This window comes from Cryptosporangium arvum DSM 44712, from assembly GCF_000585375.1.
GTDB classification, from domain to species: domain Bacteria; phylum Actinomycetota; class Actinomycetes; order Mycobacteriales; family Cryptosporangiaceae; genus Cryptosporangium; species Cryptosporangium arvum.
Window position 1 is genome coordinate 7,866,692 of sequence record NZ_KK073874.1, and the last position, 113,030, is coordinate 7,979,721.

Annotated in this window: 109 protein-coding genes and 2 pseudogenes (2 of these 111 running past the window's edge); 54 read left to right on the forward strand and 57 right to left on the reverse strand. The window is 70.9% G+C overall.

The window, feature by feature from the left end:
* On the forward strand, positions 1-908 hold the 3' portion of the coding sequence (locus CRYAR_RS35830; RefSeq protein ID WP_035857630.1) for a serine hydrolase domain-containing protein. Its footprint begins 427 nt before the window's first position; 908 of the gene's 1,335 nt are visible here — the last part of the coding sequence; its start codon lies off the left edge, out of view; its stop codon occupies positions 906-908.
* Positions 909-923: 15 nt separating this feature from the next.
* Here the strand turns inward: CRYAR_RS35830 and CRYAR_RS35835 are convergent, their stop codons facing one another.
* Positions 924-2,108 carry an RtcB family protein gene (locus CRYAR_RS35835; protein WP_035857633.1) on the reverse strand — a complete coding sequence of 395 codons (1,185 nt, stop codon included), beginning with the start codon at positions 2,106-2,108 and terminating at the stop codon, positions 924-926.
* 303 nt (positions 2,109-2,411) lie between these two features.
* Here CRYAR_RS35835 and CRYAR_RS35840 point away from each other — a divergent pair, with 303 nt between their 5' ends.
* From CRYAR_RS35840 to CRYAR_RS35850, 3 genes are read left to right on the forward strand one after another with little or no spacing between them, the layout of a single operon-like run.
* On the forward strand, positions 2,412-4,052 hold the full coding sequence (locus tag CRYAR_RS35840) for a fumarate hydratase (protein ID WP_035857635.1): 1,641 nt from the start codon (positions 2,412-2,414) through the stop codon (positions 4,050-4,052).
* A gap of 10 nt (positions 4,053-4,062) precedes the next feature.
* Positions 4,063-5,073, forward strand: coding sequence for a winged helix DNA-binding domain-containing protein (locus tag CRYAR_RS35845; protein ID WP_051571380.1), 1,011 nt, complete (start codon positions 4,063-4,065; stop codon positions 5,071-5,073).
* Positions 5,074-5,108: 35 nt separating this feature from the next.
* Positions 5,109-6,500 (forward strand): class II fumarate hydratase, encoded by a 1,392-nt coding sequence (locus CRYAR_RS35850; RefSeq protein ID WP_035857637.1) that lies wholly within the window; start codon positions 5,109-5,111, stop codon positions 6,498-6,500.
* A 51-nt stretch (positions 6,501-6,551) separates the two neighbouring features.
* Here the strand turns inward: CRYAR_RS35850 and CRYAR_RS49240 are convergent, their stop codons facing one another.
* The 5 genes from CRYAR_RS49240 to CRYAR_RS35875 all read right to left on the reverse strand — a co-directional run bounded on the left by CRYAR_RS49240 (position 6,552) and on the right by CRYAR_RS35875 (position 13,395).
* Positions 6,552-7,739 carry an aggregation-promoting factor C-terminal-like domain-containing protein gene (locus CRYAR_RS49240; protein ID WP_051571381.1) on the reverse strand — a complete coding sequence of 396 codons (1,188 nt, stop codon included), beginning with the start codon at positions 7,737-7,739 and terminating at the stop codon, positions 6,552-6,554.
* A 412-nt stretch (positions 7,740-8,151) separates the two neighbouring features.
* Positions 8,152-8,910, reverse strand: a complete 759-nt coding sequence (gene fabG / locus CRYAR_RS35860) for a 3-oxoacyl-ACP reductase FabG (protein WP_035857639.1) — start codon at positions 8,908-8,910, stop codon at positions 8,152-8,154.
* A 120-nt stretch (positions 8,911-9,030) separates the two neighbouring features.
* Positions 9,031-10,458: an RNA 5'-3' helicase PhoH2 gene (gene phoH2 / locus CRYAR_RS35865; RefSeq protein WP_035857641.1), complete on the reverse strand. Its 1,428-nt coding sequence runs from the start codon at positions 10,456-10,458 to the stop codon at positions 9,031-9,033.
* Between the two features lie 255 nt (positions 10,459-10,713).
* Positions 10,714-11,481, reverse strand: coding sequence for an isoprenyl transferase (locus tag CRYAR_RS35870; protein WP_084701406.1), 768 nt, complete (start codon positions 11,479-11,481; stop codon positions 10,714-10,716).
* A 75-nt stretch (positions 11,482-11,556) separates the two neighbouring features.
* On the reverse strand, positions 11,557-13,395 hold the full coding sequence (locus CRYAR_RS35875) for a phosphoenolpyruvate carboxykinase (GTP) (protein WP_035857646.1): 1,839 nt from the start codon (positions 13,393-13,395) through the stop codon (positions 11,557-11,559).
* A gap of 415 nt (positions 13,396-13,810) precedes the next feature.
* Between CRYAR_RS35875 and trhA the strand changes: the two genes are divergently transcribed.
* The gene (gene trhA / locus CRYAR_RS35880) at positions 13,811-14,431 is read left to right on the forward strand and encodes a PAQR family membrane homeostasis protein TrhA (protein ID WP_051572350.1); all 621 of its coding nucleotides are present in this window, start codon (positions 13,811-13,813) and stop codon (positions 14,429-14,431) included.
* Positions 14,432-14,540: 109 nt separating this feature from the next.
* On the opposite strand, the gene CRYAR_RS35885 is transcribed toward trhA, so the two are convergent.
* On the reverse strand, positions 14,541-15,176 hold the full coding sequence (locus tag CRYAR_RS35885) for a hypothetical protein (protein WP_211247809.1): 636 nt from the start codon (positions 15,174-15,176) through the stop codon (positions 14,541-14,543).
* A 116-nt stretch (positions 15,177-15,292) separates the two neighbouring features.
* Here CRYAR_RS35885 and CRYAR_RS35890 point away from each other — a divergent pair, with 116 nt between their 5' ends.
* Together CRYAR_RS35890 and CRYAR_RS35895 are read left to right on the forward strand one after the other, a co-directional pair.
* On the forward strand, positions 15,293-16,048 hold the full coding sequence (locus CRYAR_RS35890; protein ID WP_035869176.1) for a TetR/AcrR family transcriptional regulator: 756 nt from the start codon (positions 15,293-15,295) through the stop codon (positions 16,046-16,048).
* On the forward strand, positions 16,045-16,506 hold the full coding sequence (locus CRYAR_RS35895) for a DUF6069 family protein (RefSeq protein ID WP_051571383.1): 462 nt from the start codon (positions 16,045-16,047) through the stop codon (positions 16,504-16,506). Before CRYAR_RS35890 ends, CRYAR_RS35895 begins: the two co-directional genes overlap by 4 nt.
* Positions 16,507-16,519: 13 nt before the next feature.
* Here CRYAR_RS35895 and CRYAR_RS35900 read toward each other — a convergent pair whose 3' ends face one another.
* From CRYAR_RS35900 to CRYAR_RS35940, 9 genes are all read right to left on the reverse strand, one after another.
* Positions 16,520-18,886, reverse strand: coding sequence for a hypothetical protein (locus CRYAR_RS35900; protein ID WP_035857648.1), 2,367 nt, complete (start codon positions 18,884-18,886; stop codon positions 16,520-16,522).
* A 74-nt stretch (positions 18,887-18,960) separates the two neighbouring features.
* The gene (locus CRYAR_RS35905) at positions 18,961-20,928 is read right to left on the reverse strand and encodes a thioredoxin domain-containing protein (protein WP_035857650.1); all 1,968 of its coding nucleotides are present in this window, start codon (positions 20,926-20,928) and stop codon (positions 18,961-18,963) included.
* Between the two features lie 34 nt (positions 20,929-20,962).
* Entirely contained in the window at positions 20,963-21,718 is a 756-nt protein-coding gene (locus tag CRYAR_RS35910) for an SAM-dependent methyltransferase (protein WP_035857652.1), read from the reverse strand.
* Between the two features lie 65 nt (positions 21,719-21,783).
* Positions 21,784-22,371 carry a bifunctional 4-hydroxy-2-oxoglutarate aldolase/2-dehydro-3-deoxy-phosphogluconate aldolase gene (locus CRYAR_RS47750; RefSeq protein WP_035857654.1) on the reverse strand — a complete coding sequence of 196 codons (588 nt, stop codon included), beginning with the start codon at positions 22,369-22,371 and terminating at the stop codon, positions 21,784-21,786.
* Positions 22,361-23,224, reverse strand: a complete 864-nt coding sequence (locus CRYAR_RS47755) for a sugar kinase (protein WP_051572351.1) — start codon at positions 23,222-23,224, stop codon at positions 22,361-22,363. Before CRYAR_RS47755 ends, CRYAR_RS47750 begins: the two co-directional genes overlap by 11 nt.
* On the reverse strand, positions 23,221-23,937 hold the full coding sequence (locus CRYAR_RS35925) for a hypothetical protein (RefSeq protein WP_035857656.1): 717 nt from the start codon (positions 23,935-23,937) through the stop codon (positions 23,221-23,223). Before CRYAR_RS35925 ends, CRYAR_RS47755 begins: the two co-directional genes overlap by 4 nt.
* Complete coding sequence (gene dgoD / locus CRYAR_RS35930; RefSeq protein ID WP_035857657.1) at positions 23,931-25,076, reverse strand: galactonate dehydratase; 1,146 nt, start codon at positions 25,074-25,076, stop codon at positions 23,931-23,933. Before dgoD ends, CRYAR_RS35925 begins: the two co-directional genes overlap by 7 nt.
* Positions 25,063-25,764, reverse strand: coding sequence for a FadR/GntR family transcriptional regulator (locus tag CRYAR_RS35935; RefSeq protein ID WP_035857658.1), 702 nt, complete (start codon positions 25,762-25,764; stop codon positions 25,063-25,065). The genes dgoD and CRYAR_RS35935 overlap by 14 nt, the downstream gene beginning before the upstream one ends.
* Positions 25,765-25,775: 11 nt before the next feature.
* A complete protein-coding gene (locus CRYAR_RS35940; RefSeq protein WP_035857659.1) occupies positions 25,776-26,501 on the reverse strand; it encodes an SDR family NAD(P)-dependent oxidoreductase in 726 nt (241 codons plus the stop codon).
* Between the two features lie 121 nt (positions 26,502-26,622).
* Here CRYAR_RS35940 and CRYAR_RS35945 point away from each other — a divergent pair, with 121 nt between their 5' ends.
* From CRYAR_RS35945 to CRYAR_RS35970, 6 genes are read left to right on the forward strand one after another with little or no spacing between them, the layout of a single operon-like run.
* Entirely contained in the window at positions 26,623-27,894 is a 1,272-nt protein-coding gene (locus CRYAR_RS35945; protein ID WP_035857661.1) for an ABC transporter substrate-binding protein, read from the forward strand.
* A complete protein-coding gene (locus tag CRYAR_RS35950) occupies positions 27,891-28,793 on the forward strand; it encodes a carbohydrate ABC transporter permease (protein ID WP_035857663.1) in 903 nt (300 codons plus the stop codon). The genes CRYAR_RS35945 and CRYAR_RS35950 overlap by 4 nt, the downstream gene beginning before the upstream one ends.
* Complete coding sequence (locus CRYAR_RS35955; RefSeq protein ID WP_035857666.1) at positions 28,790-29,671, forward strand: carbohydrate ABC transporter permease; 882 nt, start codon at positions 28,790-28,792, stop codon at positions 29,669-29,671. Before CRYAR_RS35950 ends, CRYAR_RS35955 begins: the two co-directional genes overlap by 4 nt.
* Positions 29,672-29,682: 11 nt before the next feature.
* On the forward strand, positions 29,683-30,891 hold the full coding sequence (locus CRYAR_RS35960; protein ID WP_051572352.1) for a cellulase-like family protein: 1,209 nt from the start codon (positions 29,683-29,685) through the stop codon (positions 30,889-30,891).
* Positions 30,888-32,873 carry an alpha-galactosidase gene (locus CRYAR_RS35965; RefSeq protein ID WP_035857670.1) on the forward strand — a complete coding sequence of 662 codons (1,986 nt, stop codon included), beginning with the start codon at positions 30,888-30,890 and terminating at the stop codon, positions 32,871-32,873. The genes CRYAR_RS35960 and CRYAR_RS35965 overlap by 4 nt, the downstream gene beginning before the upstream one ends.
* Positions 32,870-33,802: a lactonase family protein gene (locus CRYAR_RS35970; RefSeq protein ID WP_035857672.1), complete on the forward strand. Its 933-nt coding sequence runs from the start codon at positions 32,870-32,872 to the stop codon at positions 33,800-33,802. The genes CRYAR_RS35965 and CRYAR_RS35970 overlap by 4 nt, the downstream gene beginning before the upstream one ends.
* On the opposite strand, the gene CRYAR_RS35975 is transcribed toward CRYAR_RS35970, so the two are convergent.
* Positions 33,799-34,248 (reverse strand): hypothetical protein, encoded by a 450-nt coding sequence (locus CRYAR_RS35975; protein WP_035857675.1) that lies wholly within the window; start codon positions 34,246-34,248, stop codon positions 33,799-33,801. The genes CRYAR_RS35970 and CRYAR_RS35975 overlap by 4 nt on opposite strands.
* 88 nt (positions 34,249-34,336) lie before the next feature.
* Between CRYAR_RS35975 and CRYAR_RS35980 the strand changes: the two genes are divergently transcribed.
* From CRYAR_RS35980 to CRYAR_RS35990, 3 genes are all read left to right on the forward strand, one after another.
* Positions 34,337-34,984 (forward strand): phosphatase PAP2 family protein, encoded by a 648-nt coding sequence (locus tag CRYAR_RS35980; RefSeq protein ID WP_051571384.1) that lies wholly within the window; start codon positions 34,337-34,339, stop codon positions 34,982-34,984.
* A 3-nt stretch (positions 34,985-34,987) separates the two neighbouring features.
* Positions 34,988-35,248, forward strand: coding sequence for a hypothetical protein (locus tag CRYAR_RS35985; RefSeq protein WP_035857676.1), 261 nt, complete (start codon positions 34,988-34,990; stop codon positions 35,246-35,248).
* Between the two features lie 104 nt (positions 35,249-35,352).
* Entirely contained in the window at positions 35,353-36,669 is a 1,317-nt protein-coding gene (locus CRYAR_RS35990) for an MFS transporter (RefSeq protein WP_051571385.1), read from the forward strand.
* On the opposite strand, the gene CRYAR_RS35995 is transcribed toward CRYAR_RS35990, so the two are convergent.
* A complete protein-coding gene (locus tag CRYAR_RS35995; protein ID WP_035869182.1) occupies positions 36,614-37,810 on the reverse strand; it encodes a 4-hydroxybenzoate 3-monooxygenase in 1,197 nt (398 codons plus the stop codon). The two genes, CRYAR_RS35990 and CRYAR_RS35995, sit on opposite strands and share 56 nt — an antisense overlap.
* 100 nt (positions 37,811-37,910) lie before the next feature.
* On the opposite strand from CRYAR_RS35995, the gene CRYAR_RS36000 reads away from it, so the two are divergent.
* Genes CRYAR_RS36000 through pcaC form a run of 8 tightly spaced genes read left to right on the forward strand, consistent with a single transcriptional unit; the run spans position 37,911 to position 44,304 of the window.
* Complete coding sequence (locus CRYAR_RS36000; RefSeq protein ID WP_035857678.1) at positions 37,911-38,708, forward strand: CoA transferase subunit A; 798 nt, start codon at positions 37,911-37,913, stop codon at positions 38,706-38,708.
* 17 nt (positions 38,709-38,725) lie between these two features.
* Positions 38,726-39,451: a CoA-transferase gene (locus tag CRYAR_RS36005; protein ID WP_035869183.1), complete on the forward strand. Its 726-nt coding sequence runs from the start codon at positions 38,726-38,728 to the stop codon at positions 39,449-39,451.
* The gene (locus CRYAR_RS36010) at positions 39,448-40,620 is read left to right on the forward strand and encodes a thiolase family protein (protein ID WP_035857680.1); all 1,173 of its coding nucleotides are present in this window, start codon (positions 39,448-39,450) and stop codon (positions 40,618-40,620) included. The genes CRYAR_RS36005 and CRYAR_RS36010 overlap by 4 nt, the downstream gene beginning before the upstream one ends.
* The gene (pcaH, locus tag CRYAR_RS36015; RefSeq protein WP_035869184.1) at positions 40,620-41,324 is read left to right on the forward strand and encodes a protocatechuate 3,4-dioxygenase subunit beta; all 705 of its coding nucleotides are present in this window, start codon (positions 40,620-40,622) and stop codon (positions 41,322-41,324) included. The genes CRYAR_RS36010 and pcaH overlap by 1 nt, the downstream gene beginning before the upstream one ends.
* Positions 41,321-41,878 carry a protocatechuate 3,4-dioxygenase subunit alpha gene (pcaG, locus tag CRYAR_RS36020; protein WP_035857682.1) on the forward strand — a complete coding sequence of 186 codons (558 nt, stop codon included), beginning with the start codon at positions 41,321-41,323 and terminating at the stop codon, positions 41,876-41,878. The genes pcaH and pcaG overlap by 4 nt, the downstream gene beginning before the upstream one ends.
* Positions 41,868-43,160 (forward strand): 3-carboxy-cis,cis-muconate cycloisomerase, encoded by a 1,293-nt coding sequence (pcaB, locus tag CRYAR_RS36025; protein ID WP_035857684.1) that lies wholly within the window; start codon positions 41,868-41,870, stop codon positions 43,158-43,160. Before pcaG ends, pcaB begins: the two co-directional genes overlap by 11 nt.
* Positions 43,157-43,930 (forward strand): 3-oxoadipate enol-lactonase, encoded by a 774-nt coding sequence (gene pcaD, locus CRYAR_RS36030; RefSeq protein WP_211247811.1) that lies wholly within the window; start codon positions 43,157-43,159, stop codon positions 43,928-43,930. Before pcaB ends, pcaD begins: the two co-directional genes overlap by 4 nt.
* A complete protein-coding gene (pcaC, locus tag CRYAR_RS36035) occupies positions 43,927-44,304 on the forward strand; it encodes a 4-carboxymuconolactone decarboxylase (RefSeq protein WP_035857687.1) in 378 nt (125 codons plus the stop codon). The genes pcaD and pcaC overlap by 4 nt, the downstream gene beginning before the upstream one ends.
* Before the next feature lie 7 nt (positions 44,305-44,311).
* On the opposite strand, the gene CRYAR_RS36040 is transcribed toward pcaC, so the two are convergent.
* Positions 44,312-45,049: an IclR family transcriptional regulator gene (locus CRYAR_RS36040; protein WP_035857690.1), complete on the reverse strand. Its 738-nt coding sequence runs from the start codon at positions 45,047-45,049 to the stop codon at positions 44,312-44,314.
* A gap of 106 nt (positions 45,050-45,155) precedes the next feature.
* Here CRYAR_RS36040 and CRYAR_RS36045 point away from each other — a divergent pair, with 106 nt between their 5' ends.
* Positions 45,156-45,719, forward strand: a complete 564-nt coding sequence (locus CRYAR_RS36045) for an NADPH-dependent FMN reductase (RefSeq protein ID WP_035857691.1) — start codon at positions 45,156-45,158, stop codon at positions 45,717-45,719.
* 71 nt (positions 45,720-45,790) lie between these two features.
* Positions 45,791-47,515: an MDR family MFS transporter gene (locus tag CRYAR_RS36050; protein ID WP_063725815.1), complete on the forward strand. Its 1,725-nt coding sequence runs from the start codon at positions 45,791-45,793 to the stop codon at positions 47,513-47,515.
* On the opposite strand, the gene CRYAR_RS36055 is transcribed toward CRYAR_RS36050, so the two are convergent.
* The 4 genes from CRYAR_RS36055 to mca form a co-directional block, all read right to left on the reverse strand.
* Positions 47,502-48,755, reverse strand: a complete 1,254-nt coding sequence (locus tag CRYAR_RS36055; RefSeq protein WP_051571386.1) for a L,D-transpeptidase — start codon at positions 48,753-48,755, stop codon at positions 47,502-47,504. The genes CRYAR_RS36050 and CRYAR_RS36055 overlap by 14 nt on opposite strands.
* Before the next feature lie 239 nt (positions 48,756-48,994).
* On the reverse strand, positions 48,995-51,343 hold the full coding sequence (locus tag CRYAR_RS36060) for a putative bifunctional diguanylate cyclase/phosphodiesterase (protein ID WP_084701410.1): 2,349 nt from the start codon (positions 51,341-51,343) through the stop codon (positions 48,995-48,997).
* 1,231 nt (positions 51,344-52,574) lie between these two features.
* The gene (locus CRYAR_RS36065; RefSeq protein ID WP_051571388.1) at positions 52,575-52,895 is read right to left on the reverse strand and encodes a hypothetical protein; all 321 of its coding nucleotides are present in this window, start codon (positions 52,893-52,895) and stop codon (positions 52,575-52,577) included.
* Positions 52,892-53,755, reverse strand: a complete 864-nt coding sequence (gene mca / locus CRYAR_RS36070) for a mycothiol conjugate amidase Mca (protein WP_035869199.1) — start codon at positions 53,753-53,755, stop codon at positions 52,892-52,894. The genes CRYAR_RS36065 and mca overlap by 4 nt, the downstream gene beginning before the upstream one ends.
* A gap of 151 nt (positions 53,756-53,906) precedes the next feature.
* On the opposite strand from mca, the gene CRYAR_RS36075 reads away from it, so the two are divergent.
* The 3 genes from CRYAR_RS36075 to greA all read left to right on the forward strand — a co-directional run bounded on the left by CRYAR_RS36075 (position 53,907) and on the right by greA (position 56,373).
* Complete coding sequence (locus tag CRYAR_RS36075; RefSeq protein WP_157018306.1) at positions 53,907-54,308, forward strand: DUF4307 domain-containing protein; 402 nt, start codon at positions 53,907-53,909, stop codon at positions 54,306-54,308.
* 148 nt (positions 54,309-54,456) lie between these two features.
* Entirely contained in the window at positions 54,457-55,521 is a 1,065-nt protein-coding gene (locus tag CRYAR_RS36080; protein WP_035857692.1) for a hypothetical protein, read from the forward strand.
* Between the two features lie 351 nt (positions 55,522-55,872).
* A complete protein-coding gene (greA, locus tag CRYAR_RS36085) occupies positions 55,873-56,373 on the forward strand; it encodes a transcription elongation factor GreA (RefSeq protein ID WP_035857693.1) in 501 nt (166 codons plus the stop codon).
* A gap of 22 nt (positions 56,374-56,395) precedes the next feature.
* Here the strand turns inward: greA and ilvA are convergent, their stop codons facing one another.
* Complete coding sequence (gene ilvA, locus CRYAR_RS36090) at positions 56,396-57,634, reverse strand: threonine ammonia-lyase (protein WP_035857694.1); 1,239 nt, start codon at positions 57,632-57,634, stop codon at positions 56,396-56,398.
* 180 nt (positions 57,635-57,814) lie between these two features.
* Between ilvA and CRYAR_RS47760 the strand changes: the two genes are divergently transcribed.
* The 3 genes from CRYAR_RS47760 to CRYAR_RS36105 are packed head-to-tail and all read left to right on the forward strand — an operon-like array spanning position 57,815 to position 62,290.
* Positions 57,815-58,777 carry a sensor histidine kinase gene (locus tag CRYAR_RS47760; protein WP_169745134.1) on the forward strand — a complete coding sequence of 321 codons (963 nt, stop codon included), beginning with the start codon at positions 57,815-57,817 and terminating at the stop codon, positions 58,775-58,777.
* 41 nt (positions 58,778-58,818) lie between these two features.
* Positions 58,819-60,273, forward strand: coding sequence for a sigma 54-interacting transcriptional regulator (locus CRYAR_RS36100; protein ID WP_035857696.1), 1,455 nt, complete (start codon positions 58,819-58,821; stop codon positions 60,271-60,273).
* Positions 60,274-60,283: 10 nt separating this feature from the next.
* Positions 60,284-62,290: a vWA domain-containing protein gene (locus tag CRYAR_RS36105; protein ID WP_051571390.1), complete on the forward strand. Its 2,007-nt coding sequence runs from the start codon at positions 60,284-60,286 to the stop codon at positions 62,288-62,290.
* Here the strand turns inward: CRYAR_RS36105 and CRYAR_RS36110 are convergent.
* Positions 62,287-62,808, reverse strand: coding sequence for a hypothetical protein (locus CRYAR_RS36110; protein WP_157018308.1), 522 nt, complete (start codon positions 62,806-62,808; stop codon positions 62,287-62,289). The two genes, CRYAR_RS36105 and CRYAR_RS36110, sit on opposite strands and share 4 nt — an antisense overlap.
* 78 nt (positions 62,809-62,886) lie before the next feature.
* Here CRYAR_RS36110 and CRYAR_RS44085 point away from each other — a divergent pair, with 78 nt between their 5' ends.
* On the forward strand, positions 62,887-63,438 hold the full coding sequence (locus tag CRYAR_RS44085; protein ID WP_051571391.1) for a DUF2269 family protein: 552 nt from the start codon (positions 62,887-62,889) through the stop codon (positions 63,436-63,438).
* On the opposite strand, the gene CRYAR_RS36120 is transcribed toward CRYAR_RS44085, so the two are convergent.
* The 3 genes from CRYAR_RS36120 to yczE are packed head-to-tail and all read right to left on the reverse strand — an operon-like array spanning position 63,413 to position 66,552.
* A complete protein-coding gene (locus CRYAR_RS36120) occupies positions 63,413-64,747 on the reverse strand; it encodes an amidase (RefSeq protein ID WP_035857698.1) in 1,335 nt (444 codons plus the stop codon). The two genes, CRYAR_RS44085 and CRYAR_RS36120, sit on opposite strands and share 26 nt — an antisense overlap.
* Positions 64,744-65,883 carry a cystathionine gamma-synthase gene (locus CRYAR_RS36125; protein WP_035857699.1) on the reverse strand — a complete coding sequence of 380 codons (1,140 nt, stop codon included), beginning with the start codon at positions 65,881-65,883 and terminating at the stop codon, positions 64,744-64,746. The genes CRYAR_RS36120 and CRYAR_RS36125 overlap by 4 nt, the downstream gene beginning before the upstream one ends.
* A gap of 9 nt (positions 65,884-65,892) precedes the next feature.
* The gene (yczE, locus tag CRYAR_RS36130; RefSeq protein WP_035857700.1) at positions 65,893-66,552 is read right to left on the reverse strand and encodes a membrane protein YczE; all 660 of its coding nucleotides are present in this window, start codon (positions 66,550-66,552) and stop codon (positions 65,893-65,895) included.
* A 61-nt stretch (positions 66,553-66,613) separates the two neighbouring features.
* Between yczE and yczR the strand changes: the two genes are divergently transcribed.
* The 5 genes and pseudogenes from yczR to CRYAR_RS51045 form a co-directional block, all read left to right on the forward strand.
* Positions 66,614-68,026, forward strand: a complete 1,413-nt coding sequence (yczR, locus tag CRYAR_RS36135) for a MocR-like transcription factor YczR (RefSeq protein WP_035857701.1) — start codon at positions 66,614-66,616, stop codon at positions 68,024-68,026.
* A gap of 90 nt (positions 68,027-68,116) precedes the next feature.
* A complete protein-coding gene (gene msrA / locus CRYAR_RS36140) occupies positions 68,117-68,812 on the forward strand; it encodes a peptide-methionine (S)-S-oxide reductase MsrA (protein WP_035857702.1) in 696 nt (231 codons plus the stop codon).
* A 170-nt stretch (positions 68,813-68,982) separates the two neighbouring features.
* Positions 68,983-69,294, forward strand: a complete 312-nt coding sequence (locus CRYAR_RS36145; protein ID WP_035857703.1) for a type II toxin-antitoxin system Phd/YefM family antitoxin — start codon at positions 68,983-68,985, stop codon at positions 69,292-69,294.
* Between the two features lie 7 nt (positions 69,295-69,301).
* Positions 69,302-69,826, forward strand: coding sequence for a type II toxin-antitoxin system mRNA interferase toxin, RelE/StbE family (locus CRYAR_RS36150; protein WP_035857704.1), 525 nt, complete (start codon positions 69,302-69,304; stop codon positions 69,824-69,826).
* A 29-nt stretch (positions 69,827-69,855) separates the two neighbouring features.
* A pseudogene (locus tag CRYAR_RS51045) lies at positions 69,856-69,999 on the forward strand (peptide-methionine (S)-S-oxide reductase MsrA); the annotation flags it as partial.
* Between the two features lie 65 nt (positions 70,000-70,064).
* Here CRYAR_RS51045 and CRYAR_RS36155 read toward each other — a convergent pair.
* The gene (locus CRYAR_RS36155) at positions 70,065-70,274 is read right to left on the reverse strand and encodes a hypothetical protein (protein ID WP_051571392.1); all 210 of its coding nucleotides are present in this window, start codon (positions 70,272-70,274) and stop codon (positions 70,065-70,067) included.
* Positions 70,275-71,977: 1,703 nt separating this feature from the next.
* On the opposite strand from CRYAR_RS36155, the gene CRYAR_RS36160 reads away from it, so the two are divergent.
* Both CRYAR_RS36160 and CRYAR_RS51050 read left to right on the forward strand, forming a co-directional pair.
* On the forward strand, positions 71,978-74,098 hold the full coding sequence (locus CRYAR_RS36160) for an MMPL family transporter (RefSeq protein ID WP_051571393.1): 2,121 nt from the start codon (positions 71,978-71,980) through the stop codon (positions 74,096-74,098).
* A 24-nt stretch (positions 74,099-74,122) separates the two neighbouring features.
* Positions 74,123-74,266: pseudogene (locus CRYAR_RS51050) on the forward strand (peptide-methionine (S)-S-oxide reductase MsrA); the annotation flags it as partial.
* A 28-nt stretch (positions 74,267-74,294) separates the two neighbouring features.
* Here CRYAR_RS51050 and CRYAR_RS46375 read toward each other — a convergent pair.
* The 4 genes from CRYAR_RS46375 to sigJ all read right to left on the reverse strand — a co-directional run bounded on the left by CRYAR_RS46375 (position 74,295) and on the right by sigJ (position 78,054).
* Positions 74,295-75,166 (reverse strand): IS5 family transposase gene (locus CRYAR_RS46375; RefSeq protein ID WP_425389380.1). Its coding sequence is split into 2 segments (ribosomal slippage): positions 74,295-74,816 and positions 74,819-75,166, totalling 870 coding nucleotides; the frame shifts between segments, so codons are not numbered across the junction.
* A gap of 50 nt (positions 75,167-75,216) precedes the next feature.
* Positions 75,217-76,099 (reverse strand): IS5 family transposase gene (locus tag CRYAR_RS46380; protein WP_425389381.1). Its coding sequence is split into 2 segments (ribosomal slippage): positions 75,217-75,703 and positions 75,702-76,099, totalling 885 coding nucleotides; the frame shifts between segments, so codons are not numbered across the junction.
* A gap of 143 nt (positions 76,100-76,242) precedes the next feature.
* A complete protein-coding gene (locus CRYAR_RS44090) occupies positions 76,243-76,974 on the reverse strand; it encodes a CPBP family intramembrane glutamic endopeptidase (RefSeq protein WP_051571395.1) in 732 nt (243 codons plus the stop codon).
* Between the two features lie 210 nt (positions 76,975-77,184).
* Positions 77,185-78,054 (reverse strand): RNA polymerase sigma factor SigJ, encoded by an 870-nt coding sequence (sigJ, locus tag CRYAR_RS36185; RefSeq protein WP_035857705.1) that lies wholly within the window; start codon positions 78,052-78,054, stop codon positions 77,185-77,187.
* Positions 78,055-78,088: 34 nt separating this feature from the next.
* On the opposite strand from sigJ, the gene CRYAR_RS36190 reads away from it, so the two are divergent.
* A complete protein-coding gene (locus tag CRYAR_RS36190; RefSeq protein WP_035857706.1) occupies positions 78,089-79,243 on the forward strand; it encodes an FAD-dependent oxidoreductase in 1,155 nt (384 codons plus the stop codon).
* On the opposite strand, the gene CRYAR_RS36195 is transcribed toward CRYAR_RS36190, so the two are convergent.
* The 3 genes from CRYAR_RS36195 to CRYAR_RS36205 form a co-directional block, all read right to left on the reverse strand.
* On the reverse strand, positions 79,208-79,963 hold the full coding sequence (locus CRYAR_RS36195; protein ID WP_035857707.1) for a DinB family protein: 756 nt from the start codon (positions 79,961-79,963) through the stop codon (positions 79,208-79,210). The genes CRYAR_RS36190 and CRYAR_RS36195 overlap by 36 nt on opposite strands.
* A 158-nt stretch (positions 79,964-80,121) precedes the next feature.
* Entirely contained in the window at positions 80,122-80,421 is a 300-nt protein-coding gene (locus CRYAR_RS36200) for an ArsR/SmtB family transcription factor (RefSeq protein WP_035857708.1), read from the reverse strand.
* A 16-nt stretch (positions 80,422-80,437) separates the two neighbouring features.
* Positions 80,438-81,280, reverse strand: a complete 843-nt coding sequence (locus CRYAR_RS36205) for an SDR family NAD(P)-dependent oxidoreductase (RefSeq protein ID WP_035857709.1) — start codon at positions 81,278-81,280, stop codon at positions 80,438-80,440.
* A gap of 53 nt (positions 81,281-81,333) precedes the next feature.
* Here CRYAR_RS36205 and CRYAR_RS36210 point away from each other — a divergent pair, with 53 nt between their 5' ends.
* Positions 81,334-81,909, forward strand: coding sequence for a TetR/AcrR family transcriptional regulator (locus CRYAR_RS36210; RefSeq protein ID WP_035857710.1), 576 nt, complete (start codon positions 81,334-81,336; stop codon positions 81,907-81,909).
* Between the two features lie 10 nt (positions 81,910-81,919).
* On the opposite strand, the gene CRYAR_RS36215 is transcribed toward CRYAR_RS36210, so the two are convergent.
* On the reverse strand, positions 81,920-82,387 hold the full coding sequence (locus tag CRYAR_RS36215; protein WP_035857711.1) for a hypothetical protein: 468 nt from the start codon (positions 82,385-82,387) through the stop codon (positions 81,920-81,922).
* 104 nt (positions 82,388-82,491) lie between these two features.
* On the opposite strand from CRYAR_RS36215, the gene CRYAR_RS36220 reads away from it, so the two are divergent.
* Complete coding sequence (locus CRYAR_RS36220) at positions 82,492-82,758, forward strand: YciI family protein (protein WP_035857712.1); 267 nt, start codon at positions 82,492-82,494, stop codon at positions 82,756-82,758.
* A gap of 238 nt (positions 82,759-82,996) precedes the next feature.
* Complete coding sequence (locus CRYAR_RS36225) at positions 82,997-83,278, forward strand: hypothetical protein (RefSeq protein ID WP_157018312.1); 282 nt, start codon at positions 82,997-82,999, stop codon at positions 83,276-83,278.
* Positions 83,279-83,286: 8 nt separating this feature from the next.
* On the opposite strand, the gene CRYAR_RS36230 is transcribed toward CRYAR_RS36225, so the two are convergent.
* Complete coding sequence (locus CRYAR_RS36230; protein ID WP_157018314.1) at positions 83,287-83,958, reverse strand: hypothetical protein; 672 nt, start codon at positions 83,956-83,958, stop codon at positions 83,287-83,289.
* Here CRYAR_RS36230 and CRYAR_RS36235 point away from each other — a divergent pair.
* Together CRYAR_RS36235 and sepF are read left to right on the forward strand one after the other, a co-directional pair.
* Positions 83,957-84,346, forward strand: a complete 390-nt coding sequence (locus tag CRYAR_RS36235) for a winged helix-turn-helix transcriptional regulator (protein WP_051571397.1) — start codon at positions 83,957-83,959, stop codon at positions 84,344-84,346. The two genes, CRYAR_RS36230 and CRYAR_RS36235, sit on opposite strands and share 2 nt — an antisense overlap.
* Before the next feature lie 4 nt (positions 84,347-84,350).
* A complete protein-coding gene (gene sepF / locus CRYAR_RS36240) occupies positions 84,351-84,596 on the forward strand; it encodes a cell division protein SepF (protein WP_035857715.1) in 246 nt (81 codons plus the stop codon).
* Here the strand turns inward: sepF and CRYAR_RS36245 are convergent.
* Positions 84,574-84,996 carry a MarR family winged helix-turn-helix transcriptional regulator gene (locus CRYAR_RS36245; RefSeq protein WP_035857716.1) on the reverse strand — a complete coding sequence of 141 codons (423 nt, stop codon included), beginning with the start codon at positions 84,994-84,996 and terminating at the stop codon, positions 84,574-84,576. The two genes, sepF and CRYAR_RS36245, sit on opposite strands and share 23 nt — an antisense overlap.
* A gap of 51 nt (positions 84,997-85,047) precedes the next feature.
* Here CRYAR_RS36245 and CRYAR_RS36250 point away from each other — a divergent pair, with 51 nt between their 5' ends.
* On the forward strand, positions 85,048-85,641 hold the full coding sequence (locus CRYAR_RS36250) for a TIGR03086 family metal-binding protein (RefSeq protein ID WP_035857717.1): 594 nt from the start codon (positions 85,048-85,050) through the stop codon (positions 85,639-85,641).
* Between the two features lie 39 nt (positions 85,642-85,680).
* On the opposite strand, the gene CRYAR_RS36255 is transcribed toward CRYAR_RS36250, so the two are convergent.
* Entirely contained in the window at positions 85,681-86,196 is a 516-nt protein-coding gene (locus CRYAR_RS36255; RefSeq protein ID WP_035857718.1) for a CGNR zinc finger domain-containing protein, read from the reverse strand.
* A gap of 126 nt (positions 86,197-86,322) precedes the next feature.
* Entirely contained in the window at positions 86,323-87,858 is a 1,536-nt protein-coding gene (locus CRYAR_RS36260) for a dolichyl-phosphate-mannose--protein mannosyltransferase (protein ID WP_211247813.1), read from the reverse strand.
* 153 nt (positions 87,859-88,011) lie between these two features.
* On the opposite strand from CRYAR_RS36260, the gene CRYAR_RS44095 reads away from it, so the two are divergent.
* Positions 88,012-88,689 (forward strand): DUF4142 domain-containing protein, encoded by a 678-nt coding sequence (locus CRYAR_RS44095; RefSeq protein ID WP_084701418.1) that lies wholly within the window; start codon positions 88,012-88,014, stop codon positions 88,687-88,689.
* Positions 88,690-88,691: 2 nt separating this feature from the next.
* Entirely contained in the window at positions 88,692-89,459 is a 768-nt protein-coding gene (locus tag CRYAR_RS36270; RefSeq protein ID WP_035857720.1) for a class F sortase, read from the forward strand.
* Between the two features lies 1 nt (position 89,460).
* Here CRYAR_RS36270 and CRYAR_RS36275 read toward each other — a convergent pair whose 3' ends face one another.
* The 3 genes from CRYAR_RS36275 to CRYAR_RS36285 are packed head-to-tail and all read right to left on the reverse strand — an operon-like array spanning position 89,461 to position 92,706.
* Complete coding sequence (locus CRYAR_RS36275; RefSeq protein WP_035857721.1) at positions 89,461-90,282, reverse strand: DUF1206 domain-containing protein; 822 nt, start codon at positions 90,280-90,282, stop codon at positions 89,461-89,463.
* Positions 90,283-90,320: 38 nt separating this feature from the next.
* Complete coding sequence (locus CRYAR_RS36280) at positions 90,321-91,373, reverse strand: hemolysin family protein (RefSeq protein ID WP_035857722.1); 1,053 nt, start codon at positions 91,371-91,373, stop codon at positions 90,321-90,323.
* A 1-nt stretch (position 91,374) separates the two neighbouring features.
* On the reverse strand, positions 91,375-92,706 hold the full coding sequence (locus CRYAR_RS36285) for a hemolysin family protein (RefSeq protein WP_211247814.1): 1,332 nt from the start codon (positions 92,704-92,706) through the stop codon (positions 91,375-91,377).
* A gap of 128 nt (positions 92,707-92,834) precedes the next feature.
* Between CRYAR_RS36285 and CRYAR_RS36290 the strand changes: the two genes are divergently transcribed.
* A complete protein-coding gene (locus tag CRYAR_RS36290; protein WP_157018316.1) occupies positions 92,835-93,593 on the forward strand; it encodes a DUF4253 domain-containing protein in 759 nt (252 codons plus the stop codon).
* On the opposite strand, the gene CRYAR_RS36295 is transcribed toward CRYAR_RS36290, so the two are convergent.
* Entirely contained in the window at positions 93,590-94,168 is a 579-nt protein-coding gene (locus CRYAR_RS36295) for a TetR/AcrR family transcriptional regulator C-terminal domain-containing protein (protein WP_245620580.1), read from the reverse strand. The genes CRYAR_RS36290 and CRYAR_RS36295 overlap by 4 nt on opposite strands.
* A 75-nt stretch (positions 94,169-94,243) precedes the next feature.
* Here CRYAR_RS36295 and CRYAR_RS36300 point away from each other — a divergent pair, with 75 nt between their 5' ends.
* Positions 94,244-95,473, forward strand: coding sequence for an FAD-dependent monooxygenase (locus CRYAR_RS36300; protein ID WP_035857725.1), 1,230 nt, complete (start codon positions 94,244-94,246; stop codon positions 95,471-95,473).
* Between the two features lie 4 nt (positions 95,474-95,477).
* Here the strand turns inward: CRYAR_RS36300 and CRYAR_RS36305 are convergent, their stop codons facing one another.
* From CRYAR_RS36305 to CRYAR_RS36320, 4 genes are all read right to left on the reverse strand, one after another.
* Positions 95,478-95,822, reverse strand: coding sequence for a hypothetical protein (locus CRYAR_RS36305; protein ID WP_035857726.1), 345 nt, complete (start codon positions 95,820-95,822; stop codon positions 95,478-95,480).
* 75 nt (positions 95,823-95,897) lie between these two features.
* Entirely contained in the window at positions 95,898-97,280 is a 1,383-nt protein-coding gene (gene ggh, locus CRYAR_RS36310; RefSeq protein WP_425389382.1) for a glucosylglycerate hydrolase, read from the reverse strand.
* A gap of 397 nt (positions 97,281-97,677) precedes the next feature.
* Complete coding sequence (locus CRYAR_RS36315; RefSeq protein ID WP_035857727.1) at positions 97,678-98,046, reverse strand: hypothetical protein; 369 nt, start codon at positions 98,044-98,046, stop codon at positions 97,678-97,680.
* A gap of 61 nt (positions 98,047-98,107) precedes the next feature.
* On the reverse strand, positions 98,108-99,073 hold the full coding sequence (locus CRYAR_RS36320; RefSeq protein ID WP_051571401.1) for a phosphotransferase family protein: 966 nt from the start codon (positions 99,071-99,073) through the stop codon (positions 98,108-98,110).
* Between the two features lie 31 nt (positions 99,074-99,104).
* On the opposite strand from CRYAR_RS36320, the gene CRYAR_RS47765 reads away from it, so the two are divergent.
* Entirely contained in the window at positions 99,105-99,749 is a 645-nt protein-coding gene (locus CRYAR_RS47765; protein ID WP_051571402.1) for a pentapeptide repeat-containing protein, read from the forward strand.
* 23 nt (positions 99,750-99,772) lie between these two features.
* Positions 99,773-100,612: an RDD family protein gene (locus CRYAR_RS36330; RefSeq protein ID WP_051571403.1), complete on the forward strand. Its 840-nt coding sequence runs from the start codon at positions 99,773-99,775 to the stop codon at positions 100,610-100,612.
* Here the strand turns inward: CRYAR_RS36330 and efeB are convergent.
* From efeB to CRYAR_RS44100, 8 genes are all read right to left on the reverse strand, one after another.
* Positions 100,585-101,898: an iron uptake transporter deferrochelatase/peroxidase subunit gene (gene efeB, locus CRYAR_RS36335; protein WP_051571404.1), complete on the reverse strand. Its 1,314-nt coding sequence runs from the start codon at positions 101,896-101,898 to the stop codon at positions 100,585-100,587. The genes CRYAR_RS36330 and efeB overlap by 28 nt on opposite strands.
* A 63-nt stretch (positions 101,899-101,961) precedes the next feature.
* A complete protein-coding gene (gene efeO, locus CRYAR_RS36340; protein WP_157018318.1) occupies positions 101,962-103,110 on the reverse strand; it encodes an iron uptake system protein EfeO in 1,149 nt (382 codons plus the stop codon).
* A 15-nt stretch (positions 103,111-103,125) separates the two neighbouring features.
* Positions 103,126-103,977: an iron uptake transporter permease EfeU gene (efeU, locus tag CRYAR_RS36345; protein WP_035857728.1), complete on the reverse strand. Its 852-nt coding sequence runs from the start codon at positions 103,975-103,977 to the stop codon at positions 103,126-103,128.
* Between the two features lie 135 nt (positions 103,978-104,112).
* Positions 104,113-105,384 carry an adenosylhomocysteinase gene (gene ahcY / locus CRYAR_RS36350; protein ID WP_035857729.1) on the reverse strand — a complete coding sequence of 424 codons (1,272 nt, stop codon included), beginning with the start codon at positions 105,382-105,384 and terminating at the stop codon, positions 104,113-104,115.
* Positions 105,381-107,033 (reverse strand): DUF2142 domain-containing protein, encoded by a 1,653-nt coding sequence (locus CRYAR_RS36355; RefSeq protein ID WP_157018320.1) that lies wholly within the window; start codon positions 107,031-107,033, stop codon positions 105,381-105,383. Before CRYAR_RS36355 ends, ahcY (CRYAR_RS36350) begins: the two co-directional genes overlap by 4 nt.
* 143 nt (positions 107,034-107,176) lie before the next feature.
* Entirely contained in the window at positions 107,177-108,814 is a 1,638-nt protein-coding gene (locus CRYAR_RS36360; protein WP_035857731.1) for a DUF2142 domain-containing protein, read from the reverse strand.
* 214 nt (positions 108,815-109,028) lie between these two features.
* Complete coding sequence (ahcY, locus tag CRYAR_RS36365) at positions 109,029-110,492, reverse strand: adenosylhomocysteinase (protein ID WP_035857732.1); 1,464 nt, start codon at positions 110,490-110,492, stop codon at positions 109,029-109,031.
* Entirely contained in the window at positions 110,492-111,001 is a 510-nt protein-coding gene (locus tag CRYAR_RS44100; RefSeq protein ID WP_063725816.1) for a MerR family transcriptional regulator, read from the reverse strand. The genes ahcY (CRYAR_RS36365) and CRYAR_RS44100 overlap by 1 nt, the downstream gene beginning before the upstream one ends.
* 183 nt (positions 111,002-111,184) lie before the next feature.
* Between CRYAR_RS44100 and CRYAR_RS47770 the strand changes: the two genes are divergently transcribed.
* On the forward strand, positions 111,185-113,030 hold the 5' portion of the coding sequence (locus tag CRYAR_RS47770) for an RNA polymerase sigma factor (RefSeq protein WP_157018322.1). It continues 1,190 nt past the right edge of the window; 1,846 of the gene's 3,036 nt are visible here — the first part of the coding sequence; it begins with the start codon at positions 111,185-111,187; its stop codon lies beyond the right edge, outside the window.

The following is a 113,030-nucleotide window of genomic DNA, read 5'->3' on the forward strand; positions in this document are numbered from 1 at the left end:
GCGTCGCGGTGTCCTACAGCGGCGTCGGGTACGTCACGCTCGGCCGGATCGTCGAGGTGCTGACCGGCCAGACCTGGGACGAGGCGCTGACGGAGCGCGTCTTCCGGCCGCTCGGCCTGACCCACTCGATGACCCTTCCGGAGGAGGCGTTGAGCTTCCGGGCTGCGATGTCCCACCTCGGCCAGCCGGGGGCCTACCCGGAGCCGGCGCCGGCATGGGACCTGATCCCCCGGGCCGCCGGACCGGGCGCCCGCGTCATCGCCTCCGCCGGCGACGTCGTCCGGCTCGCCGGCCTGCACCTCAGCGGCGGCGCCGGAGTGTTGCGTCCGGAAACCGTCGCGGCCATGCAGCAGCGGGAAGTCGACGTGCCGGACAAGTGGACGGTCAGTGCCGACGGCTGGGGCCTCGGCTGGACCCTGTACGACTGGGACGGCCGGTTCGGTTACGGCCACGACGGCGCCGCGGTCGGGCAGTACGCGTACCTGCGGGTGATCCCGGACGCCGGCGTGGCGATCGCGCTGACCACCAACGGCGGCGGCGCCCGTCAACTCTACGCGGACCTGTTCCGTGAGCTGTTCGAGGAGCTGGCGGGGATCACCATGCCGGAGCCGTTCGGACCGGCGGAGCGGCCGCCCGCGGTGGGCATCGGCTCCCGCGCCGGGACGTACCAGCGCGAAGGCGTCCTGATCACGGTGACCGAGGACGCGCACCTCACCTACGAGTTCGTCGACGGCATGAAGGACCTCTCGCCGCCGATCGAGGCCGAGTTGGTGCCCGTCTCCGAGACGGTGTGGGCCGCCACCGGTGCGGGCCCGTCGTTCAGCGAAGGCTGGATGCCGGTGGTGTTCGCCGAACTGGACGGGCACGACTACTGCTACATCGGGATGCGCGCCGCGCCCAGGATCTGAGCGCGGCGCACTACTTCATCCCTTCACGCAGACGACCTGCTTGAGGTGGGCGACCACCTCGACCAGGTCGGTCTGCTGAGCCAGCACCTGCTCGACGTCCTTGTAGGCGCCGGGGATCTCGTCGACGACCCCGGCGTCCTTACGGCACTCGACGCCAGCGGTCTGGGCCGCGAGGTCGTCGGTCGTGAACGTCTTCTTCGCCTTCGCCCGGCTCATCCGTCGTCCCGCTCCGTGCGACGCGGAGTTGAACGCGTCCGCGTTCCCGCGGCCACGCACGATGTACGAACCGGTGCCCATCGAGCCCGGGATGATCCCGAGGTCGCCGGAGCCGGCCCGGATCGCGCCCTTGCGGGTCACGAGCAGGTCGACGCCGTCGTACTGCTCCTCGGACACGTAGTTGTGGTGGCACGAGATCGGCTCCTCGAACCCGACCTGCGGGAACGAGTTGCGCACGACCTGCTGGAACAGGCCGAGCATCAGCGCGCGGTTGCGCCGTGCGTACTCCTGCGCCCAGTACAGATCGCGCCGGTAGGCGTCCATCTCCGGGGTGTTCGCGAGGAACACCGCCAGGTCACGGTCGGGCAGGTCGGCGTTGTGCGGAAGCTTGCGCGCGACCGCGATGTGCCGTTCCGCGAGCTCCTTGCCGATGTTGCGTGAACCGCTGTGCAGCATCAGCCAGACCCGGCCCTCCGTGTCGAGGCAGACCTCGAGGAAGTGGTTACCGCCGCCGAGTGTGCCCAGCTGCTTGCCGGCCCGTGCGCGCAGCGAGCTGACCCCGGAGTGCAGACCGTCGAAGCCCTTCCAGAACGCGTCCAGACCCTTCGTGTCGACGCCGCGGACACGCCGCGGGTCGAGCTGGTCGTCGTGCGTGTGGAAGCCGACCGGGATCGCGTCCTCGACCGCGCGACGCAGCGGCCCGAGGTCGTCCGGCAGGTCCTCGGCGGTCAGCGAGGTGCGCACCGCGGACATGCCGCAACCGATGTCGACGCCGACCGCGGCCGGCGAGACGGCCTGGCGCATCGCGATCACCGAACCGACGGTCGCGCCCTTGCCGAAGTGCACGTCGGGCATGACCGCGACGCCCTCGACCCAGGGCAGCGAACCGATGTTGCGGAGCTGCTTGGCGGCCTCCGGCTCGATCGTGTTCGGATCGGTCCAGACCTTGACCGGTGCCCGCGTTCCGGGCAGCAACGAGTACATGAGTTCTCCTTCGAAAAAAAGGGGGGACGCCGGGGAGCCGGGCGTCGGCGGCGATGCAGCTCGAGGAGCTCAGGACCTGCCGGGGCGCGCGAGGCAGCCCACGGCCGGGGCGTAGCTGCCCCCGGTACCGGTCGGCTGTCGCATGGCGCGGGCTCCTTCAGTCAGGTCGATGGGATCAGTGTGCTGGCCGAGGCCGCTGGGCCGCGAACGATTTATGACGCGCGGGTGGTACAGCTCACCTCAGATCGGGCAGGGCGCGGGATTAATCTTGCGGCAACTCCCCAACGCCGTGAGGTCTCATCGATGCCTGACTTCCGCTACTCGGATCTGCTCCCGCTCGGGCCGGACGAAACGCAGTACCGGCTGCTGACGTCGGACGGGGTGGAGGCCCGTGACGGGTTCCTCCACGTGGCTCCGGAGGCGCTGACCACGCTCACCAGGGCCGCGATGCGCGACATCGCCCACCTGCTCCGCCCGGCTCACCTGCAGCAGCTGCGCAACATCCTGGACGACCCGGAGGCCTCCGGCAACGACCGGTTCGTCGCGCTCGACCTGCTGAAGAACGCCAACATCGCGGCCGGCGGCGTCCTGCCGATGTGCCAGGACACCGGCACCGCGATCGTCATGGGCAAGAAGGGCGAGCGGGTCCTCACCGGCGGCGGCCAGATCGACGGCGAGGCGATCAGCCGCGGTGTCTACGACGCCTACACCGAGCTGAACCTGCGGTACTCGCAGCTCGCGCCGCTGACGATGTGGGACGAGAAGAACACCGGTTCCAACCTGCCGGCGCAGGTGGAGCTGTACGCCGACGGGAAGCCGAACGAGTACAAGTTCCTGTTCATGGCCAAGGGCGGCGGCTCGGCGAACAAGAGTTTCCTTTACCAGGAGACCAAGGCCGTCCTGAACCCCACCCGCATGATGCAGTTCCTGGAGGAGAAGCTCCGGTCGCTCGGCACCGCGGCCTGCCCGCCGTACCACCTGGCGATCGTCGTGGGTGGCACCAGCGCCGAGTACGCGCTGAAGACCGCGAAGTACGCGAGCGCGAAGTACCTGGATTCCCTGCCGACCGAGGGGTCGCTCGCCGCCCACGGTTTCCGGGACATCGAGCTGGAGTGGCAGGTGCTCGAGCTGACCCGGAAGTTCGGGATCGGCGCCCAGTTCGGCGGCAAGTACTTCTGCCACGACGTCCGGGTCGTCCGGCTCCCGCGCCACGGCGCCTCCTGCCCGGTGGCGATCGCGGTGTCGTGCTCGGCCGACCGGCAGGCGCTGGGCAAGATCACCGCCGAGGGCGTGTTCCTGGAGCAGCTCGAGACCGACCCGGCGCAGTACCTGCCCGAGACCACGCACGACGACCTCGATTCCGACGTCGTGCAGATCGATCTGAACCGGCCGATGTCGGAGATCCGCGCGGAGTTGTCGCGCTACCCGGTGAAGACCCGGTTGTCGCTGACCGGGCCGCTCGTCGTCGCGCGGGACATCGCGCACGCGAAGATCGCGGAGCGGTTGGACGCCGGCGAACCGATGCCGCAGTACCTGCGTGACCACGCGGTGTACTACGCCGGGCCGGCGAAGACGCCGGACGGGTACGCGTCCGGGTCGTTCGGGCCGACCACCGCGGGCCGGATGGACTCCTACGTCGAGAAGTTCCAGGCGGCCGGCGGGTCGCTGGTCATGCTGGCCAAGGGCAACCGTTCGAAGCAGGTGACCGACGCGTGCCACGCGCACGGCGGGTTCTACCTGGGCTCGATCGGCGGCCCCGCGGCGCGGCTCGCGCAGGACTGCATCACCCACGTCGAGGTGCTCGAGTACCAGGAGCTGGGGATGGAAGCGGTCTGGAAGATCGAGGTCCGCGACTTCCCCGCGTTCATCGTGGTCGACGACAAGGGCGAGGACTTCTTCGCCGACACCACCAAGCCCGTCCTGACCATCGGCACGCGTCCCTGACCCGATCCCCATGATGCGACCGGGGGCACTCGCCGGACGAACGGCGTCGCAGTTGTTGGCGGCGCCGCGGGCGACGTCGGTGGCCGAGGTCGTCGAGCGGATCGGGGCACTGCAGGCCCAGGATCTGTCGGCGACCGCGCTCGCGGTGCGGGCGCGGTCGTCCGGGCTGACCGCGGATTCACTCGGCCTTGACGGGCCCGAGTACGTCCGCACCTGGCTGATGCGCGGAACGCTGCACCTGGTGGCGGCCGCGGACGCCGGCTGGATGCTCGGCCTGCTCGGGCCGATCAACCGGGCCAAGGGGGCGCGCCGGCGGGCTCAGCTGGGCCTGGACGACGCGGTGTGTTCCCGCGCCGTGGCGGCGCTGCCGGAGGTGCTCGGCGACGGGCCGCTCGGCCGCGCCGAGGTGGTCGCGAGGCTGGCTTCCGCCGGCGTGGTGATCGGCCCGGGCCAGGCCGCGCCCCACCTGCTGGCCTACGCGGCCTCGCTGGGAGTTCTGGCGCTCGGCCCCGAGGTCGCCCGCGGCAAGGCGAGCTACCGTCTGCTCGACCCCGCACCGCCGCCGACGGCCGACGCCGCCGCCGAACTGGCGCGCCGCTACCTCGTCGGACATCAGCCGGCCGGATGGGCGGACTTCGCGGCCTGGTCGGGCCTCGGCCTCCGCCGGGCCGAGGCGGCCTTCGCCGCGCTCGACGAGCCGCCGCGGCCCCCACGTCTCCCGGCCGGGTCGTCGGTGCGGCTGGTGGGCCACTTCGATCCGTATCTCCTGGGCTACGCCGACAAGACGGCCGCCGTACCGAGCGGGTACGTGAGCCGGGTCCGCACCGGCGGCGGTTTCGTCACCCCGACCGTGCTCGTCGACGGGACGGCCGTGGCCACCTGGCGCCGGAACGGTTCCGCCCTGTCGGTGGAGCCGTTCACCCCGCTGGACGAACCCACCCGGGCCGCCGTCGAGGCCGAAGCCGCCGACCTCTCCCGGTTCCTGGCCACGCCGATCAGCAAAATTCACACCGGCCCGTAGCAGCGGAGCCGCCGAGCACGGCGTAGGTATGAGGTATGAGCGAGAGCGAATACCGGATCGAGCACGACACGATGGGTGAGGTCAAGGTGCCCGCCGCGGCGAAGTGGCGCGCCCAGACCCAACGCGCGGTGGAGAACTTCCCGATCTCGGGCACTCCGATCGAACCGGCGCTGATCGCCGCGCTCGGCCGGATCAAGGCCTCCGCCGCCCGCGTCAACGCCGCGCTCGGCGTGATCGACGGGGACCTCGCCGAGGCGATCGCGGCCGCTGCCGAGGAGGTGGCGACCGGCGTCCACGACGCGGAGTTCCCGGTCGACGTGTTCCAGACCGGCTCCGGCACGTCGAGCAACATGAACACGAACGAGGTGATCGCCACCCTCGCCACCGAGCGGCTCGGCCGACCGGTCCACCCGAACGACCACGTCAACGCGTCCCAGTCGTCGAACGACGTGTTCCCGTCGTCGATCCACCTGGCGGCCACCGGCGCGGTCTCCGACGAGCTGATCCCCGCGCTCGAGCACCTGGCCGCTTCGTTGCGTCGCAAACAGACCGAGTTCGCCGACGTCGTGAAGGCCGGCCGCACCCACCTGATGGACGCCACCCCGGTCACCCTCGGGCAGGAGTTCGGCGGTTACGCGACCCAGGTCGAGCTCGGCGTCGAGCGGCTGCACGCCGCGCTCCCGCGGCTGGCCGAACTGCCGCTCGGCGGCACCGCGGTCGGCACCGGAATCAACACGCCGCCGGGGTTCGCCGCCCAGGTGATCGCCGACCTCGCGACCCGCACCGGCCTGCCGGTCACCGAGGCCCGCGACCACTTCGAGGCGCAGGGGGCCCGCGACGGTCTGGTCGAGGCCTCCGGCCAGCTCCGCACGATCGCCGTCGGCCTGGTGAAGATCGCGAACGACCTGCGCTGGATGGGGTCGGGGCCGCGTGCGGGCCTGGCCGAGATCGCGCTGCCCGACCTGCAGCCGGGCTCGTCGATCATGCCCGGCAAGGTGAACCCGGTCATCCCGGAGGCGGTCGCGCAGGTCGCGGCCCAGGTCATCGGCAACGACGCCACGGTGACGTTCGCCGGCGCGTCCGGGTCGTTCGAGCTCAACGTCATGCTGCCGGTGCTGGCCCGCAACGTGCTGGAGTCGGTGCGCCTGCTGACGAACGTGTCACGCCTGCTGGCCGACCGCTGCGTCGACGGCATCGTGGCGAACGTCGAGCGGCTCCGCGAGTACGCCGAGTCGTCGCCGTCGATCGTCACGCCGCTCAACAAGTACATCGGCTACGAGGAGGCGGCGGCGATCGCGAAGCAGGCCCTCAAGGAGCGCAAGACGATCCGCGAGGTCGTGATCGAGCGGGGCCACGTCAAGGACGGGAAGCTCACCGAGCAGGAGCTGGACGCCGCACTCGACGTGCTGTCGATGACCCGGCCGTAGGAACGGGGAAGGCCCGCCTCGCTCTTCGCGGGGCGGGCCTTTCCGAACCGCTCAGTACCAGCCGGTGGACTGCGAGTGCGACCACGCGCCGCACGGCGTCGAGTACCGACCCTTGATGTAGCCCAGACCCCAGCGGATCTGCGTGGCCGGGTTCGTGCGGTAGTCGCTGGCGACCGACGCCATCTTGTTGGCGGGCAGCGCCTGCGGGATGCCGAACGCACCCGACGAGGGGTTCGTAGCGCCCTCCCGCCAGTTGCTCTCCTTGTCCCACAGCTTCTCCAGGCAGCTCATCTGGCTGGTGGCGAAGCCGAACTCGCTCAACAGCGAGCAGCCGGTCTTCTTGTTGCCGCTGAAGGAACCGCAGTCCGCGGGTCCCTCGGGCACCGGGTCGCCGCTGCTCCCACTCGACGAGGACGAGGACGACGAAGAGGACGAGGACGACGAGGGCGGTGCCGCGGCCTTCCGCGCCTCGCTCCGGGACGCGCGCTGGTCCTCGGCGCTCTCGGCCTGCTTGGCGGCCGACTTCTGAGCCGCCGCGGCCTTGTTCGTCGCGCGCGACTTGGCGGCGTCGACCGCTTCGTCCTGCTCTTGCTGGGCCTGCTGCTGCGCGGCCTGCTGTTCCTGTGCGGCAGCGGCGTCGGCGGACGGGTCCACCGGCGCGTCGGCGACCGGCGCGTCGGCCTGCAACTCCTCCTTGACCTGGACGGTATCCGGGTCGGCATCGTCGAGCACCGTCACCGCGACGCCGATCGCCGCGGAGAACACGAGCACCAGAACCGCGGCGATCCGCAGCACCAGGTGCTTGCGCGGTAACGACCGCTTCGCCGCCGGGGGCGCCTCGACCGCGAGATCCGGGGTCTCGTCAGCGGGGCGACGCTGTTCCGGAACACGCTGGTCGGGATAGCCGGGAAGCTGGCGGTCAGGAAACCCGCGATCGGGAAGCTCGCGGTCAGGATGGCGGTACGGGACACCGGCGGCGGCGCTCAGTGCGTCCGCGTCCCAGGCGCTGCCTTCGCCGCGCCGGGAGGAGCCGGCCCACCAGTCGACCGGAGTCGCATCGGTGGGCGCCTCGTACGAGGCGAGGTCTTCGAAGGATTCCGAACGCCGCCGACGAGGCTTCCAGTCGACCGGGCGTTCGTATACGTACTGCGTGGCGTCGGCGTCATCGTGCGAGTGCCGACCCCGTCTGGATAACTCGGGGTTTTCTCGGTCGGTTTCTCGGTCGTCGAGATACGTCATCCTCGGCGACCCGCCTCCCGCCCGCCGTCCCGGTCGACCGCGATCGATCCGGCCCTCCCGGCACCGGCCAGAAGGGAAAATCCCGGCGCTGTCGTCTGGGTCGCACTCGGCAGCGCTGTAGTCATGAGCACCTCTCGCGTCAGGTCTCGCCTCGGGCCCCATCTGCCCGGGAGCTCGTCCGTCGCCCCTTGCACACTTCGACCGAACGTACCCGCGCCCTTGTCGCGCACCCCGCCGCTGTGGCCATCGCTATACGTCTCTTACTGCTGGCTTAACAGTCCGTGGCGAGACCTCGTCAACTTCATGCGTTAGCGCCCGGTTTCGGGACCCGGGCCGAGGCGTTGAGTGACCTGCCTCACCACGCAAAGGGGCTCCCCGCATGGCGGGGAGCCCCGGAAAGCCTACGAAACGGTCAGGCGCGCGGGCCGCCCGCGACGTAGATGACCTGCCCGGAAACGAACGACGCGTCGTCGCTGACCAGGAACGACACGACGCCGGCGATGTCCTCCGGCTGACCCGGCCGACCGACCGGGATCTGCGAAGCCGCCGCCTTGATGAAGTCGTCGAACGGCACGCCGACGCGCTCCGCGGTGGCCGCCGTCATGTCGGTCTGGATGAAGCCCGGCGCGATAGCGTTCGCGGTGACGCCGTAGCGGCCGAGTTCGATCGCCAGCGTCTTCGTGAAGCCCTGCAGACCGGCCTTCGCGGTGGAGTAGTTGGCCTGGCCCCGGTTGCCGAGCGCGGACGTGCTCGACAGGTTGACGATCCGGCCCCACTTCGCCTCGACCTGGAACTTCTGCACGGCCCGCGACATCAGGAACGCACCGCGCAGGTGCACGCCCATGACCGCGTCCCAGTCACCGTCGGACATCTTGAAGATGAGGTTGTCACGCAGGATGCCGGCGTTGTTCACCAGCACGGTGGGCGCGCCCAGGCCGTCGACGACCTGCTGGATGCCCGCCGTCACCGCGTCGGCGTCACTGACGTCGGCGCCGACCGCGATCGCCGTGCCGCCGGCGGTCGTGATCGCCTCGACCGTGTCCTTGCCGGCGTCCGCGTCGAGATCGACGACGCCGACTGCGAACCCGTCGCGGGCCAGGCGGATCGCCGTGGCCGCCCCGATCCCCCGCGCCGCACCCGTCACGATGGCTACTCGCTGCGAACCGCTCACGCTTCCTCCTCGGGCATGCAGACTCCTAAACAGTCAGCCTTGACCGTCACCTTACCGACGAGTACCCACGACGAATCGGGGCTATGGCGCGCGCCATAGCCCCGATTCGTCGATCAGCTGTTAATGCGGCAGGTCTTCCAGCATTTCGGTGACCAGCGCGGCGATCGGCGAGCGCTCGGAGCGCGTCAGCGTCACGTGCGCGAACAGCGGATGCCCCTTCAGGGTCTCCACCACCGCCGCGACACCGTCGTGGCGCCCGACCCGGAGGTTGTCCCGCTGGGCGACGTCGTGGGTCAGCACGACCCGCGAGTTCGCGCCGACCCGCGAGAGCACGGTCAGCAGGACGCCCCGCTCCAACGACTGCGCCTCGTCGACGATCACGAACGCGTCGTGCAGCGACCGGCCGCGGATGTGGGTCAACGGCAGCACCTCGAGCAGTCCTCGACCCATCACCTCCTCGACGACCTGGTCGCTGACCAGCGCGCCGAGCGTGTCGAAGACCGCCTGTCCCCAGGGGCTCATCTTCTCGGCCTCGCTGCCCGGCAGATAGCCGAGTTCCTGGCCGCCCACGGCATAGAGCGGACGGAACACCACGACCTTCTTGTGGGCGCGCCGCTCCATCACCTGCTCGAGGCCGGCACAGAGCGCCAGCGCCGACTTGCCGGTGCCGGCGCGACCGCCGAGCGACACGATGCCGACCTCGTCGTCGAGCAGCAGGTCGAGCGCGACGCGCTGTTCGGCCGAGCGACCGTGCAGGCCGAACGCGTCCCGGTCACCGCGGACGAGACGCACGGTCTTGTCCGGGCGGACCCGGGCCAGCGCCGAGCCGCGGCCGGAGTGCAGCACCAGACCGGTGTGGCACGGCAGGCCCTGCGCCGCCGCCAGATCGATCGACTCCTCACCGTAGAGGCGAGCCATCTCCTCGTCGCTGATGTCGACATCGACCATGCCGGTCCACGGCCGTTCGGCCACCGACACCATCTCGGCGCGGTACTCGTCGGCGTTCAGGCCGACCGCACCGGCCTTGACCCGCAGCGGCACGTCCTTGGTCACCAGGACCACGTCCGCGCCGTCGGCGGCCAGGTTCAACGCCACCGCGAGGATCCGGGCGTCGTTGGTCTCGGCGCGGAACCCGATCGGCAGGTTGTCGGTCGAAACGTGGTTCAGCTCGATGCGCAGGAAGCCACCGGCCTCGTTGACCGGCACCGGCACGTCCAGGCGGCCGTAACGAACCCGCAGGTCGTCGAGCATGCGCAGCGTCTGCCGGGCGAACCAGCCCAGCTCCGGGTGGTGCCGCTTGCCCTCGAGTTCGGTGATGACGACGAGCGGAAGGACTACCTCGTGCTCCGCGAACCGCCCGAGCGCACCCGGGTCGGAGAGGAGAACGGAGGTGTCGAGGACGTACACCGTCTTAGCTGGGTGGCCCTCCGCACGCGGCGCCCGCTCACGCGAACGCTTGGTAGCGGAGTCCGAAGCGGACGGTGCCTCCACGGGCGCGACGACCTCGTCAGGTACGAAGTCGTTTTCTGAGGTACGACGATCGGACATGAGGTGCTCCTGGTCCCGTGGGCGCGCACCCGTGCGCCCACTGGCTCGCCGGATCCGGTACCCGCCCCACGGGGCCGGGTGCCGGCCCCGCGACGAAGACAACCGATCGAGGTATCAACGCCTGGGCCTCCCGGGTGGGATCGAGAACCCCACCGGAATCAAAGCTACGCCTTCCTCACGGCTTCCGGCGCTGTATCGCCCAGATCCGCCGTACCAGTGTGTGAACATCACGTAACCGGACAGGATCGGAAGCGGTCAGACCCCAAACCGTCGATTGCGCCGCGCGTAGTCACGCAGCGCCCGCAAGAAGTCGGTCCGACGGAAGTCGGGCCAGTGCGCGTCGCAGAAGTAGAACTCCGAGTGGGCGCTCTGCCAGAGCAGGAACCCGGAGAGCCGCTGCTCCCCCGACGTGCGGATGACCAGGTCGGGGTCGGGCTGGCCCTTGGTGTAGAGGTGCTCGGCGATGTGATCGACGTCGATCACCTCGGCCAGCTCCTCGATGCGGGTGCCGAGGCCGGCGTGCTCGTGCAGCAGCGACCGCACCGCGTCGGCGATCTCGCGCCGGCCGCCGTAGCCGACCGCGATGTTCACCGACATCCCGGTCCGGCCGTGGGTGCGCTCGGCGGCGTCCTTCAACACCCGCGCGGTGTCGGATGGCAGGAGGTCCAGCGCGCCCACCATCCGCAGGCGCCACGGTTGAGCGTCGGCCGCGAGATCGGTGGCGACCCCTTCGATGATGCGGAGCAGCGGTGCGAGCTCGCTCTCCGGCCGGGTCAGGTTGTCGGTGGAGAGAAGCCAGAGCGTCACGACCTCGACGCCCTGATCCGCGCACCAGCCGAGGACGTTCTCGATCTTCCGGGCACCGACGTGGTGCCCTTCGTTCGGGTCGTCGAACCCGGCCTCGCGTGCCCAGCGCCGATTGCCGTCGAGGATCACCCCGACGTGCCGAGGGCGCGGTTTACCGGTCAGCTCGCGGACTAGCCGCCGCTCGTAAAGGGAGTAGATGACATCCCGAACAGCCACCCCGGCAGGGTACGCCTCAGAACGGGGCACTTGGAACGGCCCGGTCGGCCGAGGCCGACCGGGCACCACTACTAACTACTGCACGCCCAGTTTCGTCTTCAGCACGTCGAGTTCCGACCACAGAACGCCAGGAAGCTTGTCACCGAACTTCTCGAACCATTCGGTGACCTGCGGGATTTCCGCCTTCCACTCCTCCGGGTCGACGGCGAGCGCCGCCGCGACCTGCTCCTCGGTGAGGGCGAGCCCGGTGACGTCGAGCGACCCCGGCGCCGGCACGTGACCGATCGGCGTGTCCACCGCGTCGGCCTTGCCCTGGATCCGCTCGATGACCCACTTCAGCACCCGGCTGTTCTCGCCGAAGCCCGGCCAGAGGAAACCACCGTCGGCGTCGCGCCGGAACCAGTTCACGTAGAAGATCTTCGGGAGCTTGGAGGCGTCGCCGGTCGGGCCGCCCTTGCCCATCTCGATCCAGTGGCGGAAGTAGTCGCCGCCGTTGTAGCCGATGAACGGCAGCATCGCCATCGGGTCGCGGCGCACGACGCCGACCGCGCCGGCCGCCGCCGCCGTGGTCTCCGAGGAGAGCGTGGCCCCGAGGTAGACGCCGTGGTTCCAGTCGCGGGCCTCGCTGACCAGCGGGATCGTCGTCTTGCGGCGGCCGCCGAAGAGGATCGCCGAGATCGGGACGCCCTTCGGGTCCTCCCACTCGGGCGCGATGATCGGGCACTGCCCGGCCGGTGTGCAGAAGCGGGAGTTCGGGTGCGACGAGGGCTCGTCGGAGTCCGGCGTCCAGTCGCGACCCTTCCAGTCGGTCAGGTGCGCCGGGGGTTCGGAGGTCATGCCCTCCCACCACACGTCACCGTCGTCGGTGAGCGCGACGTTCGTGAAGAGCGAGTTGCCGCGGTCGATCGTCCGCATCGCGTTGGCGTTGGTGTGCCAGCCGGTGCCCGGAGCGACGCCGAAGAAGCCGAACTCGGGGTTGAGCGCGTAGAGGCGGCCGTCCTCGCCGAAGCGCATCCAGGCGATGTCGTCGCCGAGCACCTCGACCTTCCAGCCGGGGATCGTCGGCTCGAGCATCGCGAGGTTGGTCTTGCCGCACGCCGACGGGAACGCGGCGGCGACGTAGTTCACCTCGCCCTGCGGGTCGGTGAGCTTGAGGATCAGCATGTGCTCGGCGAGCCAGCCCTCGTCCCGCGCCATCACGCTGGCGATCCGCAGCGAGAAGCACTTCTTGCCGAGCAGCGAGTTGCCGCCGTACCCGGAGCCGTAGCTCCAGATCATCCGCTCCTCCGGGAACTGGACGATGTACTTCTCCGGGTTGCACGGCCAGGCCACGTCGTCCTGGCCCGGCTCGAGCGGCGCGCCGATCGAGTGCAGCGCGGGCACGAACGTCGCGTCGTCGCCCATCTTCTCGAGCACGTCGGTGCCCATCCGCGTCATGATCCGCATGCTCGTGACGACGTACGCGGAGTCGGTGATCTCGACGCCGAACATCGGCTCGGCCGCGGTGAGCGGACCCATGCAGAACGGAATGACGTACATGGTCCGGCCCCGCATGCACCCCCGGTACAGGCCGGTCATGATCGTCTTCATCTCGGCCGGGTCCATCCAGTTGTTCGTCGGACCGGCGTCGTTCGGGTCGACCGAACAGATGAAGGTGCGCTCCTCGACCCGAGCCACGTCCGACGGATCGGTGCGGGCCCAGAACGAGTTCGGTTTTTTCTTCGGATCGAGGCGGACCAGGGTGCCGCCGTCGACCAGTTCGTCGGTCAGGCGGACCCACTCGTCGTCGGATCCGTCGACCCAGACGACCCGATCCGGGGTGGTGAGCTCGGCGGTTTCACGCACCCAGGTGAGCAGTTCCTGGTGCGCGGTCGGGGCATCGGCCAGGCCGGGAATCGCGGTGGGGGCTGACATCGGATCACTCCTCGGATGGGCGCACGATGACCAAGTCCCGACCGTTCGCCGAAAACACAAATAGACCGCGCATCGGCGGGTTCCGGTCGGGGTTTCCCGTCAGCCTAAACCCGGCATCGCGGCCCGACGGGCGTCCGCATTGTGAGAACTCGCATAGGGAACGATTCAGTCGCGCAAGCCCATGAGCAGTCCGTTCACCGTCGTGAAGCCGAGGTTTCATCAGCTTTGACGCATGCACAGCGCGCGCTCACGCCAACCAAACCTACGGTGGCGTAACCTCGGAAGCGTGCCAAGCGATGAGAGTCTGCAAACGGACAACCTCGCGGCCGCCGGAGTGACGATCACGGACGTCGCAGAGGAGACGGCCGACGGTTCGCCGGTCCTGCTGAGCCGCGATCCCCTGGGCCGGCCGCGCATGCGTGGTTGGCTGCACGTCTACGCGTTCGGCGTCGCTGCGGTCTGCGGCATCGTGCTCTGCAGCATCGCCGCCGCCCGCCCGGGGTGGTCCTACTTCTACGGGTGCCTCGTGTACAGCCTCACCGTGTGCGGGCTGTTCGGTACGAGCGCGCTGTACCACCGCCGGATCTGGGGTCCGCGGGGCTACGCCACGATGAAGCGTCTCGACCATTCGATGATCTTCATTTTCATCGCCGGGACCTACACCCCCTTCTGTTTGTTCCTGCTCGAACCGCCGAAAGCCGACTGGCTGCTCGCGGTCGTCTGGATCGGCGCCGCGGCCGGCGTCGCGCTGAAGATGGTGTGGCCGAAGGCGCCGAAGTGGCTAGGAACGCCGCTGTACATCGCGCTCGGCTGGATCGCGGTGCTGGTGCTGCCGGAGATCGGGCACGCCAGCGTCACCGCACTGGTGCTGCTCGCCGTCGGCGGCGTGATCTATTCGGTCGGCGCGGTGTTCTACGCCGTCGGCTGGCCGAACCCGTGGCCACGCACGTTCGGCCATCACGAGTTCTTCCACGCCTGCACGCTGGTGGCCGCGGTCTGCCACCACATCGCGATCTACTTCGCGGTCTTCGCCTAATTTCTGTCGCGATTGCACAGAAGGCCGACCCTGAACCGGGGTCGGCCTTCTGTGTACTACCTGTTTCGACGCTGAGCGCCGGCACGTCGTCGGCGCGGTGAGGTATCCCTCAGTGGGTGACCTCGGGATCGTCCGTGTCCGGGCCGGCAGGTTTCGCGTCGGCGTTCGCGTCGTCCGCGGTGCCGGCGTCCGGCCCGGCGGCACGGACCCGATCGACCTCGCTCATCGCCGAGCGGAGCTGATCGAGCCAGTTGTCGGCGTTGCGCCCCACGAGCCGTACGCACCACGACAGTGCGTCCGACCGGGACCGCGCCACCCCCGCGTCGACGAGCGTGTCGAGCACCTGGCGCTCGGGCTGCCGTAGCCGGGTCATCACCGGGGCCGAGTGGGTGGTGAACAGCTCGCGCGTCCCACCGGCGACGGCGCCCCACGAGACCTTGCGGCCGTAGCGGTGCTCACCCTCGCGGGCGACCCGGATCCGCGCGTCGCGCGTTTCCTCCCGGAACCTCGCGATCAGGCCGGCCTCGTGGCCGGCCTTGTCGGCGTCCGACGCGTCGGACACGTGCTGGATCGGCAGCGTGCCCACGACCAGGATCTCATCCCGGTCGACCTGTACCTCCGGTGCGCCGGTGAACCATCCGGTCGGGAGGCGCCCGGCGAACCAGGCGGGTGCGTCCTCGGCCGGGGGGAGGTCGGCCTGTTGCCAGCCGCCCGATCGCCCGAACCCTCTTCCTTGTCCGCGCATCTCCGCCTCCTTCAAGCGTTGCACTGATTACAGCATTACACGCTCACGTGATTGCGGCCAGATCCCGCTGACAACTCGGCTTGAATGAGTGAGGCCTCACTCATATGATGGCCGGCATGACACCTCCGGAACGCCGACGCGCGTCGGCCCTCAGTCCTGAACAACGCCGCGAGACGATCGTGCGCGCCGCCCTTCCCCTCGTCGCCGAGCGCGGTGCCGCGGTGACCACGGCCGAGGTCGCCCGGGCGGCCGGGATCGCGGAGGGCACGATCTTCCGGGTCTTCCCCGACAAGAACGCTCTGCTCGACGCGGTGGTGGTGGAGGTTCTGCGCCCGGATCACGTGATCGCCGAGCTCGAGTCGATCGACCTGGATCAGCCCTTGGCGGTACGCCTCACCGAAGCCGGCGAGGCACTGGCCGCCCACTTGATGCGGCTGGGCGCGGTGCTGGGCACCCTGCACGCCACGGGTCGCCCCCTCGAACGCCATTCGGGCGCCCCCGCCGACGAGCCCGCCCGAACCGGCACCGCAGACGGTGCGGGCGCGGGTGGGAATGCTCGCCCGGGGGCTGGGCCGGCGGAGTACTTCGAGCGGGCCGACAGCACCCGGGCCGCCGCCGCCCGGCGGGATCCGACACGCGGGCGGAGCCTCAGCCGCGACGAGAGCCAAGCGGCGACGAACGCCGCGGTCGCGGAGCTGTTCGAGCCGGAGCGCGAACACCTCCGAATCACCCCGGACGAGGCCGCCGGGGTCTTCCTCAGCCTGCTGTTCGCCCGGGGCCGCCAACCCCGACCGGCCGCCGACCTGGAGACCACCGTCGACGTCTTCCTCTACGGCGCCCTCGACGTGCCGGCCCCGGGCCCCCGCCCGTGAGCCGGGCCGGAACCCGGGCGCTCGCGGTGCTGGGCTCGACCGCCGCCGCCGTCGCCGGTTGGGTCGTGATCGGCCCGATCGCGGGCGCCGACCTCGTGGTGGAGGGCAACAACGGCCGCACGATCACGGTCGGCGTCGGCGCCGTGATCTTCCTGTCGGTGCTGGCCGGGCTCGTCGCCTGGGCCCTGCTCGCGCTGCTCGAACGATTCACGAGCCGTGCCCGCCCGATCTGGGTCGCGCTCGCCGCCGTCGGACTGCTGCTGAGCTTCGCCCCACTCACCGGTTCGGAGGCGAGCACCGGCACACGCGTCGGCCTGGGACTCCTGCACGTCCTGGTCGCCGCGATCCTCGTCCCCGTGATGTGGCGTTCCGGTGCGCCGCGCGCCCGGCAACTCACCGGGCCTACGACGGGTCCCCGGGCCTACGACGCTCGAGACGAGCCCGAGAAGGCGTCGTAGGCCCGGGTTCGCGTCAGCCGATGCGCACGGCCACGGACAGCGGCGTCTGCTCGGAGCCCTGACCGAGCGGGTTGTCCCCGAAGAGGTTCTCGAAGAACTCCTCCGGCCGATCGGCGTCGCTGCCCAGCACGTTGCGCCCGATGTCGTTCGCGTCGATCACGACGACCCCGGCCAGCGTCTTCGCCAGCTGCGGCAACCCGGCCTCGGTGAGCGTCGCCGCGATCGTGGACTTCAGCTTCGACGCCACCCGGTCGGGGTGCGCGGGCGCCAGCTTCGCGGATACGTTCGCCGGGTAGACCGAGTACTCGGTCGGGCCGTCGATGGCCCGCACGGAGTGCCCGGCCACCTGGTAGAACAGCCCGCGCTTGCCGACCGCCTTGCCGGCGGCGCTCACCCCGGCCGCGAACAGGATCCGCGGTAGGCCGGCCTCCCGGATCGCCAGCTCCATCGTCCACGGGCTGCCGAGCCCGATGCCGTACGGCGTCTTCACGACGAACTTCGCCAGCGTGCGCGCCCACCAGGACGGCTCGATGTCCCAGATGAAGTACGACCGCCCCTGCGAGATCGCGATGATCTTCTCGCTGACCAGCAGGTACCACGGACCGTTGAACGCGGCCAGGTACGACCCGTCGGCACGCACGTGGTCGATGAACTCGCTGACGTACCCGGTGATCCGGCGGGTGTAGTCGTCGCCGGAGGTGAACAGCTCGGTGCGGATCGGGAAGCGCAGCCAGCGTTCCTTGTCGACGGTGATCTCGAGCTGCTTGTTGGCGTTGGCCTCGAGCGGGCCCTTGATGCGGACCGGCTCCTTCTCCTCGGGCTTCGGGTCGAGGAACTCCTGCGCCCACATCTCCACGCACCAGATCCGCCAGAACAGCTCGGCATCGTGGTTGCGGCCCTTGATGAAGTCCTCGAACGCGACCAGGACGTTCTGCTGGTGGAACCAGGGCCGGTTGACGAACGACTCGGCCAGGAACGTGCCGTAGATCCGGTTCTTCAGCCGCAGCAACCAGTCCCGGACCGGCGCCGAGTTCCGGACGTCGCCCGGGGCACCGGCCGGCAGCGCGGACCGCAGCGACGCACCGCCCTGCCCCGCGTCGGCGACCGGGTTGGCGAACGGCGTGTCGATGCGGATGCCGAGCCGGGCGGCGTTGCGGTCGGCGGTGCGCCGGGCTTCGGCCAGGCGGGCCGGGGCCTTCGCGGCCGGACGCGGCGCCGGCGTGCCGTCGGTGGGCGCACCGGCGCGGGCCTGGGCCAGCGTCGGGGCCAGGAGTGTCGTCGGTGCGACCTCCTTGCGGGGCTTCTTGCCGGTGGTCTCGACCGTCAGGCCGTACGCGGCGATCGCGCCCACCGGGTCGAGCAGCGAATCGGCGCCGCCCTCCCGGGCCGTCTTCGCGACCGCGTACTGCACGTACTCGCCGAGGTCGGCGACCGGCTCGCCCTGCACGCGCAGGAACTGCGAGAGGTCGGAGGCGAGCGTGTCGGCGTTCACCCGGACGGAGTGGACAGTGGCACCGAGCGCGGCGGACACCGCGCCCACGTACATGTCCTCGGTGGTGTCCATCGGGGCGAAGCTGGCCGAGAAGTACGCCGAGGGCGGGATGCCCGGCGTAGCCTTCGCGGTGGCGGCGAGCGCTGCGCCGGGCAGGCCGAGACCGAGCCGGACGGCGGGGTGGTGGCTCGCCGCGAGCGCGTTGCGTGCGGCGGCCAGGCCGTCGACCGGCGGCGTCACCGCGTCGATCGAGCGGGTGGACGCACCGTTGCTGTCGACGATCAGCGCCTGCCCGGCCGGGAGCCGCCGGATGCCGGCGAAGAACGTGGCCTCGCCGTCTTCGCCGCCGCCGGTGAGGACGAACTCGACGACCCGCTCAGTGTCGGGCGCCGAGGAGACCAGACCGGCCTCGACGAGCGCGGCGGGCTCGGACGCGAACGCGAGCCCGTCGACACCGGCCGCGGCCGGTGCGTAGTAGAGCGGAGCACCGGCCGCCACCAGGATCAGCGCCTCACGCCGCGGGTCGAGCAGCGCCGCGGTCCACGGCGTCGGCAGCGTGGCCAGCAGCTCCACTCCCCCGGACGCGTAGCGGTCGGCGACGGCCACCGGGTCGACCCCCGCGGCCACGACGACGGTGCCGTCCCGGTCGGTGGCGCCCGGCGTCACGTTCGGAGCGGAGCGGACCACCAGCCCGATCCGCCCGGCCTCGGCGCGGTTCTCCGTGGGGCCGCGGTGCGCGAGCGCCGCCCCCAGCCCGGCGAGCGCGGCCTGCCCGGCGGCCTGACCAGCCGCTCCGTAGTACCCCGCGATGCCACCCGGCTGGTAACCGACGGCTGGGGTGCCCGCCTGGGACGTTGTTGCGCCGCCGTCCGTCTCCGTCACACCCATGAAAGCCGCCCACTCCTGTCTTCGCCGAGTCCCGCCGATCGTAGCGAGCCGGTACGACCGGCCCGCGCGGCCCGCTACCGCAGCTGCTCGGCCAGCGGACCCGGCTCGGTCGTGGGCAGGTCACAGACGAAGCCCCGGCAGACGTACGCGGCCGGTTCACCGCCGACGAGCGGGCGGTCCGCGAGCAGCGGCACGCCCTCGGCGTCGGGAGGACCGGCGACCACGACGGTGCCGGGCGACGTCGCGCGCCAGGCGACCGCGCGCAGTGCGTCGGCCTCGGCACCGGAGCCGACGACCGCGACCTGCAGCGGACCGGCGACCGCGGCCTCACCGACCGCGCAGGCCCAACCGGCGAACCGGGCGAACCGCTCCGCGACCGGGGCCATCTTGGCGAGCGCACCCTCGGCGGCCTCGCGGTGGCGCACCGACGCGGTGAGCGCGGCGTAGGTGAGCAGGGCTCCGGCCACTGCGGACGAGCCGGACGGGGTCGCGTTGTCGGTCGGGTCCTGCGGGCGGCGGATGAGCGCCTCGGCGTCGTCGGCGGTGTCGTAGAAGCCGCCGGAACCGTCGGCGAACCGGGTGAGCGCGGTCTCGAGCAGCTCCCCCGCCGACGCCAGCCACCGGGCCTCGCCGGTGACCTGGTGCAGCGCCAGGAAGCCCTCGGCCACGTCGCCGTAGTCCTCGAGGACGCCGGCGTGCTCGCCGACCCGACCGTCGCGCGAGGTGCGCCGCAGCCGGCCGTCGACCAGGTGGACGCGCAGCAGCAGTTCCGCGGCCCGCACCGCGACGTCGGTCGCGGCCGGATCGGAGCACAGTTCACCGTATTCGGCGAGCGCGGCGATCGCGAGGCCGTTCCAGGCCGCGACGACCTTGTCGTCGCGGGCGGGCTGCGGGCGCTCGCCGCGTGCGGTCAGCAGCCGCTCCCGCAGTTTCGCCCAGCGGGCCGGGTCGTCGGGGTCCTTCCGGAGCTGCAGGACGCTCGTGCCGTGCTCGAACGTGCCCTCGCCGGTGACGCCGAGCAGCGTGGTGGCCCAGGCGCCGTCCTCGTCGCCGAGCGTTTCGGTGAGTTGCGCCGGTGTCCAGGCGTAGGTGAGGCCTTCGACGCCGTCGGTGTCCGCGTCGAGCGCCGACGCGAAACCGCCCTCGGGGGTGCGCAGGTCACGGCGGAGGAACTCGGCGGTCTCGTCGGCGACCCGGCGGGCCAGCGGATCGCCGGTGGTGCGCCAGAGATGCAGGTAGACGCGGAGCAGCAGCGCGTTGTCATAGAGCATCTTCTCGAAGTGCGGCACGGTCCAGGTGGCGTCGACCGCGTACCGGGCGAACCCGCCGCCGAGCTGGTCGTACATGCCGCCGCGGGCCATCGCCGCACAGGTCTCGCTCACCATGCGCAACGAATCCTCGCTGCGGGTGCGGGCGTGATGGCGGAGCAGGAACTCCAGCCCCATCGACGGCGGGAACTTCGGTGCGCCGCCGAAGCCCTTGTCGTCCGGGTCGTAGTCGCGCTGGAACGTCTGCGCGGCGGAGTCGAGCTTCGCCGCGTCGAGCGGGTGGCCGGGGCCGAGCGAACCGCCGGTGAGCGCCTCGACGACGTTGCGCCCCTGCGCGATCGCCTCCTCGCGCTGGTTGGCCCAGGCCTGCGCGACCGCGACGACCAGCCGCTGGAAGTGCGCTTTCGGGAAGTACGTTCCGCAGAAGAACGGCGCGCCGTCGGGCGTGGCGAACACGGTCATCGGCCAGCCGCCCTGGCCGGTCATGGCCTGGGTGGCCTCCATGTAGACCGCGTCGACGTCGGGACGCTCCTCCCGGTCGACCTTGATCGGCACCGTGTACTGGTTGATCAGCGCGGCGGTCTCGTCGTCCTCGAACGACTCGTGCGCCATGACGTGACACCAGTGACACGCGGCGTAGCCGACCGAGAGGAGCACCGGAACGTCCCGGCGTTTCGCCTCGGCGAACGCCTCGGTCGACCAGGGCCACCAGTCGACCGGGTTGTCGGCGTGCTGAACGAGGTAGGGCGAGGTCGCGTCACCGAGCCGGTTCATGGTTCGTAGCCTGCCACGCCCCACCACGTCCTCCCTACGAAGGGAGCTTGCGGGCCACCGCTCCGTAGGCCTCGATCGCGGGGGGTGCGGTGTCCTCCGGGCGCCAGTGGGTGATCTGGACCAGGCCGGGGTCGATCAGCTGCAGGCCGTCGAAGGCGGTCGCCAGCACCGAAGGGCTGCGCAGGACGTACGGGACGCCCCCGCTCTCGGCCAGCCGCCTGGCGCCTTCGACGACCTCCGGCGTGGTGTTCGTGCCGTCCCAGAGCACCAGGAAGCTGTCGGCCTCGAGCGGGGCCAGCGTGCGGCTGACGATCGAGCGGAACACCTGGTCGTCGGGCTCGTACCCGAGGACCCCCATGAACATCACCGCGATCGGCTGACGGAAGTCGAGCACCTCCGCCGCCGCGGCCAGGATCGCCTCGGGGTCGTGGTAGTCGGCCCGGACGAACGTCGCGGCGCCCTCGAGCGGGGTGTCGGCGACCATCGGGTCGATGTCGACGTAGACGACCTTCGCGTCCGGGGCCACCTGGTGGGTGTTCTGCATGACCGGCAGCCCGGTGCCGATGTCCAGGAACTGCCGGATGCCGGCCTCTTCGGCCAGGTAGCGCACGGCGCGGATCAGGAACCCGCGGGAGTACTGCGCCATCCGGACGATCTCCGGGTACACCTGCGCGACCGCGTCACCGGCGGCTCGGTCGGCGGGGAAGTTGTCGGTCCCGCCCATCCAGTAGTTCCAGATCCGGGCGGCGTGCGGGAAGTCGGTGTCGAGGTCCTCATTGGAGAGCGCCATGAGGCGTTTCTACAAGAGCGGGCCGGCCGAACACATCAAAAAGCCGGTTGTCGACGACTCCGGGCTCAGAGCACGTCGGTGAGCTGAGCGCGCTGGTCGGGATCGGCGAGGGCGGAACCGAGCGCCACCACGGCGGCGCCCGCGTCGAGGAATGCCGGGACGTCGCTCACCGCGAGGCCACCGGTGGCGACGAAACGGACGTCCGGGAACGGGCCGCGCACGGCCGAGATCCAGCCGGGGCCGAGCGCGCCGGCCGGGAACGCCTTGAGCCAGCGGCAGCCGGCGGCCACCGCGAGCCCCACCTCGCTCGCGGTGCCGACGCCGGGCAGGTGCGGTAGCCCGGCGTGCAGGCTCGCGGCGAGCACGGTGAGGTCGAGGCCGGGCGCGACCGTGTAGCGGGCGCCGGCTTCCGCCGCGGCCCGGGCCTGGTCGGGCGTCACGACGGTGCCCGCACCCACGATCAGCCCGCGCTCGGCGGCGGCGGCCGCGACGTCCCGCAGCGCGTCCAGCCCGTGCGGCCGGGCCAGCGGGATCTCCAGCACGGTCACCCCGGCGTCCCAGAGCCGCGACGCCAGCGAAACGGTCTCGGTCGGCGGCAGCCCCCGCAGGATCGCCATGATCCGCGCCTCGCCGACGATCTCGTCAAACGTCATCGAACCCCTCCAGTTCCGCCACGTCTCCGGTCACCCGCAAGGCCGCCCCGGCGACCCGGTGCCCCAGCCGGAGGCGCTCGGCCTCCGGGGCGTCGCGCACCAGGCCGAACAGGTACCCGGCCGCGAACGCGTCACCCGCGCCGACCGGTTCCACCACCTCGACCGCGGGCGCCGGCACGAACTCCGCGTCCGAGTACGCGCCCACCGCGCCGTCCTTCACGATCACCCGGCCCGGCTCCGGGAGGAGCTCACGCACGTCGGCGGCCGTCCGCACGCCCCAGAGCGTCTGCGCTTCGTCCAGGCCGACGAACACGACGTCGGCGCGGCGAGCCAGCGCGGCCAGCACCGGCGCGGCCCGCTCCACCGGCCACAGCCCGGGCCGGTAGTTCACGTCGAAACTGGTGAAGCCGGTCTCGAGCGCCGCCTCGACGAGCCGGGCGCACGACGACGACAGCGCCGGCGTGATGCCGCTCAGGTGAACGACCCGCGCGGCCGGCAGCGTCGACGGTCCGAGCCGGGAAGCCGCCGACCCGGCGCGGTAGTAGTGCACGGTCGTGCCGGCCGCCCCCGGGTTCTTGAAGAAGACGCCGGTCGGGGCGGACCCGTCGACGACCACGTGCGAGACGTCGACACCGTACGAGCCGACCCGGGCGACCACGAGTTCACCCAGCGGGTCGGCCCCGACCGCGCTCACCCAGGCCACCCGCGCCCCGAGCTGCGCCAGGTAGGAGGCGACCGTCGACTCGGCCCCGGCGACGTCGAGCCGCATCGGGCCACCGGCGGCCAGCGGACCCGGCGGATCCGGGGTCACCAGCGCCATCGACTCGCCGACGCAGACCACGTCGTAACTCATGCCGAAACCGTCAGCCGCCACGCGCACTCTCCGGACTCCCCCACGACGGCGGTGTCCCCCTCCGCCCGATCGAACACCCGCCCGAGCATCGGCTCGACGCCGATCGACCGGTACGGGTCCTCCTCCGGCCATCCTCGCAAGTTCCGCCAGAGCGCGACGGACACCGGCTGCCCGTCGGCCTCCAGCCGGAAACTCAGCGAGGACCCGTCCACCACCCGGACGGACGAGCAGGCGAGGATCGCGCCGAGCGCGGTGCCGTCGTCGGGGCCGAGCCGGTCGAGGCCGGCGGGCCACGCCTCGGTCCGGAGCTCCGCGTCGTACACCCGGGTCGGCGTGCCGTGCGGCGCCACCAGCCGGGCCGACGGCGACACGTCGAGCAGCGCGTGGGCCGCCCAGACGAACCGGTAGCCGGGGGCCGCCGACAGCCGGTACTCCACCACGAGCGCGTCGCCCACCGTCCGGAACGCCCGACGCAGCTCGAACTCCGGTGTCACGACGCCCTCCGCGGTCCACGGCCGCGACCACACCGACCCGTGATCGGGCACGCCACGCACGGTCGGGACGCACTCCTCCACCCCGCCCGCGTCGACGAACGGATCGCCGGGGCGCACGTCCGCCCGGGGCGCGGCCCGGTGCCAGAGCCACTCGCGGCCGTCCACGCGCAGCGAGGTCCAGCGGCCGCCGTGCGCCGGATCGGTCAGCACGGTCACCACTCCGCGAACGACCCGTCGTCGTGCCGCCAGACGGGGTTGCGCCAGGCGTGCCCGGACCGGTCGGCCTCCCGGACCGCCGCCTCGTCCACGGTGATCCCGAGCCCGGGTAGTTCGAGCCGGGCGATGTGCCCGTCGACGATCCGCAGCGGCTCCGGGTCGGTCACGTAGTCGAGCAGGTCAGCGCCGAGGTTGTAGTGGATCCCGATGCTCTGCTCCTGGATCAGGAAGTTCGACGTGCTCAGCGCCACCTGCAGGCTGGCGGCGAGCGCCACCGGCCCGAGGGGGCAGTGCGGTGCGAGCAACGCCCCGTGCGTCTCCGCGAGCGAGGCGATCCGGCGCACCTCCGAGATGCCGCCGGCGTGCGAGAGGTCGGGTTGCACAACGCTGACCCCGGCGCGCAGCGCGGGCAGGAAATCGCTGCGGTGGTAGAGGCGCTCACCGGTCGCGACCGGCACGGCGCTCAGCCCGATCAGGTCGGGCAGCCGGTCGCCGTGCTCGGGCAGCAGCGGCTCCTCGACCAGCAGCGGGTGCAGCGGCGCGAGCGCGGGCAGCAGCAGGCGCGCCGCCGGGAACGTGGCCCGGCCGTGCAGGTCGACGGCCACGTCCCGGTCGTCGCCGAGGGCCTCCCGGGCCGCGGCGACGCGCGCGACCACCGCGTTCAGCTCGGCCAGCGTCGGCACCGGGGAGAGCACGCCGCTCGCGTTCATCTTCACCGCGGTCATCCCGGCTTCGACGTGCGCGGTCACCGCGTCGGTGAGCTCGCCCGGCTCGTCGCCGCCCACCCAGGCGTAGACGCGGACGCGGTCGCGCACCGCGCCGCCGAGCAGCGCGTGCACCGGGGCACCGTAGGCCTTGCCTGCGATGTCCCAGAGAGCCTGGTCGATGCCGGCGACCGCGCTGGAGAGCACCGGCCCGCCGCGGTAGAAGCCACCCTTGGTCAGCACCTGCCAGTGCTGCTCGATGCGTAGCGGGTCCTCGCCGATCAGGTACTCGGCCAGGACGTCCACGGCCGCGCGCACCACCTCCGCGCGTCCTTCGACGACCGGCTCACCCCAGCCCACCAGCCCGTCGTCGGTGGAGATGCGGCAGAACAGCCAGCGCGGCGGAACGAGGAACGTCTCGACCTTATCGATTTTCATCGGCGAGCCTCGCTACGTCCTCGACGGCCTGCTCCAGCAGTCGTCCCATGGCGCGGGCCGCGTCGGCCGAGTCGTGCCGCCGGATCGCGTCCACCACCGCCCGGTGGCTGGGGACCGGATCGCCGGGCCCGGCTCCGTGCACCATCCGGTCACGTTCGGCCAGCCCGGTCTCGATCAGCACCTCCATGCGCTGGAGCAGCTCGTTGTGGGTCGCGGCGAGCAGCGCGCGGTGGAACGCGAGGTCGGCGTCGACGGCCGCGCCGATGTCGTCCCCGGCCGACGCCATCGCCGCGAGCGCGACGTCCAGCGCTTCGACGTCGGAGCCCGTCGCTCGTTCGGCCGCGAGCCCGGCGGCTCCGGGCTCGACGATCGACCGCAGCTCGTGCAGGTCGCTGAATAACCCCGGCCGGGTCGCGCGGGAGAACTGCCATCGCAGGACGTCGGGGTCGAGCAGGCTCCAGTCGTCACGCGGACGCACGAACGTCCCGCGCTTCGGGCGGGCGTCGACGAGCCCTTTCGCGGCGAGCACACGCATCGCCTCGCGCAGCGCGGTGAGGCTGACGTCGAGTTCCGACTGCAGCGCGGTGATGTCGAGCGTGGCGCCTTCGGCGAACTGTCCGGTCAGGATGCGCTGGGCCAGCACCTCCACCGTCTGACCGTGCACGCCACGCGTCCCGTAGTGCTGCATGCGTCCCCTTGTCACGACGACTGCCGAGTGGCAGTCCAGCCACCGTCGACGACCAGCGTGGTGCCGGTGACGAACCCGGCCTCGTCGGAGGCCAGGAACGCCACCGCGGCCGCCACGTCGTCGGGGCTACCCAATCGACCGGCGATCGTGGCCTCGGCGCTGCGCGCTCTGTCCACTTCCGAGATGTCGGCCCAGGCGTCCGTGAGGATCGGGCCCGGAAGCACCGTATTGACCCGCAGCGCCGGACCGTACTCGACGGCGAGCTGCCGGCCGAGCGAGACCAGCGCGCCTTTGGCCGCCGCGTAGGCCGGGCGCCCCGGCAACCCGACGATCGCGTGCACCGACGAGACCAGCACGGCCGAGCTCAGACTGGGGAGGAGCGCGCGGACGCCGAGGAACGTGCCGGTCAGCGACACCGCCAGCTGCCGGTCCCAGGAGGCCAGGCTGGTCTCGTGCGCGGGAGCGAGCTCGACCACGTACGCGTTGCTCACCAACACGTCCACCGGACCGAACCGCTCCGCGAGCCGCGTCCACGCCTCCTCGTCGGAGACGTCGGCCAGGAACGCGTCCGCGCGTCCGCCGTCGGCCCGGATCTTCTCGGCGACGTCGTCCGCGGGCCGGACGTCGGTGAGCACCACCGCGGCGCCCTCGGCGGCCAACCGGACCGCGCAGGCGGCCCCGATGCCGCCGGCGGCACCGGTCACCACGGCCGTCCGACCTGCGAATCGTTCGCTCATCCGGGCGCCTCCGAGGCAACTAACCATTAATTACGAAGATATATTGACAGCCCCGTGAGGCCCGTGCAACCGTTCCGCAACGCGATGTCACAGCTGACTCTCGTCCCCCCGGAGGGTTCACATGACCACCACACGACGCGGCTTCCTCGCGGGCCTCGGCGGGCTCGGAGCGGCCGCCGCGCTCGGCGGCTGCGCCACCGGTAGCGACTCCAGCGGTGGTGGCAGCTCCACCACGCTGACGCTGCAGAACTCGCAGTCCGACGCCGACCCCAAGGCCGCGCTCACGCAGGTCGTCGACGGCTACACGAAGCAAAAAGTCACCCTGAACACGATCGCGATCGAGACGTTCCGGGCGCAGCTGCCGACGTACCTCAACTCGGCCAACCCGCCGGACGTCCTCACCTGGTACGCGGGCTCGGTCGCCCGCGACTACGCGAAGAAGGGCTTCCTGCTCGACCTCTCCGAGCTCTGGACCGGCGACGGCGCCTGCGCGAAGTTCTCGCCCGCGCTCAAGGAGCTGTCCACGGCCGAGGACGGCAAGCAGATCTTCGTCCCGACGAACTACTACTGGTGGGGCGTCTTCTACAAGAAGTCCGCGTTCGCCGAGTGGGGCGTCCAGCCGCCGACCACGTGGGACGAGTTCATCGCGGTCTGCAAGACGATCAAGAGCAAAGGCGCCTACCCGCTGACGATGGGCACCGGCTCGACCGCGTGGATGGCCTCCGGCTGGTTCGACTACCTCAACCTCCGGATCAACGGCGCGAAGTTCCACCGCGAGCTGCTGGCCGGCCAGCACAGCTTCGACGGGCCCGAGGTCAAGCAGGTCATGGACTACTACCGGCAGCTGGTCGAGTACATCGACCCCAAGGGCCGCTCGTACTCCTATCAGGACGCGGTCACGCCGCTGGTCAACAAGAAGGCCGGCATGTACCTGATCGGCGCGTTCGTCACGAGCTCGGTGCCCCAGGGTGGCGTCGACGACATCGACTTCTTCCGGGTGCCGTCGATCAACACCAGCGTGCCGGTCGCCGAGGAAGCCCCGACCGACGGGTACTTCGCCGCCGCGAAGACCAGGAACAAGCAGGGCACGCTTGACCTGCTGTCCTACCTGGCCGGCGCGAAGCAGCAGCAGGCGTTCATCGAGCGGGCGAAGTCGTCGAACCTGCCGACGTCCGGTGACGTCGACACCACCAAGTTCTCCCCGCTGGTGCAGAAGGGCATCAAGCACCTGAACGACACCGAGGAGATCACGCAGTTCTTCAACCGCGACTCCAGCGACGAGCTGCAGACGACGGCCGACACCGCGCTGACGAAGTTCCTCGACAAGCCCGGTGACGTGAACTCGATCCTCAAGGAGTGGCAGGCCTCCGCGAAGAAGGTCCTCGGGTCGTGACCGCGGTTACCGCGCCGGTGCGACGGCGACCACGTCGCGTCCCGACCATCGTCTGGGTGTTCCTCGCGGTGCCCGCGGTGGTCGAGATCGGCATGGTGTTCTGGCCGGCGCTCAACAGCTTCTACCTGTCGTTCACCAGCTGGAACGGGCTGGGCGCCGCCCAGCCCGTCGGGCTGGAGAACTACCAGAACCTCTTCGACGACGACGTGTTCACCGGCGCGCTGAAGAACAACGTGATCTGGGCGATCGGGTTCGGTGGGCTGTCGGTGCTGGGCGGATTGGCGTTGGCGCTGGCGCTCAACCGGCCCCGGCGCGGCGTCGGGCTCTACCGCAGCGCGATCTACCTCCCGATGGTGTTCTCGCTCGCGGTGACCGGCCTGTTCTGGCGGGTGCAGTACCAGCCCGACGGGTCGATCAACACGCTGCTCGGCGCGATCGGCCTCCAGACGTGGGAGAAGCAGTGGTTGGCCAACCCCGACACCGCGCTCTACGCGGTGCTGGTCGCGGCCGTGTGGCGGCAGGTCGGGTACGTGATGGTGCTGTACCTGGCCGGGCTCAAAGGCACCGATCCCACGTTGGACGACGCCTCGGCGGTCGACGGCGCGACCGCGTGGCAGCGGTTCCGGTACGTCACGTGGCCGCAGTTGCGTGGCGTCAACACCGTGGTCTTCGCGGTGACCGTGATCGACTCGCTGCGGACGTTCGACATCGTCTGGGCGATGACCGCCGGTGGGCCGTACCACTCGTCCGAGCTGCTCAGCACGTACATGTTCCAGCAGGGCTTCAAGTTCCTGAACCTGGGTTACGCGTCCGCGATCGCCGTGGTGATCTTCCTGCTCGCGGTCGTCTTCATCATCACGTACCTGGTTCGGGCGACCCGTGAGGAGGCCGCGGCATGACCGCCACGTTGGTTTCCGCGCCGCCGGAGCCGTCCCGGCCGGCCGCGAAGCCGGTCCGGCGCAGGCGGCGGGGCTGGCTGTTCCACGCGGTGATGGCGCCGGTGACGCTGATCTGGGTCGCACCGATGGTGTTCGTGCTGGTGCTGGCCGTGCGCTCGTTCGACGACATCGCCGCGAACGGCACCGCCGCGCTGCCGCACAGCTTCACGTTCGACGGCTTCGACACCGCGCTGGGCACCGGCGGGATGGCCCGGTCGCTCTGGACGAGCATTCAGATCACCGTGCCGGCCGTGATCATCACGCTGTGGCTGGCGTCGATGGCCGCGTACGCGCTGAGCCGGTACGCGATCCCCGGCCGCCGGGCGATCCTGCTCACGATGCTGGCCGGGAACCTGCTGCCCCCGCAGATCCTGCTGATCCCGGTGTCGCGGATCACCGAGTCGCTCGGGCTCTACGACACGCTGACCGGCCTGATCGCGATCCACGTCGGCTTCGGGCTCGGCTTCTACACGTTCGTGCTCTACGGGTTCATGCGGTCGTTGCCCGGCGAGCTCACCGAGGCCGCGCGCATCGACGGGGCCGGGCCGGTGCAGATCTACGCCCGGATCGTCATGCCGCTCTGCCGTCCGTCGCTCGCCGCGCTCGCCGCACTGGCCACGACCTGGATCTTCAACGACCTGATCTGGGCCATCACGGTGCTGCGTACCGAGGCGAAGCTGCCGGTCACGGCCGCGCTGCTGAACCTGCAGGGCGGTTACGTCAGCCAGTGGAACGTCGTCGCGGCGGCGTCGGTGCTGGCCGCGGTGCCGACCGCGATCGTGTTCTTCGCGTTCCAGCGTCACTTCGTGTCGGGGCTGCTGGTGGGGGCGAACAAGTGAGCAAGCTGGCGATGACCCTGTGGGACTTCAGCTGGTACGTCCGCACCGGTCCGGGTGAGCCGTTCGAGGACCTGGACCGGGCGTTCACCGAGGCCACCGAGCGGGGCTACAACACGGTGCGGATCTGCGCGATGCCGTTCCTGCTGTTCCGCTCAGGGCTGGACACGTCGGCGCTGACCTTCGAGTCGCTCGGCGGCGAGTACGGGCAACGGACCCGCTGGTACGACGTCCGCGGTCGAACCACGCTGGACGGGCGCGCGCACCTGCTCGCGCTCTTCCGCGCCGCCGCCCGGCACGACGTCCGGGTCATCGTGTCCAGCTGGGAGTACCAGCAGAGCCCGTCGTTCTCCACCGACGCCGACTGGCACGCCGCGCTGCGCCGGATCCCGGTGGACGAGCGGCCGCTCGCGCTCGCCGACGCCCACGCCGACCTCGTCGACCTGCTGAGCGCCGAAGGGCTGGCCGAGACGATCGCGTTCGTCGAGCTGCACAACGAGGTGCAGTTCAGCGGGCTGAACGACGGACGGGGCATCGTCGGGCTGCGCGAGCCGCTCGAGGCGGGCATCGACCGGTTCAAGCAGCGTCACCCGTCGGTGCCGTGCACGGTGAACTACGCGCACGTGCCGATCGGTGCGCTGCGTGGCGTGCCGCGCAACATCGACGTCGCGGTGTTCCACCCCTACGTCTACGGGGTGCTCGACGAGCTGATCGCCACGTTCGCGCTGCGGGACGCGTCCCGTCCGTTCCCGCAGGAGCGGGCCTACGCCGAGCTGCTGCGCGACGGCGCTCCCCCGCTCGAGGAGTGGCTGCCCTCGCCGGACCGGCGGTGGATCCTGGACGCCACCGTGGTCGGCACCCGGGAGATCTACACCCACGACTGGTGCGACCCGGCCAAGTGGGATCGGTGGCTCTACGACCGCTACGGCGAGCACCGGATCGCGATGCGTGCCGTGCTGGACCTGTGGCTGGACGCCGCCGCCGACCTGGCCGCCGCCCGGGGCGTCCCGCTGGTGTTCGGCGAGGGCTGGGTGGGCTACACGCCGCTGCACGGCACGTTCGAGGAAGGCCCGGTCGGCGCGGAGATCTGCGAGTACGCGGTGCGCCGCAGCCGGGAGATCGACGCGCTCGGCACGATCGTCTGCTCGAACGCGGCGCCGCAGCATCCGATGTGGGCCGACGTCGCGCTCCAGCAGCGGCTGAACGCCGAGTTCCTCCGGTGAGGTGGACGCTCACCGGCGCCACCACCGAGTACACGGTCACCGCCGCCGACGAGTGGCTCGAGCTGCACTCGTGGGGGCCGATCGGCGTGCACGACGGACCCTCGCCGCTCGCGTTCCACGGCAAGGTCCAGTACCTGACGCCCGGTGACGTCGCGCCGGTGGAGTACGCGACCGACGGTCAGCGGCCGTTCCTCGGCGCGGACCTGGTCGCCGGCGGGGTGCGCTGGCAGGTGCTCGACGCGGCCGACGACGACGGGCTGCGGGTCACGTTCGCGGACGCGCTGACCGGACTGCGCGGCACGCAGTGCTACCGGTTCGCGCCGGGCACCGACGTGATCGAACGGTGGGTGGAGCTGCACAACGACGGCTCCGGCCCGCTGGAGCTGGGGGCGGTCGGCTCGGCCGCGTTCTGCGTTCCCACCCCGGCCGGTGCCCACCTCGGGTACCTGCACGGGCAGTGGTCGCAGGAGTTCACCTGGGCCGAGGTCGAGCTGCCGCGGGGGCGGTTCGAGATCGGCAGCGCCCAGGGCGTGACCGGCCACCAGTTCGCGCCTTATCTGTGCGTCGCGGGCGACGGCGGCGCGTGGGGCGTCCAGCTGGCCTGGAGCGGTTCGTGGCAGCTGAGCGCCGAGGTGGACGCGGTCGGAACCACGCGTGTACGGGCCGGGGCCTTGCGCGACGTGCGGCTGGCGCCCGGCGAGACGCTCACGACGCCGGTGGCCGCCGGCGCCTACAGCGGCGACGGCGTCGACGGGCTGGCCCGGGTCTGGCACGCCTACGAGCGCGGGTTCGCCCGCGACCGCCCCCGCCCGGTGATCTACAACTCCTGGGAGGCGACGACGTTCGACGTCACCGCGGCGGGTCAGCTGGCGTTGGCCGACGTCGCCGCCGACCTGGGCGTCGAGACGTTCGTCGTGGACGACGGCTGGTTCGTCGGCCGCGTCGACGACCACGGCGGTCTCGGTGACTGGACACCCGACCCGGCCAAGTTCCCGGACGGCTTCGGTGCGTTCGTCGACGCCGTCAAGGCGAAAGGGCTCGGGTTCGGGCTCTGGGTCGAGCCGGAGATGGTCAACCCGGCCTCGGAGCTGTACGCGCGGCACCCGGACTGGGTCTACCGGATCGACGGGCGGCCGCAGACGCGGATCCGCAACCAGTACCTCTTGGACCTTGGCCGCGCCGACGTGTTCGAGTTCGTGACCTCGACCCTGGAAGGCCTGCTGGCGCGGTACCCGATCGATTACCTGAAGTGGGACTTCAACCGCCCGCGGACCGAGGCGCCCGATCCGGCGGCCGACGCGCGCCACGTGCGGAACCTGTACCGGGTGCTGGACCGCCTCCGCACGAGGTTCCCGCACGTGACGGTCGAGGGGTGCGCGGCCGGTGGGGCGCGTGTCGACCTGGCGACGGCCGCGCGCGTCGACGTGCTCTGGCCGTCGGACAACACGGCGCCGATGGACCGGCTGCGGGTCCAGCACGGGTTCCTGGCCGCCCACGCACCGCACCTGATGAGCTCGTGGGTCACCGACGCCCCGGGGCTGTTCGACGCGCGCCCCCGGTCGCTGGACTTCCGGTTCGTGCTCGCGTCCGCCGGGGTGCTGGGGATCGGTGCCGACGTCGGGCGCTGGTCGGCGGCCGAGCGGGACACCGCCCGGGAGTGGGTCGCCCGGTACAAGTCCGTGCGTGACGTGATCACCGCGGGCACGGTGTACCGGATCGGCGCGCCCGAGGAGACCCGGTGCGCGGTGCAGTACACGCTCGGTCCGCGCACGGTGGTGCTGGCCTGGAACACCGGCACGCTCGACGGCCTCGGGCACCTCCCCGGCCGCGACGTGCGGCTACCGCTGCGCGGCCTGCGCGGTGACGCCCGCTACCGTGCGCGAGGAATCGAGTTCTCCGGAACGCACCTGGCCACGGCCGGTCTGCCGGTCCGGTGGACCGCGGAGCACGACGCCGAGATGATCGTTCTGGAGGAGCTATGACGACCCGACTGGTCATCGGTTCGTACACGTCGGACATGGCGGGCACCGGGGTGGGGCTGAGCGTCGTCCCCGGCGGGCACGTGGCGAGCCCGTCCCCGTCGTACGTGATCACCGACGGTTCGTACCTCTACGCCGTCAACGAGGGCTCCGGCGAGGTCAGTTCGTACGCGCTCGACACCCTCGAGGTGCTGTCCACGCAGTCCACCGGCGGGCAGTGGCCGTGCCACCTCGCGCTGATCGACGGGTACCTGCTCGCGGCGAACTACGGCTCCGGGAGCGTCTCGGTGCACCCGGTCGTCGACGGGACGATCGGGGCGCGGACGAGCCTGGTCCAGCACGAGGGGACCGGGCCGAACCCCGAGCGCCAGGAGGGCCCGCACGCCCACCAGATCGTGCCCGGCCCCGGCGGCCGGGTGACGGTCGTCGACCTGGGCATCGATCGGCTCGTCCACTACACGTTCGCGGACGGCACGCTGACCCGCGTCGGGGAGACCCCGTTGCCGCCGGGCACCGGTCCGCGGCACGTGGCGGTGCACCCGTCCGGCCGCTGGTACGTCGCCGGCGAGCTGAACTCGACGGTGGTGACGCTGGCCGACGGCGATGTGGCCGCGATCACGCCGTGCACCGCCGTGGACGGCCCCAACCAGGCCAGCGCGATCGCGATCGCCGGCGACCACCTGTACGTCGCCAACCGCGGCCCGGACACGATCACCGCGTTCCGCCTCGACGCTGCCGGTGTCCCGGAGCCGATCGCCGAGGTGCCGACCGGCGGCCACTGGCCCCGCGACTTCGCGCTCGTCGACGACGGTCTGGTCGTGGCCAACGAGCGGTCGAACACGCTGACCTGGTTCACGCTGGAGGACGGCGTCCCGGTGCCCACCGGCCGCACCCTGGAGACCGGCTCCCCCACGTCGGTGCGGCCGCTCTAGTAGTCCGGGGTCAGCAGGCCCTGGAAGCCGACGATCACCGCGATGATGCCGAACACCGCGAGCAGCAGCGCCACCCCGGCCGGCGCTTCCACGGCCGACCGGGTGCGGGCGACGGTGGTGGAGCCGTTCGTCGGCGCGGTGGTGGTCGCGACCGCGGAGTCCTTCGCGCCGCGGCGTCCGCGCAGGCGGTCCCAGAGGAGCGCGACGCCGATCGCGATGCCGACGAGCTCGAAGTGGAAGACCCGCGGGCCGTCGGTCACGTGCACCAGCAGGTAGTAGCCGCCGGTCACCAGCGCCACCAGACCGACGATCCAGCCGTACGGTGCCGCGGCACGGGCGGCGAGACCCAGGTCGTCGCCGACCTTGGGCAGGCGCTGGAGCAGCGCGGCGGCCAGGAGCAGCCCGCCCGCGATGTTCGCGAAATCGAGGAGGAGCGCCATGATCATGGTTCCGATCCCTTCTCCTGCACCCGGACCCTGCTCATAGAAACGAGCCAAACGCGATTCCCGCCCAACCGGAAGTTAGCCTTCTGGGGTGTCCCGGTCCCGCACGTTGCTGCTCGTCGCGGGACTGGCTTTCGTCGCCATCACCATCGGACTGGCGACCGACGTCCTGACCGGTCTCGATCGGTCGATCGCCACCGCGATCGCGCGTCACCGGGTCGACGCGCTCTACTGGCCGGCCCGGGTGGGGTTCTCGCTCGGCCAGAACTGGGTGTTCCCCACCGCGTCGGCGCTGGTTGCCGTGGCCCTGCTGATCCGGAGGCGGACGGTGCGCCCCCTCGTCGGCCTGGTCGGCGTCTGGCTTTTCCACACGCTCGTCGTGGGCGCCCTCAAGCTCTGGGCCGGGCGTCCGCCCCCGGCCACCGGGGATCCGCACCTGCACGCGGTCGCCGCCGAGCTGAGCCAGCGGATGAGCTACCCCTCCGGGCACGCCGCGAACGTCGTCGTGTTCAGCGCGACGCTCGGCGTCCTGCTGGCCGCCTGTAACGGCGACCCCCGCTGGACCCGGCGGCTCCTGATCGTCGGCGCCGTGAGCGCTGCGGTCTGCGTCGCCTGCATGGTCTACCTCGGCTTCCACTGGACCACGGACGCGGCGGCCGGACTGTTGCTCGGCATCGCTATTCGTGGTCTCGCGGTGCCGTTCTGTGAGAGAATGAGTAGTACACCAGTTCGGGGGTGACCCATGAAGGGCGACCGAGTCGAGATCGTCATCGATGCCGGCGAATCCACCCGCACCTACGAGGTCGTGGCCACGCGAGCCGGCCGCCGGGTCGACGTCACGCACGGCCGCGGCATCGTCGAGGTCACCGAGGTGACCCGCGGCGGCACCCCGGTCCGCACCGCACGCTTCATGGCGGCACGCGTGCTGGCGCTCGTCGAGCATCCGGCCCCACGCGGCGCCCGCGCGGACGACGAGCAGCCTCCACAAGTCACCGCCGCCTGAGAAGTACTCATCGGCCGACGTAAACGCAGCGCGGTCATTAGCGGGTAACCACCGAATTCGGGGTTTTCCGTCGGGGCCCCGCGTCCTCGGCGCACGCTCTAGACGTGAGTCGCGGGTTACGCACGTCCGGGCTTCTGCTGAGCACCGCCACCTGGTACTCGATGTTCCTGTTCACGGCCGGGGCTCCGGCCGTGCTCGGGCCGCTGTTCTTCGCCCGGTACGGCGGCGCCGACGGCAGCCTGTTCGCGCTGGCCACCGCCGGGGTCGCGTTCGTCACCCGGCCGATCGGCGCGTTGATCTTCGGCCGCCTGGGCGACACCGTCAGCCGCCGCAGCGCGCTGATCTCGTCGCTGGCGCTCGGCGGCACGAGCATCGTCCTGATCGGCGCGTTGCCGACCGAGCGCACGATCGGCACGCTCGCCCCGATGCTGCTCGTCGGCCTGCAGCTCGTGCACGGCCTGGCGATCGGCGGCATCTGGAGCGGCATGACGCTGAGCCTCACCGAGGGTGCTCCACCGTTGCGCCGCGGGCTGATCGGCGGCTTCGTCCAGGGCGGAGTGTCCTGCGGCGCGATCCTGGCGAGCGTCGCCGTGTTCGCGGCCACGTCGGCCTTCGACACCGCGACGTTCGAGAGCTGGGGCTGGCGGGTGCCGTTCCTCGCCGGCGGTGTCCTGCTCGTCGCCGTCCTGGTGATCGCCGTTCGTCCCCGCGGTGAGCCGCTGCCGCCGGAGCCGGCGACCGACCGCCGTTCCGGGCCCGTCCGCACGGTGTTCCGCCGGCCCGGGCGGCTGCTGCTGGCGGCGGGTCTGCTGTTCTCGGCCAACGCCGCGTTCTACGTGACGATCACCGGCACGGTGGAGTACGGCGTCACCGAGTTGCGGCTCGCCCGTGCCGATCTGGTCGGTGGCGCGTTCATCGCCGCGGTGGTCGGCGTGCTCGGGTCGCTCGGCGGCGGTGCGCTCGCCGACCGGCTGGGGCGCCGGCCGGTCGTCATCCTCGGTGCGGTCGCCAGCGCGATCTGGGCGTTCCCGTTCTTCTGGCTGCTCAACACCGGCGCGATCGAGCTGGTGACGTTCTCGATGGCGGTCAGCGGGTGCGCGTCGGCGCTGGGGTACGGCGCGGTGGCGGCCTACCTGACCGAGCTGTTCGACCGGCGGTCCCGGTACACCGGGACCGCCCTCGCCTACCACCTGGGCGCCGCCCTCGCCGGCGGTGCGGCCCAGCTGGCCGTGCTGGAGCTGCCGACCTACGTGGAGAGCGGTGTCTCCTGGTTCCTGATCGGAACGTCGGCGCTCACCGTGCTCTGCGCGATCGCGCTCCCGGAGACCAGACCGGTCTCGCGTGCGGACGCCACGTTCGCGCGCCTCAGGGAAGGGGCCAGCCCGCGTAGTTCTCCGCCAGGTTCGTCGCCGCGGCGGTAGAGCTGGTCACCTGACGCAGCTGGGCGATCTGCAGGCGCTCCTGGAACTCGGCCTCGGCCGCGTCCCCGAACGACGACGCCGGGAACCGGTGCAGCATCGACGTCATGAACCAGGAGAACCACGTGCTGCGCCAGACCCGGGTGAGGCAGGTGTCGGAGTAGGCGTCGACCAGGTCGGTCCTGCCCTCGACGAGCAGCCGCTCCAGCGCGTCGGCGAGCACCTTGACGTCGGCGACCGCGAGGTTCAGGCCCTTCGCTCCGGTCGGCGGCACGATGTGCGCGGCGTCGCCGGCCAGGAACAGGCGGCCCTGACGCATCGGCTCGGCGACGAAGCTGCGCATCGGCGTGATGCTCTTCTCGGTGATCGGGCCCTCGGTGAGCGTCCAGCCGGGGTGACCGAGCCGGACCTGCAGCTGCTCCCAGATCCGCTCGTCGGACCAGTTCTCGATCTTCTCGTCCGGGTCGACCTGGATGTAGAGGCGGCTGACCTCGGGCGAACGCATGCTGTGCATCGCGAAGCCCTGCGGTGAGTGCGCGTAGATCAGCTCGTCGGTGGACGGCGGCACGGTCGCGAGGATGCCCAGCCAGGCGAACGGATAGGTGCGTTCGGAGACCCGCAGGCCGGACATCGACGGCCGGGAGATCCCGTGGAATCCGTCGCAGCCGGCGATCACGTCGCACTCGATCTCCTGCGCGACGCCGTCCGCGTCGGTGAAGGAGAGGATCGGGCGCTCGGTGTGGATGTCGCGCACCGCGGTGTCGGACACCTCGAAGTGGAGGACGTGCCCGGCGTCCAGCCCGGCGGCGATCGCGTCTTTCACGACCTCGGTCTGGGCGTACACGGTGAGCGTGCGGCCGCCGGTGAGCGACGGGAAGTCGATGTGGTGACGCTCGCCCGCGAACTGCAGGTAGATACCGCTGTGCAGCAGACCTTCCCGCTCCATGCGGGCGCCGAGACCGATCTCCCTGAGCAGTTCGACGGTGCCGTGCTCGAGCACACCGGCGCGCTGACGCTTCTCGCAGTACTCACGGCTGCGGTTCTCGACCAGCACCGAGTCGACCCCGGCCCGGGCCAGCAGGTGCTGGAGCAGCAGACCGGCCGGACCGGCCCCGATGATGCCTACTTGGGTACGCGTGCGCATCGTCACAGGATTACGGAGAGGTTGCGGTTCGATGACCCCGGTCTTCCGGTGGCCGGAAGAGCAATCCCGGGCCCGGTCGGAATCCCCCTAGCGTGAGCGCATGGCAGAGCTCTTGACCCTCGCCGAGGCGGTGCGGAAGCTCGTCCGGGACGGCGACACCGTCGCGCTCGAGGGGTTCACCCACCTCATTCCGGTCGCGGCCGGGCACGAGATCATCCGCCAGGGGCGGCGCGATCTCACGCTCGTGCGGATGACCCCCGACATCGTGTACGACCAGCTGATCGGCGCCGGCTGTGCCCGCAAGTTGATCTTCTCCTGGGGCGGCAACCCGGGCGTCGGGTCGCTCCACCGGTTCCGCGACGCCGTACAGAACGCCTGGCCGGCGCCGCTGGAGATCGAGGAGCACAGCCACGCCGGCATGGCCAACCGCTACGTGGCCGGAGCGAGCGGGTTGCCGTTCGCGGTGCTGCGCGGGTACGTCGGCACCGACCTCGTCCGCCGGACCGACACGATCAAACCGATCACCTGCCCGTTCACCGGCGAGACGCTGACCGCGGTGCCGGCGATCAACCCGGACGTCACGGTGGTGCACGCCCAGCGCGCCGACCGCGCGGGCAACGTGCAGATCTGGGGCCTGCTCGGCGTCCAGAAGGAAGCGGTGCTGGCCGCGAAGCAGTCGTTGGTGACGGTCGAGGAGATCGTCGACGAGCTGGCTCCCCGGCCGGGCGCGATCACGATCCCGAGCTGGGCGGTGACGTGCGTCGCGGAGGTACCCGGCGGTGCGCACCCCAGCTACGCCCAGGACTACTCCGAGCGCGACAACGCCTACTACCAGGAGTGGGACACGATCAGCCGGGACCGAACCACCTTCACCACGTGGCTGAAGGAGCTCCAGTGACGTACACGTCCGACGAAATGATGACGGTCGCCGCCGCGACGTCCCTGGACGACGACGCGGTGTGCTTCGTCGGCATCGGACTGCCGAGCACGGCCGCGAACCTGGCCCGCCGTCTGCACGCGCCGCACCTCGTGCTGATCTACGAGGCCGGCGCCGTCGGCGCGAAGCCCGACCGGCTGCCGCTCTCGATCGGCGACGGCATCCTCGGCGAGACCGCCGACGCGGTCGTGACCGTCCCGGAGATCTTCAACTACTGGCTCCAGCCGGGCCGGATCGACGTCGGGTTCCTCGGTGCCGCGCAGATCGACAAGTTCGGCAACATCAACACGACCGTGGTCGGGGACTACGCCGACCCGAAGGTCCGGTTGCCCGGGGCCGGTGGGGCGCCGGAGATCGCCGCGTCCGCGAAGGAGGTGCTGGTGATCGTCCGGCAGAACACGCGGGCGTTCGTCGAGAAGGTCGACTTCGTGACGTCGGTGGGCTACGGCGACGGGCCCGGCTACCGCGAGCGGCTCGGGCTGCCGGGGAGGGGGCCGGTGAAGGTGATCACGGACCTCGGGATCCTGGAGCCGGACCCGGAAACCCGCGAACTGACGCTCACCGCGCTCCATCCCGGGGTAAGCCTGGACCAGGTGCGGAAAGCGACCGGCTGGGCCCTTCGCGTGGCCGACGACTTGCGCACGACGGACGAACCCACCGAGGAACAGCTGCGTGCCCTCCGGGCCCTCAAGGAGGCGAAATGACCGACGCGTACGTGATCGACGCCGTGCGGACGCCGTTCGGGAAGTACGGCGGTGCGCTGTCCGGCGTGCGTCCCGACGACCTGGCCGCGCACGTCGTCCGCAGCCTGGTCGAGCGCTCCCCCGACCTCGATCCGGCCACCATCGACGACGTGCTGTTCGGTGACGCGAACGGCGCCGGCGAGGACAACCGTGACGTCGCCCGGATGGCCGTGCTGCTGGCCGGGCTCCCGACCTCGGTGCCGGGCGCGACCGTCAACCGGCTCTGCGGCTCCGGCCTGGAGGCGGCGATCGAGGCGGCCAGAGCGGTCGAGACCGGCGACGCGGAGCTGCTGATCGCCGGCGGCGTCGAGTCGATGAGCCGGGCACCGTGGGTGCTCCTCAAACCGGAGAAGCCGTTCCCCAGCGCCCACCAGACGCTGCACTCGACCACGCTCGGCTGGCGCATGGTCAACCCGCGCATGGACGACGCCTGGACGGTCTCGCTCGGCGAGGCCACCGAGCAGCTCGCGGAGAAGTACGGCATCACCCGCGAGGCGCAGGACGCGTTCGCGGCCAAGAGCCACCAGCGCGCGGCCGCGGCGTGGGACGCCGGGGTGTTCGTCGACGAGGTGGTCGCGACCGAGGGCCTGGAGCGCGACGAGGGCATCCGCCCCGACTCGACGATCGAGAAGCTGGCGCGCCTCAAACCGGCGTTCCGGCCGGACGGCACGATCACCGCGGGCAACGCGTCGCCGCTGAACGACGGCGCGGCCGCGACGCTCATCGGGTCGGCGGCGACCGCCGAACGGCTGGGGAGGACGCCGCTGGCCCGGATCGCCGGGCGCGGTGTGGCGGCGGTCGAGCCGCAGTTCTTCGGCATCGGCCCGGTCCAGGCGGCCGAGCGGGCCCTGCGCCGCGCCGGTATCGGCTGGGGTGACCTGAGCGTGGTCGAGCTCAACGAGGCGTTCGCGGCCCAGTCGCTGGCCTGCTTCGCCGACTGGCCGGACCTCGATCCGGCGATCGTGAACGTCAACGGGGGCGCGATCGCGATCGGCCACCCGCTGGGCGCGTCCGGCGTCCGGATCCTCGGCGGTCTCGCGCACGAGCTGCGCCGCCGCGGCGGCGGCTGGGGACTCGCCGCGATCTGTATCGGTGTCGGCCAGGGCCTGGCCGTGGTGTTGGAGGCGTGATGATCTACCGACCCGATTTCGACGTCCACCCGCGCTTGGACTACGACGGCTACAAGTCGACGGCGCTGCGCCACCCGAAGCAGCCGCTCGTCGCGTTGCCGCAGAGCTTCACCGAGATCACCGGTCCGCTGCTCGGCGAGGGTCGCCTCGGCGAGACCGACCACGACCTCACCCGCCAGCACGACGGCGAGCCGCAGGGACAGCGGATCATCGTCCACGGCCGGGTGCTCGACAGCGACGGCCGCCCGGTGCCGCAGACGCTGCTCGAGGTCTGGCAGGCCAACGCGGCCGGCCGGTACCGGCACGTGATCGACAACTGGCCGGCGCCGCTGGACCCGAACTTCACCGGGCTCGGCCGGACGCTCACCGACGACCTCGGCCGCTACCGCTTCACGACGATCAAGCCCGGCGCCTACCCGTGGAAGAACCACCACAACGCCTGGCGCCCGGCGCACATCCACTTCTCGCTGTTCGGGCGGGCGTTCACCCAGCGTCTGGTCACCCAGATGTACTTCCCGGACGACCCGCTGTTCCCCTACGACCCGATCTTCAACTCGGTGCCGGACGAGAAGGCCAGGCAGCGGATGGTCTCCCGGTTCGACCTGGAGTCGACGCAGCCCGACTGGGCGCTGGCGTTCGAGTTCGACATCGTTCTCCGGGGTTCGGACGCGACCCCGTTCGAGTCGGAGGTTGACGACGAATGACCACTCCTTCGCAGACCGTCGGCCCGTACCTGGCGATTGGCTTGACCTGGGACGACGGGCCGTTCGTCGCGCCCGGGGGCACGGCCGGTGGCTTCTGGATCCGCGGCCGGCTCACCGACGGCAACGGTGACGTGGTGCCGGACGGCCTGATCGAGACCTGGCAGGCCGACCCGGCCGGCCGGTTCGACCACCCGGACGACCCCCGGGGCGCGGCGGCACCGTCGGTGGAGGGCTTCCGCGGGTTCGGGCGCTCGGCCACCGACCGGAACGGCGAGTGGGCCGTCCACACGCTCAAGCCCGGCCGGGTGCCCGGTGTCGACGGTGCCCTCCAGGCTCCCCACGTCGACGTCTCGGTGTTCGCGCGCGGCATGCTGCACCGCGTCGTCACCCGCATCTACTTCGCCGACGAGGCGGCGGCGAACGCCGAGGACCCGGTGCTGGCTTCGGTTCCGGCCGCGGCCCGCCCGACGCTGGTCGCGGAGCCGGCCGACGACGGGTACCGGTTCGACATCCGCCTGCAGGGCGACGGGGAGACGGCCTTCTTTGCGCTCTGAGCTGTTCGATCCCCTGTTCGCCGACGCGCGGGTGTCGGTGGAGCTCGGCGACCGCGCGGTGTTCCGCGCGATGCTCGACGTCGAGGCGGCGCTCGCGCGGGCGGAGGCGTCGGTCGGGGTGATCCCGGCCGACGCGGCCGACGCGATCGGTGCCGCCTGCGGTGGCGAGTTCGACCTGGCGGCGGTGGGGCTGGCCGGCGTCGGCGCCGGCAACCCGGTGGTGCCGCTGGTGCGTCAGGTCGAGCAGCGGTTGCCGTCCTCCGCCAAGCCCTGGGTGCACCACGGGGCGACGAGCCAGGACGTCCTCGACACCGCGCTGATGCTCGTCGCCTCCCGGGCCCGCGGTGCGGTGCTCGACGCGGTGCGCCACGCCGCCGACGCGCTGGCCGGGCTGGCCGCGGCGCACCGCGGAACGCTGATGGTCGGCCGGACGCTGGGCCAGCAGGCCCTGCCGACGACGTTCGGGCTCAAAGCCGCCGGCTGGCTGGTCGCGCTGGACACGGCGGCGGTCCGGCTGCGTGCCGTGCCGCTGGCGATCCAGTTCGGCGGGGCGGCCGGGACGCTCGCGGCGCTGGGTTCCCGCGGGCTCGACGTGGCCGCGGCGCTGGCCACCGAGCTCGGCCTGGCCGAACCCGTGCTGCCGTGGCACACCGACCGGCAACGCGTGCTCGACCTGGGCTCGGCGTTGGCGGCGGTGTCGGCGGCCCTCGGCAAGATCGCGCTCGACGTCACGCTGCTGGCCTCCTCCGAGGTGCGCGAGGTCGCGGAAGGCGGCGAGGGCGGCGGGTCGTCGGCGATGCCGCACAAACGCAACCCGGCCAACGCGATCCTGGTGCGGTCGGCGTCGCTGCGGACGCCCGGCCTGCTCGCCACGCTGCACACCGCGGCCGCGCAGCAGGAGCACGAGCGGGCGACCGGGGGTTGGCACGCCGAGTGGGAGACCCTGCGTGAGCTCCTCGACGTCGTCGGTGGTGCCGCGGGGCGCGCGGCCCGGTTCCTGCCCGACCTTCAGGTGGACGGGGCCGCGATGCGCGCGACGCTCGACGCGACCGGCGGCGTGCTGCTCAGCGAGAGCGTCTCCGGGGCGCTCGCCGAGACGCTCGGCCGGGGCGCCGCGCATGATCTGGTCAAGAATGCGGTAGCCACTGGGCGTCCGCTGCGGGAGGTTCTGCTCGAAGCCGGCGTCGACGCGGACCCGGTCCTCGATCCCGCGAACTACCTGGGCAGCGCGTCCGCGCTCGTGGACCGCGCGCTGGCCGCGCACCGGAAGGACTGGCCGTGACGGCTCGACTGACCACCACCTGGTACGGCGTCGACAGTGCGCCGATGGACGCGCCCGTCCTGGTGCTCGGCAACTCCATCGGCACCAACCAGGGCCTGTGGGCACCGCTGATCCCGACGTTCGCCCAGCGCTTCCGGGTGCTGGCGGTCGAGACGCGGGGCCACGGCGGGTCCGAGGTGCTGCCCGGCCCGTACTCGCTCGCCGACCTGGGCGGGGATTTCCTCGCGGTGTTCGACGAGCTGGGGCTGGCGAGGGTGCGCTACGCCGGGCTGTCGATCGGCGGGATGATCGGCATGTGGCTGGCGTCGCACGCGCCGGAGCGCGTCGAGAAGCTCGCGCTGGTGTGCACGTCGGCGTACCTGCCGCCGGCGACCGGCTGGATCTCGCGGGCGGAGACGGTCCGGGCCGAGGGCACCGGGGCGATCGCGGAGCTGGCGGCCGGGCGGTGGTTCACCGAGGGCTTCCGGGAGCGTTCCCCGGACCGGGTGAAGGCCGCGATCGCGATGCTCGAGGCCACCTCGGACGAGGGTTACGCCGGGTGCTGCGAGGCGATCGCGGGGATGGACCTGCGCCCCGACCTGCACCGCATCACCGCCGACACGCTGGTGATCGCCGGTGCCGACGACCCGGCGACCCCGCCGTCGCACAGCCAGGCGATCGTGTCGTCGGTGCGCGGCGCCCACCTGCAGATCGTGCCGGACGCGTCGCACCTGGCGACGCTGGAGCAGCCGGACACGATCGCCTCACTGATCATGGGAGCCCTGGCGTGAACGACGCCGACCGGCACGCCGCCGGGATGACGGTCCGGCGGGAAGTGCTCGGCGACGCGCACGTCGACCGGGCCACCGCGAACACCACCGACTTCACCGCCGACTTCCAGGACTTCATCACCCGCTACGCGTGGGGCGAGATCTGGACGCGCGACGGGCTCGACCGGAAGACACGCAGCTGCATGACGCTGTCGCTGCTGGTCGCGCTCCGGGCCGAGAACGAGATCCCGATGCACGTCCGCGCGGCCCGGCGCAACGGCCTGACGCCGGACGAGATCAAGGAAGTGTTCCTGCACGCGGCGGTGTACGCCGGTGTCCCGGCGGCGAACTCGGCGTTCGCGCTCGCGCAGAAGGTGCTGGCCGAGGAGGAATGACGTGCCGCTACCGCGTGCGCGAGATACCACGCGCGGCGGCGCGCACGGCCGGCGCGAGGCCCAGGCGGTCGGCGCCTTCGCTGCGGACGACCACCGAGAGCGCGGCGATCACCCCCTCGTCACCGTCGGGGTCGAAGATCGGCGCCGCCACCGAGAGCGATTCCGGGTCGACGAGGCGGTCGCACACCGCGATCCCGGTGCGGCGGACCTCGGCGAGGATCGTGCGCAGGCGCCTCGGATCGGTGACCGTGTCCTTGGTGAACGACTTGAGCGGCTGCGCGAGCACCTCGTCCTGGAACTCCGGCGGCGCGTGGGCGAGCAGCACCTGCCCGACGCCGGTCGCGTGCAACGGCAGCCGCCCGCCGACGCGCGAGAGGATGTTCACCGCGTGCCGGCCGGTGATCCGCTCCACGTACACGGCCTCGTGCCCGTCGCGCACGGCCAGCTGGACGTTCTCGTGCGTGACCTCGTACAGGTCCTCCAGGAACGGCAGGGCCCGCTCACGCAGCCCGAGCCCGCGCGGCGCCAGCGACGCGACCTCCCAGAGCCGCAGCCCGATGCGGTAGCGACCGGCCTCGTCGCGCTCCAGCGCCCCCCAGTCGGCGAGCTCGCCGACCAGCCGGTGCGCGGTGGTGAGCGGCAACCCGGCGCGACGACCGATCTCGGAGAGCGTCAGCCGCGGCTGCTGGGCCGTGAACGCGGCGAGGATCCCCAGCGCCTTGCTGGTCACCGAGGGTGTGGGCATACCTGTGATTGTCGCCTCGATTCCCGCGCACCGGAATCTGGTGCCGGGACTCCCGGTTCGGCCGAGTAGTTGATCCATACACCATTAATCGTTCGAGGAGTCGTGCATGTCCAGGCTGCAGATCATCGTCGCCAGCACCCGTCCGGGCCGGGTCGGCCTCCCCGTCGGCCAGTGGGTCGAGGCCGCGGCCGGCAAGCACGGCGGCTTCGACGAGGTCGACCTCACCGACCTCGCCGAGCTCGACCTGCCGCTGATGGACGAGCCGAACCACCCCCGGCTCGCGCGCTACACCAAGGACCACACCAAGGAGTGGGCCGCCCGCGTCGGCGCCGCGGACGCGTACGTCTTCGTGCTGGCCGAGTACAACCACAGCTACACGGCCGGCGTGAAGAACGCGATCGACTACCTGCACAACGAGTGGCGGTACAAGCCGGCCGGGCTGGTCAGCTACGGCGGCGTGTCGGCCGGTCTGCGCGCGGCGCAGGCGTTCAAGCCGGTCCTGCTCTCGCTGAAGGTCGTGCCGATCGTGGAGGGCGTCATGATCCCGTTCGTCGGTCAGTTCCTCGACGACGAGCGCGTCTTCACGCCGAACGAGATGGTCGAGACGTCCGCCACCGCGATGCTCGACGAGCTGGGCCGCTGGAGCGGCGCGCTGACCTCGCTGCGGTGACGCGGGAGGGCGCGGCGCGCCACGGTACGCCGCGCCCGTTATTGGCGGGAATACGTCTTTTACACTAAAGCGTGGCTAATCACGGAACATCCACCTCGAACGAGCTGACCCACCGGCAGATCGTCACGATTCTGATCGGACTCATGCTCGGGATGTTCCTGAGCGCACTCGATCAGACCGTGGTGGCCACCGCGATCCGCACGATCGCCGACGACCTGGACGGCTTCGACCTCCAGGCCTGGGCGACCACCGCGTTCCTGATCACGTCCACGATCGTGACGCCGCTCTACGGCAAGCTCTCCGACATCTACGGGCGCAAACCGCTGTTCGTGACCGCGATCGTGCTGTTCCTGATCGGCTCGCTGCTCTGCGGCACCGCGTCGTCGATGTACGAGCTCGCGGCCTACCGGGCGGTCCAGGGAATGGGCGCCGGCGGGCTGATGTCGCTGGCGTTCGCGATCATCGGCGACATCGTGCCGCCCCGGGAGCGCTCGAAGTACCAGGGCTACTTCATGGCGGTGTTCGGCACCTCGAGCGTGCTCGGGCCGGTGATCGGCGGGTTCTTCGCCGGAGCGGACTCCGTGCTGGGCGCGGCCGGGTGGCGCTGGATCTTCTGGGTGAACCTGCCGATCGGCGCCGTCGCGCTCGTCGTCGTCTACCGGTTCCTGCACGTCCCGCACTCGCCGCGCGACCACCGGATCGACTGGCCGGGGGCGCTGGCCCTCGTGCTCGCGCTGGTGCCGCTGCTCACCGTCGCCGAGCAGGGCCGGGAGTGGGGCTGGGGCTCGGGGCGCGCGATCGGCTGCTACGTCGTCGGCGTGATCGGCACCGCGCTGTTCCTGCTGGCCGAACGCCGGTACGGGGACGAGGCCCTGCTCCCGCTGCGGATGTTCCGCGGGCGGACGTACGCGGTGGGCTCGGCCGGCAGCCTGATCATCGGCATGGGCATGTTCGGCGCGATGGCACTGCTCCCGCAGTACCTGCAGATCGTCAAGGGCTCCTCGCCGACGATGGGCGGCCTGCAAATGCTGCCGCTGGTGGTCGGCATCATGAGCGCGGCCGCCGTCTCCGGGACGATCATCACCCGCACCGGGCGCTACAAGATCTTCCCGCTGATCGGCAGCGTGCTGATGGCGGTCGCGCTGCTGCTGTTCTCACGCATCGGCGCGGACACACCGCTGTGGCAGACGATGCTGATCATGGCCACGTTCGGCGCCGGGCTCGGCGTCAACATGCAGCCGGTGATCCTCGCCGTGCAGAACGCCGTCGACCCGCGCGACATGGGGGTCGCGACGGCCGCGGTCACGTTCTTCCGCCAGATGGGCGGCACGCTCGGCACCGCGGTGTTCCTGTCGGTGCTGTTCACCGGCCTCACCAGGGACATCGGTACGCGGGTCGCGGAGGCGTCGCAGACCGCGGAGTACCGGGCCGCTCTCGCCGCCCACCCCGAGCAGGCCGCCACGCTCCAGGCCGCGAACAGCGGTTCGCTCTCCGACACGTCGTTCATCAACACGCTGGACGCCGTGCTCGCCCACCCGTTCAAGGTCGGCTTCTCCGACGCGATGAGCACGGTGTTCCTGCTGGCGGCGGCGATCATGGTGATCGGCGCGGTCGTCATGTGGATGCTGCCCGAGCTGCCGCTGCGCAGCCAGAGCGGCCTGCAGGCCCGCGCGGCCGCCGAGAGCGCCCCGGCCGCCCCGGCCGCTGCCGTCGACCTGGACGACAGCGACCTCGACCTGAACGACCCGGACCTGCGTGAGCTCAACGACGAGACGTCGCGGCCTAGGTCGTCGTGACCGCGCCGGTCTTGGAGTGCGTCAGCCAGTCCTCGAAGTCGAGCGTCCAGTCGCTGTACCCGTTGCCGAGCTCGACCGTCGTCTCGGTGTTCTTGACCGTGACCGGGTCGCCGACCTGCAGCCGCTCGTAGAGCCAGATCGCGTTCGCCTCGGACACGTTGATGCAGCCGTGCGAGACGTTCTCCTTGCCCTGCTGCTCCACCGACCACGGCGCCGAGTGAATGAACTCGCCGCCCCAGGTGAGCCGCATCGGGTACTCGACCTTGGTGCGGTAACCGTCGGGCGAGTCGACCGCCAGGCCGTAGGTCGACGAGTCGAACATCGCCTCGCGACGCTTGTCGATGACGACCATCGTGCCGCTGCTCGACGGGTACTTCGGCTTGCCCAGGCTGATCGGCATCGACCTCACGACCTCGCCACCCTCGGACACCTTCATCGTGTGCGTCGAGGAGTCGGCCACCAGCCGCCGGTTGGTGCCGATCTTGAAGTCGATCGTCATGTCGGTGCGGCCCCAGACGCCGTCGGCGACCGGCCGGCCCGCGCTGTCGACCGTGACGTGGACCTTGCTGCCCGCGGCCCAGTACTCCGACGGCCGGAAGTGCAGTTCGGTGGAGCTGACCCAGCCCCACGCGCCGGTCGTCGGCGGCTCCGAGCTGACCTTCAGCATCTTCTCGTACGCGGTGCGCGCCGCGTCGCTCTTCACCGAGCGGCTCAGCTTCAACACGATCGGCATGCCGACGCCGTAGCTCTTGTTGTCGCCGAGCGGGCTCGACGCGCGGACCGAGCTGTCCGCACCCGGCGTCGGGACCGTCGCGAACTTCGAGGTCAGCGGCGCGCCGCCTCCGGTCGTCGTGACCGAGACGGTGTAGGTGGCGCCGAACGAGAGCTTGCCCTTGCTCGCCCAGCTGCGCTTGTCCGCGCCGACCTCGCCCTCGACCGCGTCACCCTTGTCGGACTTCACCGACACGGCGGTGATCGTGTCCTTGTCGATCGAGAGCGTGATCGGGTCCGTCGGCGGGACCGCGGTCGCGTCCGCGGCCGGCTTCACGGTGAGCTTCGGACCGTCGGGCGAGGGGGACGTCGTCGGGTCGGCGCCGTTGCCGCTGCCGCTGCCGCCGTCTCCGCTACCCGAACCGGAGCAGCCGGCCACCAGAAGAGCGGTCGCGAGCAACGCGACCAGCAGGATCAGACGGCCCCGGACGCCGCGGGGGCCGGCGCCAGGGAGGACGGGGGGAGTCACGAGCAGCTCCGGGGAGAGACGGTGCGCCGCAGGACGACCTGGGGCGCGATCAGCCGCTCCATCGTGCCTCAAGATTTCAAGTCTGAAGGATGAGGCCGACCCGGGCGGTCGAAGGTGGTTAATAAGCTTCAGTTAACGCTAGTTGTGGTCCAGGCTAAGGCACGCCCCGGCGACCCTTTGTCCGGTGTACCCCTCCGCCGAAGAGACGGAGATTTCCGGCCGGACCGCGTGCAACCAATTCACTCCGGTGGACCGTCGGGCCCACCGCGGGCCGCCAGCACGATCTTGGCGTCGTCGGGGTCGAGCGGCGGATAGAAGAAGAAGCCCTGGGCCCCGTGGCAGCCGAGTTTCATCAGCTCAGCGCGTTGCTGAGCGGTCTCGACGCCCTCGGCGATCGCGCGCAGGCCCAGCGTGTGGGCCAGCCCGACGGTCATCCGGACCACCGCTTCGGCCTGGCGGGAGCTCTCCATCGCGATCACGAACTGCCGGTCGATCTTGATCTCGTCCACGGTGACGCGCGCCACCGAGGTGAGCGACGAGAACCCGGTGCCGAAATCGTCCAGGGAGAGCCGCACGCCTCGGTCGCGTAGCGCGGTGAGCACCTCGTCGACGACCTCGAGCTCGCTCATCATCGCGGTCTCGGTGATCTCCAACACCAAACGGTCCGGCGGCACGTCGAACTCGGCCAGCAGGCGGCTGACCTCGTCGGGCAGGTCGCGATCGAGCAGCGACCGCGCCGAGAGGTTCACCGCGACCGGCGCGTCGATGCCGTCGTCGAGCCAGGTGCGGTAGGTGCCCAGGGCCAGTTCGAAGACCCGCCGGGTCAGCGGCGCGATCAGGTCGGTGTGCTCCAGGTCCGGGATGAAGGACGCCGGGCTCAGCATCCCCCGGCGGGGATGGCGCCAGCGCACCAGCACCTCGGCGCCGAGCGGCTTGCCGGCGACGAGGTCGACGCTGGGCTGCAGCTGGATGATGATCTGGTCGTCGGCCGCGAGGGCGGCCTGCATCTCGGAGGCCAACGCCAGCCGGTCGACGCTCGCGGTGTCGCGCTCGGCGTCGAACTCCAGCAGCTGGACGCCGCCCGCCTTGGCGCGGAACATCGCCGAGTCCGCCCGGCGCAGCAGCTCGACCGTGTCGCAGCCGCCGGTCTCCACCGCGACGATCCCGGCGGTGGCCTCGATCGAGAGCTCCACCCCGTCGACGACGAGCGGGCCGCCGAGCGCACCGAGGAGCGTCTCGGCCCGGGCGTGCGCGTGCGCCGACGCCGCGCCCTGACTGGCCTGCCCGGGCATCAGCAGCGCGAACTCGTCGCCGTGCAGCCGCGCGAGCGTCTCCCCCGGCGCCACCCGGACCCGGAGCCGCTCGGCGACGACACGCAGCAGGTCGTCACCGGCCTCGTGCCCGAGCGTGTCGTTGACCTGGCGGAAGTGGTCGAGGTCGAGCAGGAGCAGGGCGACCGTGCCGTGTCCGCTGGTCAGCACCGCGTTGCCCTCGGCCATCAGGCAGGCGCGGTTGGCCAGGCCGGTCAGCGCGTCCTGCGTCGCGAGGTCGTGCAGCTGCTGGTGGACGTACGCGTTCTGCATGGTGCCGGCCAGCGCGCTTCCCAGCGTGGCCAGCGCGAGCTGCTCGCGCTCGGGCAGCCGCACCTGCGAGCGGAAGCACAGCCGCAGCTCGCCGAACGAGGGACCGGAGCCGTTGACGAGCGAGACCGGGAACATCGTCTGCTCGGGGCGGTAGAGGCCGGGCTTGCCCTGCCAGATCTCGCCGGCGGCGTCACCGCGGGTGAGTACCGCGTCGCCGTTGGCCCGCTTCCACTCGACCTCGACGACGTCGGCGCCGAAGAGTTTGGCCGACTCGACGATGGCAGTCCGTAACACTGCGTCGATATCGAGGTGACCCATTTCCTGTGTGGCCGCGGACAGCCGCTGCCACATCCGGCGCTCGATCCGGGTGCGGACCCGGCCGGCGAAGCCTTCGATCAGCAGCCAGAGCACCGGCGGGAGAACCACGAGTAGATAAGGCGCGTAGCGGGCGACCGCGAGAATGAGCGCGCCGATCGCCAGATTGAGCAGGAGTCCGAGCGCGCGGGTGCCGACACCTTCGAAGACGACGGAGCGGAACGTGTCACCGCGCGAGAACGCGACCGCCGCCGCACAGGCCAGCTCGCTCACCACCGCGGAGATCGCGGCCATCGCGGTCAGCGCGAGCGCTCCGCGCCAGCTGATCGGATCGGGTTGCGCACCGGCGATCGCCACCATGGCGGTCGCGGCCGCACTGACTCCGACAATTGTCGTGGCGACGTTGAACCAGGCTTTGACCGGATCGAATCGCTTCCAGGCCATCGCGCCGGCGGTGCCGATCGCAGCGGTCAGGACGGTCCAGCCGGGCGGCAGCAAAACCAGCCCGACGATGAGAACGGCCTCGCCCCAGTCGACGAGGATGCCGCTGCCGCCGATGTAGCGGCGCACGATCCAGATCCGGCTGATCGCCACCATCAGGGTGACGAGCGGGACGGCCCACCAGTCGGTGCCGGGCGCGGGCAATGTGAGCGCGACCCCGGCAATACAGACCGCCGCCAATACGGTCATACCCGTGATCAAGGCGCGAAGACGACTGGGAAGTGACAGTCGCTGGGCGCTGATAACCGCGTCCACGCCGCCTCCCTCGATCTCGCCGACGCGACCGATACGGCCGCGCAAGCACGATCCTCTCCGACGGAGGGCGGTGCGTCACGGGTTATGGAGCGATAGATGGGTGAGCTTCAACCACTCACGTTCGTAGAGCCCTTCCGGGCATCAATTTATGAGCCGTCAATGACCGAACGGCTACGCTGCGCAGTTTAGCCCCAGGTGGCGCCACGCATCACGCAACTCCCTTCTGGATGCAATTCCCTACCGCGGTCGGCGCTCAGCCCCAGGTCGCACCACGCATTGCGGTTCCCTCCATTCCCACCAGTAACGAATTTCCACTCCGACCACAAAGGGGGCAATCAGCCCCAGGTCGCACCGCGCATCGTCGAGCACCTCCTCTCGCCCTTCACTGCACTCGCCGTCCGTTCGTTCGGTTCAGCCCCACGTAGCGCCTCGCATCGCACACCGCCCTTCGGATCCCGTACCGCTGTCCACATCCGACCGTCAGCCCCACGTCGCGCCGCGCACGGTCCACCTCCGATCGTGAGCACCTGATCCGGCACATCGGACAAACTCAGCCCCAAGTTGCTCCACGCATCACTAAACACCTCCCTTCACTTCAGTCCAACCATTCCCACTATTCATTTTGATTAAATTCAGCCCCACGTTGCGCCGCGCATCGCCACCACCCCTTCCTGGAGTTCCCCGACTCGGGTCGAAACCACACCGATCCGTACACGTTCGGTTACGGAAACAAGAAATTGATGTTCTGCGCGTATCGGCATCCGAACACGAGACAACGCAACCAGAATTATCCGGCCGCAAATCTCGCCCGCACTTTCCGGGCTCACTTCGAGATTTGATCTCGGATCGCGATATGCCGAACGTAGTGGCGTTATCGCAATGGGTGAAGACACTCAATGGCTACCAAAGAATGTGCGTTCGCCCGCTAGTCGAAAACGGTATAAAACGCTACCGCAAGTGATACTGCGCGTACCTATCCACGTGCGACGAGTTACTAGTCGACGTTCTCGGAACGGCGACACACGATAACGGCGCGGATACAGAATGCGTCCGCGCCGTGCCAATCGTAGATTACTCTCCGTGCTCGGAGAAGGGAAGTCGGGGTCCCTGCGGCGCGCCGGGGTCCTGGCGCGCCGCTACGTCGACTGTTCGGTACGGAGAGTGGTCAGCTCTCGGTGGTGCTCCGCTTCACGACGGGCTCGGCCGCAGCCGGTTCCGCCGAGGCCTCGTCGGCCTTCTCCGCGGTACCCGCAGACTCGGCCGGCGTGGCCGGTGCGGCAGACGCGGCCGGCGCGGCCGCGCGGTCGGACTTCTCGGCCGGGAACGACGCGGGTAGCCGCTTGATCCGCGCGGTCATGTTGCGCCACAGCAGGATCGTCGCGATCGCCAGCAGCGCGACGACCGCCAATGCCAGCGGCCCCGCACCGGCACCCTCCCGGGTGTCTCCGAAGTTGTTCGCCGCCTCGACGACCGTTTCCAGCGTCATCGTGCCTTCACCGCCTCGCGTACTCCTGCGAACAGATCATCTTCCGGCCGCTCGCTCTCGACCGCCGAGCGGGCCAACTCGTAGTCCTCGGTGGGCCAGACCTCCCGCTGGACCTCCAGCGGGACGCCGAACCAGCGCCCGTTCGGGTCGACCTGGGTGGCGTGCGCGCGCAGCGCGTCGTCACGGAGGCCGAAGTACTCACCACAGTTGATCCGCGTGGTGATGCGGTCCCCGGGGTCCGGCCGGTCGTCCGGCCAGTTCTGCAGCCACTCCTCGTAGGGCGACTCCAGACCGGCGGCCTTCATCGCCTCGTCCAGCTTCAGCACCCGGGCCTTGGAGAAGCTCATGTGGTAGTAGAGCTTCAGCGGCTGCCAGGGCTCGCCCTGCTCGACGTACCGCTCGGGGTCGCCGGCCGCCTCGTAGGCCTCGACCGACACCCGGTGGCACATGATGTGGTCGGGGTGCGGGTACCCGCCGTTCTCGTCGTAGGTGAGGATCACGTGCGGACGGAACTCACGCACGAGGCGCACCAGGGGCGCGGCGGCCACTTCGAGCGGCTGGGTCGCGAAGCAGCCCTCGGGTAGCGGCGGCAGCGGATCGCCCTCCGGGAGGCCGGAGTCCACGAAGCCCAGCCACGCCTGGTCGACGCCGAGGATCGCGCGCGCGTTCGCCATCTCCTCGCGGCGCAGGTCGCTGAGGTTCGCCCAGACCTCGGGCCGGTCCATCTGGGGGTTGAGCACGGAGCCCCGCTCGCCACCGGTGCACGTGGCGACGAGGACCGAGACCCCGTCACGCACGTAACGGGCCATGGTGGCGGCCCCCTTGCTCGACTCGTCGTCCGGATGGGCGTGCACGGCCATCAGCCGGAGTTGCTCGTCGGACACGCGCCGGATCTCCCTCACCTAGGTGTCAGCCCGTCGGGATACGTTGCTGCGTAGCTGACAGATGAATTGTCCACGACCGGCGGTGCCGCTGTGACAGCGGCTCACCGGCCCCGATAGCGGAGCGCTCGTGACGGCACCCGTATTTCCTCCCGGCCGCTACGGTCGTCGGCGTAGCCGGCGCGCCTACCCCCGTTGGCTGGTCCCGGCGCTGGTGGGAGCCGTGATGGTGGCGGGCCTGACGATCGCCGGAAAGCTCTACTCCACCTACGGCGACGACCACGTGGAAGGTCGCGTGCTCCGGTACTCGGTGGTCTCCGACCGCGAGGTCCGGATCGAGTTCGAGATCTCCGGGTCCCGGGAGACGCCGATGAAGTGCGCGGTGCGCTCGCGGGGGGAGGACGGCTCCGAAGTGGGCCGCACCGAGCTGACGGTTCCGGAGGGTGACTCCGTGGTCACTCGAACCGTTACTCTGGCCACCTCGCAGCGAGCGGTGAGCGGCGAGTCCGGCGGGTGCGCCCCCGCCGGGTGAACCGGCCGTCACCCCCGTCCGTGTACCGCGGGGAGGGGGCAACTGTGCCCAACCGATCCCCCGAACGTCCGAGATGCGCGTCGGACAGCGGGGTCGCATCCGGACATCACCCTCGCCGTCGGCAGGATCCCGGGGTTCCCTGGGATCCATGGGAGGCAGTGAGTCGCGTCGCCGTTCGCGGCACTCGGTCGCGCAGACGGACCCGCTGTACTGGGCCCGGGCTCGCGCGGCCGCACAGGACCCGTTCGGCCGACCGGTCGACCGGGACGCCATCGACCCGGATGCCACCACCGAGGAGTTTCCGTCGATCGCTCCGGAGTGGTCGGGGCGGCTGCCGCTGCCCGCGCCCGTGGACCTGCCCGTCCGACGGCCCTGGTCCGGCGAGGACGCCACCACCGACTCGCTCCCCGCGATCCGTACCGACGACGCGGCGACGACCGTCGACCTGCCCGCCGTACCGTCCGACGCCGAGACCGTCGACCACCGCGACCGTCCACTGGCGCTGGTACCGCGCTCCTACAGTTCCGGGCGCTCGTCGCTCGCCCGGCGCGGCTACACCGGGCGGCACCGTCCGCCACCGGCCCCGTCGCCCACCCGGCTCGGGCTGTCCACGGTGGGGATGACGGTCGCGGTCGGCGTCCTGGGCGTGACGCTCGCGATGCTGCACGCCCAACCGAACGACCAGGCCGACCGCGCCGCCCCGCCACTGTCCGCCGTCTCGCCGACCGGCCCACCCGACGCCGGCGGCGCGGAAGCCGCCGAGCCGCGGCCGACGCCGGGCCCGGACGGGAAGCTCATCCCCCGGCCCGGTGCGACCCCGAGCACCGGCCCGGCCGCCACCTCCGGAGCGAGCAGCCCTCGTGTCGGCCGGCCCGCGGTCGCCCCGGGAGCACCGGGCGCCGACGACGGTGGCTCCGACGACGACTCCGGTGACGAGGGCGCCACGACCGGGGAGCAGCCGGCCGCGCCCGCCACCCCGCGCTCGGGCGGCCGTCCGACCCGGACCCGCCAGCCCGGAACCGTCGCCCGGCCGACGCCGCGCACGAGCCCGCGGTGCGCGACGGGCCGCACCAACGCCCTCGCGGACGACCCGTCCGCGAGCACGGGCGCTCCGACGCCGGCCGACCCCGACGAGACGTCGCCCGAGTCGTCAGAGCCCACCGACGAGGCCACCGAGGGCACGAGCCCCAGCGCCCCCGCCGGAGCGTGCTGACCGGGGCGGATCCCGTCCGGGCACTTCGAACCGCGCCGATCGTTGAATCAAACGGCGAGGAGATGTCATCCTGGACGTCCGGCCGCCCGGGGGCGTCCTCCCCGAGGCGACGAGAGGGGCAGTTGAACGTGGTGAGAGAGATGAGCGGCGATCACGCCCGGACACGCCGAAAAGGCCTGTGTCCGCGGCGGGGATGCCGTCGGCTCGCAGCCCGCTGATGTTTACGGCTGAGTAACCGCGCGACTGCATAGGGTTCCCCGACCCCGGCCCCGAAGAGACCATCCGGGCTATCCTTTTGGTTTCCCCGTAGTGCGAAATACCGATCTATCCATTGACCCCCGAGGAGCACCCGTGTCTACGACCGATGAGGCGCGCGCAACCTGGCTCACACAGGAGGCGTTCGACCGGCTGAAGGCCGAGCTCGAGGAGCTCAAGACGAACCGTCCCGTGATCGCGGCGGAGATCAACGCGCGGCGCGAGGAGGGTGACCTCAAGGAGAACGGCGGTTACCACGCCGCCAAAGAGGAGCAGGGCAAGCAGGAGGGCCGGATCCGGCAGCTCGAGGACCTCCTCCGCAGCGCGCGCGTCGGCGAGGCGCCCACCACGGCGACCGTCGTCGTGCCCGGCACGGTGATCACCGTTCACTTCGACGACGACCCGGACGACGCCGAGACGTTCCTGCTCGGCTCCCGCGAGATCTCGTCGACCACCGACCTGACGGTGTACTCCCCCGAGTCGGCGCTCGGTGCGGCGATCCTGGACCACAAGCCGGGCGACAAGGTGTCCTACGAGGCGCCGAACGGTCGCACGATCAACGTCACGATCGCCAACCTCGAGCCGTTCGCGGGCTGAGCCCCGGCTGCGGGCCGCGCGGCTACTCCACCGAGTAGCCCGCGGCCCGCAGTGCGTTCACCGTCCGGTGCGAGTGGTCCGGCCCGTCCGTCTCGACGGTCAGCGACACCTCGACCTCGCCGACCCGCAGCGCGGCGTCGTGCCGTACGTGGGCGATGTCGAGGACGTTCGCCCGCTGCTTGGCCAGGGCGCCGAGCAGGCCGGCCAGCATTCCCGGCCGGTCGGCGAACCGCACGGTGAGGTCCAGGTACCGCCCGGCCGCGCCCATCCCGTGCTCGATCACCCGCAGGAGCAGCAGCGGGTCGATGTTGCCGCCCGACAGCACCACCACGACCGGCGCGGCGAACGCCTCCGGCTCGGCCAGCACCGCGGCCAGCGCCGCCGCACCGGCCGGTTCGACCACCATCTTGGCCCGCTCCAGGCTGAACAGCAGGGCCTGCGAGAGCTGCTCCTCGGAGACCGAGCGCACCTCGTCCACCTGGGCGGCGATGTGCGCGAACGTCAGATCGCCCGGACGGCCGACCGCGATGCCGTCGGCCATCGTGCGCATCCCGTCGAGCGTCACCGGATGCCCCGCCGCCAGCGACACCCGCACCGCCGCGGCTCCGGCGGCCTGCACGCCCACCAGCCGGACGTCCGGCCGCTCCGCGCGCAGCACGGTCGCGATGCCGGCCACCAGCCCGCCGCCCCCGGTCGGGACGACGACCGTCCGCACGTCCGGGTACTGCTCCAGGATCTCCAGCCCGACGGTCCCCTGGCCGGCGACGACGTCCGGGTGGTCGAACGGGTGCACGTAGACCGCGCCCCGGTCGCGGGCGAACGCGGTGGCCGCGGCCATCGCATCCTCGATGGTGGCGCCGACCAACTCCACCGTGGCGCCGTACTCGCGGGTGGCCGCCACCTTCGGCAGCGAAGCCCCGACCGGCATGAACACGGTGGCGTGCGTGCCGACCGCCCGAGCCGCCAGCGCGACGCCCTGCGCGTGGTTGCCCGCGCTGGCCGCGACCACCCCACCGGCCCGCTCCTCCGGGGAGAGCCTGGCCAGCCGCAGGTAGGCGCCGCGCAGCTTGAACGACCCCGCGTGCTGCAAGTTCTCGCACTTGAACAGCACCGGGCCGCCGACGAGCCCGCGCAGCGGCTGGCACTCCTCCAGCGGCGTCCGGCGCACCACTCCGGCCCCCGCCAGCACCTCCTGGGCGGCTCGGACATCGGACAGCGTCACCAGATCGGGTGGGGTGACGACAGCGTCCACGCTCGGCATGCGGAGAATCGTGCCAGGGCTCCGATTCCGGACCACTCTTGGGTGGCCGGGGCGACGGGAGGACAGAAACGGTGGTTACGCTGGCCCGCGCCGGGGTGGTTACGAATTCGCTGGGCGGGTAGTGCCGGTGCAAGTGAGAGCCGACGGGCAGGAGAAGACAGTGCGTGCTGCGGGGCGGCCTTGACCGCGGCACAGATCGACGGTGACCCTTCGCCCGACGCGGGCCCCGTGCTCGGCCACCAAGCGTTGATCTACTCCTCCTCCGACGAGTTGACCGCCTGCGGGGCGGACTTCCTGCGACAGGGCATCGAGCGGGGCGACACCGTCGTGCTGGCCGTCCCGGACGCGGCCGGGCTGGTCGCCGCGCTCGGCACGCACGCCGACCGGGTCGACGTCGTGGACGATCGGGTCTGGCATCGCATCCCGGCCTGGACGATCGGCGGGTACGCCCGCCGCACCGAGCGCGCCGCCCGCAAGAAGCAGCGCCTGCGGGTGCTGACCGAGATCCGTTGGGACGAGCCGTCGGCCATCGGCGAGTGGCAGTGTTACGAGGCCGTGCTCAACACGGCGCTCGCCGGCCTTCCGGTGGACCTGTGCTGCGCGTACGACGCGCAAGGGCTCGCCGAGGACGTCGTGGACGCGGCCCGGCGCACCCACCCGTCGACGCTCGGGCCGGACGGCGTCGCGCCGTCGGACCACTTCGTCCCGGCGGTCGAGTTCCTCGCCTCCGGCCCGGAGACGCCCCGCCTGCCGGTGCCGTCCGACGCGCTGCGGGTCGAGTTCGGCGCCGCCGAGATCCCCTCGGTGCGTCAGACCGCGCTGCGCTGGGCCCGCGACGGCGGCATGAACGAGGACGACGCGAGCGAGTTCCTGATCGCGATCTACGAGATCGCCAGCAACGCGGTCGAGCACGGGGGCGGCCGGGGCGTCGGCCGGTTCTGGTCCGGGGCCGACCGGCTGTTCTGCGACATCTGGAGCGCCCAGCACATCGCCGACCCGCTGGTGGCCGGGTTCCGCCCGCCGGGCACCGCGCAGGAGCGCGGCCGCGGGCTCTGGCTCGCCCGTCAGATCTGCGAACAGGTGACGATTTACAACAACGGTGGCGCAACCGTGCAATTGGCGCGCTCGGTCGAGTCGCGCTGATCCACCTCGCCACCCACGGGATTCCGACGTAGCGTCGGACTGTGACGCGTGATGCCTCGGCGGCCGAGGCGGCAGCCCGGCCCGAACCCACCACTCTTGGCGCCCTCCGGGACGCCGGGACCCCCTACCGCGGTGTGAAAGCCGAAATCCGGCACAACCTGCTGGCCCGGCTCCGCGCCGGCGAGCCTTCCGTCCCCGGAATCCTGGGATTCGACGACACCGTCCTCCCCGAGTTGGAGCGAGCGCTGCTCGCCGGCCACGACCTCGTGCTCCTCGGTGAGCGCGGCCAGGGCAAGACCCGCCTGATCCGGTCGTTGATCTCCCTGCTCGACGAGTGGACCCCGGTGATCGCCGGTTCCGAACTCAACGACCACCCGTTCGCGCCGATCAGCGTGTACGGCCAGAACCTCGTCGCCGAACTCGGCGACGCGACGCCGGTCGAGTGGCTGCACCGCTCGCTCCGGTTCGGCGAGAAGCTCGCCACCCCCGACACCTCCGTCGGCGACCTGATCGGCGACGTCGACCCGATCAAGGTGGCCGAAGGTCGCACGCTCGGCGACCCGGAGACCATCCACTACGGCCTAATCCCCCGCACCAACCGCGGCATCGTCGCCGTGAACGAGCTGCCCGACCTGGCCGAACGCATCCAGGTGGCGCTGCTCAACGTGCTCGAGGAGCGCGACATCCAGGTCCGCGGCTACACGCTGCGCCTGCCGCTCGACCTCCTCGTGGTCGCCAGCGCGAACCCCGAGGACTACACCAACCGCGGCCGGATCATCACCCCGCTCAAGGACCGGTTCGGGGCCGAGATCCGCACCCACTACCCGCTGGACCTCCCCGGCGAGCTGGCCGTCATCGAGCAGGAAGCACTGGTCAGCTGGCCGGACGAGCAGCTCGGCGACCCGGTCGTGCCCGACCACCTGCGCGAGATCATCGGCCGCTTCACCCGCGAGGTCCGGGAGGCCCCCCAGGTCGACCAGCGGTCGGGCGTCTCGGCCCGGTTCGCGATCGCCGCGCTGGAGACGGTGGCCGCCTCGGCGGTCCGGCGGGCCGCGAAGACCGGCGAGACGCCGGTGGCCCGGGTCAGCGATCTGCCGTCGGTGGTTCCGGCCAGCCGCGGCAAGGTCGAGTTCGCCGACCTCTCCGGCGACCTGGAGGACGGCCGCGAGCTGGAGATCCTCGATCACCTGCTGCGCCGGTCGATCGCCCGGACGTTCCGGCGTTACCTGGCCGGCGTCGACCTCTCCGGTCTGCAGGCCAAGTTCGAGGGCGGCAGCACGGTGATGGCCGGCGAGAACGTGGCCGCGGCCGACCTGCTGCACCAGCTGGGCACGGTGCCCGGCCTGGCCCAGATCCTCGAGCGCGTCGGAGTGCCGGACGGGGCGGAGTCGCCCGGTCTCGCCGCGGCCGCGCTGGAATTCGCGATGGAAGGGCTCCACCTCAACCGCCGGCTGGCCAAGGACGTGGCCGAAGGTCAGACCCTCTACGGCTCCTGAGGGGGCTCACATGAGCGCTGAACCACTGGAACCCCCACCCCCGCCGCGCCGACGTGGCGGTTACCGGTACGGCCGCTGGTCGGGCGGCGCCGACCCGCTGGCACCGCCGTTCGACGTCCGCGAGGCGCTGGACGGCATCGGCGACGACATCCTGTCCGGCTCCACCCCGGCCGACGCGCTGCGCCGGCTGCTGCAGCGCGGCCGCGACGGGCTGAACGGCCTCGACGACCTGCGCCGGCGCCTGCGCAAGCGGCGGGAGCAGCTGCGCCGGTCCGGACGCCTGGACGGCACCCTGGACCAGGTCCGGGAGTTGCTCGACCAGGCGCTCGAGTCGGAGAAGCGTGCGTTGTTCGCCGACCCCGACGACATGGCGCGCTTCGAGGAAGCCGAGTTGGACGCCCTGCCGGACGAGACCGCAAGCGCCGTGCGCGCGTTGGCCGACCGGCAGTGGCGCTCCCCCGAGGCGGCGCAGAAGTACCAGGAGATCCAGGACCTCCTGCGCCGTGAGGTGCTCGACTCCCAGTTCGCCGGCATGAAGAACGCACTGCAGAACGCGTCGCCGGAGGACATGGCGCGGGTCCGGGACATGATGGCGGACCTGAACGACCTGCTGTCGAAGCACGCCCGGGGAGAGGCCGGGCAGCAGGATCTCGACCAGTTCCTCGACAAACACGGCGAGTTCTTCCCGGAGCGGCCGAACAGCATCGACGAGTTGATCGACCAGTTGGCCCGCCGGGCCGCCGCTTCGCAGCGCATGATGGACGGTCTCACCGCCGACCAGCGCGCCGAGCTGGGCGACCTGATGGACCAGATGCTCGGCGGCGACATCGGGCTCTCGGCCGAGATGGAGCGGCTCAACCAGCAGCTGCGCGCGGCCCGGCCCGACCTGCGCTGGGGCGGCGACCCGCGGATGCAGGGCCAGGAAGGCATGGGCATGGGCGACGCCACGAGCGCGGTCGCCGAACTGTCCGACGTCGAGTCGCTCGACCGGCAACTCGGTCAGCAGTACGCCGGAGCCGGCTTGGACGACGTCGACGAAGAGCTGGTGCAGCGGGCGCTGGGGCGGGAAGCCGTCGACGACCTCAACAACCTCCGGCGGATCGAACGGGAGCTGTCCCGGCAGGGCTGGCTGCAGAACCGCAACGGCCAGCTCGAGCTGGCGCCGAAGGCGCTGCGACGGCTGGGCGCGACCGCGCTGAAGCGGGTGTTCGCGCAGCTGCACGACGGTCCGCGTGGCGACCACGACATCGCCGACGCCGGGGCCGCCGGTGAACTCACCGGCAGCAGCCGGATCTGGCAGTTCGGCGACACCCAGCCGCTGGACGTGGTGCGCACGGTGCGCAACGCGGTGCTGCGCACGGGCCCGACCTCGGACGGCGTTCGGCTCACGGTCGACGACTTCGAGGTCGTGGAGACCGAGCGGCGGTCGCGGGCCGCGGTGGCGCTGCTCGTCGACCTGTCGTACTCGATGGAGCTCAACGGCACATGGGGCGCGGCGAAGTCGACCGCGCTGGCGCTGCACCACCTGGTGACGACGCGCTACCCGCAGGACTCGATCGAGCTGATCGGGTTCAGCCAGTACGCGCGGCCGCTGCGCCCGGCCGAGCTGGCCGGGTTGGACTTCGACCCGGTGCAGGGCACGAACCTGCAGCACGCGCTGATGCTGGCGCGGCGGCACCTGACCCGGCACTCGGACGCCGAGCCGATCCTGCTCGTCGTCACCGACGGTGAGCCGACCGCGCACCTGGAGCGCGACGGCGAGGCGGTGTTCATGTGGCCGCCGATGCCCGAGACGCTCGCGCTGACGTTGGCCGAGGTCGACCGGGCCACCCGGGCCGGCGTCGCGATCAACGTGTTCATGCTGGGTGAGGACCCGCGGCTGGTCGACTTCATGACCGAGGTGGCCCGCCGCAACGGCGGCCGGATCTTCACGTCCGACGCCGACAACCTCGGCGAGTACGTGGTCCGGGACTTCCTGGCCCGCCGCACCGCGATCGCCTCCGGCCGACGCCGCTAGAGGGTCAGCACCTCGATGTTGCAGATGTACCAACCGTTGGTCTCCAAGGCCTGAAGGCGCATCGGGAACGGCCGGTTCGTCGTCTCCCGGGTGCGTGTGTCGGCCACCACGAAGGTGACCCCGACGTCCAGCTCGACCTCGGTCGAACTGCGTCGGGTCTCCTTCGTGACGTTCCAGTCGATGGTCCGGAGTTCCTGGCCGACGTCGACCAGGCCGCGGTTGAACTCACGCAGCGTCGCGCCCGCCTGCGAGCGCTTCGACTCGCACAGGGCCTGCTCGAACTCGTTGATGCTGTTCTGCGACATGCTGCGCAGCAGCTGATCCGCCGCGGCCTTCGGCGTCTCCGGCCCCCGGTCACCGGTGCGGTAGACGAACACCCCGGTGACCGTGCAGACGACCGCCGACATCATCAGGGCGAGTAGCCCGAACAGCACGAAGCGACGCTTCCGCCGTTTCCGCCGACGCTCCCAGCTACGGCTGCGAGTCGTCAGCTCCGGCGGCGGGGGCGCAGGGAGCATCGACCCTCCTTCGTGAGCGTCGTTCACAGTAATGGCGCCGGACGCATCGTGTCCCACACACCGGGGTAGAACTGTGCCATGACGAAGTTCGTGTTGACGCTGCACGTGCTCTCGGCCGTGTTCCTCATCGGACCGATGGCGATCGCTCCGATGATGGGGATGCGAGCCATCCGGAAGCACGACGCGCGCGGCGTCCACGAAGCCGCCCGCACCACGACGCTCTACACGCTGCTGTCGCTCGTCGTCGCGGCGCTGGGCTTCGTGCTGATCGGCGTCAGCAACGGTCGTTGGTCGTTCGGCGACGCCTGGGTCACGATCTCGATCACGCTGTACGTGATCGCGCTGCTGCTCGGCATCGGCGTGGTCGCGCCGGGGCTGACCGGCGCCGCGCGGCTGCTCGACGCGTCAACGCCGCTCCCCGCGACGCCGGTGACGCCGATGACGCCGGTGACCGAGTCCGACACCGCGGTGGAGACTCCGGAACCGGCGGGCACCGACACCGCGACGATCGACGTCGAGACCCGCCGGAAGGTCGACGCCGCCTACGGGCGGGTCGCGGCCTCCAGCGGCATCGTCGCGCTGCTGCTCATCATCATCGTGATCTTCATGGTCGTGCGACCGTTCCGGTGACGCCCTCCGGGTGCCGCGCCCAGGACAGCTGAGCGGCAGCGCCCAGCAGCAGGCCTTCGCTCCCCGGTGGCCCGACCAGCTGAACCGACGCCGGGACGCCGTCCGCACGCACCCCGGCGGGTACCGCGAGCGCCGGGAACCCGGCGAGGTTCCACATCCCCGGGTACGGGGCCAGCCGCGTGGACATCTGCGCGTTCGGCCACCAGGGCTTCGCCGACCACGCCTCGGCCCGCGCCGGCGCCGTGGCCAGCACCGGCATCACCAGCAGGTCGACGTCGTCGAAGAACGCCAACGCCTGGTCGCGCCACCGGTCGCGCTTGCGCTGGTCGGCCAGACCGGCGCGGAGCGCGGCGCGGCCGGCTGCGACGTGCGTGCGGGTGCGGGGCTGGAGCTTCGACTCGTCGAGGTTGGCCGGAAGCTCCGCGGCGACCGCGCCGGTCCAGAAGGCACCGGCGAGGGTCTGGAGGCTCACCGGAATCTTCGGGTTACGTGCGAACGTGGAGTGGCCGGCCAGCGCGAACGCCCGGCCGACGCGGTGCAGGCCGTCGCGGGTCTCCCGGTCCGGCTGGGCGAACACCACCGGGGAACGGGAGGAGATCGCGATCCGCAGCGTCTTCTGCCGGGGCGTGATCTCCCGGCCCGCCATCACGCTGAGGCCGAGCGCCACGTCGTCGACCGTGGTGGCCAGGACACCGTGCTCGGACAGGCCCAGCCAGCCTTCCCCGTCGGCGTGCGGCGTGACCCCGGCGCCGGGCTTGAGGCCGAGGACGCCGCAGCACGCGGCCGGGATGCGGATCGAGCCCATGCCGTCGCTGCCGTGGGCGAGCGGAACCATGCCCGATGCCACCGCCGCACCGGCGCCGCCGGAGGAGCCGCCGGCGCTGTAGCTCGGGTTCCACGGGCTGCGCGCGACACCATCGGGGTCGTCGCTGGTGGGGAAGATGCAGAGTTCGGGCACCCGGGTGAGGCCGACGACCACCGCGCCGGCCGCACGCCAGCGCTGGACCAGCGGGTGGTCCGCTGTCGCCGGGGCGGCCGAGGTCGCGAGCGAGCCGTCCTTTCGGACTTCGCCGGTGACCTCGACGTGGTCCTTGATCGCGACCGGTACGCCGGCCAGCGGGCCCTGGTCTCTCCGCTCGTCGACGGCGTCGGCTTCGGCCAGCGCCTCGGCTCGCCGGACGCGCCGGAACGCGCCGTACTTCGGGTCGACCCGCTCGATGTGCTCCAGGTGCTGCTGGACCAGTTCGCGCGCCGTCGTGCGTCCTTCGCGGACCGCGGCGGCCATCTCGGTGGCGGTCGCTCCGATCATGCGAGTGCCTGGAGGAGGTCCCCGATCAGGTCATCGACGTTCTCGATGCCGACCGACAGGCGGACCAGGTCGTCGGGCACCTCCAGCGGCGAACCGGCCACGCTCTGGTGCGTCATCCGGCCGGGGTGCTCGATCAGCGACTCGACCCCGCCGAGCGACTCGGCCAGCGTGAAGAGCTGCGTCTTCGCGACGACCTCGAGCGCGGTCTCGACGCCGCCGTGCAGGCGGATACCGACCATGCCCCCGAACCGGCGCATCTGCTTGGCGGCCGTCTCGTGGCCGGGGTGCTCGGGCAGGCCCGGGTAGAGCACGCTCTTCACCGCGGCGTGGCTGGCCAGCACCTCGACGATGCGCTCGGCGTTGTCGGAGTGCCGGTCCATGCGCACGCCGAGCGTCTTGATACCGCGCAGCGTCAGCCAGGAGTCGAACGGGCCGGCGACCGCGCCGACCGCGTTCTGGTGGTAGCCGATCTTCTCGGCCAGCTCGGCGTCCTTGACCACGACGGCACCGCCGACGACGTCGGAGTGGCCGCCCATGTACTTGGTCGTGGAGTGCACGACCACGTCCGCCCCGAGCGCGAGCGGCTGCTGCAGGTAGGGCGACGCGAACGTGTTGTCGACGACGAGCAGCGCGCCCGCCTCGTGCGCGATGCCCGCCAGCGCGGCGATGTCGGCGATGCCGAGCAGCGGGTTCGTCGGCGTCTCGCACCAGAGCACCGCGGTCTCCGGGCGGAGCGCGGAGCGCACGGCGTCCAGATCCGACAGGTCGACCGAGGTGTGGCTGATGCCCCAGTTGGAGAGCACCCCGGCGATGAGGCGGTAGCTGCCGCCGTACGCGTCGCCGGGCATGAGCACGTGCGCGCCGGGCCGGGTGACGCTACGCAGCAGCGTGTCCTCGGCCGCGAGCCCGGACGCGAACGCGAAGCCCTTCAGCCCACCCTCCAGCGCGGCCAGGCACTCCTCCAGCGTCTGGCGCGTGGGGTTGCCGCTGCGGGCGTACTCGAAGCCGCCGCGCAGGCCGCCGACGCCGTCCTGCTTGAACGTGGACGACAGGTGGAGCGGCGGAACGACCGCGCCGGTGCTGGGATCGGGGTCCTGACCGGCGTGGATGGCGAGCGTCTCGAAGGCGTGGGTCATGTTCTGATGCTAGGCCGCTGCGGGGAGTTGGCCGTCGTCGGATGATCCGGCTGTGGACAACGTCGCGCCGCTGGGGACCGTGAGCAACGGCAGGGTCAGGTGCACGACGGGGCCGATGCTGACCGCGTAGAGCACGGTGCCGATGCCCACCGTGCCGCCGAGCAGCCAGCCGATGCCCAGCACGGCGACCTCGATCCCGGTGCGGATGATGCGGATCGATCCGCCGGTCTTCGCGACCAGACCGGTCATGAGGCCGTCCCGCGGACCGGGGCCGAGCCCCGCGCCGATGTAGCAGCCTCCGGCGATGCCGTTGAGCACGATCGCCGCGATCATGAACGTCCACCGGCCGGGCAGCCACGTCATCGTGGGGAGCAACCACAGGCTCGCGTCGACCGCCAAGCCGATCACGACGACGTTGCTGAGCGTGCCGAGCCCCGGCCGTTGCCGCAGGGGGATCCAGAGCAACAGCACGGCCGCGCCGACGACGATCGTCACGGTGCCGAACGACCAGGGGACGTGGGACGCGATGCCCTGGTGGAACACGTCCCAGGGGTCGAGGCCGAGATCCGCGCGGATCATCAGGGCCATCGAGAAGCCGTAGAGCGCGAGCCCGACGTAGAGCTGAACGAGGCGGCGAACCCGGCGATCGGGCGGTAGGAGACTGTTCACGGGCTCTACGGTTACCCCTATTGGCCTTCTATCCAATAGCCAATTTTGGGATAGTGGACTGGTGACGACCGACCGCAGAGTCAACGGCACACATCTGGTCCGCCTCCTGGGTGATTGGCGGACCGGGCCGCTGCCGACCGCGTACGCCGGGCTGGCCAGCCGTCTGCGCCTGTTGATCCTGGACGGCCGGGTGCCGCTGCACACCCGGATTCCCGCGGAGCGGGAACTCGCCGACGCCCTCGGGGTGTCGCGCACCACCGTCGCGGCGGCGTACGAGCGGCTCCGTTCGGACGGGTTCCTGGTCAGCCGTCGCGGCTCGGGCACGTGGACCCATCTCCCTCCGGCCGGCGTTTCGGCCGCCGGCCCGGTCGCGACGCTGGGGGAAGGCCTGCTGGACCTGGCGCACGCCGCGGCGCCCGCACCGGAGGAGTACCTGCACGCGGCGGCCGAGTCCGCGGTCACTCAGCTGGCCCGCTTCCTGCCGACGCACGGCTACGACCCGCTCGGGTTGGCCGAGCTGCGGAGCGCGATCGCCGAGCGGTACACCGCACGCGGCGCGCGGACGACCCCGGACCAGATCCTGGTGACCGGCGGGGCGCACCACGCGTTCGCGCTGGCCCTGCGCGCGCTGACGTCGCCGGGCGACCGGATCGTCGTCGAGCACCCGACGTACCCGAACGCGCTGGAAGCCATCCGCTGGGCCGGGTGCCGCCCGGTGCCGGTGCCGTTCGGGCCGGACGGCTGGGACCTGGAGATGCTGGACGCGACGATCCGGCACTCCACGCCGCGGGTCGTCTACCTGGTGCCCGACTTTCAGAACCCGACCGGTTTCTACATGTCCGCCGCGGACCGCGCCGCGGTGGTGGAGATGGCCGTGCGGTCCGGGACCACGCTGGTGCTCGACGAGACCGTGGCCGAGGTCTGGCTGGACCACTCGCCGGTGACGCCGGTGGGCCTGGACTCGGTGGTGACCACCGGTTCGACGAGCAAGTCGTTCTGGGGCGGGCTGCGCGTCGGCTGGCTGCGTGCCACCCCGGCCATGGTGCGGCGGGTGGGCGCGGCCCGCGCGTCGATGGATCTCTCCAGCCCGATCCTGGAGCAGCTGATGGCGGCCGCGCTGGTTCCGCGGACCGCGGAGGTCATGGAGGTACGGCGCTCCTGGCTCCGGGACGCGCGGGCCCGGCTGCGGTCCCGGCTCGCGGTCCAGCTGCCCACCTGGCGGTTGAACGCGCCGACCGGCGGGCTGGCGTTCTGGGTCGACCTCGGCGCGCCGGTCTCCTCGTCGCTCGCGATCGCGGCCGAACGGCACGGGGTGGCCCTGGCCGCCGGGCCACGGTTCGGGCTCGACGGCGCGTTCGAGCGCTACGTCCGCCTGCCCTACACGCTCGAGCCGTCGTCGTCGGACGAGGCGGTCGACCGGCTGGCGTCGGCGTTCCGCTCGGTGGAGGATCTACCGTTGCGGGGCGTGACCTGAGTTCTCCGCCGGAACACCGGGCCGGGTTACGGTGTTGAGCTGGACGTGGGCCGGGCCGCCCGGTTCACTTCAATCGCAGGAGGCGAAACCATGCTGTTCGGCCGCAGCAAGTCCGAGCTGATCGCCGCGGAGAACGCACTCCCCGGCCGGGCGCAGCCGCTGCCGGTCGCCGCCCGCCACACCGTCCTCGACACCCCCCTGACCGGCCCCTGGCCGGAGGGCTACGAGACCGCCGTCTTCGGAATGGGCTGTTTCTGGGGTGCCGAGCGCATCTTCTGGCGGATTCCCGGCGTCTACTCCACCTCGGTCGGCTACGCGGGCGGATACACGCCCAACGCGACGTACGAGGAGGTCTGCTCGGGCCTGACCGGGCACGCCGAGGTCGTTCTCGTCGTCTACGACCCCGCCAAGGTCTCGTACGAGACGCTGCTCAAGGCGTTCTGGGAGAACCACGACCCGACGCAGGGCATGCGGCAGGGCAACGACCGAGGCACCCAGTACCGCTCGGCGATCTACACCACGACCGACGCACAGGCCGCCACCGCGAAGGCGAGCCTGGAGGCCTTCCAGCCGGTAGCGACGGCGGGCGGCTTCGGCACGATCACCACCGAGATCGCCCCGCTCGGCGACTACTTCTACGCCGAGGACTACCACCAGCAGTATTTGTCGCCGTCGAAGAACCCGAACGGGTACTGCAACCACGGGCCGAACGGGCTGTCGTGCCCGATCGGGATCGGCAACGTGCCGGCCCAAACCTCGGTAGAGGTTCCCGGCGCCACGCACTGACACTTCGCATGACGAGGGGCGGTCCGGCGTCACGCCGGGCCGCTTAGTTTGCGTGAGTCGTCCGCGTATCCGCTAGCCATTTCTGAGCCCTGTTCACTGGCGCGGTGATCCTCGAACGCCCCCTCGCTTCGCCCTCGGCCAACCTGTACATCTCTCTGTATAGTTTGGCTATGGCGCTGCTTCATGATCCGCATCAAGTAAGCGTGACCGAGGCCGCTCAGCGCGGCGTCGCAGGTCTGGTCGCCGAGGCCGAAGCCGGCGCGGACGTGGTCGTGACGCGACGGCATCAGCCGGTGGCCGTCCTCGTGAGTTTCCAGCGGCTCGAGCAGATCGACACGGTGCTCTCCGACCTGCACGACCTGGCGCTTGTCCTCGCCCGCTCCGCGACCGACACCGGCCACCGCACATCGATCGACGACGTGCTCACCGCCTTCGGCCATACCCGTGAATCGCTGGCAGCCTCCGGGGACGACGAGCACTGACGACCCGATGGCCGACATCATTTTCACCGACGACGCGCTCGATGACCTTCGCCGGATCGGCCCCGACGCCGTCCCGAAGGTGCTCAGAAAGATCCTGCTGCTGGCAGACGACGCGGAAGCCGGCTACCCCCTCGGCGGGGACCTGACCGGATTCCGGAAACTGGTCGTCGGTCGGAACACCTGGCGAGTCGTCTACCGCGTCACAGCCGACAAGACGATCGAAATCTGCGAGATCTGGGCGATCGGCGCCCGCGCCGACGCAGAGGTGTACCGCGAAGCCACGACTCGTCTTCAACGCGCGTCGGAAGCGAAGCCCCACCTCGTCCCGCTCGTGCAGGTTGTCGACAAGCTGGGCAAGGTCGCCAACGAGCTCATCCTGGAGCAGTCACCATCGCGGGAGCCGGTGCCGGACTGGCTGGCAGCACGTTTGATCCACACCGTCGGGCTGCCCCGTGAAGAGGTGGCCGCGCTCGACCTCCAACAGGCTGTCGACCTATGGACGGAACACATGTCCCGCCCGCAAGGGTCCTGAAGAGCATCTGGCGAAATGCACATCGCTGAGACGACTACCACCAGCAGTACCTCTCGGACGCCAAGAACCCGAACGGCTACTGCAACCACGGCCCCAACGGGCTCAGCTGCCCCATTGGTATCGGGAACGTGCCGGCTCAGACCTCCGTCGAGGTCCCGGGCGCAGCGCACTGACGCGGTGAGGCACTAGCACCGAGCGCGACACGGGCGGTCTGGCTACCCAGCCGGGCTGCCCGTACTCAATCCGGAAGCAACCTGAGGCGCTGACCCTTCGGCAGATGGCGCGGCGCCACCACGCTGAAGTCGCGCCGGTCGAGCGCTGCGACCTCGCGAAGGTCCAGGCGCTCGGCAAGCGCGACGACGCAAGCGTCCACCGCTTGTAAGCGGAGGGATGCATAGGTGCTGAGAAGCTCCGACATTCGCCGGTAGCCGTAGGGCGAGACCTCCACGACTCGCAACCGTCCTCGGCGATCGCGGCGCAAAGTCAGCCGCCAGCCCTTGACTCCCCCGCCGTCGCGGATCGGCCAGCTCCGTCACCGCGAGCGACGGGACGACGAGCCTCGTCCAGTTCTCGACGAGGAAGCGAGAGCATCGCTCGTGGTTGTCGTCGCCTCATTGAGGGCCGCGACCAGCGGCCCCGTATCGCAGAGGATCACGCCGAGGCCGCTCCGCCAGCCTGCTGCTCCTGCGGATACGCCAGATACTTGTCGTGGTTCTGCGCAAGATCTGCAGGGCCACGCAGCGAACCCACCAGCCGGGCAAGATGCCGGGGCAAGATTCGCCGCTTCGCGGACTCCTCGTCGTCCTACTCCCGCGAGTCTGGTTGGTCTGCCATACGTGGAGTGTAAGCGCCGGTCATCACGTTCCCAGCTGCCGAACTTCGACCTGTGGACAACCTGCTCGCTCACGGTGCCGTACTCGTGTACCCGCATCAATCACGCGACGAAGCTAGATGCACGAGCCCGCTACCTCCATGCCGCGGGGAGCGCACCTGAGCCCTTCGGCATCGGCCCCGACCGACGTCCCTCTAAATTTCGCCGGTGCCGCATAGTCGCAGCCTGTCAACGTATGCCGAGTCGACGCGGCCCGGTCTCTTACCCGTCGCCCAACGGGGCTCAACTGCCCGATCGGGATCGGGAACGTCCCGGCTCAGACCTCGGTAGAGGTCCCGGGCGCAGCACACTGACGGTCTAGCACTTCACCCAGCGGCGGGCGGTCCGGATACGGGCCGCCCGTTCGCTGTCCACAGGATGTTTCGGCGGCTGGCTTCGCCCGGCACTCCGCGCCTAACCTGGTTCGCACGAGCGCCGAACGAGATGAGCTTCGCCGCCTCGTCGAAGAGATACCCGAAGAAGTCGGCGCGGCGCTCGCCGATCTGCGCCGCCGTTTGCGCCCAGTTAGCAACCGTCCCTGGCCGCCGGCTTTTTCGGTGCCGGAACGTCGCGCCGACCTGGCGTCACCCGCCGAGTTGACAAAATCCTAGCCGAGGGCTTCGGCCGCTCGTGATCATCTGCGACACCGGCCCGCTTGTGGCCGCTGCACTCTCCGACGATCCCGACCATCGTTCCTGTACTGAACTCCTCACCGGCATGCGTCTCGCCGGTCGTCGGCTGCTCGGCCCGCGATAGTCGTCGCCGAGGTCGGATGTCTCCTTGTGCGAGAGTCCGGACCTCGCCGTCCAAGATCCCGCACGGGTACTGCAACCACGAGTTGGACGGGCTGCCGTGTTCGATCGGCATCGGCGCCATGCCGGCACGCGACCTCGATCGCCGGCAGGAGGTCCGATCAGCGCGGACGGGGCGGCGGCCGTTGCCTGCAGTGAGGTCGCCCAAAAGAGCGACTTTGCGCCGTCGACGGCCAACTGTCGCGGGGACCCCGAGCGATGCTTCCGAGTCCTCATCAGGAACTGGACCAGACTGGTCGTTCCGTCGCTCGGTGAGGATTTCCACAGTAACAAGGGTGTGGGTTGCTGAACGAACTCGGCGGCAATCCGCATGACCCGGAGACAACCGGACGAAATAGCGTCCTTTCGCGCGCAACTCAACTGCGGTGATGACGGCGAAAGGTAAGCACAGCGGTGGGCAGGAAAAGCCTGACAGCACGGGTAGCCCTCTGGAGCGCACGGCATTCATGGACGGCGATCGCACTCTGGATGGCGTTCGTCGCACTCGCGGTCGTGGTGGGGCACACCGTCGGCACGAATACGCTGCGGGACGACGAGACCGGCGTCGGGGAATCCGGACTCGTCAGCCGGATCGTGGCTTCCGGGAATTTTCCCGAGAAACCTGAGGAGAACATCCTCGTCACCGCCCGAAACGGTCCGCTCAATGCGGAGGTCGCACGCGCGGCGGTCAGCGACCTGACCGAAGGAATGCGGTCGCTTCCGCAGACGGAATCGGTCGGCGAGCCCATTGCATCGGCCGATCGACAAGCCGTGCTCGTTCCGGTGGTGATGACCGGAGACACGGAGACCGCTGACCAACGCGTCGATCCGCTTTTGTCGGTCAGCGCACGGGTGGAGGCAGACCACCCCTCTCTCCGCATCGAGCAGGTCGGTACCGGATCCACGGCGAAGGGACTGACCGAGACACTGGGTGAGGACTTCGCTCGGGCCGAATTCGTGAGCGTTCCGCTGACACTGTTGATCCTGCTCGCGGTCTTCGGTGCACTCGTCGCGGCCAGCGTGCCGGTTGTCGTCGCGCTCACCTCGGTCGGCGCAGCGATCGGCCTGTCCTCGCTGGCTTCCCAAGTGCTTCCCGCGACCAGTGTCGTGAGCAGCGTCATCCTTCTGATGGGGATGGCGGTCGGCGTCGATTACTCGCTCTTCTATCTCTCGCGCCAGCGGGAGGAGCTACGGAACGGCGCATCGCGTCCAGATGCCGTTCGAATCGCTGCCGAAACGTCGGGGCATACGGTCGTGGTCTCGGGTGTCACTGTGATCGTCGCGATGGCCGGGCTCTACCTCGCCGGTCAGGCGACGTTCACTTCGCTGGCCACTGGTTCGATCATCGTGGTGGCCGTCGCGGTGCTCGCTTCACTCACGGTGGTACCTGCCCTACTCGCGACGCTGGGCGGATCGGTCGATCGGCTCCGGGTACCGGTGCTTTGGCGACTGTCCGCGCGAGCGGGTGAGCCCCGTATCTGGCCGCGACTGCTTCTACCGTCGCTGCGCCACCCCGCGGTGACGTTGGTCTTGTCGGTCGGACTACTGCTTCTGCTCGCTGCCCCTGCACTGAGCATGAAACTGAAGCAGCCGGGCGCGGACGATCTGCCGCGGGACATCCCGGCGGTGCAGGCGTTGGATCACCTGAGCGAAGCGTTTCCGAGCGAGGGCACGACGCACGTGGTGGCCGTTCGTGCGCCCGCCGGCGAGGCGCCGGACGTCCGTGCCGGTCTGCTGCTTCTGGCAGAGCGAGTCCGGGCCAACGGCTTGTTCGCCCATGATCGTGAGCCCGATCTCGAGGCCTCCGGCGACGATCGTGTGCACGTACTCACAGTGGGCACGCCGTTCGGCTCACGGAGTGAGCAAGCGGCCACGTCGCTGCGGTTACTGCGCTCCTGGCTACCGGAGGTGCTCGCAGGAACGACGGATGTCGAACTCGGAGTCGGAGGGAAAGTCGGGCAGAGCCTCGACTTCACCGATCACTTGGAGCAGCGTGCGCCGTGGGTGTTCGGATTTGTACTGACGCTGACTTTTCTCGCGATGTTCTGGGCTTTTCGCTCGCCCGCGATCGCCCTCACCGCCGTGGTCCTGAACCTGCTGTCGGCCGCCGCGGCATTCGGAGTGCTGGTCGGCGTGTTCCAGTACTCCTGGGCCGAATCGGCCTTGGACTTTTACTCGTCAGGTGCAGTCGTGTCCTGGCTCCCGCTTTTCCTCTTCGCCGTTCTGTTCGGACTGTCGATGGACTACCACGTGTTCGTGGTCGGCCGGATTAGAGAAGCTGCCGCTGCGCAACTGCCGCTCCGAGCCGCGATCGCTCAGGGAATCACCCGATCCGCGGGAGTCGTCACCAGCGCCGCGGTCGTGATGGTCGGTGTGTTCTCGATTTTCGGAACGCTCAGCCTGATCGAGTTCAAGCAACTCGGCGTCGGACTGGCCGCCGCGATCCTGATCGACGCCGTCGTGATCCGGGTGCTCGTGCTCCCGGCCGCGATGGCACTGCTCGGACCATGGAATTGGTGGCCAGGACGCCTTTCCGCCGTTGCGGTGGGTCGCGGACCCGCACTCGGCGACGAGGTTACCCAGACGCTGCCGATTCGGCTTCCGCGCTGACCCACCGAATATGCACGCGGCCGGGACGACTTTCACCAGCAGTACCTCTCGGACGCCAAGAACCCGAACGGCTACTGCAACCACGGCCCGAACGGGCTCTCGTGCCCCATCGGGATCGGCAACATGCCCGCGCAGACCTCCATCGAGGCCCCGGGCGCCGCGCACTGACGCGGCTAGGGCCTGTTTGAAAAGCTGGTCACCGTAGCCATTCGTTGATCGCGGCGATGTGCAGCGTCGTGAGAAAGCGGACGGCGAGTTTGTCGTAGCGAGTCGCGACCGCCCGGTAGCGCTTGAGGCGGTTGATCCCGCACTCGACCGCGTGGCGCTGCTTGTAGGTCTCGGCGTTGAACGTCGGTGGGCGGCCGCCGGCGCTGCCGCGACGTCGGCGGTGGGCCAACCGGTCGGCTGGTTCGGGGATGGTGGCGCGGATTCCGCGTCGGCGCAGGTAGACGCGGTTGGCGCGGGATCCGTAGGCCTTATCGGCTAGGACCCGCGCCGGCCGTGTCCTGGGCCTGCCGACTCGACCGGGGACACCGATCGCGTCGATCACCGGCTGGAACTGCGGCGCGTCTCCGGCCTGCCCGGCGGTGACCAGCAGCGACAGCGGACGCTGTCCGCCCTCGGCCGCGAGATGGATCTTGGTGCTCAACCCGCCGCGTGACCGTCCCAGACCATGGTCGTTGGGCTCTGCGGTGCACCCTCCCGGCGGTTGTTTCTGATCGACCCCCTTTTACGGGCGCCCGCGGCGTGCTGGTGAGCCCGGACCACGGTGGAGTCGACGGACACGTCCCAGGTGATCAGCCCCCGGGCCTGGGCGCGGGACTGCAGATCGGACACGATGCGCGCCCAGGTCCCGTCCCGCTGCCAGTCCCGGAACAGCGCATACGCGGTCTCCCACGGCCCATACCGTTCGGGCAGGTCCCGCCACGGCGCCCCGGTCCTCACCCGCCACCGGATCCCATCAATGACCTGCCGCCGCGAACGCGGCGGCCGACCACCCGGCTTAGCCGACGGCAACACCGCCGACAAGACTTCCCACTCCGCATTCGTCAGATCACCACGAGCCACGCATCACCCAACGAACGAAGCGCTTTTCAAACACGCCCTAGGGCCTGTCCTCAAAGCCAGAGGGTGAGGGTGGCGAGGTCGATCATGGCTTGGTACGACAGTGCGGTCTTGTCGTAGCGGGTGGCGATCGCGCGGAATTGTTTGAGCCGGTTGAAGCAGCGCTCGACGACGTTGCGGCGGCGGTAGGCGACCGCGTCGAAGGCTGGAGGTCTGCCGCCGGTTCGGCCGCGGCGTCGGCGGTGGGCCTGTTGATCGGCGCGTTCGGGGATCGTGGTGGGGATCGGCCGTCGGCGCAGGTAGGCGCGGATCGCGCGGCTGGAGTAGCCCTTGTCGGCAAGGATGCGGGCCGGGCGGGTCGCGGTGCGGCCCGGACCCGGCCGGGGAAACGACACGCCGGTAATGACGTCTTCGAACACGGTGCAGTCGTTGACGTTCCCGCCGGTCAGCATCACCGTGAGCGGCCGGCCGTGGCCGTCGCAGGCCAGATGCAGCTTCGTGGAGGGCCCGCCGCGGGAACGGCCGATGGCATGATCACCTGGCTCGGTCTGCCCGCCGTCCGGCCGGCAGGCCCCCCGCGCCCGGCGCCTGCGCCCGGCGAGCACCGGCCGCATGCTGATGAGCGCGCACGATGCTGGAATCGACCGACACCTCGCGATCCAATTCATCGATCGCCTCGGCGATCACTCGCACCTGCCTCACCAGCAGCGTCAACGTGCCGTTACGAGACCACCGCCAGAATCGGTTGTAGACCGTCTTCCACGGCCCATACCGCTCCGGCAGACCCCGCCACGCAACACCGGTCTTGGCTTTGAACAACATCCCGTTGATCACCCGCCGGTCATCCACCCGCGGCCGACCCGCAGCACCCGACCTCGGAAGTAACGCCGCGATCGCCTGCCACTGCTCATCAGTCAACTCATGCCGACGCACCACGAACCAGCATCCAACCAGCTACGCACCGCGCTCAGCAGCACCCACTCTGAGGACAGGCCCTAGCGGCGGGGACAGGGCTAGCGGCGGGCTGCGAGGTCAGGGGCGGCGAGGTCAGGGCGGGCGGCGGGCGGACCGCCCGCGTTTCACCGAGGTCGGTGGCGCCACCACACGGCGACCGCTCCCGCGGTGACCAGCAACAGGAGAAGCCTCAGCCACAATCCGCCGCTGCCCGGAACCGGCACGAGTTCATCAGTGAGGTTCCAGGCGGCGTGCATCACGATCGCCGCCAGGACACCACCGCGCAGGCGTTCGGTCACGAACAGCATGAGGTAGGTGAGTGGGAGGAGCGAAAGGAAGAACACCAAGCCGTACTGGGTGAACAAGCCGTCGTCGTGCTGGCCGGTGCCGGGCACGAAGAACAGCGGGACGTGCCACAGGCCCCAGGCGGCTCCCAGCACCACAGTGGTCACGACCCGGCCGTGGAGCTGACGCAGGCGCGGCTGCACGTAGCCCCGCCAGCCGAACTCCTCCGCCACCGGACCGGCGAGCAATGTGTACACCAGCGCGATCACCGGACCACCGATGTCGGCGACCACCGGACCGGCGTGATCCGGGATCGCCGACAAGTCGTTCAGGTTCAGCAGGATCGCCGCCCCCACCGGCGCTATCCCGCCCAGCAACACCGCCGCTACGGGCGCGCCGAACGACAAGCGCGAGCGCGGACCAGGACGCACCTCTCTCCGGCGCCGCAACCACATGACCAGCGCGGCCAGCGAAGGGCCACTCGCCGCGAGGCCGAACACCAGCAGACCGAGACCCTCGTCGAGGTCCACCCCCTGCACACCCAGGAGCACCCACGGAACCCAGGTCAGCACCAGACACACGGCCGTGAATTCCAGTAAGCGCCGTCGGATCACGGTGCGTTCGACAAGATGGTGAGGGGCTGGTTCCGTCACCACATGCGACTCGGTCATTGAAGCCCACCTTCCCGGCAACGCGGGCGGAGGGTTCCACCGCGCACAGCGAGTCTGGGCGGTGCCGGGCTGCTCGCGCGTCACCCTGAACGGGTAGGCGCCGGCAATACTTCAGAGCGACCGGTCGGTCCCCAGCTTCGCTGGGTTCACGACGAGGTTCAGCTCGACGATTCGGCCCTCCGCGAGCTCCACGCCGAGGACGCCGAGCTCCACGCCGAGGACGCCGAGTTCCGCGTCGTCCGAAGAAAGACGGAAGCCGAGGCCGCCCGCTACCGGAACCGGTAGCAGCCGGACGCCGGCGTACCGGCGGAGCAGCCCGGAGACCAGAGCCTGCACCCGCGCCGGGCCGTGCACCGGCACCCGCGCGGCGGGCACCGTGCCACCGCCGTCCGAGCGGAACACCACTCGCGGATCGAGCAGACCGACGAGTTCGGACAGGTCACCGTCGACGCTGGCCGCGGCGAACGCGTCGAGCACCCGCTGATGCTCCGCCCGTGACACCGAGGTCCGCGCCGGTGCGCCCGCGCGTACCCGCCGGCGTGCCCGCGACGCGAGTTGCCGGCACGCCTCCGGGGTGCGGCCGACGACCGCCGCGAGCCGCTCGAAGTCCATGCCGAACGCGTCGTGGAGCACGAACGCCACCCGCTCGGCCGGTGACAGCGTCTCGAGCACCAGCAGCACGGCGGTGCGCACCGAATCGCGCAGCGCGACGGCGTCGCCGAGGTCGGTGTCGTCGTAGCCGACGAGTGGGTCGGGCAGCCAGGTGCCCACGTAGTTCTCCCGGCGCGCGCGGGCCGACCCGAGCATGTCCAGACAGATCCGGGAGACGACGGTGGTGAGCCAGGCACGCGGGTTGTCCGGTGCGGCCTTCTGCAGCCGCACGTACGCCTCCTGCACGGCGTCCTCGGCGTCGGCGGCGCTGCCCAGCAACCGGTACGCGACGGCGAACAGGTACCGACGGTCCTCCGGCCACCCGTCCATGTCACGCGATTGTGCCCTACGTCGTCGCCTGGTCATGGAGACCATCACTGTCGTCGGTGGCGGGTTCGCGGGGCTCGTCGCCGCCATCACCAGCGCGGAAGCCGGCGCTCGCGTCCGGCTGCTGGAAGCCCACCGGACGCTCGGCGGGAGGGCCCGCGCCACCGCTCCGCCGTACGTCGCGCACGACGGACCGCACGTGCTCTACGGCGACGGGCCGTGGTGGCGCTGGCTCGCGCACCGCGACCTGATCGGCGCGCACACCGCGATGCCGCTGCGCGGGCTGGCCGGTTTCCGGTTCCGTCACGGAGGCCGGCTACGTCGGACGCCTCCCGCCGCGTTACTGCCGATTCTGACGCGACGACGACGCCGGTCGCCGGTCGACCAGGACTTCCGCACCTGGATGCGCGAACAGCACGGCGACGCGGTCGCGGCGGCGGCGTCGATGCTGATGGGGGTGGCCACGTTCGACGCCGACCCCGGGCGTCTGTCGGCCGCGTTCGTCTGGCCGCGCCTGCGACGGGTCACCGCGCCGATTCCGGCCGCCCGGTACGTGCTCGGTGGCTGGAACGGGCTCGTCGACCGGCTCGCCGACCACGCCCGCGCGCTCGGCGTCACGATCGAGACCGGCGCCAGGGTGACCGAGCTTCCCGCTCCCCCCGTCGTCGTCGCGACCTCGCTGGACGCGGCGTCCACACTGCTCGGTGCGCCGCTGCTGCCACGCGTCGAGAGCGGACGAACGCTGCTGTTCGACGTGGCGGTGCGCGTCGCGCGACGCGAGCCGTTCGTCGTCTCCGACCTCGACCAGGCCGGGTGGCTGGAGCGGTACACGCTGCCCGACCCCGGCCTGGCGCCGCGCGGCGAGTCCCTGTTCCAAGCTCAGCTCCCGCTGCACCACGACGAAACGAAGGCCGACGGAACGGTGCGCCTTCAGGCCTTCGTGGACGACGCCCTGCCGGGTTGGCGGGAGCGGGTCACCTGGCAGCGGGACGCGATCGCGAACCGTCGCACCGGCGCCCTCGATCTGCCCGGCCACACCTGGCGCGACCGCCCGGCCATCGACCGCGGCGACGGCGTTTTCCTGGCGGGTGACCAGGTGGCCGCGCCCGGCCTTCTCAGCGAGGTGTCCTACGCCAGCGGGGTGGCGGCAGCCGAGCTAGCCCTCGGCCGGCCCGCCGGCGTCGCCTGGTGACGGCTGGGCCTCGACCAGGTCCAGGTCTCGGACGCAGAAGTTGTGGTGTTCGAAGGTCTCGTTGAGCACCGTGCGCAGGCACTGGCGCACCGAGCGGCCTCGGGCGTAGGGCGGCCAGACGTCGTCGTCGGGTATCGGGGCCGGCGCGTCGAGCTGCGCCGGGGTGACCTCGTCGAGCCAGGCCTCGACCTCGGCGGCCTGGGCGTCACGCACGCTCACGATCTCGTCGAAGCCTGGATCGGCCGCGAGGTCGAGCCCGTGCGCTCCGTGGTAGGGCTCGACGGTCGTGCCGAGGCCCATCGGCGTGAACAGGTCGGTCGAGCCCAGGCAGCAGCGGCGGAACCACGAGTCGTGGACGAAGACCAGGTGGCGCATCGTCTCGGCCGCCGACCACTCGTCGTTCACGCTGCGGCGCTCGATGCCCGGCGTGCGGCCGATCCGCTCGACCGTGGCGGCCCAGCCGGAGCGGAGCCGACGCGCGGCCTCACGCAGATCGGCCGGGTCGTCCGAGCGGATCAGCACCCGCACCGGATGACGCCGGTCGAGCTCGGCCTCGACGTACCCGGTGACCTCGACTCCGTTCACCACGAGGTTGTCCACGAGCCCGTCGATCACGGCATCCTGCATGACGACGCCGATCAGGCGAGCCTCGGTCAGGTCGCACTCGCGGAACTCCGCACCACGCAGGTCTTCGTCGACGTACCGCGTCATGCTCCGCATGGTAGGACCGGCAGCAACCGGGTCTCCAGGGCCCTCAACCCGCCAGGTGATCGATGAGGCGGCCGAAGATCCGGCTGCGCCAACCACCGTCCATGATCGCGCGGGCGAGCTGCTGGTGGGCGTCGTCCGGATCGAAACCGCGACGTGGATGGCGTCGTTCATGGGCTTTGCTCCTCCAGGTAGGTGCGCAGGCCGGTGAGCTTCGACCGCCAGAACCGCTCGTACGGGGCGAGCCAGCTCTGCAGCTCGCGCAGCGGGTCGGGGGTCACCGCGTAGATCCGGTGGCGGCCCTGCCTGCTCTCGGTGACCAGCTCGGCGTCCAGCAGGACTTTGAGATGTTCGGAGACGCTGGGCCGGGCCATGTCGAAGTGCTCGGCGATCTCCTGGACCGGCCGCGGGCCGTCGAGGAGCAGATCGAGCACGTCCCGGCGAGTGGGGTTCGCCAACGCGGCGAACACCGAACGCTGGCGGCCCTCAGGAGAAGTGCGGACGCAGGTCGGCGGCCAGAACCCGGTCGAGGACACGATCGGGGAGGGCGCGGGACAGCCGGCTCATCAGGGCGGCGTCGCGGCCGATCGTGTAGCGGGTGCGTGGCCTGCGCTCGGTCACGGCTTTGGCGACGATCTTCGCGGCGTCCTCCGCCGACTTGCCGGCCTTCGTGAAGGCGGCCGAGTGGGACACGATCGCACGCACCAGGGGGCCGTAGCGTTCGCGCTGCTCGGGCGTCATGTCCGCGGCCAGCCGGTTCGCGACGGCCGTGCCCCGGCTATTCATCTCCGTCCGGACGCCGCCGGGCTCCACGACGACGACCTCCACTCCGTGCGGTGCCAGCTCCCGGCGCAGCGCGTCGCTCACCGCCTCCAGAGCGAACTTCGTTCCGGCGTAGGCGCCGTAGGTGGGCAGGGCGAGCTTCCCGCCGATCGAGCTGATGTTGACGACCCGGCCGTTGCCGCGCAGAAGGGCGGGCAGCAGCGCCTGGGTCACGGCGATGTGGCCGAACAGGTTGACCTCGAACTGGTGGCGCCATTCGTCCAGCGGAAGGGCTTCAACCGGTGCGTTCACGGCGATGCCGGCGTTGTTGACCAGGGCCTTGACCGGGGCCTCGCCGACACGGGCGGCCAGCGACCCGATCTGCACCGGATCGGTGATGTCCAGGATCACCGGCTCGACGTTCCGGCCCTCGACGTTCGGCGCGTCTTGTTCGCGCCGAACGCCGGCGAGCACGTGATAGCCCCGGCCGGCCAGCGCGCGCACGGTGGCGGCGCCGATTCCGGTGGAGGCGCCCGTTACGACAGCAATTTCAGATGACGTTGTCACCCGAACTACGGTAGGCCGGTTGAGTTGACGCTGTCAACAGTAGAATCGACGTCATGGTCAGCCGTGAGGAGTCCGCCGCCTCCACCCGCCGTGCGCTGCTCGACGCCGCCGCGGCGCTGCTCGGTGCCGGCGGCGTCGAGGCGGTCACGTTGCGCGAGGTAGGCGCGCGGGCCGGGGTGAGTCGCGGAGCGCCGTACCGGCACTTCGCCGACAAGGAGAGCCTGCTCACCGCGATCGCGAGCGAGGCGTGGGAGCGGGTGGGGACGGACGTGTCCGTGTTGCGCACGTCGCCGGAGCTCTCGGCGTCGGAGAAGCTGCGTGCCGCGCTCAGCGGGCTGATCGCGGTCGGCCGCGAGCAGCCTCACCTGTACCGCCTGATGTTCACCCAGCCCAGCGGCGATCCGACCGCGGTGGTCCGGGCGGCGGGGCGCAGCCAGGACGAGTTCCTGGCGATCGTCGCCGAGCTGGTCGGGGAGCAGGATGCCCGCCGTTACGGCGCGCTGCTGATGGCGAGCGTGCACGGCGTCACCAGCATGGAGGTCAGCGGCCACCTGACGAAAGAGAAGTGGGGCACGTCCGCCGAGGAACTCATCGAGATGCTCGTCGGGATGGTGGCGGCCGAGCGCTAGATGGCCTGCGCTAGGTGCTTTGCGCTCGGTAGATGGCGGCCTGGTCGCGGTCGGCGGATGCCTGGCGGCGGTCCCGGACGGCCGCGGCCCGATCGTCGGCCGCGGCCTCCCGGTCGTCGGCCGCCGCGCTCCGATCACGCGTCGCCTGACGTCGCGCCTCGCGGAGTTCGTGCAGTTCCTGGCGGATCATGACGCGGTCCTGGGCGTTCCGGTCCCGGTCAGCGGTGGCCGATTGCTGCTCGACGTCTTGCGCGCCCTCGGCGGCGATCCGGTCGCGTTCGGCCGCGGCCGCCAGCAGGCCCTCGATGTGGCGCGCGGCGTCCATCCGGGTCAGCTCACGCCCCACAGCTACCTCGTCACGGTTGGTCGCGGCCTCGTCGCGGGCGGAGGCATTCGCGTCACGCTGATCGGCGGCCGAGTCACGATCGCTGGCGGCTCGGTCGCTGGTGTCGGCCTGGGTGTCTCGTCGGTACCTCATCGCGCACTGTCCTTCGTGAAACGACGGGCGCCCATCGTAAAGGGGTCGGAGGGTGTACGGCACACGGTGGCCGATGCGCCCGCCCCCGTGGGCCGGGGTGGCGGGTGTCCTCGCCCCACGTCGTCACCGACATGACCGACGCGGAACAGGCGGTGATGGCGGAGCACACCGAGTACTGGAAAGGCCTGCTGGCCGACGGGGTCGCGGTGTGCTTCGGCGCGGTACTGGATCCGGCCGGCCCGTACGGTTTGGCCGTGGTGGAGGTCGTCGATCACGCTCAGATCGAACGAATCGCCGCCGACGACCCGGCTGTCCGCGCCGGACTGACCGCCGAGGCCCACCCGATGCCCGGTGGCTTCGTCCGCGCTTGACGCTCGCGCCTCCGGGGCGCGACGAGCGGGTCTTCTCGGGGGCATGAACGGGACGTCGAGGATCGACTGGGCCGAGGCCGATGACGGCAACGGAGGAGCCGCGGACCGACGCCCACACCCGGCGCCGTGATCACGCGCGCGGCGTCCACGCTCGGTGGAGATGCCAGTTGATACCTGATTACTCCGGTACATGCGTGTTGGATTCGCGCCCGAACTGTCCGGCATCTACTGTCTGACCATGACTGATTCAGACGTTGGTTCCAGTGTGCCGACGCTGGTCACGATCCGCTTGGACAGTGTGCAGGTGAGGGAACTGCGCCGCTGGGCGACAGTGGGAGGCCGGAGTCTGGAAGACACCGTCCTCGCCGCCGTGGACGAATACATCACGCCGGTGACGACCGGGACGCACGGGACTCCTCCGGAGTTCGTCGACGCGGAGCCCGAACGTTCGGACCCCCGCGTGCTGACGCCGGCGCCCGCACCCAAGGGACCGCCGCATCTCCGGCTCCTGTCCGACTGATGGACCGGTCAGGGCTGGTAGCAGGCGTCCACGTCGCCCCGGTGGAGGACGTGGTCGGGCTCGGCCGTTTTCGGGTCCAGGCGGATGTCGTATTCGACGCCGTCCGAGCGGTGGAGTCGGAGCGTCGACTCGCTCGTCCATCCCAGGCGGGCCACGCTCCGGCCGCCGTTGCCGTCCTGGCAGCCCACGAGATGCTCACGGCTGCGCCACCCGTCGTGGAAACGGACGAGAATCAACTGGGCCGGGCCCTGGAGCTTCTGCCAGCGGGTGATGCGGGCCGCGTAGCGCCCGCCGGGTGAGTCGTACTCGACGCTCTCGCGGCCGCCGGTCGGCAGCCCGGGTCCGGACGACAGCGGCGTGCCGAGCGCGCTCGCGAAGCCGGCGAGCAGCGCCGCGATGCCCAGCGCTCCGAACCGGAGGAAACGCTGCCGGGACGCGGCCGCCGAGCCGACCAGCAGGACGACGACGCCGCCCGCGGCGAGCAGCACCGGATGCTCGAAGATCCGGTTGAGCACCGCGTAGTGCCCGGGGTTGACGACCCACGCCGAGCCGATCAGCACGGCCAGCACACCCTGCGCCGCGGCGATCAGCAGCACGGCGCCGACGAAGACCAGTAGCCCGGGGACGACGCGCCGTATGCGGATACCTAACCGCAGGCGCGCAAGCCATTCTGGACGCATGCCCCTCCCGACCCCGGTTCCCGCAGCGGAGTACGAGGCGTGCCCGGTCACCGACGTGCTGCGGCGGTTGAGCGACAAGTGGACGCTGCTGGTGCTCACCCTGCTGGGCCAGCGCCCGTATCACTACAACGAGTTGCACCGCGCGATCGAGGGCGTCAGCCGGCGCATGCTGACCCGCACGCTGCGCGCGCTGGAGACCGACGGCCTGGTCGCGCGCGAGGTCTTCCCGACCGTGCCGCCGACGGTCGAGTACCGCCTGACGCCGCTCGGCGTCTCGTTCCTCGGGCCGATCGGCTCGGTGGCCCAGTGGGCGGTCGCACACGGCGCGGAGATCGACGCGGCGCGCAGGCGCGGCGGATTGACTCCGGCAGCGTCCAGAGGAGACTGATGCGGTGGTCAAGACGCTGCGTCCGCAGAACTACAACGAGGTCTTCTACGTCGGCGACTGGTTCCGCTGCGGCACCCCGGTTGTGATGGATCTGAGCGAGTTCGACGAGTCCGACGCGATGCCGCTCGTCGACTTCGCCACCGGCCTGGTGGTGGGGTGCGGCGGAGCGATGGAGAAGATCGCGCCGCGCCTGTTCCTGCTGCTCCCGGAAGACATGGTCAACGCCGCTAGGGCTTCGACGCCGCACTGAGCCGTCGCAGCGCGTCGACGAACACCGCTCGCTGGTCGGGCGGCAGTACCTCGAGCAGCCGTTCCTCCTCGACCCGGATCGCGGCCTGCACCGCGTTGCGGAGGCGGCGCCCCTCCGGGGTGATCGTGAGGACACGGGCCCGCCGGTCACCCGGTGCCGGACGGCGCTCGATCAAACCGGCCGACTGCAGGTCGTCGAGCACGGCGATGAGCCGTGTCTTGTCGGCGTTTATCGCCTCGGCCAGCGCGGCCTGGGTGTGGACCGGCTGGTCGTCGAGGCTCGAGAGCACCGCGTAACCCCACATCGAGAGCTCGTGCTCGCGCAGGATCGGCAGCTCCATCGCGACGAGCGTCCGGCCGATCGGCCCCATCATCGCCGCCAGGTCCGGCCGTGCCTCCATGCCGTGAAGATACCGCTTGACAAATCATAAGCACCTGCACATCGTAAGCACATGCATACTGATTTGACAGACCTCCGCGACCTCGACGCCCGCGCCGTCGCGCTCAGCGCGCGCATCGTCGACACGATCACGCCGGACGACCTCGGGCGTCCGACGCCGTGCACCGGCTGGACCGTGGCCGACCTGATGCGACACCTGATCGCCCAGCACCACGGTTTCGCCGCGGCCACCCGGGGCGGCAGCGACTGGGAGCTGCCCACGCTCGACGACGATCTGGCGACCCAGTACCGGAAGGCGTCCGACGAGGTCGTCGCCGCGTTCGCCAGCGTCGACGACCCGGACCAGCCGCTCGTCATCCCGGACTTCGGAGCGCGACCCACGCCCGCGCACTTCGCGATCACGGCCCACGCCGTGGACTACCTGGTGCACGCCTGGGACGTCGCGGCCGCGCTGGGACAGCCGTTCGCCCCGGAGAACGACCTGGTCGACGCCCTGCTGCCGATCGTGCTCTCGCTTCCCGACGACGAGCGACGCACCGAGCCCGGCAGCCCGTTCGCTCCGAGCCTTCCCCAGACCCCGGGCGCCCCGGCCGTCGATCAACTCCTCCGCGCCCTGGGCCGCGACCCCTACTGGCTCCCGAGCTGACGCGCCCGCAGTCACACGCTCCCGAGCCGACCCCGGGCGCTAGCTCGCGACCCGGCCGCGGTGGCGGCGTACCGCGTCCCGATTCGCGCACGCCGGTGAGCAGTACCGCTGACGGCCGGTGCGGCTCACGTCGGCGAACGGGCGATCGCACTCCGCCACCGCGCACCGCCCCAGCCGGTGCATCCCCCGTCCGGTCAGATGCAGGGCCGTGCCGACGCCGATCAACGCGCGCAACACCCCGGCCAGCGGCAGCTCCGCGGCCCGGTAGTGCACGTGCCAGCCGTCCGAAGCGTGGTTGGTCAGCCGCGGATACGCCGACGCGGCCGCCAGCAGCACGTTCAGCCGCGCGGCCCGGGTCTCGTCGTCGGGTGCGTCCACCACGCCGAGCCAGTCGGTCAGGAACGCACGCACGTCCGCCAGGTCGACGTCGCCCGCGGGCACCTCGACGCCGGCCGCGCGGCAGCGCGCGACCAGGTCGGCCGCGGTCGCCGGGAAGTCGACGGCCAGTGCGATCGCGAATCGCACCGGATCTTCGCCGTAAGGGTTGATGTGCACAAGACCATTACAGCACGCTCGAGCCATGACGCACTTCTGGAAGACGATCTCGAGCCACCCCACCAGCGAGGGCCGCGTCCACTACCAACGGTGTGCCTGCGGGCGCTGGCGGGTGACCCGCGAGGCTCAGATCCAGGAGTCGAACCACATCCGCGAGTGCCAGGAGTCGTACGTCATCTGCTCGCCGGTGTAGATCGGGTAGAAGTACGCGAACGTCGCCGCGATGACCACCAGGTACGTCGCGACCGCCACGGCCCCCACCAGACGTCGGTCGCGGTCGTCGACGTTCGCCACCAGCCCGGGCACGGCGGAGCGTCCGGACCCCAGCACCATCCCCAGCGCGAGCGTCACCGCCAGGACGAGGAACGGCAGCGCCGGCAGCGTGTAGAAGTAGAACATCGTGCGGGTCGGGTAGAACGTCCACGGCACGATGCCGGCGCCGACGCTCATCAGGAGGATCGCGCCGGCACGCCAGTCGCGCCCGGCCAGCCAGCGCCAGCCGATCATCACCAGCGCCGGGATGAACGACCACCAGAGCAGCGGCGTGCCCAGCGCCAGCACCTCGGCCGAACAGTTGTCGCTGCCGCAGCCGGGGTCGCTGGAGTAGTAGTACGCCACCGGCCGGCCGAGCAGCAGCCAGCTCCACGGCGTCGATTGGTAGTCGTGCTTGGCGTGCAAGCCGGTGTGGAACTCGTACGCGTGGACGTGGTACTCCCACAGGTTCCCGATCGACGCCGGCAGCCACGACGGGCCCGGCCACGGGTCGCCGTTGCGGTTCCAGCCGTTGTCGGAGAGGAACCAGCCGGTCCACGTCGACAGGTACACCGCGAGCACGACGACACCGAAGACGACGACCCAGCCGGCCTCGCGCACGAACGTGTCGCGCACCGGGCGCAGCACCCCGGCGCTGCGCCGGGCCTGCACGCACCACCAGAGCGTGACCGCCACCAGCGCGACGATGTACCAGGTGGCGCTCCACTTGACGCCGAGCGCGCACCCGGCGGCCACCGCCGTCGCCAGCCGCCACCAGGGCACCCGGGATCCGGAACCGCCGGACAGGTCGTCCCCGGCCTCGGCCCGGTGCAACAGCCACGACCGTGTCGAGTCCCGGTCACGCAGGGCGAAGCCGAACGCGAGCAGCAGGAAGAACATCAGGTAGATGTCGAGCAGCGCGACCCGGCTCATCACGAAGTGCAGGCCGTCCAGCGCGAGCAGCAGCCCGGCGACGCAGCCGAGCAGCGTCGAGCCGAACATGCGACGCGCGATCCGCGCCAGCAGCAGCACCGAGAGCGCACCGATGACCGCGGCCGAGATCCGCCAGCCCAGCGCGTTGTAGCCGAAGAGCTGCTCGCCGCCGGCGATCAGCCATTTGCCCAGCGGCGGGTGGACGACGTACCCGGCGCCGGTGCCTTCCTTATCCCGCTCGACGCCGAACATCAGCAGGTCGTGGGCTTCCTTGGCGTAGTAGACCTCGTCGAAGATCTTCTCGCCCGGCTTGTCCAACCCGACCAGCCGCAGGATCAGCGCGAGGAGCGCGACTCCCCCGGTCCACAGCCACGAGGCCGCCTGATCGGTCGGCAGCCCGTCGGCCAACCGATGACGCAGGGAGGGCCGAGCCCGCTTCTCGGCACTCGACGGGGACAACGTTTCGGTCACGGCCACGCGAGTGATCGTAGGCGCCGGGAACCAGGGAGACGCGTATGGACCGGACAGTGCGGGTAACTCACAGCGTGTTGAACTCAACGCAGCGGTGTGGTCACTAGGAGGTATCCGGTACCTTCTCGGTGAGCAACGGCAGGCCGGAAGGACGGTGCCATGCAGCGAAGGATCGGCTTAGCGACGTTGCTCTCCGCGGTGTTGATCGTGCTCGCGTTACCGGGTAGCGCGCTCGCCGCCCCGGTCGCCGGGGTCAACGCACAGGACCAGTCTTTCCTCCGCGGTGCCCACCAGGCCCACCTCGCCGCCGTCGCCGCGGCCCGTATCGGCCTGCGCAAGGGCAACCAGGAGACGCGCGACCTGGCCAACCAGTGGCTCACCGACCACTCCCGCCTCGACAACCAGCTGCGGCCGGTGGCCAAGAAGCTCGGCGTCGACCTGCCGGCCCGCCCCGACGCCACGCAGCAGGCGATGCTCAACCGGTACGAGCAGACCAGCGGCCCCGCGTTCGACGGCCTCTGGGTGTCCACGCAGCGGCAGGCCCAGGCGTCACTGCGCCGCCAGGTCGAAGCCGAGCTGACCGGCGGCCAGAACGAAGAGGTGCAGACGCTGGCCCGGCAGACGTCACCGGTGGTGGCCAAGCACGCGGAAGCGCTCGACGACAACGCACCCGCGGTGGGTGCCGCGCCGGGTCAGGTCGATGCCGGACGGGGTATCTCCCCGGGGAACCGCCCGGTCATCGCCGGTACGCTCGCTGCGGTCGGCGTCGCCTTCCTGCTCGGATCCGCCTGGTCGTGGCGTCGTCGGAGCATCCTTCGCCAGAGTGGACAGCCCTAGGCATGAGCGAGCCCCGGCGGTTCCTGTTACCAAACCGTCGGAAATTCAGCCTTCCCGCTCCCGACCGATCGAGCCGCTGGCCCGCCTACGCCGGTCTGGCGACCGGCATCGTGTGCCTCGCCGCCGCCGCGATCTACGCGTTGCTGCCGCCGCCGGCCCCGGACCTGCCGAGCGAGGTGGGGGTGGTGCCGGGTGAGTCCGCCCAGGCCGCCCCGAAGAGCCCCAGCCCGGGAAGGCCGAGCACGAGCCCGCGCAGCGTCGGTCCGCCGAGTCCCTCGACGGCCAAGCCGACCGGGAAGCTCACGGTGCCGCCAGACCCCGCGGTCGCCCGGCCCCGTCGCCTGAAGATCCCGGTGCTCGACGTCGACGCGGTCGTCGACTCGGAGATCGTCAACACGGTCGGTGGCCTGAGCCTGCCCGACGACCCCCGTCGCGTCGGCTGGTGGTCGGCCGGCGCCGGCCCGGGCTCGACGTTCGGGTCGGTGATCCTCGCGGGCCACGTCGACGACCGCGACCTGGGACGCGGAGCCCTCTACGACATCGGGAAGCTCTCGGTCGGCGATCTGATCTGGGTGGACAGCACCGCCGGGCGGCGCGCGTATCGCGTGGCCGCCCGGCGGGTCTACCAAAAGGCGAAACTCCCCGGCGACGTGTTCGCTCAGGGAGTTCCGGAACGCCTCGTGCTCGTCACCTGCACCAGCCCGTACGACCGGAAGACCCAGTCGTACGAGGCCAATGTCGTGGTGTACGCGTCACCCGCAACGGGGTGACTCAGGACTTGCGGTACCGCGCGTCGAAGAAGCAGTAGACGCCGTAGCAGATGAAGCCGAGCGCGACGAGCCAGAGCAGGATGCTGCCGAACGGCTGGTCGGCGATCGTCTTCATCGCACCGTCCAGGCCGGAAGCCTTCTCCTTGTCGAAGCTGACCGCCGCGGCGATCACCAGGCCACCGACGACCGCGTAGGCGACGCCGACCGCCATGTAACCGATCTGCCCGGTGCGCTCGGCGGCCTTCCGCGACTTCGCGTCGGCGTGCGAGAGGTCCAGGTCCTCGCGGAACTTCTTCTTCCAGCCGTGCCACACCACGAACGCGGAGCCGACGACGATCGCCAGCCCGACGATGATGACGAGGCCACGCCCGAACGGGGCTTCGAGCAGTTTGCCGGTGAACGACTGGGTCTTGCTGCCGTGCTGCGGGTTGCCCATCGCGAACTTGGCCGCGGTGAACGCCAGGAAGCCGAAGATCGCCGCCTCGAGGGCGCTCGTGAGGCGCTTCTTCAGCCGCTTGTCACCGGCGTTCGCGTGGCCCCAGACCGCCTCCGCGATCTGCCAGATCGTCAGCGCGACCAGGCCGATCGTGACGATCCACAGCACCGCCTGACCGAACGGCTTCTCCGCGACCTGCGAGAGAGCGCCGTTCTTGTTGGCCTCCTCGCCACTGTCACCGGTCGCGACCTGGATCGCCAGGAACGCGATCAGCAGGTTCACCACCCCGTACGCAACCAGCCCGACACGACCGATCTTGGTGATCCAGTCGCTACGGGCGGCGCGGCGTGCGGTGTTACTTGCTCCGCTCACCGAGGGGGCAGTCATGGGGGCCTCCAGATTGATGCTGTTAAACGCCTGGCCTATCAGTCGCCACTGGATGCTTGCGTCAAACCAGCATCTGAGATCGGCGGCGTTTCGTTCAGCTGGCCCACCAGCTCTTCGAGCAGATCCTCCAGCGCGACGACGGCGGTTCCGTTGACCAGGCCGAGGTGCGCGCCGTCGCGACGCAGGGCCTCGACCGCGTCGGCGAGGGGCGCGTCGTCGTCGATCTCGGGCATCGTCCGCATCAGCCGGTCCGGTAGCGGCCGGTCGAGCTCGTCCGGCCGGGCCTCCAACAGGTCCTTGGCGTGGACGTAGCCGGTGAAGCCGTCCGGCCCCCGCACCGGGAACCGCGAATAGCCCGACGAGGCCACCAGCTGTTCCACCTCGCGCACGGTCGCGCCCTCGGGCACCACCCGGAGCCGGTCGTCGCCCAGCGCCACGTCGGCCGCGGTGCGTGCCTCGGTCGACAACGCCCTGGTCAACCGCTGCTCGGCGTCGGCGTCCAGGAAACCCTCGGCCCGCGACTCGGCGACCAGCTCGGTCAGGTCCTCGGTGTTGTACACGGTGTCCAATTCGTCCCGGGGCGTGATCCCGAACAACTTGAGGACGCCGTTCGCCGTCGCGTTCAGGCTGACGACGATCGGGCGGGTGAGCCGGCACCAGGTCACCATCGGCGGCCCGAGCAGGAGCGCCGCCCGCACCGGACCGGCCAGCGAGATGTTCTTCGGCACCAGTTCGCCCAGCACCAGGTGCAGGTACGACACGATCGACAGCGCGATCACGAACGCGATCGGGTGCAGCATGCCCTCGGGCACGTGCACCAGCTCCAGCGGCGCCTCGATCAGGTGCGCGATCGCCGGTTCGCCGGCCGCGCCGAGCCCCAGCGAACAGAGCGAGATGCCCAGCTGCGCACCGGCGAGCATCAGCGAGAGGTGTTCCACGCCGTAGAGCGCGGTCTTGGCCGCACGGGAGCCGCGCGCCGCCCGCGGTTCGAGCTGGTCGCGTCGCGTGGTCACGAGCGCGAACTCGGCCCCGACGAAGAACGCGTTGCCCAGCAGCAGGGCGAACGTCAGGAAGACGAGAGCAACGTCCACGTCAGTCGTCCTCTCGCGGTTCGGTCTCGGTCCGGCGCAGGCGGATCGCCGCGATCCGGTGGGCGTCCATCTCGTCGACGATCAGTTCCCACTCGGCGGGGTCGATCGCGTCCTCCACCGTCACCGTGTCGCCGACCCCGGGCACCTTGCCCGCTCGGTCAAGGAAGAGCCCGGCCAGCGTCTCGTAGGGCCCGGAAGGGACGTTGAAGCAGATCCGGGCGGCCGCGGCGTCGTCGCGGAGCAGCCCGGAGACCCGCCAGTGGTCGTCGCCGAGCTTCACGATGTCGGGCTCCGGTGGCCGGTCGTGCTCGTCGCGCACCTCCCCCACGAGCTCTTCGATCAGGTCTTCGAGCGTCACCACGCCGGCCAGGCCGCCGTACTCGTCGATCACCGCGGCCGCCTGCAGCGGCTCGCGACGCAGCTGGCCGAGCGCCTCGTCCAGCTCGAGCGTCTCCGGCAGCACGCCGAACGGCTCGATCACCTCCCGGATCGACGTGCGCTCCCGTTCCTCGTCCGGAAAGCGGAAAACTGCTTTCACGTGGACGACGCCGAGCAGGTTGTCGAGCTGGTGCTCGAAGACCGGGAACCGGGAGAAGCCGGTCTTGCGTGATGCGCGGGCCAGGTCGGCGACCGTGCTGTGCGCCGAGAGGGCCTTCACCCGGGTTCGGGGGGTGAGCACGTCGGCCACCGTGCGGTCGTCGAACACGAGCGAACGGCGGACCAGCCGGGCCGTGCCCTCGGCCAGCGCGCCCTGCTCGGCCGACGCCCGGATGAGCCCGCTCAGCTCGGCCCGGGAGCGCCCGGCACCCAACTCGTCCTGCGGTTCGATGCCCAGGCGCCGGATCACCCAGTTCGCCGAGCCGTTCAGCACCAGGATCAGCGGCCTGCAGGCCGAGCTGAACGCCCGCTGGATCGGCGCGACGAGGTGCGCGGTGCGCAGCGGCTCGGAGACCGCGGCGTTCTTGGGCACCAGCTCGCCGAACACCGTCTGCACGGCGGTCGCCAGGATCAACGCGACCACGTAGGACGCGCTGCCCGCCATGCCCTCGGGCACGCCGGCGGCCTCGAGCGCCGGGTCGATGAGCGTGCCGATCGCGGGTTCGGCCAGGTAGCCGAGGATCAGCGACGACACGGTGATGCCCAGCTGCGAACCGGACAGCTGGAACGAGAGCGTCCGGAGCGCGGCGAGAACCCTCTTGTCGCGCTCGCTCCCGCCGTCGGCGAGACGCTGGACGCGGGGACGGTCGAGGCTGGTGAGGGAAAACTCGGCGGCGACGAACACGGCGTTCGCGACCAGGAAGACGAGGACTGCGACGAGTGCGAGCGCCGTCACCGTTCGGATCTACCGAATCGAGAAAGCTGGAGGTGACTCATGGGGAGCAGTGTTGCCGGACGAAGGTTGGTCCACACCTGGGTCAGGGTTCCCTGTCGACATGTCGCTCGGCCTGAGAAGATTGCGCCGTGGCCGCTGTCAGTTCGTTCTCCGATCGAGGGGGCAACCCGCAGGACGTGTTCGTCCGGCTCGGCGTCGCGCTGCCCGGACTCGACCTCCTTTTCCGCACGGGCACCGGTGTACCGGTCTGGGCGTACCCCGCCGAAGCCGGCGAGGGCTTCGACCACTGGCTGCGGTTACGGCGGCTGCACGAGCGCACGGGCCTCTACCCGTTCCTGGTCGGCCCCGGCGACGAGACCGCTGATCTGGCCTACATGGCCGAGAACGACAGCGACCCCACCGCCGTCGAACGAGGCCTGGCGATGGACGCCGCGCGCCGTCTCGCCGAGCTGGCCGACGCCCAGAACACGATGTCGATCGACGAAGTCTTCCTGAACCCCGATCTCGACGCCCAGCCCAGCCCCGAGCCGGAGTTCGTGTGGGACAAGCAGGAGACGCTCGTCGGGCTCATCCCGGCCCGGGCCGGTTACGAGGTGCCGGGCCTGCTCTCCTGGCAGGGCGCGGTGAACTGCGACATCGACGGCGCGGACCACGTCGCGATCCTCAAGCGCTGGCACGACCTGCACGGCGCTCAGCTCGTCACGCTCTCGTTCGACATGCTGGAACTGCTGGTGCCGACGCCCCCGATGGACCCCCGCGAGGCGGCGACGACCGCGGTCGAGCAGTACGCGTACTGCCCCGACGCCGTCGACCAGGGCGTCGGCTCACTGGCCGCCCTGGCCGCCGGCCAGGTACGCAGCCCGAGCTGGTACTTCTGGTGGGACTAGGGGCGTAGGCGCCCGCCGGTCTTCGGCGTCCGGGCGACCAGGCCGTCGAGGATGAGGCTCAGCCCCGCCTCGAAGGCGGACTCGTGGTCGATGAGGGGGAAGTCGGCGTCGGGGTCCGGCTCGCCGGCGACGTCGGCCTGTTCTTCGAGGACGCAGCCGACCGTGAAGCGACCGGCGGCGAGCATCGCCATCTGCGCGTCGAGCTCCGGTACGCCGGCGTTCGTGAGGAACGTCATCTTGTGCGCGATCCGGTCGCGGTCGGCGGGGCCGGGCAGTCCTCCGGCGTGCAGGCGGGCTCCGTCGCGGCGACGCAGGAGCGTTCGGCGGAAGCTGCGCATGTTGTCCAGGAACCACTCCCGCCAGTCGTCGGCGGGCCGGGGGAGCCGCGCGGTCGCGTGCGGCGCCATCGCCGCCTCGGCCATGGCCGCCAGCAAGTCCTCCTTCCTGCGGAAATGGAAGTAGAGCGACGGCTGCTGGATGCCCAGCCGCCGGGCCAGCAAGCGTGTGCTCATGCCGTCCAGCCCGACCTCGTCGAGTAGATCGAGCGCTTCGGCGACGACCGTCTGCCGGTCCACTTTTCCCACCTTGACAACCTATCGCTGATAGGCGACTCTCCTCAAGCACCTATCAGTGATAGTCGGAGGGATGCCATGACGAAGCTGCGTGTGCTCATCGCCGGAGCCGGGGTGACCGGGGAAGCGCTGGCGTTCTGGCTGTCGAGAGGCGGCCACCACGTCGTCGTCGCGGAGCGCTCCCCCGAGCTGCGCGCTTACGGCGCCCAGGTGGATCTGCGAGGCCAGGGAATCGACGCGGCGAAGGCCATGGGGCTGCTGGACCGCATCGCGGAGCACCTCGTCGACGAACCGGGGGTGGCGTTCGTCGACCGGAACGGCCGGACGCGGGGCACGATCATGGCGAACACGTCCGGCACCGGGCGGCAGACGCTGACCTCGGAGTACGAGATCATGCGCGGCGATCTCGTCCAGCTGCTGCACGACGCGAACGGCGAGGGCGTCGACTACCGCTTCGGCGTGGGCGTCGACGGCTTCGACCAGGACGAGCGCGGAGTGACCGCGCGCTTCTCCGACGGCTCGGCCGAGGACTTCGACCTGCTCGTCGGCGCCGACGGGCAAGGGTCACGCCTGCGTCGCGCCGTGGTCCCCGACGATCGCGACCCGTACCGGCACATCGGGATCCACATGGCGTACTGGTTCGTCCCGCGCATCGCCTCCGACGGACGCATCCGGGACACCTACCTCGCCCCGCGGGGTCGTCAGATCATGCGTCGCAGCCACAACGCGACCGAGACCCAGGCGTACTTCGTCCAGCGCGACAGCTCCCCGGACTTCTCGGCGATCCACCGTCGCCCCACCGCCGACCAGCAGGCGTTCTGGGCCGACCGCTTCCGCGACGCCGGCTGGCAGGCCCAGCGTTTCATCGACGGCATGCCGGACAGCCCGTTCTTCTACTCCCAGGAGGTCGTGCAGGTCCGGATCGACCGCTGGTCCCGGGGCCGGGTGGTGCTCGCCGGTGACGCCGCGCACTGCGCGTCGCCCTACAGCGGCATGGGCATCTCCGGTGGCCTCGTCGGCGCCTACGTCCTGGCCGGACAGCTCAACCGTCGCGCCGACGACCTGCCGACGGCGCTGGCGAACTACGAGACCGAGCTGCGGCCGTTCGTCGACGAGATCCAGGGCACCGTGAACCCGAGGATCCTGAACCTGGCCATGCCGGCGAAGCAGGTCGGGATCGACCTCTTGCTCGGCGTGACCGGCCTGGCCACGGCGCTGCGCATCCCGGAGCTGGTGGCACGCTTCGCCACCGAGGACCGGGGCGGCGGCTGGCGGCTGCCGCCGAGCCCGGTGCCGCCGCGAGGATGAGCCGTCAGCCGGCTTCGCGGTAGCGGTAGCGGCGCCGGAGGTTCCACCAGGTCATCAGCGGATCCAGGGCGGCGAGCACGTTGGGGAACGTCCGGTCCCAGGGCAGGATCTCGTCGACGGGGAGTACCCGCCATTCGTCGGAGTGCAGCCAGGTGAGCTCGCCGACCAGCACCGCGGAACCCCGGGAGGGGCCCCGGTCGCGGTGCGGGCCGTAGAGCAGCCAGCGGTCGTGGGCGACGCGGAGCGTCATCCAGCCGGGCGGGAGGTACTGGGCGAAGGTGTCGGTCGGCGGGGCTGACTGATCGAGGCTGGGCGTTTCACGGCCCACAGCGAGCGAGTCGACGTCCATGCCCGTAAATACGGACGCCGAGAGTTTTCGGATCGACCGGGATGCAATTCCCATCCAGCGTTGGCATGCTCGCGCTTACTGGTCCAGCCAGTCGAGGATGACCGCGGCGGTCCAGGACTGGCGGCGGCTGCCCAGCGCCTCGCCGGTCAGCGGCTCGTAGTACTCGGAGAACGCGCCGTCGCCGACGAGTTTGAGCGTCTCGGCCCGCAGGGTCCGCGCCTCGGCGGCGTGGCCGTGGCGGGCATGCGCCCACCCGAACAACCAAGACACCACCGGCCACTGGGGGCCACGCCAGTACTCACGCGACTTGAAGCCCGCGGAGTCCGGCGACACCGTCGGCGGCACCTTCGCGACCAGGTCCGGGTGCCCGGCCCAGCGCGGCCCGTGCAGCGTCGCGATCAGCGCGGCCTCGGCGTCGGCATCGAGACCGCCACAGATCAACGGCGCGAAACCGGCGAGGGTCTCGACGTCGATCCAGCGCCCGGTGCGCCGGTCGAAGTCCCGGGCGAGTCCGGTCTCCGGCGAGCACGACGCGGCGACGGCGGCACGCGACCGGGCCGCCCAGCCGCGCAGGTCGGCGACCTGGGCCGCAGGCATCCCGAACTCGGCGCCCAGGTCGGCGAGCACGTCCGAGGCCACCGCGAAGATCGCACTGACGAGTACGTCGGCGACCAGGAAGCTGCACGTCTCGTACACCTTCACCGGGTCGTAGGAGACGCGGCGCATCTCCTCGATCAGCCAAAGATAACGGTCGTACTCCAGGTCGGTGGGCCGCTCGGCGCCGTCGCGCACCAGCTCGCGGTCGAGCCGGACGTACGGCGGCAGGTCGGAGCCGGGGACGACGGCCGAGTACGGCTGGTCCCAGCGCGGCGAGTTGTCCATGCCGGACTCCCAGCCGTGCACGACCGCGACGAGGCCGGTGCCCTCCGGGTCGCGGTAGCGCGCCAGCCAGGCGTGCCAGCGGTAGAGCGAGTCCCAGGAGTCGAGGACCAGCTTCTCCCCGGCCGCCCGGTCCTCGTCGGAGCCCCGGCGGGCCACCTCGAGAATGCGGCCGACCGCGATCGAGTGCACGGGCGGCTGGCAGATGCCCGACGTCAGCGGCGCGTTCGGCGCGGACGCGGACAGTTCCGCGGTGCCCCAGCGCCCGGGGCCCGGGAAGTAGCCACCACGGTCGCCGTAGACGATGTGCGGGATCATGCCGTCGGCCCACTGCGCGGCCAGGAGCGTGCGGATCTCCTGCCCCGCGCGCTCGATGCCCAGGTGCGCCAGGCCGATCGAGATGAACGCGGCGTCCCAGCTCCACATGTGCGGGTAGAGCGCCGGCGCGGCGGTCACCATCGTGCCGATGTCGTTGCTGCGCAGCACGTCGGCTGCTTCCATCGCCAGGTCGGCGACTCCGCAGCCGCGACGGTTCCGGACAGGCAACAGGGCAGGCAGGGCAGAAGGCCCGGCGGTCATGACGGTCTCCAACGCGACTAATCGTTCGGTGGGCACACCGGCCGGCCCGGCACACGGTGATGCGTGCGGCAGGCACAGGGCGCCAGGCGTCAACAACGACGCCACGGCCGGATGGTCGGGGGGCCCACCGGCGGTAGCCGGCTGCGGATGGAGCCACTCCCTTGCGTCGACCCCTCGAGCCACCTGGTTGACACGTGGTGTTCGCGGTCGAGCAACAAGAACGTTACAGAGTTTGATGAGCAGGCGGTATCGCGGCGCGGTCCGTCAGCAGGTCGGACCGCGTCAGCCTTTCGCCGTCAGAGTTCGTCCGGGTGGTCATCACCGCAGGACGCTCCGGCAGTGTCGACGATTCGCCGCGGCCTGGCATGGCGGCGCCGTGGTATTGACGTGGCGGAGATCACGCTCGCTCCACCCCTCGGATTCCACGGAGTGGACCGAGCTTGCCTCGCACCGGAGCGCTGATCAGCACCGTTACCGTCGTTGCGACGGCGATCACGTGCGCGGCGACCCAGTCGCGGTGGTCGGCCGCCACACCGGCGTCGATCACCTGCTTCACGCAGAACGCTTCGTAGGCGGTGATCGCCAGCAGCAACAGCCACGGCACGGCATTCGCGCCGCGCCAGAGCCGGTAGAGCAGGAAGGCCTGCAGCAGGTAGGTCAGCAGGCCGACCGGCGAGTCGCCGGCGTCGGACACGTAGTACGCGTACGTGTCGACCACGAGCACGCCGAGCAGCAGCGTGCCGGGGCGCCGGAGCACCGTTCCCATGGTCATACCGTGCCTATCGGGGCGTAACCGGTGCTTCGGAGGAAACCCCGGGGCCGGCTCCCTAAATCAACCCGTCCAGCCACCGAAGCGCCGCACGCGCCTCGGCGAGCTGGAACGCCCGCACCTCGGGGGCGTACCACGGCGCCGGTTCCAACCCCACCGTCACCAGGAACCCGGCCAGCGCCGCCACCGTCGCGGTGATCGTCGCCGGGGCGACGTCCCGGGTCAGCGGATGGGTACGGACGATCTCCGCGACGTCGAACGCGGGCGCGCTCGCGGCGACGCCCGGGAGCAGGAACACCAGATCCAGCCAGGGCGCCCCGACGCACGCGGACGGCCAGTCGACGAACCACACCCGCTCCTCGGTGAGCAGGATGTTGTCGGCACGCAGGTCGCCGTGGAGCAGCGTGTCGCCGTCGGCACGCACCGACCAGCCGGCCTCCAGACGGGCGAACCGCTCGAGGTCGAAGTCGTGGTCGGGGAACGCCGCCCGTGCGGCCTCGGCCGCGGCCGGGTTGCTCGCGAGGTGGCGCCAGCCGGTCAGGTCGGCGGCCCAGTCGGTGACGAACCGCGGTTCGCCCAGCGGGGCCGGTGTGGTCGCCGCCGCGCACGTGGTCAGCGCCTCGAGGACCCGCTCCAGCTCGTCGGCGGTCCAGGGCAGCACCGGCGGTCGACCGTCGACGTCGGTGCAGGCCAGCGCGGCCCAGCGCCCGTCGTCGTAGAACCCGAGCAGGCGCGGCGCCGGCGTGTCCGGCCCGAGCGCGTCCAGCACCCGCGCTTCGCGGCGGAGTTTCTCGACGTCGGACGGGCCGCGGTGCACACCGGCGGCCTTCAGGAAGGCCCGCCGTCCGTCGGCGAGGCGCACCCGCGACGCCAGGCCCGGGGTGAGCCCGAGCGGAACACTCACCGCCTCGGCGACCGGGGCCCCGAGCACGTGCTCGATCCCCGACCGCACCGCTCCCGGCAGCTCCGACCAGGTCGGACGGGGACGGCTCCGGCTGCCGGGACCGGTCGCGGGGATTTCCACGGTGCCATTCTGGAGGAGCTACGGTTTCCCCGTGCCTCCGACCGGGACCGCCCCCCGCCCACCCCAGCTGGATCTCGACCTCCTGGAACCCGCCGACGGGCCGATCGACGACGAGATCGACCTCTACCGCAACCACCTGACGGGCTCGTACGTCGGCGTGGCCGGGCGCGGCGAGATCGCCACCGTCTACGCCGACGGCGCCGACTTCACCGGCACCAAGTTCGAGCCGCTCGACGTGAGCGACGTGCGTATCGAGCGGTCGGACCTGGCCGGCGCCCGCTGGGAGGGAGTGTCGGCGCGGCGGCTGGAGATCGCCGACTCGCGGCTGGTCGGCTGGCGGCTGATCGCGACGTTCGCCGAGGACCTGCTGGTCACCGGCTCCCGCTGGGACAACGGCGGGTTGTACGTCCGCAGGGCCAAGGGCTCGATCGTGTTCCGCGACTGCACGTTCGCCGGCACGACGCTGCGCGGTGACCTCTCCGGGTTCGTGTTCGACAACTGCGACCTGGCCGGCGCGGAATTCGGCGCGGACGCGGCCCGCAAGTGCGACCTGCGGAGCTCGCGCCTGGAGGGCGCCCGCGGCCTCACCACGCTGCGCGGCGCGCTCATCACGTCCGAGCAGGCCATCGGCCTGGCCGACGTCCTGGCCGCGGAGCTGGGCTTCACGATCTCGTAGCGGCCGTATGGGAAAGTAACTCGGTGACATCGGAGCGGCAGCGGCTCATCATCGGCGAGGCCGTCGAGGTCGAGCTGCCGGTCGCGCGGCTCGCGACGAGGGCGACCGCGGTCGCGATCGACGCGTTCCTCCAGATCGTCATCCTGTTCGCGCTCAACATCGCGCTCGCGCAGGCGGCGATCGAGGCGAACATCGCGGTGCAGGCCACGCTGTCGATCCTGACCCTGGTGTTCGTGTTCGTGGTCTGGCCGGTCGCGTTCGAGACGTTCACACGTGGACGCAGCCCGGGGAAGTTCGCGCTCGGGCTGCGCGTGGTGCGTGACGACGGCGGTCCGATCCGGTTCCGACACGCGCTGACCCGCGGTCTGATCGGCGTCGCGGTGGAGTGGCCCGGCCTGTTGCTGGCGCCGCTGACCTGGATCTTCGGATCGGCCTGCATTTTGTTCACGGCCAGGGCCAAACGGCTGGGCGATCTCGCCGCCGGCACGATCGTCCTGGTCGAACGGCTACCCGATCTGAGCCGCACGCCGATCGTGATGCCGCCCGAGCTGGCGCAATGGGCCCGGGATCTCGACCTTACCGGCATCGACGACGCGCTGGCGATGACGCTCCGGCAGTTCCTGACCCGGGCGCAGGGCATGCGGGCCGAGGCCCGGGTGTCACTCGGGCGGCGGCTGGCCGACGAGATCTACCAGAGCACGACCCCTCCCCCGCCGCCGGGCACGCCCGCGTGGGCCTACCTCACCGCGGTACTGGCCGAGCGGCGGCGGCGGGAGGCCGAGCGGCTCGCGGCCCGGCGCGCGGTCGTCGCGCTCGGCGCACCGGGCCTGCCCGATCACCGGAACAGCGTTTCTCCCCAGTAACCGCCCCGTTCGACGCCCGGCGGGACGGCGTAGACCGCGCTGCCGACGTGCTTGACGTACTCGTTCATCGCGTCGGTACGGGCCAGGTTCTGCTGGATCGGGATGAACTGCTTACGCGGATCACGCTGGTAGGCGAGGAAGAACAACCCGGCGTCCAGGCGGCCCAGACCGTCCGAGCCGTCGACGAAGTTGTAGCCGCGGCGCAACAGCCGAGCCCCGTTGTTGAAGTCGGGGTGCGCCAGCCGGGTGTGCGCGTTCTCGGCGATGACCGGCTCGGACGCGCCGGTGACCGTGTCGAACTCGAATTCGTCGAACTCGGCCGCGCTCTCGTCGGGGCTGGTCGTGGGCGCCCCGGTGCCCTTGAAGCGGCCGAAGATCATCTGCTGCTCGTCCAGCGACGTGCGGTCCCACGTCTCGATGTGCATCCGCATGCGACGGGCGACCAGGTAGGAGCCGTTGGCCATCCACGGTGCGCCGTCGGCTTCCGCGGCCCAGAGCTGCTCCTCGAGCAGCTTCGCGTCCTCAGCCTTGAGGTTGGCCGTGCCGTCCTTGAACCCGAACAGGTTACGCGGGGTGGCCTGGTCCCGGGACGTCGACGACGTACGGCCGAAGCCCAGCTGCGACCAGCGCACGGCCACCGCGCCGAACCCGATCCGGGCGAGGTTGCGCACGGCGTGCACGGCCACCTGGGGGTCGTGGGCGCAGGCCTGGATCGCGATGTCCCCGCCGGAGCGCGCCTCCTCCAGGTCGTCGCCGGGAAACGCCGGCAGGTCGACGAGCGCGGGCGGACGCCGTGACGTCAGCCCGAAACGCTTGTCGAACAACGACGGGCCGAACCCGATCGTCAGCGTGAGCTGCGACGGGGGTAGCCCGAGCGCCTCGCCGGTGTCCGCGGGCGGCGCCTCGACGAGCCCGCCGAGGTCACCGGCCGGGTCACCGGCGGTCATCCGCTCCGCGGCCTTCGTCCATTCCCGCATCAAGTCGACGAGGTCGGCGCGGTTCTCGGTCGTGACGTCGAAGCTGACGAAGTGCAGGCGGTCCTGCGCCGGGGTCGTGATACCGGCCTGGTGCGTGCCGTGGAACGGCACCGAGCCGGCGGCGTCACCGCCGGACGAGCGCGCACCCGAGCGCGCGTCCGCGACCACGTACCCCCCGGCCGCGGCGGCCCCGAGGCCGGCGAGCCCGGCCGCGCCCGCGCCCAGCAACCGCCGCCGCGAGAACCCCCGCTTCTCGGTCGGAGCCTCGGCGGGGATCGCCGGAACTTCGCTCTCGGTGGACGCTTCCATGCTCAGCCCTCCCATCACGTCTCGAGGGCACCCCGGTGTGCGACCGGGGCGCCCTCGAACGGCCTACTTCTGCGCGACGACCGCGGCGACCTTGCTCAGCGGCTCGCTCAACGCGTCGACCGCGGTCGCGAACGCCTTGATCTCGGCCGGGGTCAGCTCGGTGTAGAGCTTGAACCCGTCCTCGGTGGCCTGCGCGTCCAGCAACTTCTGCACCGCGCCGAAACGGGTGTCGAGCTCCTTCACCAGCGCGGGGTCCCGGTCCTCCAGGGTCGGGCGCAGCGCCGCGATCGCGGCCTTCGAGCCCTCGACGTTGGCCTGGAAGTCCCACAGGTCGGTGTGCGAGTACCGGTCTTCCTCACCGGTGATCTTGCCGGTCGCCACCTCGTCGAGCAGGCCCTTCGCGCCGTTCGCCAGCTGCAGCGGCGACAGCTTCACCGAGTTGGACTTGGTGACGACCTCCTGGATGTCCTTCAGCAGCTGGTCGGCGAGCGCGCCGTCCTTCGAGACGTCCCCGGTGACCCACAGGTCCTTCTCGATCCGGTGGAACCCGGTCCACTCGGTACCCGGCTCGACGTCGTTCTCGCGGGCGTCCGTGCGCGGGTCGAGGTCGCCGAAGCTCTCGGCCACCGGCTCGATCCGCTCCCAGTAGGTACGCGCGACCGGGAAGAGCGCCTTCGCCTTCGGGACGTCGTTGGCCTTCACCGCGTTCACGAACTCGGTGGTCTTGGTGATCAGCGCCGCGGTCTGGCTCTTCACGTAGCGCTGGTAGCTCGCGGTGGCCTCGGCGAGCTGCGCGTCGGTGCCGAGCGACTCGCTCGCGCCGGTGACCTTCAGCGCGGTGCGCAGACCGTTGCCCTTCATGCCGGGCTTGCAGGCGCCCTCGTACGAGCCGGCGGGCAGCTCGACGATCAGCTTGCGGGTCAGGCCGGGGCCGATGTTCTCGACCTCGCCCATGATCCGGTCGCCCTCGGCGTACACGTAGAACTCGGTGACCTTCGAACCGGTGTTCTTGATCTCGAACGTGCTGGTACCGGCGTCGAGCTCGGTCTGGTCGACCTTGCAGGACGAGTCGGTGGCCGCGACCGAGATCGGCCCCCCGCTCTTCCCGCCGGAAGCCTTGTCGTCGTCGGACGAACTGCAGCCGGCCGCACCGAGCAGCGTGGCGCCCGCGAGGGCCAGCGCGAACACGGTGGTGGGTCTGGACATGCGCATGTGGCGGTCTTTCTCTTAAGGGGTAGTGGTTACCGGCTCGGGCGTCTTCTCCGCGGGCTTGCTGCTCGGCCAGAGGAAGAAGGTGAGGACCGGGACCAGGTAGGCGACCCAGGCGACGGCCTGGAGCACGGTGGTCTGCGGCTGGAAGTTGAAGATGCCCTTGAGCAACGTGCCGTACCAGCTGTCCGGCGGGATCTGCGCGCTGACGTCGAACGCCAGCGTCTCCAGTCCGGGCAGGACGTCGGCTTCCTGCAGGTCGTGGAAGCCGTACGCGAAGATGCCTGCCGCGACGACGACGAGCAGCGCTCCGGTCCAGGTGAAGAACGTGGCGAGGTTGATGCGGACCGCGCCCTGGTAGAGCGCGAACGCCAGCGCGACCGCGATCGCAATGCCGACCAGGAAACCGAGCAGCGGCCCGGCCTCGCTGTCGGCCTGCTGGGCCGCGCTGAAGAAGAACAGCGTGGTCTCCAGGCCCTCGCGGGCCACCGCGAGGAAAGCCATCAGGGCGACCGCGCCGGCGCCCATCGCGATCGCCGCTTCGAGCCGGTCGGTGAGCTCGGCCTTCAGGTGCCGGGCCGTCCGGCGCATCCAGAAGATCATCCAGGTGACGAGCCCGACCGCGACGATCGAGAGGACACCGCCGGCCAACTCCTGCTGTTTGAACGTGTCGAGGCCGGTGACGGCGTACGTGAGCAGCGCACCGAACGCCACCGACAGTACGACCGCGCCGGCCACCCCGGCCCAGACGAGCGGCAAGCGGTTGCGCCGCTCGGTCTTGACCAGGTACGCGACCAGGATGCTCACCACGAGTGCGGCTTCGAGCCCCTCGCGGAGCCCGATCAGAAGGTTCGGAAAGAAGTAATCCAACGTCCGCTACCTTCCGTTGCGCTGTCTCGTTGAGCGCAGCAACGGTAAGCCTTACCTAAGGCGAACTCAACCGGGTAGCCCCTACCAATTGGATCACACAACTATGTGGACGGTAGGCGGCAACAAAACCGCAGGTCAGGACGACCAGCTGGTGAGGTACGCGAGCTGAGTTTCGGTGAGGATGTCGAGAGTCACGTCGAGCGCGGCGAGTTTCAACCGCGCGATCTCCCGGTCGATGCCCGGTGGAACCTCCAGCACCGCAGCCGGGAGGACCCCGGGCTCGGTACGCAGCAGCCACTCCGCCGACAACGCCTGCATCCCGAACGCGATGTCCATCACGGCGGCGGGGTGGCCTTCCGCCCCGGCCAGGTTGGCGACCCGGCCCTCGGCGACGAGGAGCAGCCGCCGGCCGTCCTTCTGCACGTACTCGTCGACGTGCGGGCGCACCTCGACGTTGCGCGCGATCGCGTTCGCGGCCAGCCAGGCCACGTCGATCTCCAGGTCGAAGTGACCGGCGTTGGCCAGCACCGCGCCGTCCTTCATCAGCGCGAAGTGCTCGTCGCGGATGACGTCGCGGTTGCCGGTGACCGTGATGAACACGTCCCCGAGTGGCGCGGCCTCGGCCATCGTCAGCACCGCGTAGCCGCTGAGCGTGGCATCCAGGGCCCGGGCCGGATCGACCTCGGTGACGATGACCCGCGAGCCCAGGCCCGCGAGCCGCGCCGCGATGCCCTGGCCGACGTGCCCGAACCCGGCGACCACCACGTTCGCGCCCGCGAGCAAGGTGTTCGTGCTGCGCAGCAACGCGTCGATCGAGGACTGGGCGGTGCCGATGCGGTTGTCGACGAGGTTCTTCGTCGGTGTGTCGGTGACCGCGACCACCGGGTACCGCAGCGCACCGGCCGACGCCATCGCGCGCAGCCGCACGACACCGCTGGTGGTCTCCTCGCAGCCGCCACGCAGGCCCGCGAGCAGGTCCTGGTAGTCGGTGTGGAGCGCGGTGGCCAGGTCGCAGGCGTCGTCGAGCACCAGTTCGGGCGCCCGGGCGAGCACCGCGTCGAGGTGCTCGCGGTAGGTGACCGAGTCCGAACGGTGGCGGGCGAACACGCTGACGCCGAACTCGGTGACCAGCGCGGCCGCGGTGTCGTCCTGCGTGGAGAGCGGGTTGGACGCGCAGAGCCGGATCTCCGCGCCGCCGGCCTGCAGCGTGCGAACCAGGTTGGCGGTCTCCGCGGTGATGTTCAGGCAGGCCGCGATGCGGACGCCCTCGAACGGACGCTGGGCGGCGAAGCGGTCACGGATCGCGCGCAGCACCGGCATCGAGCGGTCGGCCCACTCGATGCGGCTGTGCCCGTGCGCGGCGAGCCCGAGGTCGGCCACGTCGTACTGGACCCGAGGAGCACTCACGGAGCGACCGCTCCGTTGGGGAGCCGGGTCTCGGCCGCGGCCTGAGCCGGCGTCGCGGGCACGCTCGTCACCACGGGAGCGTCATCGGGCTGCACTGCACTGTGGGGCTGCACGGGGTCCAGCGTTTCATCCGGCGACGCCCCGGGCGTAGTCGCCACCACCGCGTCGGTGGGCGTCATCCGCCGGACGAACCAGACCGAGAGGGCCGCGAGGGCCACGACACCGGCGATCTCGAGCAGCAGCGGGGCGAACGAGCCGAGTGGCGGCGTCCAGCTGCCGCTCAGCGGGTTGAGGCCGCGCCCCTGCCCGAACTGGAAGCGTGACTGCACCAGCAGCAGCGTCCAGACGTGCAGGACACCGGTGACCACGGCGACGCCCGGAACGATCCGGGCCACGCCGGTGGGGCCGAGCGCACGATCGAGCCGGCGCAGCGACACGGCGGCCAGCACCAGGCCGACGCCGAACGGCATGATGTACCGGCCGTGCTGCGACCAGCCGATGTTGCGCAGGTAGAACAGCTCCAGCGCGATCAACGACAGGAACGACGTGGCCAGCACCGCGAGCAGCACGAGCGCGTGCCGACGCTTGACGACCGCGAGCGCCGGGCCGACGAGCGCCGCGACCAGCAGGTACCAGGCGACGATCGTCCAGTTCGGCACCGTGGTCTCGCCATAGCCGAACTGGCCGACGATCTGGTTGACCCAGAACGTCATCCGGGTGAGCGAGAGCTGCCGCAGCGCGTCGGACCAGGGGATGTTCGCCGCGTCGTTGCCGATCGCGCCCTCGCTGTCGGACAGCCCGGAGAGCAGCATCCAGCCGATCGCGTACAGGCCGACGAACGCGCCGGTGCCGAGCACCCACCAGACGTCGTGCCTGCGCACCAGCGCCATCACCGCACCGCGACGGGCGAGCAGCAGGCAGGCCGCGACGATGAGCACCAGGAAGACCGGGCCGAGCGCGCGCAGCACCAGCAGCAGCGAGCCGGTGATGCCGGCCAGCACGACCAGTTGGCGGGTGAACCGTTCGTCGAGCTCACCGGGGCGGGCCCGGAACAGCGTCAGCAGCGCCGACCAGAGCAGAACGCCGGCCGCGATCTCCCACCCGTTCGGGTTGATCGCGCCGTTGAGGTTCATCGCCATCGGGGTGGCGACCACGACCAGGCCGGCGAGGAGCAGCGGACGACGGCGCCGGAACGCGATGAGCACCGCGGCGCCGAGCATCAGGGCGGCACCGAGCGCGGAGACCAGGCGCGCGCCGACGACGCCGGCGAAGTCGGGCGAGATGAGCAGGGGAAGGCCGACCGCCGCGTAGTACACCGGGTTGTACCGACCGGCGGCGCTGCCCACCCGGGTGGTGGACTCGTCGTCGGGCGCCGGCGTCTGGCAACTGGCCGGGGGACGGTCTTCGTCCTTGAACGTGCAGTCGATGTCGCCGGGGAGCAGGCTCTTCGGCACCTCGAACCAGGCCCCGCCGCCCCGGATCGCGTTCGTCGGCTCGGCGTAGACCTGCCCGCTGACGACGCCGTACGCACGGACGAGGTGCTGCGACTCGTCGTACGTGCCGTTGATCGGCAGGGCGGCAGCCCAGCCCGCGCTCATCAGGAAGAACGAGACGACCGCGACGAGGAGCACCCACCGGCCTCGAAACACGACCTCATCCTCCCCGGCGGAGAACCCCTGCCCCGCCTCGTCTCGGCCACCCTAGTGGTCGGGTGCGACAGTGCCGCGCCCGGCGCGGCCGGTCCGGGAGGTCGTCGTTCACTGAACCGATCCGCAGTGACCGACGGTCGAGGTCAGTCTTCGCTTTGATCCGCTTTTGCGGAGGTTCTCGCGGCCAAGACGGTCTGCGGCTGGCGCCGGCCGGGCACGAGCGCGTCGAGCCCGACCGTGAACGCCGCCGCGGCTCCCGGCTTGGGCGCGCGGGTGAGCACGACCAGGGCGATCAGGAGCAGGCCGCCGAGCGCGGTGGTGAGCAGCGGGAGCTGCGGACCGACGTTGGGCAGCCAGGTGCCGTGCAGCGCACCGAGCGCCTTCTCCCGCTGGTCGACCTGGAACCGCGTCATCACGACGGCCAGTGCCCAGAGGTGCATCAGGGCGGCGACCGAGCCGCAGAGCAGGACGAACCGCTTGGTGGCCTGCTCACCGAAGCGGTGTTCCCAGCGGCGCAGGCTCCCGGCGAACAGCAGCACGCCGACGCCGAACGGCAGGATGTACCGGCTCTGCTGCGCCCAGCCGATCTGCTGGTAGTACAGCACCTCGAAACCGACGAGCAGCGCGACGCTCACCGCCGCGACGCCGAGCATCACGCACACCTGGCGCCAGGTGGCGAACAGAAGCGTCGGCACGATGATCAGCAGCGCCAGCGCGTACCAGGCCACCAGCATCCCGTTGGGCGCCTGCACCTCGCCGTAGCTGAAGCGGCCGATCACCTGGGCCACCCACTGGGTCAACCGGTCGCCCACGATGTACGACAGCTTCTCGCCGAACGAGAGGTGCCGTGGCGTCGGCTCGGCGGGTGGGTTGTTGAGGATGCCGGAGAAGAGCGTCCACGCGACGCCGAACAGACCGGCGATCGAGACCCCGATCCCGACCAGCCGGAAGTCACGGCGCTGGCGCAGTTCCCGGGTGCGGCCGGGCCGGGCCGCCGCCATGCAGGCCAGCACGGTCAGCCCGAGCAGCAGCGGGCCGAGCGTGCGGATCGAGACGAGCGTCGCGGCGCCGATACCGGCGGCCAGCAACAGCTGGCTCGTCCACCGATCGCTCAGTTCGCCCTCGCGGGCGCGGACCAGCGTCAGGAGCGCGGTCCAGGTCAGGACACCGGCGGCCAGCTCCAGGCCGCTCGGGTTGATCGAGCCGGCGAGGTTGAGCAGGTTCGGCGTGGCCGCCACCAGCACGGCCGCGAGCAGCAACGGGCTGCGTCGCCGCACCGCGATCGTCGCGGACGCGGCCAGCAGGCCGGCCACCAGGCCGGCCGAGATCAGCCGCCCGAGGATGATGCCACCCATGTTCGGGCTGATCACCATCGGGAGCCCGACCGGCACGTAGTAGAGCGGGTTGTACCGCCCGGCCGCGGTGCCGACCTCGGTGCGGCTCGGGTCGTCCGGCGGGCGCTGCAGGCAGGACGCCGGCAGTTCCCAGCGGTACGTGCAGTCGGCGTTCACCGGCAGCAGGCTGCGCGGGACGTCGTACCAGGCGCCGCCACCCCGGGCAGCGGCCGCGGGCGCGGAGTACAGCTGCCCGCTGGCCGCCCCGTAGGCGCGGATGATGTGCTCGTCCTCGTCATTGGTGCCGTTGGCAGGCAGCGCGAGCGCCCAACCGGCGCTGACGAGGAAGAACGCGGCGAACGCGAGGAGGAAGACGGCCCGTGAGCGCAACGGACGGACCAGCTTCGGTGGCCAGCTGACGGCGGACTCGGACCCGTCCTTGGACACAGCACCTCCTGGCGGCGTAGCCACCCGGTAACTCGGCGCCGGGGCACCCGCATGCGGATGCCCCGGCGTTGCTCCGGCGAACGTCGGGGTCAGTGTTGCGACCTCGGGCAACCATAGATGGCTACCCGATGCGACCCGGCGTTCGACGGCGAAACTCCGGCAGCGGCCCCCATACCCACTCGCGGGGGCCGCGACACATCGATCTCCGGAGGAATCAGTACCGGTAGTGGTCGGGCTTGTAGGGCCCTTCCACCGGCACGCCGATGTAGTCGGCCTGCTCCTTGTTGAGCTCGGTGAGCTTCACGCCGAGAGCGTCCAGGTGCAACCGGGCCACCTTCTCGTCGAGGTGCTTCGGCAGGACGTACACCTGCTTGTCGTACTCCGACGTCTTGGTGAACAGCTCGATCTGGGCGATCGTCTGGTTCGCGAAGCTGTTCGACATCACGAAGCTCGGGTGACCGGTGGCGTTGCCCAGGTTCAGCAGACGACCCTCGGACAGCACGATGATCGAGTGGCCGTCCTCGAAGACCCACTCGTCGACCTGCGGCTTGATGTTGTTCCGGACGATGCCCGGGGTCTTCGCCAGGCCGGCCATGTCGATCTCGTTGTCGAAGTGGCCGATGTTGCCGACGATCGCCTGGTGCTTCATCTTGGCCATGTCGGCGGCCATGATGATGTCCTTGTTGCCGGTCGTCGTGATGAAGATGTCGGCGATGCCGACGACCTCGTCCAGCGTGGTGACCTGGTAGCCGTCCATCGCCGCCTGCAGCGCGCAGATCGGGTCGATCTCGGTGACGATGACCCGGGCACCCTGGCCGCGCAGCGACTCGGCGGAACCCTTGCCCACGTCGCCGTAGCCGAAGACGACCGCGACCTTGCCGCCGATGAGCACGTCGGTGCCGCGGTTGATGCCGTCGATCAGCGAGTGACGGCAGCCGTACTTGTTGTCGAACTTGCTCTTGGTGACCGAGTCGTTGACGTTGATCGCCGGGAAGAGCAGCGTGCCGGCCTTGGCGAACTCGTACAGGCGGTGGACGCCCGTCGTGGTCTCCTCGGTGACGCCCTTGATGTCCTTGGCGACCGTGGTCCAGCGCTGCGGGTCCTCGGCGAGGGTGCGGTTGAGCAGCGTCAGGATGACGCCGAACTCCTCGCTGTCAGCGGTCTCCGGAGCCGGCGCGGAGCCGACCTTCTCGAACTCGACGCCCTTGTGCACCAGCAGCGTCACGTCGCCGCCGTCGTCGAGGATCATGTTCGGGCCCTTACCGCCGGGCCAGGTCAGGATCTGCTCGGTGCACCACCAGTACTCCTCCAGCGTCTCGCCCTTCCAGGCGAAGACCGGGACGCCCTGGGGGTCCTCCGCGGTGCCGTTCGGGCCCACCGCGACGGCGGCCGCCGCGTGGTCCTGGGTGGAGAAGATGTTGCAGGAGGCCCAGCGCACCTCGGCGCCGAGCGCGACCAGGGTCTCGATGAGCACCGCGGTCTGGATGGTCATGTGCAGCGACCCGGTGATGCGGGCGCCACGCAGCGGCTGCTCGGCCGCGAACTCCTTGCGGATGGACATCAGCCCGGGCATCTCGTGCTCGGCGAGCTGGATCTCCTTGCGGCCGAACGCGGCCAGGGAGAGGTCGGCGACCTTGAACGGGAGGGTTCCCGCCGGGGCGTCGGTGACGGCTGTCATCAGTTCTCCTCGTGGTTCCGGTGCGCTCCGGGACGCCTCGGCATGTGGGTGTCCTGGATATCGACGACCGGGTACGTCCCGGTGTCGTCCGGTATGTCAACGATCGGGTATGCCCCGGTGGGGGCATCAACCGGGGCGGGACGGGAGCGCTGCGCGACCGGGATCTCGGCCAGCAACTTCTGGTGCTTGTCGTACTCCCAGCGCAGCCAGTCGTCGGCGGGAACATCCGCCGGGGGAGCCGGGCGCGCCTGGAACCATTCGTCCAGGGCAGCCCGAAGCTCCTCGTCGCGGCGCAGCCGCAGCGCGAACCCGACGTCGGTCAGGCCGATGTCGAAGCTCTGCAGCAGCTCCCGCAGCGTCCGGAGACGTTGGAGCTCGGCCGGTCCGTACAGGCGGTACCCGCCGGCCGACCGCGGCGCGGCCACCAGCCCTACCTGTTCGATGTACCGGAGCATCCGCGGTGACCACCCGGTGGTCTCCGCCGCCTCCTGGATCGTGAGCGTACTCATTGCCATTTGAGGTTAGCAGCGTTCTGTGAAGGTTTCGAATCGGCCGCGAAACGCAACCGAACACGGTCCGGCGACGTCAATAGACCGACGGCTGAGTCTGTTATGCGACAACGGCGGGGAACGTCCTCGGCCACCCGGACCAAGGGTGACATCATCAAGGTGGGACCGGAGGCGAGGAACTGGATGGCAACGATCGGCGACGCCCTTCCGTTTGGCTTACGAGAAGACGCCGCGGTGCTCGCTGCCCTGCGCGAGGGCAACAGCACCGAGTTCGACGCCGTGCCAGGAACACGCGCGAGCTGGGCCGGTGGGTTCCGCCGGCACGCCGCTGATTTTTCCGACGGCTTGTCCCCCGCCGGCCTCGACGCCCTTTTCGACCGTTACCACCAGTGGGCCTACGGGCTCTTCATGCGCACCCTGCGCGACCACGACCAGGCGACGCTGGCGCTCGGCCAGACGCTCGGCAACGTGGCGTCGGCCCGGCTGACCCGGCCGGAGCAGGTACGACTCGCGGTCGCGCGCGCGGCCTACGAGAACGGGCTGCGGGTCGGCGAAGGCCGCAGCCGGGTGACGCGCCGCACGCCCGACGCCACCACGTCGCTGCTGGTCGGGATCATGGACGCCGGGGGCGACGGCGAGTTACGGCGCCTGGTCTGGCGCGCGATGGAGACGTTGTCCTACCGCGAGCGCCTGCTGTTCGAACTGGAGTGGCACGACGGGCTGGACGTGCGTGAGCTCGTCACCGTGATCGGGGGCCGGAACGCTCAGGCCGTGCTCGGCCGGGCGCGCGACCGGATCCGCGCGACGCTGACCACCGCGGTGGCGGTCTGGTACGGCAGCGAGCGCTGCATGGATTTGCGTCGTCTCGTGCGGCACGCCGGTGCTTCCGGCGGGCGTCCTGGATCGATGCGGAGCGTCATCGAGCGACATCTGTACGGCACCCGTACCGAGGTCGGGTGCAAAATCTGCGCCGACAGCCAGGACAAGTACGCGTTGTCGGTGTTGGGCGCGGCGCTTCCGGTGTTCGGGGTGCCGGAGATCCTGCGTGAGCACACGATCGAGATCGCGCTGGAATACCGGCGGGGGCTGCGGCTTGTACCGCTGGAACACCCGTCGTTCGCGGTGGCCACGAGCGCTTCGACGGCTGCGTCGGCGGCTCCCACGGTGGTCACGCCGACGGTGGCGGCGGGCGGCGCGGGTGTGACCCCGGGCGCGGGCGGCTCGGCCGTGGGCGTGGGTGGCGCGGGGTCGGTGGTGCCGGCGGGGTCGGCCGCCGGGGTGACGGGTGCTGGGAGTGCGGTGGCTTCGGCGGCCGGCGCTGGAGCGGCGGTCGGACCCGTGGCGGGCGGAGCGGGTGCCGGGTCCGGTGCTTTAGCGGCCGGCGGTGTCGGAGCGGCGGTGACTCCCGCGACGACTCTCGGGTCCACAGCGGTGTCCGCAGGCGGCGCGGCAACCTCCGCGGCAGTCGGGCCCACGGCAGTGGGGCCCGTGGCAGCGTCCTCGGCCGGAGCGGCGGCGACCCCGGTCGCGGCGGCCGGATCCGCTACGGCGGGCGCGGCAGGCTCCGGGTCCGCAGCGGCGTCGGCCGGCGGCGGTGGAGCGGCAGCAACCTCCACCGGAGCGGTCGGCCCGGCGACAGCAGGCAGCGCAGCCGCAGGCAGCGTGGGCGGCGCGGGCGTGGGCGGCGCAGGCAGTGCGGGCGGCGCGGGAGCAAGCAGCGCAGGCGCGGGCGGCGCAGCAGCGAGTGGCGCGAGCGGTGCCGGGGCGGCGGGCTCTGCGGCGGCGGGCGCGAATGGTGCCGGCTCGGCCGGGGCCGCAGCGACCAGCGCAGGTGCTGCCGCAGCAGGTTCCACCGGGGGCGCAGCAGCAGGTACGGGTGGCGCGACAGCGGTAGGAGCCGGCGCGGGCGGTGCCAGCGGCGCGGGCGGCGCCGGAAGCGCCGCAGCGGCCGGAATGGGTAGCGCCGCAGGTTCCGGCGGTGGCGCAACAGCAGCTACGAGTGGCGCAGCAGCAGGTACGGGTGGTGCGG

Coding starts and splice junctions, on each gene's coding strand:
- CRYAR_RS35835 (WP_035857633.1), bottom strand. CDS start 2,108: ATGTACTCGTTGCTGCCCGGAACGCGGGCACCGGTCAAGGTCTGGACC.
- CRYAR_RS35840 (WP_035857635.1), top strand. CDS start 2,412: ATGCCTGACTTCCGCTACTCGGATCTGCTCCCGCTCGGGCCGGACGAA.
- CRYAR_RS35845 (WP_051571380.1), top strand. CDS start 4,063: ATGATGCGACCGGGGGCACTCGCCGGACGAACGGCGTCGCAGTTGTTG.
- CRYAR_RS35850 (WP_035857637.1), top strand. CDS start 5,109: ATGAGCGAGAGCGAATACCGGATCGAGCACGACACGATGGGTGAGGTC.
- CRYAR_RS49240 (WP_051571381.1), bottom strand. CDS start 7,739: ATGACGTATCTCGACGACCGAGAAACCGACCGAGAAAACCCCGAGTTA.
- phoH2 (WP_035857641.1), bottom strand. CDS start 10,458: ATGTCCGATCGTCGTACCTCAGAAAACGACTTCGTACCTGACGAGGTC.
- CRYAR_RS35875 (WP_035857646.1), bottom strand. CDS start 13,395: ATGTCAGCCCCCACCGCGATTCCCGGCCTGGCCGATGCCCCGACCGCG.
- trhA (WP_051572350.1), top strand. CDS start 13,811: ATGCGTGGTTGGCTGCACGTCTACGCGTTCGGCGTCGCTGCGGTCTGC.
- CRYAR_RS35885 (WP_211247809.1), bottom strand. CDS start 15,176: ATGCGCGGACAAGGAAGAGGGTTCGGGCGATCGGGCGGCTGGCAACAG.
- CRYAR_RS35890 (WP_035869176.1), top strand. CDS start 15,293: ATGACACCTCCGGAACGCCGACGCGCGTCGGCCCTCAGTCCTGAACAA.
- CRYAR_RS35900 (WP_035857648.1), bottom strand. CDS start 18,886: ATGGGTGTGACGGAGACGGACGGCGGCGCAACAACGTCCCAGGCGGGC.
- CRYAR_RS35905 (WP_035857650.1), bottom strand. CDS start 20,928: ATGAACCGGCTCGGTGACGCGACCTCGCCCTACCTCGTTCAGCACGCC.
- CRYAR_RS35910 (WP_035857652.1), bottom strand. CDS start 21,718: ATGGCGCTCTCCAATGAGGACCTCGACACCGACTTCCCGCACGCCGCC.
- CRYAR_RS47750 (WP_035857654.1), bottom strand. CDS start 22,371: ATGACGTTTGACGAGATCGTCGGCGAGGCGCGGATCATGGCGATCCTG.
- CRYAR_RS47755 (WP_051572351.1), bottom strand. CDS start 23,224: ATGAGTTACGACGTGGTCTGCGTCGGCGAGTCGATGGCGCTGGTGACC.
- dgoD (WP_035857657.1), bottom strand. CDS start 25,076: ATGAAAATCGATAAGGTCGAGACGTTCCTCGTTCCGCCGCGCTGGCTG.
- CRYAR_RS35935 (WP_035857658.1), bottom strand. CDS start 25,764: ATGCAGCACTACGGGACGCGTGGCGTGCACGGTCAGACGGTGGAGGTG.
- CRYAR_RS35940 (WP_035857659.1), bottom strand. CDS start 26,501: ATGAGCGAACGATTCGCAGGTCGGACGGCCGTGGTGACCGGTGCCGCC.
- CRYAR_RS35945 (WP_035857661.1), top strand. CDS start 26,623: ATGACCACCACACGACGCGGCTTCCTCGCGGGCCTCGGCGGGCTCGGA.
- CRYAR_RS35955 (WP_035857666.1), top strand. CDS start 28,790: ATGACCGCCACGTTGGTTTCCGCGCCGCCGGAGCCGTCCCGGCCGGCC.
- CRYAR_RS35960 (WP_051572352.1), top strand. CDS start 29,683: ATGACCCTGTGGGACTTCAGCTGGTACGTCCGCACCGGTCCGGGTGAG.
- CRYAR_RS35970 (WP_035857672.1), top strand. CDS start 32,870: ATGACGACCCGACTGGTCATCGGTTCGTACACGTCGGACATGGCGGGC.
- CRYAR_RS35975 (WP_035857675.1), bottom strand. CDS start 34,248: ATGATCATGGCGCTCCTCCTCGATTTCGCGAACATCGCGGGCGGGCTG.
- CRYAR_RS35985 (WP_035857676.1), top strand. CDS start 34,988: ATGAAGGGCGACCGAGTCGAGATCGTCATCGATGCCGGCGAATCCACC.
- CRYAR_RS35995 (WP_035869182.1), bottom strand. CDS start 37,810: ATGCGCACGCGTACCCAAGTAGGCATCATCGGGGCCGGTCCGGCCGGT.
- CRYAR_RS36000 (WP_035857678.1), top strand. CDS start 37,911: ATGGCAGAGCTCTTGACCCTCGCCGAGGCGGTGCGGAAGCTCGTCCGG.
- CRYAR_RS36005 (WP_035869183.1), top strand. CDS start 38,726: ATGATGACGGTCGCCGCCGCGACGTCCCTGGACGACGACGCGGTGTGC.
- CRYAR_RS36010 (WP_035857680.1), top strand. CDS start 39,448: ATGACCGACGCGTACGTGATCGACGCCGTGCGGACGCCGTTCGGGAAG.
- pcaH (WP_035869184.1), top strand. CDS start 40,620: ATGATCTACCGACCCGATTTCGACGTCCACCCGCGCTTGGACTACGAC.
- pcaG (WP_035857682.1), top strand. CDS start 41,321: ATGACCACTCCTTCGCAGACCGTCGGCCCGTACCTGGCGATTGGCTTG.
- CRYAR_RS36040 (WP_035857690.1), bottom strand. CDS start 45,049: ATGCCCACACCCTCGGTGACCAGCAAGGCGCTGGGGATCCTCGCCGCG.
- CRYAR_RS36045 (WP_035857691.1), top strand. CDS start 45,156: ATGTCCAGGCTGCAGATCATCGTCGCCAGCACCCGTCCGGGCCGGGTC.
- CRYAR_RS36060 (WP_084701410.1), bottom strand. CDS start 51,343: ATGACCGTATTGGCGGCGGTCTGTATTGCCGGGGTCGCGCTCACATTG.
- CRYAR_RS36065 (WP_051571388.1), bottom strand. CDS start 52,895: ATGACGCTGGAAACGGTCGTCGAGGCGGCGAACAACTTCGGAGACACC.
- mca (WP_035869199.1), bottom strand. CDS start 53,755: ATGGCCGTGCACGCCCATCCGGACGACGAGTCGAGCAAGGGGGCCGCC.
- CRYAR_RS36080 (WP_035857692.1), top strand. CDS start 54,457: ATGGGAGGCAGTGAGTCGCGTCGCCGTTCGCGGCACTCGGTCGCGCAG.
- ilvA (WP_035857694.1), bottom strand. CDS start 57,634: ATGCCGAGCGTGGACGCTGTCGTCACCCCACCCGATCTGGTGACGCTG.
- CRYAR_RS36105 (WP_051571390.1), top strand. CDS start 60,284: ATGAGCGCTGAACCACTGGAACCCCCACCCCCGCCGCGCCGACGTGGC.
- CRYAR_RS36110 (WP_157018308.1), bottom strand. CDS start 62,808: ATGCTCCCTGCGCCCCCGCCGCCGGAGCTGACGACTCGCAGCCGTAGC.
- CRYAR_RS44085 (WP_051571391.1), top strand. CDS start 62,887: ATGACGAAGTTCGTGTTGACGCTGCACGTGCTCTCGGCCGTGTTCCTC.
- CRYAR_RS36120 (WP_035857698.1), bottom strand. CDS start 64,747: ATGATCGGAGCGACCGCCACCGAGATGGCCGCCGCGGTCCGCGAAGGA.
- CRYAR_RS36125 (WP_035857699.1), bottom strand. CDS start 65,883: ATGACCCACGCCTTCGAGACGCTCGCCATCCACGCCGGTCAGGACCCC.
- msrA (WP_035857702.1), top strand. CDS start 68,117: ATGCTGTTCGGCCGCAGCAAGTCCGAGCTGATCGCCGCGGAGAACGCA.
- CRYAR_RS36145 (WP_035857703.1), top strand. CDS start 68,983: ATGGCGCTGCTTCATGATCCGCATCAAGTAAGCGTGACCGAGGCCGCT.
- CRYAR_RS36150 (WP_035857704.1), top strand. CDS start 69,302: ATGGCCGACATCATTTTCACCGACGACGCGCTCGATGACCTTCGCCGG.
- CRYAR_RS36160 (WP_051571393.1), top strand. CDS start 71,978: ATGGCGTTCGTCGCACTCGCGGTCGTGGTGGGGCACACCGTCGGCACG.
- sigJ (WP_035857705.1), bottom strand. CDS start 78,054: ATGGACGGGTGGCCGGAGGACCGTCGGTACCTGTTCGCCGTCGCGTAC.
- CRYAR_RS36190 (WP_035857706.1), top strand. CDS start 78,089: ATGGAGACCATCACTGTCGTCGGTGGCGGGTTCGCGGGGCTCGTCGCC.
- CRYAR_RS36195 (WP_035857707.1), bottom strand. CDS start 79,963: ATGCGGAGCATGACGCGGTACGTCGACGAAGACCTGCGTGGTGCGGAG.
- CRYAR_RS36210 (WP_035857710.1), top strand. CDS start 81,334: ATGGTCAGCCGTGAGGAGTCCGCCGCCTCCACCCGCCGTGCGCTGCTC.
- CRYAR_RS36215 (WP_035857711.1), bottom strand. CDS start 82,387: ATGAGGTACCGACGAGACACCCAGGCCGACACCAGCGACCGAGCCGCC.
- CRYAR_RS36225 (WP_157018312.1), top strand. CDS start 82,997: ATGACTGATTCAGACGTTGGTTCCAGTGTGCCGACGCTGGTCACGATC.
- CRYAR_RS36235 (WP_051571397.1), top strand. CDS start 83,957: ATGCCCCTCCCGACCCCGGTTCCCGCAGCGGAGTACGAGGCGTGCCCG.
- CRYAR_RS36230 (WP_157018314.1), bottom strand. CDS start 83,958: ATGCGTCCAGAATGGCTTGCGCGCCTGCGGTTAGGTATCCGCATACGG.
- CRYAR_RS36245 (WP_035857716.1), bottom strand. CDS start 84,996: ATGGAGGCACGGCCGGACCTGGCGGCGATGATGGGGCCGATCGGCCGG.
- CRYAR_RS36250 (WP_035857717.1), top strand. CDS start 85,048: ATGCATACTGATTTGACAGACCTCCGCGACCTCGACGCCCGCGCCGTC.
- CRYAR_RS44095 (WP_084701418.1), top strand. CDS start 88,012: ATGCAGCGAAGGATCGGCTTAGCGACGTTGCTCTCCGCGGTGTTGATC.
- CRYAR_RS36270 (WP_035857720.1), top strand. CDS start 88,692: ATGAGCGAGCCCCGGCGGTTCCTGTTACCAAACCGTCGGAAATTCAGC.
- CRYAR_RS36275 (WP_035857721.1), bottom strand. CDS start 90,282: ATGACTGCCCCCTCGGTGAGCGGAGCAAGTAACACCGCACGCCGCGCC.
- CRYAR_RS36300 (WP_035857725.1), top strand. CDS start 94,244: ATGACGAAGCTGCGTGTGCTCATCGCCGGAGCCGGGGTGACCGGGGAA.
- CRYAR_RS36305 (WP_035857726.1), bottom strand. CDS start 95,822: ATGGACGTCGACTCGCTCGCTGTGGGCCGTGAAACGCCCAGCCTCGAT.
- ggh (WP_425389382.1), bottom strand. CDS start 97,280: ATGACCGCCGGGCCTTCTGCCCTGCCTGCCCTGTTGCCTGTCCGGAAC.
- CRYAR_RS36315 (WP_035857727.1), bottom strand. CDS start 98,046: ATGGGAACGGTGCTCCGGCGCCCCGGCACGCTGCTGCTCGGCGTGCTC.
- efeB (WP_051571404.1), bottom strand. CDS start 101,898: ATGGAAGCGTCCACCGAGAGCGAAGTTCCGGCGATCCCCGCCGAGGCT.
- efeO (WP_157018318.1), bottom strand. CDS start 103,110: ATGCGCATGTCCAGACCCACCACCGTGTTCGCGCTGGCCCTCGCGGGC.
- ahcY (WP_035857732.1), bottom strand. CDS start 110,492: ATGACAGCCGTCACCGACGCCCCGGCGGGAACCCTCCCGTTCAAGGTC.
- CRYAR_RS44100 (WP_063725816.1), bottom strand. CDS start 111,001: ATGAGTACGCTCACGATCCAGGAGGCGGCGGAGACCACCGGGTGGTCA.